Annotated in this window: 106 protein-coding genes (2 of these 106 cut by a window edge); 34 read left to right on the top strand and 72 right to left on the bottom strand. The window is 36.5% G+C overall.

All coding sequences use genetic code 11. From position 1 onward, the window contains the following. Positions 1 to 415, bottom strand: partial view of a 3-hydroxyacyl-CoA dehydrogenase family protein gene (locus tag F0365_RS13715; RefSeq protein ID WP_169934218.1) — the start only. 473 nt of this gene lie to the left of the window's left edge; the window shows 415 of its 888 coding nt (coding positions 1–415); it begins with the start codon at positions 413 to 415; its stop codon lies beyond the left edge, outside the window. A gap of 116 nt (positions 416 to 531) precedes the next feature. Continuing rightward, on the bottom strand, positions 532 to 1500 hold the full coding sequence (locus tag F0365_RS13710; RefSeq protein WP_169934217.1) for a Gfo/Idh/MocA family protein: 969 nt from the start codon (positions 1498 to 1500) through the stop codon (positions 532 to 534). 147 nt (positions 1501 to 1647) lie between these two features. On the opposite strand from F0365_RS13710, the gene F0365_RS13705 reads away from it, so the two are divergent. Further along, positions 1648 to 2289, top strand: coding sequence for a protein-L-isoaspartate(D-aspartate) O-methyltransferase (locus tag F0365_RS13705; RefSeq protein ID WP_169934871.1), 642 nt, complete (start codon positions 1648 to 1650; stop codon positions 2287 to 2289). Between the two features lie 6 nt (positions 2290 to 2295). Here the strand turns inward: F0365_RS13705 and F0365_RS13700 are convergent, their stop codons facing one another. Genes F0365_RS13700 through F0365_RS13690 form a run of 3 tightly spaced genes read right to left on the bottom strand, consistent with a single transcriptional unit; the run spans position 2296 to position 3274 of the window. After that, positions 2296 to 2670 (bottom strand): hypothetical protein, encoded by a 375-nt coding sequence (locus F0365_RS13700; protein ID WP_169934216.1) that lies wholly within the window; start codon positions 2668 to 2670, stop codon positions 2296 to 2298. A gap of 26 nt (positions 2671 to 2696) precedes the next feature. Further along, positions 2697 to 3095, bottom strand: coding sequence for a hypothetical protein (locus tag F0365_RS13695; protein ID WP_169934215.1), 399 nt, complete (start codon positions 3093 to 3095; stop codon positions 2697 to 2699). 29 nt (positions 3096 to 3124) lie between these two features. After that, the gene (locus F0365_RS13690; protein ID WP_169934214.1) at positions 3125 to 3274 is read right to left on the bottom strand and encodes a hypothetical protein; all 150 of its coding nucleotides are present in this window, start codon (positions 3272 to 3274) and stop codon (positions 3125 to 3127) included. Between the two features lie 746 nt (positions 3275 to 4020). On the opposite strand from F0365_RS13690, the gene F0365_RS13685 reads away from it, so the two are divergent. Both F0365_RS13685 and F0365_RS13680 read left to right on the top strand, forming a co-directional pair. After that, the gene (locus tag F0365_RS13685) at positions 4021 to 4311 is read left to right on the top strand and encodes a hypothetical protein (RefSeq protein ID WP_169934213.1); all 291 of its coding nucleotides are present in this window, start codon (positions 4021 to 4023) and stop codon (positions 4309 to 4311) included. Between the two features lie 4 nt (positions 4312 to 4315). Then, positions 4316 to 4558, top strand: coding sequence for a hypothetical protein (locus F0365_RS13680; protein ID WP_169934212.1), 243 nt, complete (start codon positions 4316 to 4318; stop codon positions 4556 to 4558). A 97-nt stretch (positions 4559 to 4655) separates the two neighbouring features. Here the strand turns inward: F0365_RS13680 and F0365_RS13675 are convergent, their stop codons facing one another. Continuing rightward, positions 4656 to 4859, bottom strand: coding sequence for a hypothetical protein (locus F0365_RS13675; protein WP_169934211.1), 204 nt, complete (start codon positions 4857 to 4859; stop codon positions 4656 to 4658). Between the two features lie 261 nt (positions 4860 to 5120). Further along, complete coding sequence (locus tag F0365_RS13670) at positions 5121 to 5609, bottom strand: SAM-dependent methyltransferase (RefSeq protein ID WP_169934210.1); 489 nt, start codon at positions 5607 to 5609, stop codon at positions 5121 to 5123. 526 nt (positions 5610 to 6135) lie between these two features. Here F0365_RS13670 and F0365_RS13665 point away from each other — a divergent pair. Together F0365_RS13665 and F0365_RS13660 are read left to right on the top strand one after the other, a co-directional pair. Then, positions 6136 to 8526: a T9SS type A sorting domain-containing protein gene (locus F0365_RS13665; protein WP_169934209.1), complete on the top strand. Its 2391-nt coding sequence runs from the start codon at positions 6136 to 6138 to the stop codon at positions 8524 to 8526. 121 nt (positions 8527 to 8647) lie between these two features. Continuing rightward, positions 8648 to 8809, top strand: a complete 162-nt coding sequence (locus F0365_RS13660) for a hypothetical protein (protein ID WP_169934208.1) — start codon at positions 8648 to 8650, stop codon at positions 8807 to 8809. A gap of 464 nt (positions 8810 to 9273) precedes the next feature. Here the strand turns inward: F0365_RS13660 and F0365_RS13655 are convergent, their stop codons facing one another. Further along, positions 9274 to 10905 (bottom strand): isocitrate lyase, encoded by a 1632-nt coding sequence (locus F0365_RS13655; protein ID WP_169934207.1) that lies wholly within the window; start codon positions 10903 to 10905, stop codon positions 9274 to 9276. A 74-nt stretch (positions 10906 to 10979) separates the two neighbouring features. Continuing rightward, complete coding sequence (gene aceB / locus F0365_RS13650; RefSeq protein ID WP_169934206.1) at positions 10980 to 12578, bottom strand: malate synthase A; 1599 nt, start codon at positions 12576 to 12578, stop codon at positions 10980 to 10982. Between the two features lie 119 nt (positions 12579 to 12697). Here aceB and F0365_RS13645 point away from each other — a divergent pair, with 119 nt between their 5' ends. Beyond that, positions 12698 to 14176, top strand: a complete 1479-nt coding sequence (locus tag F0365_RS13645; protein ID WP_169934205.1) for a helix-turn-helix domain-containing protein — start codon at positions 12698 to 12700, stop codon at positions 14174 to 14176. Positions 14177 to 14402: 226 nt separating this feature from the next. Here F0365_RS13645 and F0365_RS13640 read toward each other — a convergent pair whose 3' ends face one another. Together F0365_RS13640 and F0365_RS13635 are read right to left on the bottom strand one after the other, a co-directional pair. Then, the gene (locus F0365_RS13640) at positions 14403 to 15506 is read right to left on the bottom strand and encodes a T9SS type A sorting domain-containing protein (RefSeq protein ID WP_169934204.1); all 1104 of its coding nucleotides are present in this window, start codon (positions 15504 to 15506) and stop codon (positions 14403 to 14405) included. A 287-nt stretch (positions 15507 to 15793) separates the two neighbouring features. Beyond that, positions 15794 to 17536 (bottom strand): sodium:solute symporter family protein, encoded by a 1743-nt coding sequence (locus tag F0365_RS13635; protein ID WP_169934203.1) that lies wholly within the window; start codon positions 17534 to 17536, stop codon positions 15794 to 15796. A 116-nt stretch (positions 17537 to 17652) separates the two neighbouring features. On the opposite strand from F0365_RS13635, the gene pfkA reads away from it, so the two are divergent. The 3 genes from pfkA to F0365_RS13620 all read left to right on the top strand — a co-directional run bounded on the left by pfkA (position 17653) and on the right by F0365_RS13620 (position 20690). Then, complete coding sequence (gene pfkA, locus F0365_RS13630; protein ID WP_169934202.1) at positions 17653 to 18639, top strand: 6-phosphofructokinase; 987 nt, start codon at positions 17653 to 17655, stop codon at positions 18637 to 18639. Between the two features lie 113 nt (positions 18640 to 18752). After that, positions 18753 to 19757, top strand: a complete 1005-nt coding sequence (gene gap, locus F0365_RS13625) for a type I glyceraldehyde-3-phosphate dehydrogenase (protein ID WP_169934201.1) — start codon at positions 18753 to 18755, stop codon at positions 19755 to 19757. Between the two features lie 69 nt (positions 19758 to 19826). Beyond that, positions 19827 to 20690: a BadF/BadG/BcrA/BcrD ATPase family protein gene (locus F0365_RS13620; RefSeq protein WP_169934200.1), complete on the top strand. Its 864-nt coding sequence runs from the start codon at positions 19827 to 19829 to the stop codon at positions 20688 to 20690. Between the two features lie 77 nt (positions 20691 to 20767). On the opposite strand, the gene F0365_RS13615 is transcribed toward F0365_RS13620, so the two are convergent. From F0365_RS13615 to F0365_RS13575, 9 genes are all read right to left on the bottom strand, one after another. Continuing rightward, entirely contained in the window at positions 20768 to 21283 is a 516-nt protein-coding gene (locus F0365_RS13615; protein WP_169934199.1) for a CIA30 family protein, read from the bottom strand. A 127-nt stretch (positions 21284 to 21410) separates the two neighbouring features. Next, entirely contained in the window at positions 21411 to 22112 is a 702-nt protein-coding gene (locus F0365_RS13610) for a hypothetical protein (protein ID WP_169934198.1), read from the bottom strand. 79 nt (positions 22113 to 22191) lie between these two features. Further along, positions 22192 to 24345, bottom strand: a complete 2154-nt coding sequence (locus F0365_RS13605; protein WP_169934197.1) for a DUF349 domain-containing protein — start codon at positions 24343 to 24345, stop codon at positions 22192 to 22194. Positions 24346 to 24409: 64 nt separating this feature from the next. Next, positions 24410 to 25201 (bottom strand): shikimate dehydrogenase family protein, encoded by a 792-nt coding sequence (locus tag F0365_RS13600; RefSeq protein ID WP_169934196.1) that lies wholly within the window; start codon positions 25199 to 25201, stop codon positions 24410 to 24412. Next, on the bottom strand, positions 25176 to 26195 hold the full coding sequence (locus F0365_RS13595; RefSeq protein WP_169934195.1) for a DUF368 domain-containing protein: 1020 nt from the start codon (positions 26193 to 26195) through the stop codon (positions 25176 to 25178). Before F0365_RS13595 ends, F0365_RS13600 begins: the two co-directional genes overlap by 26 nt. Continuing rightward, positions 26196 to 27155 (bottom strand): DUF368 domain-containing protein, encoded by a 960-nt coding sequence (locus F0365_RS13590; RefSeq protein WP_169934194.1) that lies wholly within the window; start codon positions 27153 to 27155, stop codon positions 26196 to 26198. Between the two features lie 69 nt (positions 27156 to 27224). After that, complete coding sequence (locus F0365_RS13585) at positions 27225 to 28496, bottom strand: adenylosuccinate synthase (RefSeq protein ID WP_169934193.1); 1272 nt, start codon at positions 28494 to 28496, stop codon at positions 27225 to 27227. A 5-nt stretch (positions 28497 to 28501) separates the two neighbouring features. Continuing rightward, positions 28502 to 28963: a Fur family transcriptional regulator gene (locus F0365_RS13580; RefSeq protein ID WP_169934192.1), complete on the bottom strand. Its 462-nt coding sequence runs from the start codon at positions 28961 to 28963 to the stop codon at positions 28502 to 28504. 8 nt (positions 28964 to 28971) lie between these two features. Further along, complete coding sequence (locus F0365_RS13575) at positions 28972 to 31173, bottom strand: RelA/SpoT family protein (protein ID WP_169934191.1); 2202 nt, start codon at positions 31171 to 31173, stop codon at positions 28972 to 28974. A gap of 554 nt (positions 31174 to 31727) precedes the next feature. Here F0365_RS13575 and F0365_RS13570 point away from each other — a divergent pair. Beyond that, positions 31728 to 34172, top strand: coding sequence for a zinc-dependent metalloprotease (locus tag F0365_RS13570; protein ID WP_169934190.1), 2445 nt, complete (start codon positions 31728 to 31730; stop codon positions 34170 to 34172). A gap of 129 nt (positions 34173 to 34301) precedes the next feature. Further along, entirely contained in the window at positions 34302 to 35054 is a 753-nt protein-coding gene (locus F0365_RS13565) for a helix-turn-helix transcriptional regulator (protein WP_169934189.1), read from the top strand. Between the two features lie 81 nt (positions 35055 to 35135). On the opposite strand, the gene F0365_RS13560 is transcribed toward F0365_RS13565, so the two are convergent. After that, the gene (locus tag F0365_RS13560; RefSeq protein WP_317169848.1) at positions 35136 to 36317 is read right to left on the bottom strand and encodes an MFS transporter; all 1182 of its coding nucleotides are present in this window, start codon (positions 36315 to 36317) and stop codon (positions 35136 to 35138) included. Positions 36318 to 36743: 426 nt separating this feature from the next. On the opposite strand from F0365_RS13560, the gene F0365_RS13555 reads away from it, so the two are divergent. Next, complete coding sequence (locus F0365_RS13555; protein ID WP_169934188.1) at positions 36744 to 37331, top strand: hypothetical protein; 588 nt, start codon at positions 36744 to 36746, stop codon at positions 37329 to 37331. A gap of 323 nt (positions 37332 to 37654) precedes the next feature. On the opposite strand, the gene F0365_RS13550 is transcribed toward F0365_RS13555, so the two are convergent. The 7 genes from F0365_RS13550 to F0365_RS13520 form a co-directional block, all read right to left on the bottom strand. Beyond that, the gene (locus F0365_RS13550; protein WP_169934187.1) at positions 37655 to 38704 is read right to left on the bottom strand and encodes a hypothetical protein; all 1050 of its coding nucleotides are present in this window, start codon (positions 38702 to 38704) and stop codon (positions 37655 to 37657) included. 612 nt (positions 38705 to 39316) lie between these two features. Continuing rightward, positions 39317 to 39751: a hypothetical protein gene (locus tag F0365_RS13545; RefSeq protein WP_169934186.1), complete on the bottom strand. Its 435-nt coding sequence runs from the start codon at positions 39749 to 39751 to the stop codon at positions 39317 to 39319. A 220-nt stretch (positions 39752 to 39971) separates the two neighbouring features. Further along, positions 39972 to 43613 (bottom strand): phosphoribosylformylglycinamidine synthase, encoded by a 3642-nt coding sequence (purL, locus tag F0365_RS13540; RefSeq protein WP_169934185.1) that lies wholly within the window; start codon positions 43611 to 43613, stop codon positions 39972 to 39974. A 305-nt stretch (positions 43614 to 43918) separates the two neighbouring features. Continuing rightward, positions 43919 to 44692 (bottom strand): WG repeat-containing protein, encoded by a 774-nt coding sequence (locus F0365_RS13535; protein WP_169934184.1) that lies wholly within the window; start codon positions 44690 to 44692, stop codon positions 43919 to 43921. A 334-nt stretch (positions 44693 to 45026) separates the two neighbouring features. After that, entirely contained in the window at positions 45027 to 45572 is a 546-nt protein-coding gene (locus F0365_RS13530; protein WP_169934183.1) for a GNAT family N-acetyltransferase, read from the bottom strand. Between the two features lie 439 nt (positions 45573 to 46011). Beyond that, positions 46012 to 46707 carry a hypothetical protein gene (locus F0365_RS13525; RefSeq protein ID WP_169934182.1) on the bottom strand — a complete coding sequence of 232 codons (696 nt, stop codon included), beginning with the start codon at positions 46705 to 46707 and terminating at the stop codon, positions 46012 to 46014. 517 nt (positions 46708 to 47224) lie between these two features. Further along, positions 47225 to 48433, bottom strand: coding sequence for an RsmB/NOP family class I SAM-dependent RNA methyltransferase (locus tag F0365_RS13520; protein ID WP_169934181.1), 1209 nt, complete (start codon positions 48431 to 48433; stop codon positions 47225 to 47227). Positions 48434 to 48588: 155 nt separating this feature from the next. Between F0365_RS13520 and F0365_RS13515 the strand changes: the two genes are divergently transcribed. After that, positions 48589 to 49656 carry a WD40/YVTN/BNR-like repeat-containing protein gene (locus F0365_RS13515; protein ID WP_169934180.1) on the top strand — a complete coding sequence of 356 codons (1068 nt, stop codon included), beginning with the start codon at positions 48589 to 48591 and terminating at the stop codon, positions 49654 to 49656. Between the two features lie 262 nt (positions 49657 to 49918). On the opposite strand, the gene thrC is transcribed toward F0365_RS13515, so the two are convergent. The 12 genes from thrC to F0365_RS13455 all read right to left on the bottom strand — a co-directional run bounded on the left by thrC (position 49919) and on the right by F0365_RS13455 (position 63773). Beyond that, positions 49919 to 51214, bottom strand: a complete 1296-nt coding sequence (gene thrC, locus F0365_RS13510) for a threonine synthase (RefSeq protein ID WP_169934179.1) — start codon at positions 51212 to 51214, stop codon at positions 49919 to 49921. Between the two features lie 3 nt (positions 51215 to 51217). Next, the gene (locus F0365_RS13505) at positions 51218 to 52144 is read right to left on the bottom strand and encodes a homoserine kinase (protein ID WP_169934178.1); all 927 of its coding nucleotides are present in this window, start codon (positions 52142 to 52144) and stop codon (positions 51218 to 51220) included. A gap of 3 nt (positions 52145 to 52147) precedes the next feature. Beyond that, positions 52148 to 54592, bottom strand: a complete 2445-nt coding sequence (thrA, locus tag F0365_RS13500; protein WP_169934177.1) for a bifunctional aspartate kinase/homoserine dehydrogenase I — start codon at positions 54590 to 54592, stop codon at positions 52148 to 52150. A 320-nt stretch (positions 54593 to 54912) separates the two neighbouring features. Beyond that, on the bottom strand, positions 54913 to 57114 hold the full coding sequence (locus F0365_RS13495) for a B12-binding domain-containing radical SAM protein (protein WP_169934176.1): 2202 nt from the start codon (positions 57112 to 57114) through the stop codon (positions 54913 to 54915). Between the two features lie 83 nt (positions 57115 to 57197). Next, positions 57198 to 58151 carry a tRNA dihydrouridine synthase gene (locus F0365_RS13490; RefSeq protein ID WP_169934869.1) on the bottom strand — a complete coding sequence of 318 codons (954 nt, stop codon included), beginning with the start codon at positions 58149 to 58151 and terminating at the stop codon, positions 57198 to 57200. Positions 58152 to 58222: 71 nt separating this feature from the next. Beyond that, positions 58223 to 58591 (bottom strand): hypothetical protein, encoded by a 369-nt coding sequence (locus tag F0365_RS13485; RefSeq protein ID WP_169934175.1) that lies wholly within the window; start codon positions 58589 to 58591, stop codon positions 58223 to 58225. 32 nt (positions 58592 to 58623) lie between these two features. Then, entirely contained in the window at positions 58624 to 59505 is an 882-nt protein-coding gene (locus tag F0365_RS13480) for a substrate-binding domain-containing protein (RefSeq protein WP_169934174.1), read from the bottom strand. Between the two features lie 66 nt (positions 59506 to 59571). Next, positions 59572 to 60438 (bottom strand): nucleoside phosphorylase, encoded by an 867-nt coding sequence (locus tag F0365_RS13475; RefSeq protein WP_169934173.1) that lies wholly within the window; start codon positions 60436 to 60438, stop codon positions 59572 to 59574. A gap of 1 nt (position 60439) precedes the next feature. Beyond that, positions 60440 to 60838 carry a Rid family detoxifying hydrolase gene (locus F0365_RS13470; RefSeq protein WP_169934172.1) on the bottom strand — a complete coding sequence of 133 codons (399 nt, stop codon included), beginning with the start codon at positions 60836 to 60838 and terminating at the stop codon, positions 60440 to 60442. A 122-nt stretch (positions 60839 to 60960) separates the two neighbouring features. After that, positions 60961 to 62097: a peptidylprolyl isomerase gene (locus tag F0365_RS13465; RefSeq protein ID WP_169934171.1), complete on the bottom strand. Its 1137-nt coding sequence runs from the start codon at positions 62095 to 62097 to the stop codon at positions 60961 to 60963. Positions 62098 to 62212: 115 nt separating this feature from the next. Continuing rightward, entirely contained in the window at positions 62213 to 62764 is a 552-nt protein-coding gene (gene gldI / locus F0365_RS13460; protein WP_169934170.1) for a gliding motility-associated peptidyl-prolyl isomerase GldI, read from the bottom strand. After that, positions 62748 to 63773 carry a DHH family phosphoesterase gene (locus tag F0365_RS13455; RefSeq protein WP_169934169.1) on the bottom strand — a complete coding sequence of 342 codons (1026 nt, stop codon included), beginning with the start codon at positions 63771 to 63773 and terminating at the stop codon, positions 62748 to 62750. The genes gldI and F0365_RS13455 overlap by 17 nt, the downstream gene beginning before the upstream one ends. Positions 63774 to 64164: 391 nt before the next feature. Between F0365_RS13455 and F0365_RS13450 the strand changes: the two genes are divergently transcribed. Next, positions 64165 to 64584 (top strand): nucleoside-diphosphate kinase, encoded by a 420-nt coding sequence (locus F0365_RS13450; RefSeq protein WP_169934168.1) that lies wholly within the window; start codon positions 64165 to 64167, stop codon positions 64582 to 64584. Between the two features lie 133 nt (positions 64585 to 64717). On the opposite strand, the gene F0365_RS13445 is transcribed toward F0365_RS13450, so the two are convergent. From F0365_RS13445 to F0365_RS13430, 4 genes are all read right to left on the bottom strand, one after another. After that, entirely contained in the window at positions 64718 to 65299 is a 582-nt protein-coding gene (locus tag F0365_RS13445; RefSeq protein WP_169934167.1) for a Maf family nucleotide pyrophosphatase, read from the bottom strand. Between the two features lie 5 nt (positions 65300 to 65304). Continuing rightward, positions 65305 to 66225 (bottom strand): geranylgeranylglycerol-phosphate geranylgeranyltransferase, encoded by a 921-nt coding sequence (locus tag F0365_RS13440; protein WP_169934166.1) that lies wholly within the window; start codon positions 66223 to 66225, stop codon positions 65305 to 65307. Positions 66226 to 66389: 164 nt separating this feature from the next. Then, a complete protein-coding gene (locus F0365_RS13435; protein ID WP_169934165.1) occupies positions 66390 to 66923 on the bottom strand; it encodes a KdsC family phosphatase in 534 nt (177 codons plus the stop codon). After that, positions 66907 to 67671 carry a Rossmann-like and DUF2520 domain-containing protein gene (locus F0365_RS13430; RefSeq protein WP_169934164.1) on the bottom strand — a complete coding sequence of 255 codons (765 nt, stop codon included), beginning with the start codon at positions 67669 to 67671 and terminating at the stop codon, positions 66907 to 66909. Before F0365_RS13430 ends, F0365_RS13435 begins: the two co-directional genes overlap by 17 nt. 87 nt (positions 67672 to 67758) lie before the next feature. Between F0365_RS13430 and ccsA the strand changes: the two genes are divergently transcribed. Continuing rightward, a complete protein-coding gene (gene ccsA / locus F0365_RS13425) occupies positions 67759 to 71091 on the top strand; it encodes a cytochrome c biogenesis protein (protein ID WP_169934163.1) in 3333 nt (1110 codons plus the stop codon). A 233-nt stretch (positions 71092 to 71324) separates the two neighbouring features. Here ccsA and F0365_RS13420 read toward each other — a convergent pair whose 3' ends face one another. The 9 genes from F0365_RS13420 to F0365_RS13385 form a co-directional block, all read right to left on the bottom strand. Then, positions 71325 to 71822 (bottom strand): DUF1456 family protein, encoded by a 498-nt coding sequence (locus tag F0365_RS13420; RefSeq protein WP_169934162.1) that lies wholly within the window; start codon positions 71820 to 71822, stop codon positions 71325 to 71327. Between the two features lie 137 nt (positions 71823 to 71959). Further along, positions 71960 to 72466, bottom strand: a complete 507-nt coding sequence (locus tag F0365_RS13415) for a DUF6787 family protein (RefSeq protein ID WP_169934161.1) — start codon at positions 72464 to 72466, stop codon at positions 71960 to 71962. A gap of 14 nt (positions 72467 to 72480) precedes the next feature. Beyond that, on the bottom strand, positions 72481 to 72891 hold the full coding sequence (locus F0365_RS13410) for a DUF6146 family protein (RefSeq protein ID WP_169934160.1): 411 nt from the start codon (positions 72889 to 72891) through the stop codon (positions 72481 to 72483). A gap of 204 nt (positions 72892 to 73095) precedes the next feature. After that, positions 73096 to 73263, bottom strand: coding sequence for a DUF937 domain-containing protein (locus tag F0365_RS16815; protein WP_410505485.1), 168 nt, complete (start codon positions 73261 to 73263; stop codon positions 73096 to 73098). Between the two features lie 143 nt (positions 73264 to 73406). Next, entirely contained in the window at positions 73407 to 74498 is a 1092-nt protein-coding gene (locus F0365_RS13405; RefSeq protein ID WP_169934159.1) for a serine hydrolase, read from the bottom strand. Between the two features lie 417 nt (positions 74499 to 74915). Beyond that, on the bottom strand, positions 74916 to 75629 hold the full coding sequence (locus F0365_RS13400) for a pirin family protein (protein ID WP_169934158.1): 714 nt from the start codon (positions 75627 to 75629) through the stop codon (positions 74916 to 74918). Positions 75630 to 75825: 196 nt separating this feature from the next. Then, the gene (locus F0365_RS13395; protein WP_169934157.1) at positions 75826 to 76779 is read right to left on the bottom strand and encodes an NAD(P)-dependent oxidoreductase; all 954 of its coding nucleotides are present in this window, start codon (positions 76777 to 76779) and stop codon (positions 75826 to 75828) included. Positions 76780 to 76866: 87 nt separating this feature from the next. Further along, positions 76867 to 77928, bottom strand: a complete 1062-nt coding sequence (serC, locus tag F0365_RS13390; RefSeq protein WP_169934156.1) for a 3-phosphoserine/phosphohydroxythreonine transaminase — start codon at positions 77926 to 77928, stop codon at positions 76867 to 76869. Between the two features lie 76 nt (positions 77929 to 78004). Further along, entirely contained in the window at positions 78005 to 79123 is a 1119-nt protein-coding gene (locus tag F0365_RS13385; protein WP_169934155.1) for an acyl-CoA reductase, read from the bottom strand. A gap of 35 nt (positions 79124 to 79158) precedes the next feature. Here F0365_RS13385 and F0365_RS13380 point away from each other — a divergent pair, with 35 nt between their 5' ends. From F0365_RS13380 to F0365_RS13365, 4 genes are all read left to right on the top strand, one after another. Next, entirely contained in the window at positions 79159 to 79509 is a 351-nt protein-coding gene (locus F0365_RS13380) for a 4Fe-4S dicluster domain-containing protein (protein WP_169934154.1), read from the top strand. A 253-nt stretch (positions 79510 to 79762) separates the two neighbouring features. Then, positions 79763 to 80479 (top strand): DUF6503 family protein, encoded by a 717-nt coding sequence (locus F0365_RS13375; protein ID WP_169934153.1) that lies wholly within the window; start codon positions 79763 to 79765, stop codon positions 80477 to 80479. 75 nt (positions 80480 to 80554) lie between these two features. Beyond that, entirely contained in the window at positions 80555 to 81256 is a 702-nt protein-coding gene (locus tag F0365_RS13370; protein WP_169934152.1) for a hypothetical protein, read from the top strand. Between the two features lie 25 nt (positions 81257 to 81281). Next, positions 81282 to 82040, top strand: coding sequence for a hypothetical protein (locus F0365_RS13365; protein ID WP_206071283.1), 759 nt, complete (start codon positions 81282 to 81284; stop codon positions 82038 to 82040). A 115-nt stretch (positions 82041 to 82155) separates the two neighbouring features. Here the strand turns inward: F0365_RS13365 and F0365_RS13360 are convergent, their stop codons facing one another. The 4 genes from F0365_RS13360 to F0365_RS13345 all read right to left on the bottom strand — a co-directional run bounded on the left by F0365_RS13360 (position 82156) and on the right by F0365_RS13345 (position 87259). After that, positions 82156 to 82659 (bottom strand): CIA30 family protein, encoded by a 504-nt coding sequence (locus tag F0365_RS13360; RefSeq protein WP_240961677.1) that lies wholly within the window; start codon positions 82657 to 82659, stop codon positions 82156 to 82158. Between the two features lie 194 nt (positions 82660 to 82853). Further along, a complete protein-coding gene (locus tag F0365_RS13355; protein ID WP_169934149.1) occupies positions 82854 to 83006 on the bottom strand; it encodes a hypothetical protein in 153 nt (50 codons plus the stop codon). Between the two features lie 635 nt (positions 83007 to 83641). Beyond that, a complete protein-coding gene (gene scpA, locus F0365_RS13350) occupies positions 83642 to 85765 on the bottom strand; it encodes a methylmalonyl-CoA mutase (RefSeq protein WP_169934148.1) in 2124 nt (707 codons plus the stop codon). A 69-nt stretch (positions 85766 to 85834) separates the two neighbouring features. Further along, entirely contained in the window at positions 85835 to 87259 is a 1425-nt protein-coding gene (locus tag F0365_RS13345; RefSeq protein WP_169934147.1) for a methylmalonyl-CoA mutase subunit beta, read from the bottom strand. A gap of 163 nt (positions 87260 to 87422) precedes the next feature. On the opposite strand from F0365_RS13345, the gene F0365_RS13340 reads away from it, so the two are divergent. Next, entirely contained in the window at positions 87423 to 87692 is a 270-nt protein-coding gene (locus F0365_RS13340; protein WP_169934146.1) for a hypothetical protein, read from the top strand. 144 nt (positions 87693 to 87836) lie between these two features. Continuing rightward, the gene (locus F0365_RS13335; protein ID WP_169934145.1) at positions 87837 to 88190 is read left to right on the top strand and encodes a hypothetical protein; all 354 of its coding nucleotides are present in this window, start codon (positions 87837 to 87839) and stop codon (positions 88188 to 88190) included. A gap of 14 nt (positions 88191 to 88204) precedes the next feature. Here the strand turns inward: F0365_RS13335 and F0365_RS13330 are convergent, their stop codons facing one another. Then, entirely contained in the window at positions 88205 to 88534 is a 330-nt protein-coding gene (locus tag F0365_RS13330) for an FtsB family cell division protein (protein ID WP_169934144.1), read from the bottom strand. 18 nt (positions 88535 to 88552) lie between these two features. Next, positions 88553 to 89161 (bottom strand): uridine kinase, encoded by a 609-nt coding sequence (gene udk / locus F0365_RS13325; RefSeq protein WP_169934143.1) that lies wholly within the window; start codon positions 89159 to 89161, stop codon positions 88553 to 88555. Between the two features lie 288 nt (positions 89162 to 89449). Here udk and ung point away from each other — a divergent pair, with 288 nt between their 5' ends. Together ung and F0365_RS13315 are read left to right on the top strand one after the other, a co-directional pair. Further along, positions 89450 to 90115: a uracil-DNA glycosylase gene (gene ung / locus F0365_RS13320; RefSeq protein WP_169934142.1), complete on the top strand. Its 666-nt coding sequence runs from the start codon at positions 89450 to 89452 to the stop codon at positions 90113 to 90115. Between the two features lie 356 nt (positions 90116 to 90471). Further along, on the top strand, positions 90472 to 91539 hold the full coding sequence (locus F0365_RS13315) for a methyltransferase (RefSeq protein ID WP_169934141.1): 1068 nt from the start codon (positions 90472 to 90474) through the stop codon (positions 91537 to 91539). Between the two features lie 22 nt (positions 91540 to 91561). On the opposite strand, the gene F0365_RS13310 is transcribed toward F0365_RS13315, so the two are convergent. From F0365_RS13310 to F0365_RS13285, 6 genes are all read right to left on the bottom strand, one after another. After that, positions 91562 to 91765, bottom strand: coding sequence for a hypothetical protein (locus F0365_RS13310; RefSeq protein WP_206071282.1), 204 nt, complete (start codon positions 91763 to 91765; stop codon positions 91562 to 91564). Between the two features lie 59 nt (positions 91766 to 91824). Further along, complete coding sequence (locus tag F0365_RS13305; protein WP_169934140.1) at positions 91825 to 92310, bottom strand: hypothetical protein; 486 nt, start codon at positions 92308 to 92310, stop codon at positions 91825 to 91827. 85 nt (positions 92311 to 92395) lie between these two features. Continuing rightward, positions 92396 to 92620, bottom strand: a complete 225-nt coding sequence (locus F0365_RS13300; protein ID WP_169934139.1) for a hypothetical protein — start codon at positions 92618 to 92620, stop codon at positions 92396 to 92398. Between the two features lie 254 nt (positions 92621 to 92874). After that, positions 92875 to 94722 carry a PLP-dependent transferase gene (locus tag F0365_RS13295; RefSeq protein ID WP_169934138.1) on the bottom strand — a complete coding sequence of 616 codons (1848 nt, stop codon included), beginning with the start codon at positions 94720 to 94722 and terminating at the stop codon, positions 92875 to 92877. 479 nt (positions 94723 to 95201) lie between these two features. Next, a complete protein-coding gene (locus tag F0365_RS13290; protein ID WP_169934137.1) occupies positions 95202 to 96152 on the bottom strand; it encodes an isopenicillin N synthase family dioxygenase in 951 nt (316 codons plus the stop codon). A 29-nt stretch (positions 96153 to 96181) separates the two neighbouring features. Continuing rightward, positions 96182 to 96934 carry a phosphatase PAP2 family protein gene (locus F0365_RS13285; protein ID WP_169934136.1) on the bottom strand — a complete coding sequence of 251 codons (753 nt, stop codon included), beginning with the start codon at positions 96932 to 96934 and terminating at the stop codon, positions 96182 to 96184. A gap of 106 nt (positions 96935 to 97040) precedes the next feature. Between F0365_RS13285 and F0365_RS13280 the strand changes: the two genes are divergently transcribed. The 7 genes from F0365_RS13280 (at position 97041) to F0365_RS13250 (ending at position 104416) form a co-directional block, all read left to right on the top strand. After that, complete coding sequence (locus F0365_RS13280) at positions 97041 to 99041, top strand: thiamine pyrophosphate-dependent enzyme (RefSeq protein WP_169934135.1); 2001 nt, start codon at positions 97041 to 97043, stop codon at positions 99039 to 99041. A 310-nt stretch (positions 99042 to 99351) separates the two neighbouring features. Then, positions 99352 to 100461 (top strand): NAD(P)/FAD-dependent oxidoreductase, encoded by a 1110-nt coding sequence (locus F0365_RS13275; RefSeq protein WP_169934134.1) that lies wholly within the window; start codon positions 99352 to 99354, stop codon positions 100459 to 100461. After that, positions 100445 to 101179: a methyltransferase domain-containing protein gene (locus F0365_RS13270; RefSeq protein ID WP_169934133.1), complete on the top strand. Its 735-nt coding sequence runs from the start codon at positions 100445 to 100447 to the stop codon at positions 101177 to 101179. The genes F0365_RS13275 and F0365_RS13270 overlap by 17 nt, the downstream gene beginning before the upstream one ends. Further along, the gene (locus F0365_RS13265) at positions 101163 to 102215 is read left to right on the top strand and encodes a type III polyketide synthase (RefSeq protein ID WP_169934132.1); all 1053 of its coding nucleotides are present in this window, start codon (positions 101163 to 101165) and stop codon (positions 102213 to 102215) included. Before F0365_RS13270 ends, F0365_RS13265 begins: the two co-directional genes overlap by 17 nt. Continuing rightward, positions 102209 to 102991, top strand: a complete 783-nt coding sequence (locus F0365_RS13260; RefSeq protein WP_169934131.1) for an SDR family oxidoreductase — start codon at positions 102209 to 102211, stop codon at positions 102989 to 102991. The genes F0365_RS13265 and F0365_RS13260 overlap by 7 nt, the downstream gene beginning before the upstream one ends. 263 nt (positions 102992 to 103254) lie before the next feature. Next, positions 103255 to 103695, top strand: a complete 441-nt coding sequence (locus F0365_RS13255) for a 3-hydroxyacyl-ACP dehydratase FabZ family protein (protein WP_169934130.1) — start codon at positions 103255 to 103257, stop codon at positions 103693 to 103695. 94 nt (positions 103696 to 103789) lie between these two features. After that, positions 103790 to 104416, top strand: coding sequence for a hypothetical protein (locus tag F0365_RS13250; RefSeq protein WP_169934129.1), 627 nt, complete (start codon positions 103790 to 103792; stop codon positions 104414 to 104416). Positions 104417 to 104525: 109 nt separating this feature from the next. On the opposite strand, the gene F0365_RS13245 is transcribed toward F0365_RS13250, so the two are convergent. Further along, complete coding sequence (locus tag F0365_RS13245) at positions 104526 to 105404, bottom strand: DUF547 domain-containing protein (RefSeq protein WP_240961675.1); 879 nt, start codon at positions 105402 to 105404, stop codon at positions 104526 to 104528. Positions 105405 to 105599: 195 nt separating this feature from the next. Between F0365_RS13245 and F0365_RS13240 the strand changes: the two genes are divergently transcribed. From F0365_RS13240 to F0365_RS13225, 4 genes are all read left to right on the top strand, one after another. Further along, positions 105600 to 106886: a beta-ketoacyl-[acyl-carrier-protein] synthase family protein gene (locus F0365_RS13240; protein ID WP_169934128.1), complete on the top strand. Its 1287-nt coding sequence runs from the start codon at positions 105600 to 105602 to the stop codon at positions 106884 to 106886. Between the two features lie 134 nt (positions 106887 to 107020). Then, complete coding sequence (locus F0365_RS13235; RefSeq protein ID WP_169934127.1) at positions 107021 to 107272, top strand: acyl carrier protein; 252 nt, start codon at positions 107021 to 107023, stop codon at positions 107270 to 107272. Positions 107273 to 107301: 29 nt separating this feature from the next. Beyond that, positions 107302 to 109887 carry a phosphoenolpyruvate carboxylase gene (locus F0365_RS13230; RefSeq protein WP_169934126.1) on the top strand — a complete coding sequence of 862 codons (2586 nt, stop codon included), beginning with the start codon at positions 107302 to 107304 and terminating at the stop codon, positions 109885 to 109887. 103 nt (positions 109888 to 109990) lie between these two features. Continuing rightward, positions 109991 to 110611 carry a nitroreductase family protein gene (locus F0365_RS13225; RefSeq protein WP_169934125.1) on the top strand — a complete coding sequence of 207 codons (621 nt, stop codon included), beginning with the start codon at positions 109991 to 109993 and terminating at the stop codon, positions 110609 to 110611. Between the two features lie 75 nt (positions 110612 to 110686). Here F0365_RS13225 and F0365_RS13220 read toward each other — a convergent pair whose 3' ends face one another. From F0365_RS13220 to F0365_RS13195, 6 genes are all read right to left on the bottom strand, one after another. Then, the gene (locus F0365_RS13220; protein ID WP_169934124.1) at positions 110687 to 110980 is read right to left on the bottom strand and encodes a hypothetical protein; all 294 of its coding nucleotides are present in this window, start codon (positions 110978 to 110980) and stop codon (positions 110687 to 110689) included. A gap of 83 nt (positions 110981 to 111063) precedes the next feature. Continuing rightward, complete coding sequence (locus F0365_RS13215) at positions 111064 to 112053, bottom strand: TerC family protein (protein ID WP_169934123.1); 990 nt, start codon at positions 112051 to 112053, stop codon at positions 111064 to 111066. Positions 112054 to 112125: 72 nt separating this feature from the next. Continuing rightward, positions 112126 to 112527, bottom strand: a complete 402-nt coding sequence (locus F0365_RS13210) for a hypothetical protein (RefSeq protein ID WP_169934122.1) — start codon at positions 112525 to 112527, stop codon at positions 112126 to 112128. Position 112528: 1 nt separating this feature from the next. Continuing rightward, positions 112529 to 112834, bottom strand: coding sequence for an HPF/RaiA family ribosome-associated protein (locus tag F0365_RS13205; protein ID WP_169934121.1), 306 nt, complete (start codon positions 112832 to 112834; stop codon positions 112529 to 112531). Between the two features lie 262 nt (positions 112835 to 113096). After that, complete coding sequence (locus F0365_RS13200; RefSeq protein ID WP_169934120.1) at positions 113097 to 114980, bottom strand: OmpA family protein; 1884 nt, start codon at positions 114978 to 114980, stop codon at positions 113097 to 113099. Between the two features lie 20 nt (positions 114981 to 115000). After that, positions 115001 to 115343: the end of a type IX secretion system membrane protein PorP/SprF gene (locus tag F0365_RS13195; RefSeq protein ID WP_169934119.1), read on the bottom strand. 608 nt of this gene lie beyond the right edge of the window; 343 of the gene's 951 nt are visible here — the last part of the coding sequence; its start codon lies beyond the right edge, outside the window — the gene reads right to left on this strand; it ends in the stop codon at positions 115001 to 115003.

The raw sequence follows: 115343 nt of genomic DNA, 5'->3' as shown, positions 1-115343 counted from the left end.
GCATCCCTATAACTTTATCTGGTCGTTGAGTGGCTGCTGCAATTTGAGTAATCGATATAGAAGAGGTGTTTGTGGACAGTATACAATCTGCAGGGGCAAATTGATCCAAATCTCCAAATATTTGTAGTTTTAAGCTTAGGTTTTCTGTTGCAGCTTCTACGACAAGATCTGCTTTTGAAACCCCTTCCTTTAGGTCAGTAAAAGAAGTAATATTACTTAAAGTAGCTTCTTTGTCAGCTTCTGTAATGCGCTCCTTTGCAATCATGCGATCTAAGTTTTTGGCAATAATACCTAAACCTTGATCAATAGATTCTTGGGATCTATCTACAAGAGAGACCTTAAATCCTGATTGTGCAAATGTATGTGCAATACCATTTCCCATGGTTCCTGCGCCTATAACGGTTACGTTTTTCATATGGTTTAATTTTTAAATAGCCTGTATTGGTAAAAAGGTTTTGACTCGTTCCACCAAGCATTGAGCTATTTTGTGTTTCCGCACTTGTTGCAGATTCTGTTTTTATTATTCTCTATTTAAAGCGATCTAAATTCTTTAATGATCTTTAAGGCTACATCTAAGGCCGCAGTTCCATCTTCTAGATTTACGATAGGTCTGGTGTCATTTTCTATAGCATCGGCAAAGGTTTCTAGTTCGTCTAGAATCGCATTGTTATCGGCTACATCTGGGTTGTCAAAATAAATTTGTTTTTTGATTCCTTCTGCATTTTGTAGGATCATGTCAAAATCTCCTGGAACTTTTGGAGCATCCTTCATACGTACTACTTCCACCTTTTTAGTTAGAAAATCTACAGAGATGTAGGCGTCTTTCTGAAAGAAACGTGCTTTACGCATGGTCTTCAGACTGATGCGGCTCGCGGTAAGGTTTGCCACACAACCGTTTTCAAATTCGATACGGGCATTAGCAATATCAGGTGTTTCCGAAATTACAGAAACGCCACTAGCGCTCACACTTTTAACCTTGCTTTTTACAACGCTCAAAATAGCGTCTATATCGTGAATCATTAAATCCAACACCACACTGACATCTGTCCCTCGCGGATTAAACTCTGCTAAGCGATGTGTTTCTATAAACATCGGATTATCAAAACGGTCAGCCACAGATCTAAATGCTGGGTTAAAACGTTCTACTTGTCCTACTTGACCTTTTAAATTTCGCTTTCGCGAAAGCGAGATCAATTCCTTTGCTTCTTCTACGGTTACTGTAATGGGTTTTTCAACAAAGAGGTGTTTTCCAGCCTCTAAGACCTTTACACCACTCGCATGATGGTACGAAGTAGGTGTGACCACATCGATCATATCGCAAGCAGCGATGAGTTCGTCAACGTCAGCATAGTATTTATAGCCTAAATCGGCTTCAATTTGGGCGGCATATTCAGGATTTGCATCGTAAAAACCTACCAAGTCGTAACGCTCGCTTTGTTTTAATAATTTAAGGTGAATTTTACCTAGGTGACCAGCACCGAGAACTCCAGCTTTAAGCATAATTATTGCATTTGTGTAAAAATAGGGAAATGATCGTTAAATAATCGTTAGCAGAAGGAATCTTCTAAGGTTTTATCCAACCTATTTTGTTGAAAAAAGATAAACATAAAAAGCGGAATATTGATATCTGAAACCTACTTTTGATTTATCAAAGATAACTACATACATAAAGGAAAACGTCGCCAACTGGTGGACCTGATGCGTTCAAAAGGTATCAGCGACGAATTGGTTCTAGGTGCTATGAATCAAGTGCCTAGGCATTTATTTCTAGACAGTTCTTTTCTAGAACACGCTTATCAAAACAAAGCCTTTCCTATAGGAGCAGACCAGACGATCTCACATCCTTATACCGTGGCCTTTCAAAGTCAGTTGCTCGAATTGAAACCTGGTCATAAAGTATTAGAAATAGGAACAGGAAGCGGTTACCAATGTGCGGTCTTACTAGAAATGAAAGCACAGGTATATACGATTGAGCGTCAAAACGAACTGTATAAAAAGACGAGCTTGCTTTTTAGAAAGCTGAATTACAGACCTAAGAAATATGTTTTTGGAGATGGATATAAAGGCCTTCCAGAAGAAGCGCCTTTTGATTCTATTATCGTTACTTGTGGCGCAACAGAGATACCTCAAACTTTGTTAAGCCAAATCAAAGTAGGAGGCAGGCTGGTCATTCCTGTAGGTAGCGATCCTCAAATCATGACGTTAATCATACGAGAAAGTGCTACCGATTTCTCTAAAGAAACCTTTGGCGAATTTAGATTTGTTCCTTTTTTAGGCGGGAAGAATTAGAGGTTATTACTTTCCTTTAGTTTTATGACTGTTTAAAAAAGGAATGAGATCAGTAATTAATTTGCCTTCATTGAGAAGAAAAATAAATTTGTAGTCATTGTGAACTCCAAAAGCATCTATAAATTCGATAAGCATTGTATCTCTTGTAAATGGCGATAATTTTACACCTTCAATATATTCATGTGGTTCAATATTAATCATTAAGTTTTTGTAATTGACCTCTCCGATATATGGATAATACATGTTTTCCCCTTTTCCAGCGTAAAAATGTATAATCTCGTTAGACTCAACGATAACCATGTGAGGTGGAAAATCATTCGCCCTATATAGCACATATTTATTGTGTTGACTGTAATAGGAAATATCAAGATCGTATTTCATGTAATCTGGAATGTCATCTACTGGCTTTATGTAAACTTTTTTTTAAGTATTTTATTTACCGTGGGATTCTGTTCAACTTTTATTTTTTGTAAGGCTGATAGGGCAATAGACTTAATATCATAATTTTCATAAAAACCCATAACATCTTCCACTAAAGTGTATGATTTTAATTGTTCAGTATTTATGATGCTATAAAGTAAAATATTTAATGTTTCTGAAACTGTGAAATGATAACTAAATTGTTTGATGGTAATTTTGTCTATTTTCTTTTCTAGGTTATGATCAACTGCTTTAACAATTCTATTATTTATACGATCAAATACTAGGTAGTCTAATCCGTAAGAAGCAAATTCAAAACTTTGTCCTTTAAATACTTGAGAAACATCATGCCCAAAGTATAAAGAAACTTCATCAGTATAATTCATCTTCTTACATAGCAAAGCTGCATATTGACCTATATTTTTACATTATTAACTTCTTCAAAATAATGACCTGTTTTAATCATCACAGTCACGTTATCGTAAGAATATTCATAGTACTTATCTTGATGACCATAGGTATTGAAAAAAGAAAGTAATAGAATAAAGAAAACGAATTTTTTCATTTGGTTATTTTAATACTGAATTTAAAGTTAAGGATTACTATGTAAAAATTAACACTTGTGTTTATAAATAATCTGTTGCATAGATAATACAACAGATTTCTTCAAGGTAAACCGTGGCGCTAGCTTGCTATGGAATTTAGAATATCTAGCTTCAGTTTCTGGATTAGGAGTTCTATTTTATTTGCTTAAAATGTAAGTACTTAGTAAAAAAGTTTACTTTAATTCCTGTGAATTTTATTTATTATGTTTCTCTAATTGTTCTAGGTGTGATAGCTGGACTGATCATGTCAGAAATTTTAAATGTATATGTAAAGGATCCTTAAAGTATTGATCTTTTTAATAAAAGTGTTTTGGCATTAATAGGGGGTTTTTGATCAGACACCATATTTTCGGTTTTACAAGGTAGCATTGATAAGATTAAGGTTTTACTTACATCTTTTATAGAATTTAAATTATTTCATTATGAAAATCATTAATAAACTGTTGATTATTTGCTGGTAGCTATTCCTATTAATTTCATGCGCATCTATACCTGCATTTACATCTACTTTAAGTAAAGAGGTCATTAAAGCGGCAAATGCTTTGCATCAATTTTATGCATAGCGCGAGCAACGCGATAATGATTTTATCACCTTTCAATATATCCCACATCTACTTAAAAACCATAAAAAATTACTTCCAGAGCCCCTGGATTATAAAAAGAACTTCCTAATATTTTACCAAGTATTATACCGCTAATTAACTAAATGCCAGAGTTTCTCCAAGGTATTTTACATGTTGAACAGCAAAATATTATCAAACAACTCAACGCTAATTATGCAACTTATACCGTATCAACAGCAGCTTTGCAAGGATTAATCGATAATGCTGTAAAGCTTAAAGCATCTGAAAGTAATGTATTAAGAGCAATAGAAAACCTAACTGGAGTATCTCTAGCAACTGTTTCTAATATCTACGCAAGATTAGAAAAATTCTTAACAGAGTCTGGAACGACAATAGATCAACTCCTTCAAATAGCAAATAGTTTAAAAAAATAAGATCATGGATATAGATTGGGATGCGCTAGCAAATAATGCAGGAGAACAAACAGATCAACAATTTCATGAGGAAATTGCAAAATTAACTAGTATGAATACGACCGATATAGAACCTTTTAATTTGGCTGGTAATATAAGTAATGCAAACGCTGTGAAGGTGCTCCAAGAAATTAATGACGCTACTAAATCAAATAACGAGAAAGCAACCGCAATTACAAATATTGATAATGGTGTAGGCTTTTGGTAATCCAAGTAGGTAAAGTGCTTTAAATTAATTTGTCCTAATTTTAGAGGCACTTTGATGATAATAATATCGCTCTCGCGGAAGCGGTACAACAGCAATATTAAAACCATATGCTGTTATCACGTATGTTAGTTTCTAGATAAAAATGCAGGACTCTTTTTAATAGGTTTCTCATAGAAATGCCCTTTTTAGAGATCATAGGAAACCGATCGCTTAAGGTCTCTTTATAGATATAAGGTGTTATAGGAATACCATTTTTCATGTAATCTTTAAAACTAGTAACATTCTCAACAGGTGAATTCATAGCTATGAGATGTTTATAGCGCCATACACCTTGCTTGAAAGACTGGTATTGATATATTCCAGATTTGCTATTCTCTACTTGTGCAGCAGTTCTTCTCCCAAAAAAAAAGAGATACACGACTAATCAAAACCCCAAGCTAGTAAGAACGATTCATTAATTTTATGGAAAAGAGAACATAATCATAAAGATCATCCAGCATCACATTTTCGCAATCTATTTTTTTCAAGTCTTTTAGATATTGGTCTTCATAAATAAAATCATTTATAGCCCAAGACTTTGCCCATTTTTTAAGTAGTAGACTTCTTTTATATTTTTAGAGTGTCTTAGAAAGTAATCTGCAATGTGTAATCTTCCACCTGGCTTTAAAAATCTAAATACCTTTTCTAGTAATTCCTCTTTTACCTCTGCATGCATGGCACTTTCCATTGCAAATGCTACATCAAATGTATGATCCGAGAAATTTGTTTTGCAAAAATTTGGAAGTGAAAATTCGGTTCTGTTATTTTTATCCAGTTCTTTTTTGTAGTCTTTTATTTGTTCTACTTGCGTAGGAGATAAGGTTATTCCATGTGCTTTATAGCCTATTTGGTTAGCTAGAAAAATACTGGTGCCGCCTACACCACAACCAACATCAAGAATATAGTCTGATTTTTTTATCTGTGCATGTTTTGCTATTTGATAATTGGTATTCCATAATACCTGTCTATGGTTTAGAGTATGCTCATCCCAATATCCGTAATGCAAAGCCATCGTTTCTTTAAGCTGCCATACGATCTTTTAATCTCTATTAGATTCATCCTAGAAAGTTTCAATTTCATTTTGATACTTTTTATCCATTTATATATCTTGTGTAGCCTACCAATCGGAAGGGCACTATTTTATTACATAAAGCAATTTAGAAATTTAAAAGATAGCTGACGATACAAAAAAGTAAAAACCCTTTATGCAATAACTGTTGTTGGAAATTTACGTACAATTAATTGTGAGTAATGAAAAATTTCACATAGCAACTATTTGATAGTTAGCAATGAATTTTTACCTAATTCAGTACAGACTTTTTACTTTAACAATTAATCCATCATGTTTAAAATATTTATATAGTTGGAGTCTATTCTCTTAAAAGGGATATCTCTAAATGGTCTTAAATTTTTATAGTAAATAAAAATTTGAAAGATTCAAAGCAGGCTTTCATGAGGTGAAATCTACTGTTGATGGAATACCTATTTAATTCACAGCTCCTTTAGATTAAGTTTACAACTCATCAAATAAAATCCTCATGAAATTTAAACTACTCTTAATTGCTTTTTTAAATTGTTTTTTTGTTTGTTATGCGCAATCGACTTATGTGCCAGATGATGGTTTTGAACAGATTTTAATAGACTTAGGTTATGACTCTGGTCCTTTAGATGATTTTGTTCCTACGGCAAACATCAACGGTGTTACACGGCTTAATATTATGAGTTTATTGGGGTTTGATCCAAACGTAAATGATTTTACAGGTATTGAAGACTTTGATGCTTTAACAACATTTACAGCAAATTTTGTTTCGGCACCCAATATAGATTTGAGTAGCAACAATGCCTTAGTTAGTGTAAATATTGTAGGGAGGTTTTTAACAGATGTAAACCTTAAAAATGGAAATAATACGATTATTACCAATTTAAATATTTTGTCTACTAATGGCAACGGGCTAGCTCCCGTAAGAATATGTATTGATGATATCGCTTATGCAAATGTAAATTTTCAAGACCTCTATGCTACAGGAAACTATTTTGTAGAAAACTGTACCGCGTTAGTAAACAGTATTACAGGTACTACATTTTTTGATGCTGATAATAATGCTGTTTGTGATGCCACAGAAATTGTATCAACTAACGGTCATGTAGTTACTACTGGTGCTAATTATAGTTTTACCTCTTATCTTTTTCAAGAAAATTATGCTACCTATTCTTTAGATTCAAATGTGACCACACAACTTCAAGGAATTCCTTCCTATTTTACCGTAACACCTGTATCTCAAAACATTATTTATACGAACACTGGGAATACTAATGTTGTTGATTATTGCATCACTACAAATGCTACAATAAACGATTTACAAGTAGAGTCTTATGCGGTAACGGCTTCAAAACCCGGTTTTGATACCAGAATTAGAATTAAATATAAGAATATAGGGTCTACTCTGCTTTCTGGTACTGTAGTTTTAAATTATAATGATATGCAGGAAGCTTTTAATAATGCAGATGGCGTAAGTAGTGGTATTAGTGTTCCTTTTTCTCCAGCTGTTACACCAAATACGTTAACATGGAATTACAGCAACATTGCACCATTTGAAACCCGATATATTGATGCCTACTTTACCATTAATACTCCAATAGAAATTATAAACACACCTGTCGTAGGTGGTGATATAATGACTTATACAACAGCAATTACACCGGTAACAGGGGATGCTACTTCAACAAATAATTTACACGTTTTTAATGATCTTGTTGTTAACGCTTATGACCCCAATGATGTTACTTGTTTTGAAGGAGATAAAATAAGCCTTGCACAAGTGCCAGATTATTTAACCTATAGAATTAGATTTCAGAACACAGGATCTGCTGCTGCAACTAATATTTTAGTAAGCAATGACATAGATTTTGATCTAGACCTAAGTACGTTACAGCTTATTGCATCTAGTCATCCACATACCACTACAGTTACAAATGATACAGAGATAAAATTTACATTTCTAAACATCAACTTACCAGATAGCACAAGTGATGAGCCAGGTAGTAACGGATGGGTTCTCTATAAAATGAAGCCAAATAACACTTCAGTACTAGGCGATGTTTTTGAAAATACCGCGAGTATCTATTTTGATTATAATGCGCCTATAATTACAAATACCGCAACGACCACAGTATCTGAAACCACTTTTGTTCCAGACGATGATTTTGAACAGGCATTGATTGATTTAGGCTATGATTATGGACCACTCGATGATCATGTTTTTACTTCTAATGTGGACAACATAACAAGCTTAGATGTGTCGAATGAAAATATTGCAAACCTTATGGGGATTGAAGCATTTACTAGCTTATCAATTTTAGATGCTTCTACAAATGCTCTTACCGCTTTGAATTTAAATTCAAATTTAAACTTGACTAGTGTAACTGTAAATAATAATTTACTCACAGCAATTGATTTAAGACTTCATGTAAACCTTATAGCATTTAATTGCTTCCAGAACTCATCATTAGCTTATTTAAATCTAAGAAATGGCAACAACGTAAACATGAATCAAATAGACACGACACAATGTCCAAGTCTAACGTGTATTGAAGTAGATGACGCAACATATGCTACAACAAATTGGACAAATATAGATGCTGCATCTACATTTGTTAACAACCAGGCAGAATGTGCCTTGCTATCTATTGCAGGTATTGATGAAGTGCGATTTGATATTTATCCTAATCCAGTGAGTACGTTGCTTACTGTCTATACAGAAAATGAAGCTTCTTATACTTTTACAAATATAAGCGGTCAAATAATTTCAGCAGGGCATCTCAATGTAGGTGACAACAGTATAGATGTCTCTGCTTTTGCAGTAGGTCTTTACCTTATTCATACAAGAATTGAGGGAAGCAGCTTTACTGATAAAATACTGGTTAAATAAACGTACGTTCACCAGTTGATATTTTAGGTTTTTTGTAGTAAATTAAGCCTCTGGCCACGTACATATTTCAGATTTTTCACGGTTAGATTAGTTTTGAAGTTTTAAAAAAAGACATCAAGGTATGTTTTCACTTTGTTCATCAGATCGATCCATTACTTATTTTCATGCAACTGATATGCGCAAGATTTTCGATAGCTTTTATGGGTTGATTCATTCGGAATTGGAAACAGACCCTACCGATGGAACCGTTTATGATTTGGTAAGATTTGATTTCCTCCCGTAGAAGTTTTTTACAAACCCAACATTTGTAACGTTTTTCACTTCATCTGACACCATTCTTTTGGGTAATGGAGCTATTACAAAAAACCAATTTTTTTTCAAAGCCTTTTATTTTCCTTAAAGTTAGTAAACATAAAGTCTAAAAGCTTTTTGACCAACTATTTGTCTATGATGCCAATTAGTTATGCTATCATGTCTCAGAATCTAGTTTTAGTTGCAGCAGCTATGTGAGCAGTGCTGTTTTACTAAGTTTCTGATCATTTTCTTACTTTTAATTGGATTGTGATATTTGATATTGCAAATTTAGATTGTTTTTGTTGGGAAAGAGGAATGCTAATTTTCTAATCAGATCTTTAGCTTAAACCATTTAAAAATTAAATTTTCAGGTTTTTATAAAAAAAATGCGTTAGCTCTACCAGCTAACGCATTTTAATTCGGTGTTTATACAATTCAATTATGACATAGAATTTAAGCCACCACACTTAATTTTTTTGGAACACTTTTATGTGAAGTAGGCGTCTCAAATTGCTTTGAGGTGTTGTTTTCACCACTAGCTTTTAGAGCTTTTTCTCCTGCAAAGAAACTCTTGTGATCGTCTCCTAAATCAGAACCTGCCATACGTTGGTGCTTGACACAAGAAACGCCTTTACGTATTTCTTGTCTTTGAACTCCTTTTACATAAGCGAGCATGCCCTCTTCTGAAAAGTAGCCTTTAGTTAGGTCGTTCATATGAAGAGCCGTAGTATGATAGGTAGGCAAAGTAATTAAGTGATGAAAAACCCCAGCTTCTCTTGCGGCATCTGCTTGGAAGGTTTTAATTTTCTGATCAGCACGATAGCATAATTCAGAATCATCGTATGGTGCATCCATTAAATTATTTCTATCGTAAGCGGTCATATTTTCACCTTCAGAAAGCATTTCTTCATACGCTTGATTACGGAAGTTTAATGTCCAGTTAAAAGATGGGGAGTTGTTGTATACCAATTTAGCATGAGGCACCTCCTTTTTGATTCTGTTGACCATATGAGCAATTTGTTTCACATTTGGTGTAGGTGTTTCTATCCATAATAAATCGGCTCCATTTTGTAGACTTGTCACACCATCCAATACCACTCTGTCGATATTGGAACCGTTTTTAAATTTGTACAATCCGTTTGCTAATCTTACAGGTCGCACTAATTTACCATCTCTTTTAAGAAGAACATCATCATCTTTAGCTTGGCCAATTCCTATTTCTTCTACTTCTAAAAAGGCTAAATACTGAGAAGCAATATCTCCAGGTTCTTTGCTTACAGGTAATTTTTGAGTAAGACCAGCTCCTTCAGAATCTGTTCGTGCGACAATAATACCGTCTTCAACACCAAGCTCTAAAAAAGCATACCTGATCGCATTTAATTTAGCAATAAAGTCTTCATGTGGTACCGTAACTTTTCCATCTTGATGTCCACATTGTTTTGCATCAGAAACTTGATTTTCAATTTGTATCGCACAAGCGCCAGCTTCAATCATTTTTTTGGTCAACAAATAAGTGGCTTCTTCATTACCAAAACCGGCGTCAATGTCTGCAATAATAGGAACGATATGGGTTTCAAAGTTGTCAATCTGATCTTGTACGTCTTCACCGCTTTCTAATCTTTTAAACAAATCGTTTAACTCGATAGCATCTGCCTGACGTAAGAAATCATAAATTTCTTTGATCAAAGCCGGCACAGCTGTTTTTTCATGCATGGACTGATCTGGTAGCGGTCCAAATTCTGACCTCAATGCAGCTACCATCCAACCAGAAAGGTACAGGTACTTTTTACTGGTGGTTTGGTGATGTTTTTTTACCGCTATCATTTTTTGTTGCGCAATAAAACCATGCCAGCAACCCAGCGATTGGGTGTATTGAGTAAAATCAGCATCATAAGCTGCCATATCTTTTCTCATAATGCCTGCTGTGTAGGTGGCGATATCCAATCCTGTTTTAAAACGATTTTGAATCACTAATCGAGCGGCACTTTCAGGACGAATGGTATTCCAAGAGGCTCCGTACTTTTCTTTAAGGTTTCTGACTGTTTGTAATGCAGAACTGTAATTGGTCTGTGGTAAATTTTTCATAATTTTGTACTAGGTTATTTATTATTAATAATTAGATCCTGTTGATTGTTGCCGCAATCGCAGGATTGTTTTTTTTATAGGTATCGATAGGCTGGAAGAGTTAAGAACTCTTCAAATTTTTCTGAAATAACGAGTTTGTCAAAAAGTTCTATAGCCAGTTTGAATTTGGTATTCTTAATGTTTTCTTCCCCAAATTCGGTAATAACCTTTTCAACTTCATCATCAAATAGTTCCATATACAATTCCATGTGGAATGTTCTTCCGTCTTCTAGAGTGACTTGGTTTTTCAACCACTGCCATAGCTGAGATCTTGAAATTTCGGCAGTAGCAGCATCTTCCATCAAATTATAAAGTGCTACAGCACCATAACCTCTCAGCCAGGCTTCCATATACAGGATACCGACATTGATGTTTTTTCTGATTCCTGCTTCTGTTACAGTACCTTTAGGTACCTCCACTAGATCTTCTTCGGTTATATGCAGGTCGTCACGTGTGATATGTAATTGGTTAGGAGTAGGCATGTGTTGGTTAAACTCTTTAAGCGCTACTTCCACTAAAGCAGGATGTGCTACCCAAGTTCCATCATGACCGTTTTTCACTTCACGCTCTTTGTCTTTGCGCACTTTTTCAATAGCTACCGCATTAGCTTTTGGATTGTTTCTAATAGGAATTTGAGCTGCCATACCGCCTATGGCTAAGATTCCTCGCTTATGACATCGCTGTATAACGAGTTTTGAGTATGCATCCATAAACGGTGTCGTCATGGTCACTTGATCACGATTAGGTACCACAAAATCAAGATGGTTTCTAAATTTTTTGATGTAAGAGAAAATATAATCCCAACGACCACAATTCAAACCAACAATATGATCCTTCAATTCATAAATGATCTCGTCCAATTGAAAACTTGCTGTAATGGTTTCTACAAGTACAGTTGCTTTAAAAGTTCCTTTTGGAACACCTAAATACTCTTGTGCAAAAGTAAAAACAGCATTCCACCAACGCGCTTCTAAATAGTGTTCTAATTTTGGAAGATAAAAATAGGGTGCCGTGTTGTTAGCCATTAGGATTCTTGTATTGTGAAATACATAAAGGCCAAAATCCACTAGGCTCCCAGAAGTCTCTTCATCGTTAATAAGAATATGTTTTTCGTTTAAATGCAATCCTCTAGGCCTTACCAAAAGAACAGCAGTTGCCTTATTTAATTGGTAAGATTTACCTCGTTTTGGATCTTCTAATGAGATGGTTCCTTTATTGGCATCTATCAAGTTTTGTTGGCCTTGAATACTGTTTTTCCAAGTAGGCGCGTTGCTGTCTTCTAGGTCGGCCATAAAGGTCTTGGCTCCAGAATTTAAGGCGTTGATGACCATTTTCCTATCTACAGGACCGGTGATCTCTACACGCCTGTCTTGTAAATCGTGAGGAATATCACCAGCGGTCCAGGCTGATTCTCTAATAGCTTTTGTTTCCTTTGGGAATTCAGGAAATAAACCTTTGTCAAACTTCTTTTGTTGTTCCAACCGGCTTTGTAGTAATTCCAATCGCTGGGTATTGAATTTTTCATGAAGTACGGTTAAAAATTGTAGGGCTTCGTCTGATAGGATTTTTGGGTAGTAATTATCTACGTCTTTGGAATACGTGAGTTTCCTTAAATTTAATGTGCTGGTTTCCATGAGGTGTTTATTTTATAATACAATAGTAAAACAAAGATTTAATAAAAACAAGCGAACGTTCGCTAAAAGATATAATTCGCAAAATATAAAAGTTCGCAAAATATCTTATATTTGTTCTTATGGAAGAAGATTATATTAAATTGATATTTGGCTTAAAGCTCAAGCAGATACGGACGGACAAGAATTTATCCTTGTTTGGTTTATCTAAACTTTCTGGTTTATCAAAGTCTTATTTAAACGAAATTGAAAACGGAAAAAAATATCCAAAACCTGATAAGATTGCAATGCTCTCTGAAAAATTAGATGTGCCTTATGATCAAATGGTATCCTTAAAGTTAGATAAGAACTTAGCTCCTATAGGAGAGATACTACAGTCTAAAATACTTAAAGAAATACCCTTAGAGCTTTTCGGTATTAAAGAGAGTAATTTGATAGACATTGTAGCAAATGCACCTGCTAAAGTCAATGCCTTTATTACTACCATTATTAAAATCGCCCAACATTATAATTTCAGTAGAGAGAGTTTTTACCTTGCTTCGGTGCGTTCTTTCCAAGAAGCAAATAAGAATTATTTTGAAGATTTAGAACTAAGTGTTATAAAATTTGCTAGAGCCTATCACATAGATTTAGAGGGACAAATTACTTCTAAAGATCTGGAAGAGATATTAATTGAAGAATTTGGATACCGTATAAAAGGCAATGAATTAAGTAAATATAAAGCATTGGGCAATTTGAGGTCTGTATTTGTTCCCAAAACCAAAACCCTACTACTTACCAATGAAATAGACGAAGCTCAACGTACTTTTATTTACGCAAAAGAACTGGCCTATAATTTTCTAGAGATTCAGGAACGTTTGTACACGTTCCCTTGGATAAAATTTGACTCTTTTGACCAAGTTTTAAATAATTTCTATGCTTCTTATTTTGCTGGAGCTTTGATTATTCCCAGTGATAAAATAAAAGCCAAGCTTCAGGATATTTTTGAAAAAGAGACTTTCGATAGATCCTTATTTTTAGATGCTATACAAGCATTTAATGCCTCTCCAGAATCCTTTTATCAGCGGTTGACTAATATTTTACCCAAAGCCTATAATATTCAAAATTTATTTTTCTTGAGATTTACACACAAGGCAGGAAGCCATCAATTTTATCTTAAAAAAGAATTGCATTTGTCGCATCAACATTCGCCACATGCTAATGAAACTAATGAGCATTATTGCAGGCGGTGGGTATCTTTAAAGTTACTGAAAGAGATGTGTAACAGTGAAAAGAATCATGAATTTGACTTACAGATATCTAACTATGAAAATGATGGTCCCAAGTATTTGGTAATGTCCTCTGTAACTAAAGATCCTTTTAAAGAAAATCATTTTAGGAGTATCAGCATCGGGTTGCTTATCAATAAGCAATTGGAAAGAAAACTGCATTTTTTAACAGACCCTAAAATAAAAAACCATCATGTAGGAGTGACTTGCGAGCGTTGTTCTATTCAAGATTGTGAGGTGAGACAAGTGCCAGCAACTATCTTAGATAAAGTGGCTAGAAATAAAAACATAGAAAAAATTGTCGAAGAATTAAATGCTAAGTTCATGGCTTAAAGGTGTTTTATAATTGTATGTATGAACCCTAAAGGAGAAATTTTAAGTGTTTTTAGTGTGAATACTGTTCCGCTTTCGCGAAAGCGGAACAATTCAAAGTATCCTAAAATGTTATCATAGAGAATACATCAGGTTTATTTGCAGCATAGAAACAGATCTACCTTATTAGTAGGACCTTTATTTTATAGGAACTAGACCACCCTGCTAAGGAGTTGATTTAAACCTCTTATTGTTGTTTTATGATCTTTATAATTTGACCTTCTATGTACAAATAATACATGCCTGCTGGAAATGGTGAAATTGTGATTTGTTTGTTTCCACCTTGTAGATGTCCTTCCAAAACTTTTTGACCTAGAGTAGAAATAAGCTGGTAATCAACATCCTTAGCGATATCTAAATGCAGTACGTTTGTTGTTGGATTAGGATAAACCACACTTGTCAATTCTTGAGGATCCAATCCTAATAAGGTGCATTGAAAATCTTGATCTACTTTTGATGCCGCTGGTGGATTTACTAAGAGTGTATTGGTCAATAAAGGGCAATAACAGTCATTCCCTTCTAAGTATAGTTTAAGCCATGAAAGCGCTATCCTGCCCACAGAACCACTTCCACCATTAGGCGAGTTGGCAACAGAGTGATTTCCGTTTGCCACTTCAAAGAGCAATTTATCGGTTGTATTTGGGGTGGTATTGTAATGGATATCGGCATGTTGCGAAGGTGGTGCTACCGTATCGTTTTCCCCGCTAAAAATTAATACAGGGCTCTGATGATTGAGTTGAGGACTATTTAAATACGGGCACAATGCGACTACAGCAGCGATGTTGTTGTCTAGAACGGCAGCTCTCTGGGCACCGCCGCCACCCATAGACCATCCACTAACAGCCAACTGATTTAAGTTAAGAGCTCCTTCTAGAGGAGATGAAACTCTTATATTTTCTTGTTTGATAGTCTCCAAAGCGTCTAACAGCGCAAAAGCGCGCGCTTCAGGAAGGTCAAAAAGAGAATTCGTTCCTATAATAATAGTTACAATACCGTGAGAAGCATAAAACGGGCCCCAATCTGCAACACTTGAAGGAAGTGCAGTAAAACCTGGTACGATTGCAATACTTGCTAAAAGCTGTGTGGGTGTCACGTTTGTAGGATAGTAAATAGTCGCTCCTAAATAATTAGGACCATTACGGATCCCGTCTGCCTCTGTAAGCGTACTCACAGAAAAAGGTCCAGTACTGGTGAGACTTCCTACGGTTATACCAGTACATTGCGCAAAAACAATGCTGGTAAATAAGGATGAAATAATCGATAGCAGGAGAGCAAAGTATATTTTTTTCATATTTAGGTGGTAACACTTGATAAAAAATTAAGGAACATCCAGTTCCAACTATTATTTGATGTGATAAAAAATGAATTTACACTATTTTTTTTAAACTGGGTAAAAAGCCTCTTTGGTATCATTAGTTAATTGGTGTCTTTACCTCACCTAATTTAGTAGTTTGAAAAGGAATAGTAAATTCACGAAGTGATCCTAGTATTGTTTCGCTTTCTTTTATATTTTCAAAAAAGGAGGTGGTTCTCCTGTTCTTCATCGAGCGTTGCCAGCCTACGCAGTTAATGCGTATGCTAAAACAGTTTCTTTCTCATCGCTAAAATCCCTGAAGCACAAGCTATAAAAATACCGAGCAAAACAAAACCTATTCCCATCTGACCATAGAGTAATTTACCAGTAGCAAATAACAGACTGTAAACACCCATCACTCCTAAAAGAAAACCTAGTGTCTTGAATTGGAAATGGTGAAACTTTGATTCTTCACCAAAAATAGCAGCGTGAAAACTATCGATGGTTTTTTGATTGCTTTTCTCCGTAAGGAAAGTCACTGTTAACCAAGCTATACTGGTAATCAAAACATTGATACATATCATTTCCCATCCTTTTAGTTTGCCAAATAACTCGTTTGTTAAGCCTAACTCCGTACTGGAATTAATAAAAAATAAGACGGCCATACTGAACGAAACTGCCATTGCAGTAATTTCTGACCACGGATTGATGCGGTACCAAAACCACCTAAGAATAAATAACAATCCAGATCCCGCACCTATTTGTATGATCAGGTCAAAGGCAAATTTAGCTTCCTCCAGTACAAAGGAAAGCAGAGCGGCAAGAGCCATCATAAGGACCATTGAAAGGCGCCCAGTAGTGACTTTTTGTTTTTCACTGGCGTCTTTATTTATAAAACGTGCATAAAAATCATTCACGACATAACTAGAGCCCCAATTTAAATGAGTTGAAATAGTGCTCATAAATGCCGCTACTAGAGATGTTACCACCAGTCCTAATAATCCAGCGGGTAAGAAGGTTAGCATCGCAGGATAACTCAAATCGTCTTTGATAAAGCTTGGGTCGAGATCAGGAAATGCCACTGCTAGAGATTCCAAATTAGGGTAAATAATAAGAGAAGCTAGTCCTATAATGATCCACGGCCAAGGGCGCAATGCATAATGAGCAAGATTAAAAAACAGTACTGCCCATGTGGCATTTTTTTCATCCTTAGCCGCCAGCATCCGTTGGGCAATATAACCCCCACCACCAGGCTCAGCTCCAGGATACCAAGTGCTCCACCACTGCACAGCAATAGGAACAATGAATATTCCCATCATCAAATCTGTATTGGAGAAGTCTGGCAACAAATTTAATTTACCTTGTACGTTAGGATGTGTAATCAGATTTGCCATACCGTTGATTTGTGGAAGATCAAGAATGTACCAAGTTGCCCAGATAGACCCCACCATAGCGATAATGAATTGGACAAAATCAGTGATAAGGACACCTTTTAGTCCGCCGAGTAGGGAATAGGCTAGTGTGACGATCGAAGCATAAGTAAGCGCAGTTGCAGCACTAAAACCAAACATGACATGACCTATTTTAATAGCAGCAAGGCAAACGGTTGCCATAATAACAATGTTAAAGACTACTCCTAAATAAATAGCTCTGAAGCCACGTAAAAATGCAGCGCTTTTACCGCTGTATCGCATCTCGTAAAATTCAAGATCTGTGGTAATGCCGCTACGACGCCATAAACGAGCATAAAAAAATACCGTTAGCATTCCGGTAAGTAAAAACGCCCACCAGACCCAATTCCCAGAAACACCGTCTACTCTCACGAGTCCAGCAACTAGGTTAGGAGTGTCTGCCGCAAAAGTAGTAGCCACCATAGAGACACCGAGCAGCCACCAAGGCATATTTCTTCCAGAAAGATAAAAGGAAGAACTGTCTTTGGAGCTCCTTTTTGAGACGATAAGTCCTATAGCTAGAGATATCAAAAAGAAGACGATAATGATGCAAATGTCTATGAATTCTAATTTCATGTATAAAAGTTATTAACGATAACGTTTGAATTTTCTTAAAACGCTAAATATAGAATAATTCACTACTTTCACTCGCAAAACTTTAATAGATTAGCGTAGATTTTATCAAAAATTCAATGAACAATAAGATTAATAAAATAGGGGTGATGACTTCTGGAGGTGATTCTCCTGGTATGAACGCTGCCATCAGGTCGGTGGTCCGTACCTGTGCTTTTCACAAAACTGAGTGCGTTGGGATCTATAGAGGTTACCAAGGTTTAATAGAAGGTGACTTTAAAGAAATGGACGCTCGTAGTGTAAATAATATTATTAATAAAGGTGGTACTATTCTTAAAAGTGCTCGCTCTAAAGATTTTAGGACTAAAGAAGGTCGTGAAACCGCTTTCGCGAAAGCAAAACAAAAAGGACTTGATGCGATAGTAGTAATAGGTGGAGACGGTAGTTTTACCGGTGCCATGATATTTTCTGAAGAATTTGGTTTTCCGATGATGGGGATACCTGGAACTATAGATAATGATATTTACGGAACGTCTTATACATTAGGTTATGACACCGCATTAAATACAGTGGTAGAAGCAATTGACAAAATAAGGGATACAGCAAGTTCCCATGACCGGTTGTTTTTTGTGGAAGTAATGGGACGAGACGTAGGTAATATTGCATTAAATGCTGGAGTAGGAGCAGGAGCAGAAGAAATCTTAATTCCTGAAGAGAATTTAGGAAAGGAACGATTGATTGAAAGTTTGAAAAGATCGAGACTTTCTGGAAAATCATCGAGTATAGTTGTCGTGGCTGAAGGAGATAAAACAGGCGATAATGTTTTTGAACTTAAGGATTACGTAGAAGCTAATTTACCAGAATACGACGTACGTGTGTCTGTCTTAGGTCATATGCAACGCGGTGGATCACCATCCTGTTTTGATCGAGTACTTGCCAGTCGTATGGGGGTAAAAGCAGTAGAAAGTCTGCTAGAAGGAAAAACAAATTATATGGTAGGAATAAGAGATACTCAAATGGTACTTTGCCCTATTGATCAAGCAGTAAAGGGCAAAACAGATATCGATAAAGAATTGATACGAGTGAGTGATATCATGACTACTTAAAATAAAAATCAACAGAACCCACTGTATAAAATAGGGAAAGCAAATAAATTCATTGGGGAGCTGTGCTGCCTACCGAATTTTTTAAAAGAATTTAAAACTTAAATAATTTAAAGATGAGTAAAAAATTGAGATTAGGAATAAACGGATTCGGTCGTATAGGTCGAATAGTTTTTAGAGCTACATTAAAAAGAGAAAATGTAGAAGTTGTTGCTATCAATGACTTGGTAGATGTAGAACAATTAGCTTATTTACTAGAGTATGACTCCGTTCACGGACGTTATGGCGGTACGATCGAGATCAAAGATGGTAACTTAATCATTGATGGTGTGGAAGTACGTGTGACTAGTGAGCGCGATCCAAAAAACCTAAAATGGAACGAAGTGGACGTGGACGTAGTTGCAGATTGTACAGGAATCTTTACAGATCTTGACAATGCACAAGCCCATATCGATGCTGGTGCTAAAAAGGTAGTAATATCTGCTCCATCTAAAACGGTGCCTATGTTTGTAATGGGTGTTAACGATTCAGAATTAACCGCAGCTCATACGATTGTTTCCAATGCGTCTTGTACGACTAACTGTCTTGCGCCTATGGCAAAGGTTCTTAATGACAATTTTGGGATCAAAGAAGCATTAATGACCACGGTACATGCTGCTACCGCTACTCAACAAACAGTGGATGCTCCAAGTAAGAAAAACTACCGTTTAGGGCGTAGTGCAATGAACAATATCATCCCTGCGACTACGGGAGCTGCTGTGGCAGTAACTAAGGTAATACCTGCATTGAAAGGTAAATTGACAGGAATGGCTTTCCGTGTTCCTACAGTAGATGTATCTGTTGTAGATTTAACGGTAAAATTAGAAAAGGAGACCAACCTTGAAGAGATCAATGCTGCTTTTAAGAAAGCGTCTAGAGGTGCTATGAAAGGTGTGGTAGGATATACTGATGAAGCGGTTGTTTCTCAGGACTTCGTAGGTGATGATCGCACAAGTATCTATGATGCTGGTGCTGCCATTGAATTGAATTCTACTTTCTTTAAATTAGTAAGCTGGTATGATAATGAGTTTGGTTACTCTAGCAAGCTAGTGGACCTTGCAGAAAAGGTAAACTCTTTATAAATTTCAAAAAAGAGCTGTGATCTTTTAAATCACAGCTCTTTTTTTATTTATTAAACTCAATGTAACCTTATGATACTTATTGTAGATAGTGGTTCTACCAAGTCTGATTGGATAGCGCTAGATAAAAATGGCAATCAATTATTTAAAACACGTACTCGTGGAATGAATCCTGCTATTCTTTCTGGTGACCAATTGCTGGAGCGCCTTGTAGAAAGTGAAGAACTAGTAGCACAGAAAGACCAAGTAGACCAAGTGTACTTCTATGGAGCAGGTTGTGGTACAGAAGATCCAAGGATAGCTTTAGAAAATTTACTAAAAACATATTTTTCTAACAGTGAGGTAGTTGTTAAAGAAGACACCGCTGCTGCGGTATATGCCGCGGTGGGAGATCATCCAGGTGTGGTTTGTATATTAGGTACAGGATCTAATTGTTGTTTCTCTGATGGAGAAAATATTGAGCAACGTGTGGTTTCTCTAGGCTATACTCTTATGGACGAAGCGAGCGGTAACTGGTATGGAAAGAATCTACTAAGAGATTATGGTTTTAAAAACATGCCTAACGACTTAATGACCAAGTTTGCAGACTCCTACAATATGGATCCTGATTTTATTAAGTTTAACCTTTATAAGCAACCTAATCCCAATGCATATTTAGCAAAGCACGCAGAATTTATATTTCAAAACTTAGAAGAGCGGTATATTAAGAAGCTCTTGAGAAAAGGCTTGCGTAAATTCTCCCGTAATATGATTTTACAATTTAGAGAAGAGATCAAGTCTCATGAAGTTCATTTCGTGGGCAGTATTGCTCATTTTGCCCAGGCAAGAATTAAACAAGTTGCTGCTGAGTTTGGTTATGAGGTAGGTAATATAGTGCGCAGACCTATAGATGGTCTGGTTGATTATCATATCAAAAAGATAAAATCAATCCAATAGCAATTTATAAACTAAAAAGATAAAAGCCGTTTCAACCAAATGAAACGGCTTTTTATATGATCAAACTTTAACAACTTTTAAAGGAATCTAATCCTTGCTATTTCTAATAAAAACGGTCCTTTAATCTCTTCGGCTACATGAAAATTATATCTGAGTACTTGAGTCAAAACAGATGTATCTAATTCCTTATCTAGTATTTTTCTTAATTTTACATGTTTGAATTCAGCAATAGGAAGTTGTACAGTTGTCCAATGATGAGCTAACGTATGAATCATATAGCCTAATTTTTCATTTTGCCATCCTTCATTATACTCCATTTCAAACGCGTAAGGACGTCCATCTGTTTTTAATGTTATTTCTATAAGAGAGTACAGGCTTAAATCTTGATCTATTTTATTAGATCTCATACAGCTCCATGCAGAGTTGTTGATATTTCTTATGGTACCGGTATAGGTAATGCGGTCGTGATGATATTCCAATTCACTGGTAGATTTTCCACCAGTTGCCTTGTCATCAAAGGTGAGCCAGCGGTAACGATATTGATGTATACCGAAATTTATTTCCGTAGGTATTAATTTAGTTGCTTTTTTCATTTTTAAGGATGATGGTAAAATAAAAAGTAAATCACAACTAAGGTTAACAAAGGAAATCAGTTTACACAAGCATAAGGAACATAATTAGTTAACAGTGGTTTTTAAAGGAATGAACTAAAGTTAAAATTTAAGCCTTTTGTTTAAAAAATTCGATCGCTTTTGTAGTCTTATTCATAAAAAAGTAGGTGGAAAAACTTTTATCCTTTTGACGGTATTCCATCAAAAAATTCAAGTCTTTTATTTTCCTAAAATCAATATTATTAATTCTCCATTGAGGGTAGCCTCCTATGTGTAAGACGTAATCATTTTTTTTAAGTAATCCTTTTGTTTCCTTGTATAGTGTCCATGGATGCTTTTTATTTATGGAAACAATCAATTTATGTATAGATGGAAATCTATGTATGATTTCCTCCCATATAGGTAGACTCTTACACAAATTATTTTTTTGTTTTTCTATTATTTTTTTTACCTCTACATACTGTTCGTCGATATTATTTACTATTAAACGATATTTTTTGTTGTCGTTAAAGTGTAGTTCATTATCGATAAAGAGTGTGAGTAGTTGGTCATTAAGAATAAAACTACCTTTAAACGACATTGGGTTTCCCTTTTTATTTACAGGAATTTCTTTGACATAGTGGGGTATAAAAATGTTATATTCTTCCCTTTTTTCAGTATAGACTATTGCGTTTAGTTCCTGTGGTTTTAATTGCTTATAAACGACATCTATATGTTTTTGAGTTATTGTGGCATGCTCAGATTTGCTCTGCATTAGCATCTCATAGTATTTTATGGGTTTTCCTAAAAGCTTTTGTAGGTATGTAAACATGTATAGTAGGTATTTGTTTCTAAAGCTAAAAAAAGCGCTGATGTAAATCAGCGCTTTTTTAATATAAATTCAGAAAATATTATTCTGTAGACTCAGAAGTCTCTTCTTCATTAGAAGCTTCGTTTTCTGCAGTGGCTTCCTCTTCTTCTTTTATCATTTGTCGTTGAAGGATATTTAATTGCTTCTGCTTTTCTTTGATCACGTCTAGTTCCTTAGATAACTCCGCAATATTCTTTCTTTGTTGTACTAAAAATGGGTTCTTATCATCTTTAGCATTGATAAATTGAAGATTGTTTTCCAGTTGTCTCATTTCATCTTGAATCTCATTACGTCTTTTCTTTAAATAGAAACGTTCGTTTTTGAAATCTTGATCATCGCCATTCTTTAAACTTGCTAATTTGTTTTGATATTTTAACATTTCAGCATCTACAGCACTTAATCCTGCGGCTTTCAACTTTGCATGAAGCAATTTTTCAAATTTATCTTGGATCATACGTTTGCTATAAGGAACACGCCCTATAGTTGCCCAAGATACCATGTGTTTTTCTACTTCAGTTAGCATTATTGCTTTATCATCCTGAGGAATCATTTCTTTTAAAGCATCGTAGACTTTCATCTTAGCTTCAAAATTCTCTACTTCTTCCTTACTATCTTCATTTTTCTGTGCAGTTTTCTTTTCAAAGAATGCATTACAAGCCTTTTGAAAACGTTTCCAGATCTTATCACTGTCTTTTCTAGGTACATGACCTATTTGTTTCCATTCTGCCTGTATGCGTTTCATGACCTGTAATCCTTCAGCAAAATTCTCGTTGTCTTGATGCTCTTCAGCAATTGCAATCAACTTCATTTTTGCATCCAGATTATCTTGTTGTTCTTTCTTAAGACCTTTATAGAAATCGTTTTTGACCTTATTGAATTCTCTAGTTCTAGCTCTAAACTGGTTCCACAATTCATTATTAACAACTTTAGGTGCAGGACCGGTAGAAGTAAACAACTCTCTTAAGACATTTATTTCTTCCAATCTGTCTTGCCATTCTTTGTGGTTTTTTGCACCTTTAGTAGTTATTTTTGCAATTTCTGCAACAATATTTTCCTTTACCAGCTGGTGGTGCACACTCATTTTATCACGTTCATCGTAATAAGCTTGGCGCTTATCATGAATGACTTTTGTGGCTGCACTAAATTCGTCCCAAATAGGATCGCGCTCTTCTTTTGCTACAGGTCCAGAATCTTCCTTCCACATGCGGTGAAGTTCCTGTAATTCTCTCAGTGCTTTATGTATGTTTTCTTCATCACCTAATTCAATCGCACGAGCGATGATTTTCTTTCTAAATTCTAGGTTGCGTTCAAAATCTTTATCTCTCAGCTCTTTACTGAGATCTATATAATCATAAAAATTTTGGGTTGCTAGGCGGTAATCTTCCCAAGTGATGTTGTAAGCATCGTGAGGTATGTTACCGGTTGCTTTCCATTCTTCTTGAAGGGAATGAAACTTCTTAAATGTTGTCCCTATATTTTCCTCTTGATTGATCAGTTGTTTGATCCCTTCTATTATCTCTCGACGCTTTTCAAGATTTACTTCTTGTTGTTTGCGTTTATCTCTTTGAAATTGTCCTTTTTGTTTTCTATATAAGGAGTGTAAATCATAGAATTCTGTTGCATGTGAGTTTTTATATTCAAATTGAGGAGTAGGAGCATCATCACTAGGTGGATTTTCCTCTTTGAATTTATCTTGAGCCTCTTTTTTTGCGTCAGTATCTGCGCTTTCAAAGGCTTTTTTGATGTCCTCAGCTTGTGATCTAAAACTATTGATAGGATATTCCTGCATTAAATGTCTTAACTCTACAATAAGAGCTGGCATTTCCATGGAATCATAATCTTTTTCTGTGATTTCCTTTACACTATCGTCTTCTGGCTCGTTATCGTCTTCATCTTCGTCTACTTCTACAATCGTGTCAGCAGCTTTCTCTACCGTTTTCTTTTCTTCTAGGATGGCATCTTCATGAGTGGTAGAAGCATCTTCTAGTCTTTCTAATACTTTATTAGAACCTACTTTTACCGGTTCTGTACTCGCATCATCACTGTCATTAGTCTCTTGACCTTCAGCAGCTTGTTGACGCGAGCTAGCTTCTTCTACCATAGCATTTTCTAAAGCATCTTGTGCTTCTTGTTTCCTTTGATCCATTTCTGGTGTGTTTCCATCTGCGTCTTGCAGGTTGTCATTCTTTTCCATTATCTATGTTTTAATAGAATCGCAAGATAATTAGTTTCTTCATCAACCACAATTCTCTAGCAGTTTACTTATTCCAAAGTTCCCAAGCCTTTTCTGCCTGATGCACTAACATTTGATAACCATTGATAACTTTTGCGCCTTTTTGCTGTCCTAACTTCATAAACATAGTCAATGAAGGGTTGTATACCAGATCATAAAGAATGTGAGAAGAATTGAGATACTCATAAGGAATGTCTGGTCGCAAGGACACCTCTGGAGTGACACCTAAAGGAGTGGTGTTGATAATAAGGCTTACCATTTCCATCACTTCTTTAGTAATCGATTTATAATCTATACTATACTCATCTTTCGGATTTCTGCTCACAAATAGGTAAGGGATTTGAAGAGTTTCTAATGTGTAAGCCACGGCTTTTGATGCGCCACCAGTTCCTAAAATAAGGGCATTTTTCTGAATAGGTAAGAAGGGTTTTAGACTTTTTCCAAACCCGTAGCAATCGGTATTGTGACCTGTCCAAACATTATCTTCAATAACAATGGTATTTATAGCGCCTATAATTTTAGCCTCTTCACTCCATTCATCAACCACTTGCAACAGGTCCTGTTTATAAGGAATGGTCACATTAAGCCCCCTAATGATCTCACTTTTACCATTTGTAGTGCGAGAATCTTTGTGGTAGGTGACGCTTTCGCGAAAGCGGGACAGTAAAAACTCCCTACTCATTTCAAAGTTTCTATACTCATGATCAGAAAGTTTGAGTTTCTCAAATTTCTCAGAAAAATAAGCACGAGAAAAACTATAATCCAAACGTTTTCCTACCAAGCCAAAAACACTAGATGGGATTTTTATTTTTTCCATAACGGTCTAATAAATAAACACTTAAAAGTCCTAAAATGATCATCAAAAAGGCAATCCAAGTGTGGGTGTCATTAATTTCAGGCCAGTAACGGCTGTAATTTTCTAAAATTTTCTTTCCAGAGGCATCAATAGCAATTTTTCCAGCATCAGTCAACTGATATACTTCTTTTTTCCATGGCCACACCACACCAAGAGAACCGGTTATAAATCCTATAATCATCCCATTTGTTTCATTGCGGTAATGTTTAATAGTCCAGCCTAAAAGGTGAGAGAGACTGATAAGACCTACAATAGAACCTAGGACAAATGAAGCAAGAATGGCGAGCATATCCATGCGAGCAGGATCAAACCACCAAGAAAAATCGCCTTGTAAAATGGCAACCATGGTATCAAAAAAAGCATTGATACTGTCTACCAATAGCAATACGTAATTACCTAGTAATATCAAGATAAAACTACCACTTAACCCAGGTAATGTCATCCCAGAAATACTGACCATCCCACAAAAGAAAACAAAAATCAAATTGGTATTTTGTCTTGCAGGATCGAGTAGGGAAGTACCTACTCCTATAAGAATACCAGTGATTAAGAGCAGTACATTCCGACGAGTCCATTCTCCATAATTTATAGATATGTAGTAAATGGAGCCTAATATCATTCCAAAAAAGGTGGCCCAAACTAAAATAGGGTAGTACTGTATCAGTAAATCAAATCCTTTGCTTACGGTAAAATAGCTGAGTGCTTCACCTAAAATAAGTAAGGATAAAAACCGCCCGTTGATATAATCAAAAAAAATACCGAACCTGCCTGTGAGGAGCAACTTTAATGCCTTCAGGTTGAGTTTTTGTAAGGAGTAAATGAACTCTTCGTAGAATCCACCTACATAAGCTACGACACCACCACTGATTCCGGGAACCTTATTTGCGGTCCCCATAGCTATTCCTTTAAGAACAAGGAAAAGTTTATCGTTGAAGTTTCTCGTAGATTGTCGCAATTATGCTGTTTTTTTATTTGCCCATTTTTCCAAAGCAAGGATCAATACAAATCCAATAAGGGTTAGAAAAATTACGTATAATATCTGTGGGTCACCGTCAAAAGAAATAGGAGAGATACTTTTCTCTAAAAAAGGAACCTCTTCTCCATGACTGTCTATTCGATACTTGAGAACCTCTTTCCACGGCCATAATTTGTTTAAGGAACCAATCATAAAACCGGTAAGCAATGCTAAAGTTAGGTTTTTTTGATGTTCAAAAAGCCAGGTAAGCAGTCTTGAAAACACTTTAAGACCAAGAACACAACCTATAGCAAATAGGAATAGATTTATAAAGTAATCAAATGCCTGACTCCATTCTCCATCTAGAACAGCTTCTAACAATCCAGAAATAGAACCAAGCACTGTTTTATAACTTCCTAATAGTAATAATAAAAAAGCTCCTGAAACTCCTGGTAAAATCATAGCGATAATAGCGATAAAACCAGAGAAGATAATGTACCACCAGCTATCTGGCGACCCTAAAGGCTCTGCAATAGTGACGTAATAAGAAAGAACGGTACCTACTATAATAGCGGTAATTACACCTGTGTTCCAAGAAGAAATTTGTTTTGCTATATAGAGCACACTAGCGAGCACCAATCCAAAAAAGAACGACCAGAGCAAAACTGAATGATGTTGCAATAAATAGGTCAGTAATTTAGAAAGACTAAGTATACTAATCGCAATTCCTGTAAGAAGTGCGAGCAGGAAACCAAGATTGAATTTAGCAATGGTATTTTTAAACCCGATTTTAAATAGGTCTTTGAATAATTGAAAGTCAATGCCGTCGATGGTTTTGATCAATTCTTCATAAATCCCAGTAATAAAAGCAATGGTACCTCCAGAAACTCCAGGAACAACATCTGCGGCTCCCATAAGAAGCCCTTTTGTAGCGATAGTTAGGTATCTTTTTACTGACATAATAGTTTTTAAAATGAAATCCCAAGTGTTAGCTTGGGATTTGAAATAGGGTTGTACACCATAGTAATTTTATCTGTGAATAGTCTGTGTTCTGTCTGGACCCACACTTATCACCTTAATAGGTATTTCTAATTCTTTTTCTAGAAAGTCTATATAAGCATTCAATTCTTTGGGAAATTGAGAAGTTTCTCTCATTTTAGTAAGGTCTTCTTTCCAACATTTAAACACCGTATACACAGGTGTTACGTTTTCAGGCTCAATATTATAAGGCAAGTGAGTGATTTCTTTTCCTTTATAGGTATACGCCGTACAAATTTTTAATTCGTCAAAACCAGAAAGCACATCACCTTTCATCATCATGAGTTGGGTTACTCCGTTGACTTGACAGGTGTATTTAAGTGCGACAAGGTCTAACCAACCACATCTACGAGGTCTACCTGTAACAGCACCAAATTCATGACCTACTTTAGCCATTTTAGCACCTACCTCATCAAAAAGTTCTGTCGGGAAAGGACCACTTCCTACACGAGTTGTGTAGGCTTTGAAGATTCCATAAACTTCTCCTATCTGACCAGGAGCAACTCCTAGACCAGTACACGCACCAGCTGCTGTTGTATTGGAAGAAGTTACAAAAGGATAAGTTCCAAAATCAATATCTAGTAAAGACCCTTGGGCACCTTCGGCAAGAATAGTTTTCCCGTTTTTTTGTGCTTGTTGTAAGTATTCTTCAGAATCAATAAAGGTAAGTTCCTTTAAAATTTCTACAGCTTTAAAGAATTCATCCTCCATTTCTTGAAGGTTGTACTGTATATCAACATTATGAAAGGCAATCAATTCTTCATGCTTATTAGCAAGAGCTCTGTATTTTTCTTTCCAAGAGTTTAATTCTAGATCACCTAATCGGATACCATTACGGCCCGTTTTATCCATATACGTCGGACCTATTCCTTTAAGAGTAGAGCCTATTTTTGCTTTTCCTTTGGAAGCCTCAGAAGCAGCATCAAGCAAACGGTGAGTGGGTAATATGACATGTGCTTTTCTAGAAAGAATCAATTTGCTCTTAAAATCGATATCAAATTGTTTTAAACCTTCCAGCTCTTGTATAAAAACTACTGGATCTATAACGACACCGTTACCAATAACGTTCATTGATTTCTCATGAAAAATTCCAGAAGGAATCGTTCTTAAAACATGTTTTATACCATCAAATTCTAATGTGTGACCTGCATTAGGTCCACCTTGAAATCTAGCGATGATGTCGTATTTAGAGGTTAATACATCTACGATCTTACCTTTTCCCTCGTCGCCCCATTGAAGGCCGAGCAATAAATCTACTGCCATTGTTACTATTTTTCAGTTGTGTTTTTAACGCCGTAAAAGTATAAAGAATGATTGGTAATTGTCACATCAAATACCTCTTCAATCGTTTTTTTTATCGACTCTATTCTCGGATCACAAAATTCGATCACTTCATGATTATCGGTAAGTATTAAATGATCGTGCTGTCGATCAAAATAAGACTTCTCGTAATGTGATTGATTTTGACCAAATTGATGTCTTCTCACCAGTTTACATTCCAGTAATAATTCTATCGTATTGTAAAGCGTAGCGCGACTTACACGGTAGTTTTGCTCCTTCATTTTTATGTAAAGTGACTCCACATCAAAGTGTTCTTCACTGGCATAAATCTCGTCTAGAATAGCATAACGCTCTGGTGTTTTACGATGCTTGTTATCACTCAAAAACTGGGTGAATACCTTCTTTACTGTTTCTTGTTCTTTTTCAAGAGTGTTGATAATTTTACTCATATTTTTTTTTAAAATCTGGTTACCTTATCGATACCATTTATTTTATTTAGGTTTTGAATCAGTGAAGTCAGCAAGTTTTTGTTAGGTACCACTACGGTAATTTCTCCTGTAAAAATCCCGTGATTGCTATTAAAGGAAATATTCCTTATGTTCACATGCATGTTTTCTGAAATAAGTCCAGTAATCTCTTGTACCAAGCCCATTCTGTCAATTCCAGTCAACTTCAATTCTGCTTTGTATTCTCTTTGAGTAGAATCTATCCATGTGGCACTTATAATTCTATAAGCAAATTTACTTTGAAGACTTATCGCATTGGGGCAGTTACTTTTATGAACCTTAATACCTTCGCTTACGGTGGTGAAACCAAAAACCGAATCACCAGGAATAGGGTTACAACACTTAGAAAGTGTATAATCTAGGCTGGTACCTTCCTTGCCGAATACTAGCGCGTCATAATTTTCAGTGACTTCTTCTTTGTGTAAATCAGGATTCTCTTTAGGCTTGCGCATTTTACTCTTGATAAAAGAGTACAGTGCATTACTGCGGCTGTTAGCGTACTCCTTGATCGCTTTGTTATCTATCGTTCCATTTCCTACTCTAAAGAAAAGATCATGACTGGTTTTTAATTTAAAAAAGTTCACCATTTGATTCACGCTAGTCTCATCTAGAGGGATTTTTTGAGACTTTAACTTTCTTAATAAAATTTCTTTACCGTCTACGGCTACAATTTTTTGATCTTCTTTTAAGGCACTTTTTATTTTGGCACGTGCCCTTGCCGTGGTAGCATAATCCAACCAGTTTTTAGTAGGTTTTTGATTGTCAGAGGTGATAATATCTACTTGATCCCCACTTTTTAATTCATGAGATAGCGGCACTAGTTTTCCATTAACTCTTGCACCGCGGGTATGCAAGCCTACTTCTGTATGAATGGAGAAGGCAAAATCCAGAGGTGTAGACCCTTTAGGCAAGGATTTTAATTCTCCAGCAGGGGTAAATACAAAAATCTCTTTACTGTAAAGGTTGAGTTTAAATTGCTCTACAAAGTCTACGGCATTACCATCCTGATTTTCCAGTGCTTCTTGCAACCTATTCAACCATTCTTCTAGTCCGTCTTCTTTACTTCCTTGTTTGTATTTATAGTGAGCTGCATAACCTTTTTCGGCTATTTCATGCATGCGTTCTGATCGTATTTGTACTTCTACCCATCTTCCATCAGGACCCATTACGGTAATGTGCAAAGCTTCATAGCCAGTGGATTTAGGGGAACTTATCCAGTCTCTAAGTCGTACTGGGTTAGGTGTAAAGTGGTCTGTAACCACAGAGTATATTTTCCAAGCCAGAAACTTTTCATTAGCGCGATCACTTCTAAAAATGATGCGCACGGCAAACTTGTCGTAGACTTCATCAAAAGTCACCCCTTGTTTGAGCATCTTGCGACGTATGGAAAAAACAGATTTAGGCCTGCCAGAAATACGGTATTCCAGTCCTTCACTTTTTAAACTCTCATCGATGACACTACTAAAGTTCTTTATATATTCTTTCTGCTCCTCCTTACTTTCAACAATAGATTTCTGGATATCGTCAAAAACTTCTGGTTCTGTATACTTTAAACCTAAATCTTCCAGCTCTGTCTTGATGTTATAAAGACCTAATCTATGGGCAATAGGAGCATAGATATAAAGCGTTTCACTGGCTATTTTTACCTGTTTATAGTCCGGCATGCTATCCATAGTCTGCATGTTGTGCAAACGGTCGGCTATTTTGATAATGATCACGCGTATGTCATCATTAAGCGTCAATAACATTTTGCGGAAATTCTCTGCCTGTTGCGAGATATCAGCATCCTTTTTAAGGTGGGCAATTTTTGTTAGGCCATCGACGATGCGTGCGATAGTTTCCCCAAAGAGTTGCTCAATATCTGAAAGGGTGTACTGTGTATCTTCTACAACGTCGTGTAACAATGCTGCAGCTATGGCTGTTGCGTCTAGACCTATTTGCTTAGCAACTATTTTTGCTACGGCTATAGGATGGAAAATATAGGCTTCACCAGACTTTCGGCGCTGTGGAGCGTGGGCCTCTACTGCGATGTCAAAAGCTTTTCTAATCAGCTTTTTATCTTCATCGTTAAGCATTTGATAACTTATTTTAAGAAGGTCTTTATAACCTCTAGCTATCTGTTTATTTTCTTCTTTAATCTCGACATCAGTCATATATAGTAAAGTTAAGCTACTTTAGGCATATGAGCAATTATTTTATGTTTTCTAAACAGGTATTTTTCGCACGCTTTCGCGAAAGAGGAACAGCAACTACCATCAACGCAAACCTTCTAGGATAACTCGCATACAAAATTGAAAATTTATAGAACTACTAATGGATATTTTAGAAATCAAATAGCTTTATTTTAAACAGTTTTTAAAACAGTAGAAAATAATTTTCTATTGGTATATTTTCAAAAGGATTGCTTCAAGTGGGTTCTTTTAACTCCCTTGCTAGGGCTTATTCCTCCAGTGATTACACACAAAACCTCCTCATAGTAATAGCAGAAATTTCTTTTAAAAACTTTTAATGAAAAAGCATAATAAATGACTTGATTAAGTTCGCAGAAGACCGTTTAAATTTGAAACTGTTGACCAAATCAACTCCTATACTAGAACTCTTCGCATAACAACTTATTTCTTAGAGTTTTGTTAAGCTTTTTAAATCTCAAATAAAAGGTGAGAATTATACCCTATTTTGTTCCTGAATTTAAATGATCCCTTTATAAATGAAAAAAATAATTCTCACCAGCCTTGTCATAGCGATGACTTTATTAATGAGTAGTTGTAAAACAACTCAAAAAGCAGTTGCTGAAGCTGACAAAGAGGTCGCAGCAAAAAGCAGCAAGAAAAAATCAAAATTCAAATCGTACGACAAAGTCATCACAAGTGAAGCTATCACTGACGAAGGACTTTTTAAGACGCATCAAGTCGGAGAGGACTTTTTCTATGAGATCCCTAATAAAATGCTCGATAAAGACCTGTTATGGGTCACTCGTATTGCACAAATCCCATCTAATTTAGGAGGTGGATATATGAATGCAGGAAGCAAGACCAACCAGCAAGTAGTTTCTTGGCAACGTTTTCAAGATAAAATATTGCTGAAAGTAAAATCATATTCTGAAGTAGCATTGGACTCTACTGCTGCGATCAACAATTCTGTAAAGGTTAATAATTATGAGCCTACCATGTATGCTTTTGATATCATGGCATTTGATGCAGATTCCACGGCAACGGTTATTGATGTGACTAAATTCTTCAGTACAGATGTTCCTTCTATTAGTGGATTAAGTCCAGGATTGCGAAAAGCGTATAAAGTACGCGGTCTCGATAAAGATCGAAGCTTTATCAATTCTATAAAATCATTTCCAGAAAATATTGAGGTAAAACAAGATGTTACTTTTACAGCAGCAGAGCCGCCATCTAACGGATCTGTAGGGTCCATAAGTATGCAAGTAAATCAGTCCATGATTCTTCTTCCTAAAGAACCTATGCAACCTAGATTATACGATCCTAGAGTTGGCTTTTTTACGGTAAACCAAATTGATTATTCTAGCGCAGCTTTAAAGGCAGATGAGAAGACCTATATACGCAGGTGGAGATTAGAGCCTAAAGATCCAGAAGCCTACGCAAGAGGTGAACTGGTAGAACCAGTTAAGCCTATTATCTATTATTTAGACCCAGGAACACCAGAAAGTCTGAAGGAATATATCAAACAAGGTATTGAAGACTGGCAGAAGCCATTTGAAACAGCAGGATTTAAAAATGCAATCATCGCAAGAGATGCACCTACACTGGAGGAAGATCCAGAATTTAGTCCAGAAGATATTCGTTATTCTGTAGTGCGTTATGTGGCAAGTACTACTCGTAATGCTGTGGGACCATCGGTAAGTGATCCTAGGAGTGGAGAGATTATAGAAAGTGATATCATTTGGTACCACAATCATCTAAGGTCATACAGAAACAGGTATTTACTAGAAACCGGAGCAGCAAACCCTAGCGCGCGCACTTTAAATACCAATGCTGAAGAAATAGGGGAGATGATGCGGCAAGTAATTGCACACGAAGTAGGCCATGCTCTTGGTTTCCCTCATAACATGGCCGCTAGTTATGCCTATAATGTGGAAGACTATAGAGATGGAGATTTTACTCAAAAGAATGGTATTGCTGCAAGTCTAATGGATTATGCACGTTACAACTATATTGCACAACCAGGTGATGAAAATATCAGATTTGTACGCCAGATGGGACCTTATGACCACTATGCGACTAACTGGGGTTATCGTGTGATTCCTAATGCTACTTCTCCAAAGCAAGAAACAAAAACCTTGAACGACTGGATCATGGAAAAAGCGGGAGATCCTAAATATAAATTTGGTCGTCAGAGCAGTAGATTTGATCCTCAATCACAGACAGAAGCTATAGGTAATGATCCCATAAAGGCCAGTGCTTATGGAATTAAAAACCTGAAATATGTCGCTAAAAATTTACCAGAGTGGACCTCAGATCAAACTAATAATTACGACGATCTTGAAGAGTTATATGGAGAACTTTTAGGAGTTTATTCTAGGTATGTAGGTCATGTGGTTACTAATGTAGGAGGGGTAAACGAGGACCTTAAGAAACCTTTACAGTCAGGTACTGTTTACAGTACGGTAGATAAAAATACACAAAAAGAATCTGTAGAGTGGATACAAGAAAATGTGTTTGATACTCCTAATTGGTTGGTAGATAAGCAAATCCTTCAAAACATCAATCCAGACGGATACTTTGAAGTTTTAAGATCGGTACAAACGCGTCATTTAAATAGTTTATTAAGTTTTGACCGCATCGGTAGGCTGATCAATTCAGAAACGGTTGATACCGATTACTATGCCGCAATAGATTTATTACAAGACCTAAGAATGGGTATGTTCTCAAGATCAACTATAGATATTTACAAAAGAAACTTGCAAAGAGCTTTCGTGGACCGACTGGAATACCTCATGACAACAGCTCCTTCACGCAGTGACTATAATGTTGCTCAAAGTGATGTCAGAGCACTGGTAAGAGGTGAACTAAATACCTTGCAGTCCACTTTACTCCGTAAAAGAAATGCCACTACTAACAAAGTAGACCGTTATCATTATGAGGACCTTTTAGCACGAGTAGAACTAATTTTAAATCCCCGATAAGAAGAGTTTTGATTTTTGAATAAAAGCAACCTGAAGAGGTTGCTTTTTTTTGTTTTTAAACACTGCTAGCATTTAAAATCCATGACTATTTAATTTTTCATTATATTTAACGTCTGTTAAAAAAAATTCATGAAAGCTTCCCTAGAGGCACATAGAAAAGAATTAACCGCTATCGCCTCACAGAAAGAACAAGATATAGATTCCTTTTTGGAATCGTTCAAGTCTTTTGCCATCGATGGCCTTAATATCAATTCTATAAGATACATCCTCAATCTTAAAGATTTAAAATATGAGTTTATAAGCAATTCATGTACTGCTTTTACGGGCATGAAGCCTATAGACTTTTATGGAAAAGGAATGCAAATTTTATCTGAAATAATGATTAGTAAGGATTTTAAAGCCCTTTCCAATGATTTATTTCCTGGAATGAACCAAGTAGTTAAAGACCTTTGTCTAGAAGACAAACGTGCCGTTGTATTTGAGCTGCATTACCATATGCAAAATAATAAGACTGGAAAGCTAACTCCCGTTGTAGAATACAGCTCCTATGCAGACTTTGACGATAAGGGGCGTCCCTCTATTTCTACAGGAATTTGTTATGAATCAGTATTGGATTTCAACGGTGTGCGTGGTTTGGTGCGTTTGAACAAAGAAGAAGAACAGAAGACTATTTACGACCGCACCATTTATTACTCCACTTATGTACTAACACCTTCTGAGAAAAAAATTATTGCACATCTATTGGAAGGAAAGGATCACAAAACTATTGCTGATGAAGAATGTATATCTCCTCATACGGTAAAAACCCATATTAAAAATATCTACAAGAAGTTGGACGTGAATAAAGCTTCAGAGCTGCTGGCTCATTTTACTAATAATTGATTTGCATATTCCATTTACTCAGAATAAAGTGGTGCATCAACTTTTATTTTCCAAAGAAAAGAAAGTAGAAAAGGCATACATTTATAAAGACTTATTGGGCCTATTAATACGGTAAAAAACTACAGATGCCAGTAAACCTATAAATGCAAAAATGGCAAGCATAAGAAACACTTGCTGCAAACCTAATTCGCCGGGAGAATTATCCATTAAAACACCCATTGCTGGACCCATAAATATATCTGGAGTAAAACCTATCAAAGAGATCAGGCCTACAGCTGTTCCAGTTAATTCAAGTGGAATTTTGCCTTCTTGAATAGCAGAAAAATAAAGCGTTCTAAAAGCATAAACACCTGTGGCAACAGTTATAATTGTAAACCAAAACAACATGCTAGTGTCAGGATTTATGTATCCAGAGGCAAAAATAAGTGCCCCTATAATGGTGATGCCAAAACTAATGATCATCATAAAAGAAGATCGCGTCTTATCTGCTAGAAGTCCTATCGCAATACCTATGAGCACACGTATTCCTAAAAGGTTACTTCCTATTGCTGCGGCATCACTTTCATTATATCCCATCACTTCATTAGCATATTGCGAATACACATCTGTGATTTTGTATCCTGTGTAAGCACAGAGTATAATGATCATCAATAGCCATACCGATGGAATTTTAATAACTTCCAAGTAATTTTTAAGGAGTTGATGCGTAGTAGTCTTTTCAATATTTTTGGTTACAGAAGGATCCTCTTTGACCAAAGCAATCAATAAAACACCTACAACAGCAATGATTACTGAGCATATCAATACCACATAACTATAAGCCTCCTTGCGTTCTAATAATGTGGCAGTTTCTATTTTTTCCACTAAAATCCAAGAGAATATAAGGATTCCCAACCAACCAAATGCAAAGGAAACTAAACCGCGACCACCATCGAGCAGCCCAAATGCAATTCCTTGTTGGAGCTTTCCTCCCAAGACCCTAGTAGCTTTAATCATCGCAGCCCAAAATAGAAAAATAGTTGTAAAACCCCAATAACCATAAAGCATAGTTAAGCCCAATAGGGATGGGTAAGTAGACATATAAATACCTCCAAGAGCAGTCAAAATCAATGAAATTGACATCAAGTACCTCGGTGGGTATTTATCTGCAAAACTTCCTCCAAAAAAGTAGGAAACAAAGGCTACTGTTCCATAAACTGAAAAACAAGTACCTAGTTCTAGATTAGTAAGTTCAAAAACATCAAGTACGGTAGGCCTAAATATACGAGCGAGTACAAATGGTAATATAAAAATAGCTTCTCCTGCAAGTATGAGAAGCAGCAGGTTGATTGCTCTTTGACCTTTGCTTAAGATAATCGTTGATTTTTAAGTAAAAGTAGTAAATAGTTTTTACAGAATCTAAGTAAATAAGACCAACAAAATATATCAAGCAGCCATAATCTGTGAATTAATCATAGGTATTTGCAATCGCGATAATCTAAAAAATGCTGCAAAGACTAAGGAATTTAGTGTGGTCTTAAAGCTAATTTCTAGGATCAGAGCGAATTTATTAAAATAACATTTGATAATAATATCGTTCAATAACATCATTTTTGGTTTATAAAAGTGTATTTAATCGATGAATACAGTTAATTAACCTAAAAAAGTTTTAAACTTTTATACCTTGCATCAAACCTTAAAATCAAAATTATGAAACTACTTTCCCTTTCCCTATGTTTTCTATTTCTAGCAGCATGTACTGTAGAAGAATCTGAAAATGCGACTCCGCAAGAAGTCAATTTTGAAATTAATGCTGCCGCATCTGCAGGTAAATTAGTTTCTCCGACGGCAGTACTTTGTCAAACCAGTGATCTGATTGCAGGTCAGAATACCGTTGTAGGAACGGTAGATGTTTATAGAGACGGGTTCACTTTATCTATCGTGTACCATACGATACCTGGGTGGAATCTTGATGAGACTCATATGTCTATAGGTAATTGTACTGGCGATATTCCTACTACGGGATCTGGTAACCCTAAAGTAGGTCACTTTGAATACAGTGCGGTACATGCTTCAGGAACTTCAGTAGTAACTTATACAACAGATGGTACTACTTTGCCTTTTGAAACCTGTATAGCTTCTCATGCGGTAGTTACGAGTTCTACAGGACAGAATGAAACTGCTTGGGGAGCTGGAGTAGGTTTTCCAGGTCGTTCTTGGGCAACTTACATGCAACTAGACATGCTTTCTTGTACCTCTACAACTAAAGACCCTTCTGATCCAGGTAATGACCGATAGAAAAGTATTTCTCTTTATGAGGAACTAATCATCATTCATATATTTAATAAAAGTCGTCTTAACAACAAATAGGTTGCTAAGTCGACTTTTTCATTTACAAGCATAGTACATCAATTTATTGGAAGGCAGTAAGTAGGTTATCCTATTTTATGCTTTCGCTTTCGCGAAAGCGAAAAAAAGAAATACAATAAAGTCATATTAGAAGCTATATCTTACTACAGAAACCTAGTAGATAGGACGTTTCTTTTAAAATTATTTACATAAATGAACATAGCAAAGCGACTACTTGGCATGTTAAAGTATTCAGTGCTTTACATACTATATTAGAGACAACTTTCTACAGTAACACTTATTTGGATAATGTAATAAGTACTGTCTGTAGTATTAGTTACTCTTACTAAATAAGATTCTATTAGACTCGTATTGCTAAATGCAGCACTGGTATCGATAGGATTTATTCCATTATCTGCATCTATCAATGTTCTATAAAAAGACAGACTGATTAAGGAGTCGTCTTGCTGTAAAATTTGATAAATACAAAAGGAATAATCGTCTAGTAGAATGGTAGCAAATCCAGGTGTTGTGTTATCCTCGCAAGCTGTAAAGTTGAAATCAAAACATTCATCTGTAGGAACATTGCAATATTGATTTAGTATTAATTCATCCAGATCATCAGTGAGTTTTAAAGTATCTGCATCTAGATATGCTACTTTCCAATTGCGATTAAAATCATTTTCAACGCTAATATTACCGTTGAGATTGATATTGATGTATAACTCGTTTTCAATAAAAATAGCGATCCATGACCCAAAAGCAGATAAGGGGCTGTAACTAAAAGTGGTTGCACCATTTTCTACAAATAAAGTAGCTCCCAAATAGTTATTATTAGATACTTGTGAGTAACCAACTTTCCATATGCAATCGTCAATAAGCGCTTGACAGTTGCCTATAAGTTCTTCTTCATTCTCGATGCAATCATCGATACTTTCTTTTAACTCTTCATTTGTGGTGATGCTCAACTGGGTTCCATCTGCTAGGGTTGCTGCGATAGGGAAGCTTATGCTTATAGAATGAGTAATAGGCAAGGTATCAAGAAAAGCACTAAAACCAGAATTATCCGTAATTAGGGTGTTTGCTATAACGGCATTATTTGCATCATAAGTAAACATGCTAATAGGATATACAATTAGAATACAAGAAATGGCATTTTCATCCATAGCGGGATCTTTTGCAACATCTTGTAATGTTTGATATAATTCAGAGTCCACGCTGATTAAATCTTTTGCACCAGCATCATCTAAATCTTCATAAGTACAAGAATGAATAACAGTAAATGCAAAAAATAGCATAAGGTATTTTTTAATATTTTTCATAACAAACGGTTTAGTTTCTACTTATTAGTCCTGGATACATCAAAAAGGTTGCGTGATGAAATAGTTCAACTTTAATGCTTGAAATTTTAGTTATCTGTTATTTTACCATGATTGTCTAAATCCAGTCCATTAATTGCCAGAATTAATGAGTGATTGTTGTGCATTCCTTGATATATCTTATCAGTTTGATATTTGTCCAAACGCACCAAGAAATATAAATAGCTGGTATGTTTATGAATTACATATTTATAAAACATTTTAAAAGCTCGTCGGAGACTAGTTCTGAAGAAAGAAGTTTATTAAACTCGAGAATTAAAAGCTCCTCGCCTAAGAATAGGCGAGGTGGGATTTCGCAGAAATCTCGGAGTGGTTGAATGCGGTGTTTGTTCATTTCAAGAAAGTTTATACTTATCGAGATGTTAATGGAAACTGAACGATGTTTAAAGTTCTCTCTTTTATTTTAAAGTATCTCGATACCATCCAGCATCGTTTCAAAGCCTTTGCGTTGTCTGCAAAGCTGTCAACTTTTTCCCATTCGTCTCAAGGGCGAGGCTTTTATAGAGAAAGGCAATTAAAGATTTATAAATATATAAAACTTTTGAAGTTAGATAATTACCTGCTTATAGCTGTTATTAAATTACTTGTAGCCAACCCTATTATATTTTTATCTTCAAGTGCTTTTAGGAGTCTCTCACTAAAAAACAGTCCGTTTGATCTTAAATAAATTACGTCATCGTTTTTAAAATCGTCATTTAAAAAACATTCTTCTACTAAATCATACGAATCTTTATTTTTAATAAAATCTTCCATATCATTAAATTTGAGTGTTTTTCTCTCTATACCTACTTGTTTAAAAAAGCGAGATTTTTCAAAATCAATAACATGATAATCAGTAATAGGGTTGAGAAAAAGATATAAATTAGAGTCAAATTTTCTCAGGTGTATTTGTTTAAAATATGAATCTTTAATACCAAGATCTTCAAATACCTCTTTAAACTTTTCGCTAACAATAAAACGTAAGCCAAAGAAATGCGGGGAATTAGACATCACATCAATTGGTTTCTTCCTACGACCCAATTTACCTTCAATACTTGAAGGTTAACTAGAGAAATCTTTCGCTTTCTTAAAATTATCTAAATGATTAAAAATAGATTTGTTAAACTCTCTCTTATAGGTTAAAAAAAAGTTTAAAATAATTTCTACAGTAAATGAGCTACAGTTCTTTCATCGATGGTGTATTCTACTTTTCTATATCTATTCATATTATCTACTTTCCACTCAACCATACTCTAGCATTCACAAAAGCCTCCAACCAAGGAGTCACCTTATCGTTCTTACGATCGTTAGGGTAGTGCGCCCAGTTCCAAGAGAATGTAGAACGTTCTAAATGCGGCATCATTACTAAATGACGTCCATCTTCTGAGTTCAACATCGCGGCGTTATAATCAGACCCGTTGGGATTTGCTGGGTAGGTGTCGTAGGCGTAAGTGGCAGGAATTTGATAATCACTGCGGTCTTTAGGTAAATGAAATTTCCCTTCTCCGTGTGCAGCCCAGATTCCTAGTTGGCTTCCTGATAATGTCCTCAACATAATTGAATTATTATCAGCAATCTCTACGCTTGTGAAATTACATTCAAACTTCCCAGAATTGTTGTGTAGCATTTTAGGTTTGTCATCGTGGTCTGGATGTATCAATCCCAATTCAACAAAAAGCTGACAACCGTTACAAACCCCTATACTCATCGTGTTTGGACGGGCAAAAAAGTCTTTTAAAGCTTTATTTGCTTTTTCATTGTATAAGAATGCTCCTGCCCAACCTTTGGCACTTCCCAAAACATCAGAGTTAGAAAAACCACCTACTGCTGCTATGAACTGCACATCTTCTAGGGTTTCACGACCAGCGATTAAATCGGTCATGTGAACGTCTATCACTTCAAATCCTGCGAGGTACATGGCGCGTGCCATTTCTCGTTCAGAATTACTTCCTTTTTCACGTATTACGGCTGCTTTTACTCGTTTTTGAGGCAATTCGGGTAGTTTTCCAGTAAAATGTACTGGAAATTTGAATTCCAACGGCTGATTCACATAATTCAACGCGCGCTCTTCTGCAGTGCCGTTAAAGGATTGTTTTTGATCTAGTAAATGTGAGGTTTCATACCACACATCTCTCATATCATCAACGTCTATGATGAATTCGTTGATATCCAACACCGCTTCATCTATCGCGTTTCCTATTTTAAAGAAAGGAACACCCGTTTTTGAAAGTTCTGCTTCTACACTGTCGTCGGTTACTTGAAGTACGATACCCGCATTTTCGGCAAAGAGTACTTTGACCATGTCGTGACCTACTTCACTGAAGTCCAGTTCCATTCCTATGTTTTGGGAAGGAAAACACAGTTCTAATAATGTAGTGATCAATCCGCCACTGGCGACATCGTGTCCTGCGAGTACTTTACCTTGTTTTATTAAGTTTTGGATGGCTGTAAATGCTTTCGCGAAAGCGGAACTATCCACAATAGTAGGACATTCATTACCTATTTTATTTTGTGTTTGTGCAAAACTAGAGCCACCCAATTTATGTTCATCACCACTCATGTTGATGTAATAAATAGGAGCGTCGTATTGCGGCTGTAACACAGGCTCAATAATGTTTGTGATATCGTCACAATTTCCTACGGTACTGATGATTACCGTTCCTGGAGCAAGCACGTCCATATCTGGATATTTTTGCTTCATAGAAAGACTGTCTTTACCGGTAGGAATGTTGATTCCTAGTTCAATAGCAAAATCGCTTACGGCTTTTACAGCGCTGTATAAACGTACATCTTCACCAGGATTGTTGCACGGCCACATCCAGTTGGCACTTAAACTCACACCTGACAAGCCTTTTTCTAGCGGTGCAAAAACAAGATTGGTTAAGGCCTCAGCAATCGCGTTGCGAGAACCAGCTGCTGGGTCAATTAAGGCAGCAACAGGAGCATGACCTATAGTAGTTGCTACACCGTTTTTACCGTTATAATCAATGGCCATTACACCTACGTTATTTAAAGGCAATTGTAATTCTCCACAAGTTTGTTGCTTAGCTACACGACCCGTTACACAGCGGTCTACTTTATTAGTTAACCAGTCTTTGCAGGCAACTGCTTCCAGCTGCAATACTTGATAGAGGTAAAGTTTGAAATCTTTTCCATCATAAGTAATAGGGGCATAGTTGCGATGGATGGTCTTGTCATCCATAATGGTTTTAGGACTGGAGCCGAACATATCTTCTAAGGCAAGGTCCATAGGACTGCGGCCATCTTTCTCGCTAAAAGTAAATCTGTTATCTCCAGTAACTTTTCCAACCTTGTATAAGGGTGCGCGCTCACGAGCAGCAATCTCTTCTAGAATAGGCGTGTCTTTAGGATCTATAACTAATCCCATTCGTTCTTGCGACTCGTTACCTATGAGTTCTTTACGTGATAGGGTAGGATCACCTATAGGGAGTTTCTCTACGTCTATAATCCCGCCAGTTTCTTCTACCAGTTCTGACAGGCAATTCAAATGACCGCCAGCACCGTGATCGTGAATGGATTTAATAGGATTGAGATCGCTCTCTACCAGACCGCGTATAGCGTTTGCCGCACGTTTTTGCATTTCTGGATTGGAACGTTGAACGGCATTTAATTCCAGTCCAGAATCTAGTGCGCCAGTATCTGAGCTACTTACCGCAGCACCACCCATTCCTATTCTATAATTATCTCCACCTAAAACGATGATGTCATCACCTGTGGCAGGAGTTTTCTTTAATGCTTGATCTTTTTTACCATAGCCTATACCTCCAGCCTGCATAATAACCTTATCAAAACCTAAATTCTGATCGCCTTCTTGATGTTCAAACGTCAAAACAGAACCTGTAATTAAGGGCTGGCCAAATTTGTTTCCAAAATCGCTCGCACCATTAGAGGCTTTGATTAAAATATCCATAGGTGTTTGATACAGCCATTTGCGTGCTTCAAAACCTTTTTCCCATGGGCGTTCTTCATTTAGTCTGGAATAACTGGTCATATAAACTGCAGTTCCTGCAAGTGGTAAGGACCCTTGTCCGCCAGCGAGTCGATCTCTTATTTCTCCACCAGATCCGGTTGCTGCGCCATTAAAGGGCTCTACGGTAGTAGGGAAGTTATGAGTTTCTGCTTTTAAGGAGATCACCGAATCAAAAAGACTGGTTTGATACACATCTGGTTTGTTGGCTGTTTTAGGAGCAAATTGCTCGGCTTGTGGTCCTTCTACAAAGGCTACGTTATCAGAGTACGCACTTACAATTCCGTTAGGCCAGCGCTTGGAAGTTTCCTTAATGAGTTTAAAAAGCGAGGTAGGCATCTCTTCTCCATCGATGATGAAGGTTCCATTAAAAATCTTATGGCGGCAGTGCTCTGAATTTACTTGTGAGAATCCAAAAACTTCACTATCTGTTAATTTACGATCTAATTTTTCTGAAAGTGCAATCAGGTAATCAATCTCGTCATCGCTCAAGGAAAGACCCTCTTGCATGTTATAAGCAGCGATATCGTCTATTTCTAAAACGTCTTCAGGTTTTACATGCACATCAAATTGCGACTGATCCAATTCATCAAATTTTTGCAACAACATTTTATCAAAGTCAGAGTCTGCTGTACACGTATAAAATTCTTCTATACGCAGAATTCCTTTGATTTCCATGTTTTGTGTAATTTCTACCGCATTGGTAGACCATGGAGAAATGGTAGTAGCACGCGGTCCAGTGAAAAAACCAGATAAAGAATCGGCTTCTAGTTTTGGAGCACCGGCAAAAAGCCATTGTAATTTCAGATTATCTTCTGGAGAGATCGGTGCTTGGGTTTGTACTACGTAAACTGATTGGGACGGATTTCCGTAAAAATGGATCATTTGAGCGCTTTTATGGGCGGTTACAAAGATACTTTTTTAGGATGATAATTGTGGTGGTTCCGCTTTCGCGAAAGCGGAATTATCAACGAACTTATTCACTACTACAAAATAAAAATGAAGAGTAACATTTAAATAGAAACTAGTAGAACTATTCGTTCTGTACCAACACTTGATTTTGGAATATTTGATATGTGTTAAAGCAATGGCTATTTCCTAACTTAATATTCTAATTACCAAATGAAATAATAGAAGAAAGCTAACCGTATTGCTTATCAAATAAACTAAAACATAAAGACAAGTGCCGATTATAACCTGTTTCCATGGACATCAATAAAATGCACATCGCCAGAGGAACTCCCATCAGGAAGTGTCACTTTTACGGTAAAATTAGATGTGAAATTACCTACAACAGCGTAGTTATAAGGGATAATTAATTTACCCGTAGTATCTATAAATCCCCATTTACCTACTTCTTCTGCAGTAGTACTATTGTAGGTATCAAGTTTTACAGCTGCCCTACCGTTATAGAAGGATTTAGCATCATCGTATTTATGAGGAATTGTAAGGGTTCCTTTTCTATCCATAAAACCAAAATTTCCGTTTTTCTTAACTGGGGCAAGACCGTTACCAAAATAACCAGCATCTTCATATAGGAAAGGAATCACCAACTTACCGGTAGTATCTATAAATCCGTGCTTACCCAACATCATTACAGCGGCAAGTCCATTGCTGAAAACTTTGACGTTTTCAAAGTCAAAGGGTATGACGACTTCTCCTTTTTTATTTATAAAGCCCAGTCTGTTATTCTTAGAAACCTTTGCAAGCTCTGAACCATAAAAGCCATCTACCCAATCAAATCTTTTTCCTAGATTTAGCTGCAGCACTCCTTTTTTGTTAAAAAACACAGATTCTCCGTTTTGGGTTTCAAAAAGAATCCATCCTTCTAGATCAGACTTTTCATCCAACGTGCTCTTGTTTGCAAGTATTTGATCTAATTTTATTTGGTCACTAGAAGTTAAATTTTGTGAGCCTGCGCATAGGCCAGTACACATGATCCATAGGGAGATATAGGTTTTCATGAAGATGCTGTTTTTTAATTAAAAGTAATGATAATCATTTTTAATTGTTTTAAAATGTACTTTTAGAATGTTTTATGCAAGTTCAATGCTACTGTGTTACTCTTGTAATGCAACTTAATCCTAACTTTTTAGTTATGGATCATTAGTGGAGATCAGGTTTTGATAAGAGCACTATGATTTACCTACTTCATATAACTACTGCCTATGCATGTCTAGTATCAAGCTCTTTGTTTTAAACCCTAGTTCTACTTTATAAAAGGTAATTACTGAATTAAAGAGGGGGCAATTTGTGATGACTAAAAAATCAGGAGATTGCTATTTGTAGTTGGATAGATCAAGCATTATTTAGATTCAACTTCATACGTAACATACCGCGCATTTCAGAGCGCATCGTCGGGGAATCCAGCGTGAATGGCTCTATAGTTTTAAAACCTAATTGCTGGTAAAAGTGGTACGCCGCCAGTTGTGTGTCCATACACTCTAACCAGATGGACTCTTGATTTTGTTCCTTTAGAAAATCGAACATCCACCTCATAAGCGCTTTTCCAATGCCTTTGCCGTGTATGGATGGATCGAGATAAATACGGTGCAATTTGGTCGTGTTGGATTCATTAATGGCGCTTGTTGGACAATCCTTTAAAAACCTAAGGATTCCAATAGGCTCCTCTTTCAAGTGTACAAAGTAATAGAAAACAGTAGGGGAGGACAAGTCACTTTGTAATTGTTGTAAATTAAATTGCGATGCCAGATAACTACTACCATCATCAAACCAGAGATGCTGGTACACCGGTCTGTAAATTTTCATCATGAGTTCCAATAGTCTCTCTTGATCTAATGTTGTAATAGGCTGGAGCGATAAATCTGGACGTAGGTAAATCATGTCATCAAATCAATTGAAAGCATTATAACTATTTAGACGGTTGGAGGGTGATAGAAGCATTATTTTATTACTGATAAAGGAGATTTCTCTACTATTAGCTTTTATTCATAGTAAAGACTTAAGCAAGTTTTTGGTTTATTTATGTCTAAGAATTAGCTGTAATTCATTGATAACAAAACGTCAAGTGGATTTCATAGGTCTCTTTTTTAAAACTAGAAATTATGTACTTATAACAGCAAATATAAAGATATAGTTGCGGTAACAGCATAGCGATAGTTTTAAAAACAACACCACATAAAAAACTCCTTAATTTTTAAATTAAGGAGTTGTACTTATTAAAGAATTTTCTATGTCAGACAAAAAACGTATGATTCTGGTGATAAAGGAACTGGTAATGTTTAGATACCGAATTTATTAAGGATGCTTTTAAAATTACAAATTAATCCATAATGCTCATGTAACTCGACCAGCCGCCGTTGTTGATTGTAAAACCACAACCGTAGGCTAAACCACCATTATTCCCTTGAAGTTTTATTGTGGTAGGTACTCCTGGGGTAACGTTAATAGGAAACTGTGCTGCTCCATTATTTGCGGCACCTACAGAACCTACACCTTCATTTGTTGTAGCGCTCAAGCTTACAAAACTGCCTACTGTAACATTATCCTTTATGACATGTACACCAAACCAAGAATGCTGGTTTGTATTATTAGGACCAGAACCACAAGTTAAACGATTGTACCCAGAAACAGCAAATGAGAGATAGACTACTTCATGTTTAGGGGTAAAAGTTAAAGCAGCTCCAGTGATATTAGTTTTTGTGGAGCCCACTATATTTTGGGCTGTTGAAAAAACAACACTCTTCATAGAACTTCCATACGCATCACTAGACCATAAGTTTCCAGATTCATCAATGTAGACCGTTTTTTTAACTGTAGTACTACTTGTAGCTAATTCTCCTGGATTTGTTCCTCCAGTGGTTACAGCAAGGTCATCAATACGCAAGGTCTGGATTCCTGTCTTACTTCCAGCCACATGCAATTCTGCTTGAGGATTACTTGTTCCTATACCCACCTGGGCATGAATAGTTAAACAAATACATAAAACGAATGTAAAAAAAGCAAAAATTGTTCTCATCAAATCTATTTTTTAAAATCGGAGGCAAATGTAAATAAACATTCCACAGAATATTGTGATCAGGTTAACAATTCGATGAATGGTACAACCTTTATCTAACCATGATTAAACATAAGATGAACTGTGATAGTCTAATTTAAATGAGTAACTCTGGAGAACTTTTTAGAGGATCTAAATAATTTTTAACGTTAAAGGGATTCGAGTATTGAGCAAAAATTAGTGTGGCAATGAACACATTGTCTTTAGGTTCTTTTTAAAGCTAAAAAAGTATCCAATTCTGAATTCTGAAAATCTGCCTGACCGGAGTTTCTATAAAATTAAAATCAGGCATATGTTGTCCATTGATCTACTGAAGTAGTCATAAGGTTATATACCAAAAAACAAAGACCTTGCTTGTTATTGATTTACTAGGTTTAAAAACCATCTATAAGGATGTTAAAATGACGGTATCATTTTATTCCTAATCTAGATGGATAAATCATACTTTATTTGGTACAATTGTCTAGCTCACAAAAATTTATTTCTTTTTCATCCTCGCCATAAAGAAACCGTCAAAACCATCCCTATGAGCATATAGTGTTTGTGAATCTTCTAGTTCAAAATCTGCTCCAGCTTCTGACCTCAAGAATTTCTCTACTTGTATCTCATTTTCTGAAGGAAAAATAGAACATGTGGCATAGACCATTCTACCACCAGATTTTACCACGCGACTATAGGATTGTAAAATTTCTTGTTGGGTGTCTTTTATTTTTTCAATAAACTCTGGTTGTAATTTCCATTTGGCATCAGGATTACGTCTTAAAACTCCTAAACCACTGCATGGTGCATCGATAAGCAATCCGTCTATTTTACCATCTAGTTTCTTGATGGTTTTAGTAGATTCTAATAATCGGGTCTCCACGTTATGAGCTCCTGCACGACGGGTACGTCTTTTTAGTTCGTTGAGTTTACTTTGATAAATATCTGTAGCGATAATTTGTCCTTTATTTTCCATCATTGCAGCTAGATGCAATGCTTTTCCACCAGCGCCAGCACAAGCATCCATAATGCGCTCTCCTGGCTTAGGGTCTAAATAAGCAGCAATAAGTTGTGATCCTGCATCTTGTACTTCAAATAATCCGTCAGTAAATAATTGTGTACGGAAAACGTTTGCACGTTCATTGAGAATTAGTGCGTCTGGAAAACGCTCGTCAGTAGTCGTCAGTATTTCTTCAGCAACTAGTTTTTCCTTTAAAGACTTGACATCAGTCTTCAATCTATTAGCTCTTAAAACTACCGATGCTTGTTGATTCAAAGCCGTAATTTCTTGATCCCAAATGTTTCCTAGCTCTGCAATTCCCATTTCATCCATCCAGTCTGGAATGGATTCCCGCATCTTGCGATTTGTTCGTACCTCGTCCAGTCCGCCTCTTATACGTCTTACCGGAGTATTAAAATATTCTTCCCATGCAGGAAGGTCATGTCCTTTTAAAACGATCCATACACTAGTAAGTCGCCATAAATCTTCTTTGTTAAAAGGCTCACTAGCCTTGGCAATAGAAGCGTATAATCTCTTGTATCTTACGATGTCGTAGGTCATCTCAGCGATAAAACCTCTATCTCTAGAACCCCAACGTGTATCACGCTTTAGAATCTTTTGTATCGCTTGATCGGCATATTTACCGTCGTTGAAAATGTTATGCAAAGCATCTACAGTTCCCTGCACTAAATTATGGTGAAATCTCATTTTGCAAAAGTACGGCTATTCCTCAGGAAGTTAAGGGAGACTATATATTTTTTTACATGATTTTTGATAATTGTTTCGCTTTCGCGCCTTGCCTGCTGGCAGGAAAGCAGAAACTTCAACCGCCTATTTACTTTTTCTAACTTATTTTTACTCCCATGAAAGACCTGCTATATTTTACCTTGTTGCTGACGAGCACCGCTTGTAAAACCAACTCAAAAGCTACTGAAAAAGAAGCGTTTAAAACTGATGTCACTATAGAGATCGACCAAATCATGACAGACTCTATAAGCATACGTGCGCTAGATTACCTGCATACCGATTACTGGTATTCTGGTAGTGACGGACAGTATGGAAGAATAAATGCTGCGACAGGTGAGGTCAAGAAGTTCCAACTGACTTCCAAGGAAGCTAGAAAAATGGAATACAGATCTATAGCAGTTACAGAGCAGTACACTTACCTATTAAGTGCCGGTAATCCTGCATTGATCTATAAAATAACACATGCAACCAATGAAGTCAAGTTGGTTTATACCGAGCTTGGAGATCAAGTGTTTTATGATAGTATGAAGTTTTGGAACGATCAGGAAGGAATTGCCTTTGGTGATCCTATAGAAGATTGTTTATCTATAATCAAAACTATTGACGGAGGCCAGACTTGGACAAAATCTAAATGTACCCGCCTCCCAAAATTTATAATAGGCGAAGCAGCCTTTGCAGCTAGCAATTCAAACATCAGTATCTATACAGATAATGTATGGCTGGTTACAGGAGGAGCAGCTGCTAGAGTGTTACATAGTAAAGATAGAGGCTCCACTTGGGAATCTTATGACACACCGATTATCGCTGGTGGCGAGATGACAGGTATTTATGCCATTGATTTTATAGATGACCAACGCGGTATTCTCATAGGTGGTGATTGGAACAATAAGGAAGATAACGCAGCTAACAAAGCGATAACTGATGATGGCGGTAAAACCTGGAAGCTTATGGATGCTGGCAGTGGACCAGGTTATTGTAGCGATATTGTATTTATTCCTGAAACAGAAGGAAAGGAAATTCTCGCAGTAGGACCTCAAGGAATATGGTGGAGCGGTACACAAGGTAATTCTTGGAAAAAGTTAAGTGATAAAGGCTTTTATACCGTTAAAATGATCAATAATAAAGAAGGTTTCCTTGCAGGACGCTCTAAGGTAAGTAAATTCATACTTAACAAATTGGAGTAAATTTACATAAGCAGGTATTATCGATGAACTACACAAAACATAGATAATTAACACGCTTACTTACAAGGAAATAGCATATTGACAGTTTTATTTGCCTTTAAAAGTGTTTTAAGCTTCTCTACCCTACAATAAACTCTTATTTTTACAAAGGTTTAAGTAAATAAACAAGTTGGTATTCCAAGACTACTGTTTATTAAAATAAAGCGGTGGAGATCGTTTATAAAGAGAGGAGGAGTCCTCTCTTTTTTTGCTTTAAACTCAACTATCTAGATAGAAGAAACTTTTTTAATCCATCGTAATTACTAATCGCTATAGCCACCTTTTTCTTATTTATTACCTGTTTAATTTGTTCTGGTAATGCTATTTTAACGTTCAGTACACCCTCTACCGTTCGTAAAAACTTTGCAGGATGTGCTGTTTCTAAAAACACGCAATGTGTTTTCTTATGATCTTTTAAATACTCTTTACAAGCTAAATATCCTATCGCCCCGTGAGGATCTGCTATATAATCGTATTGTACTTTTATCTCTTTTAAAGCATCTTCTGTCTCCTTATCAGAATAGGAATAGGAGGAAAGCGCTTGAGACATCGATTTAAAATCTTGATGATGGATTTCTTGTATACGCACAAAATTACTCGGATTAGAAACATCCATAGCATTACTTATGGTTGCTACCGTTGGTTCTGGGCTATATTCTTGTGTTTCCAAAAATTTAGTGATCACATTATTTTCATTGTTTGCCGCAATAAAATGATGGATAGGAAGTCCTAGTTTTTTTGCCATCATTCCAGCACATATATTCCCAAAATTTCCGCTAGGAACTGAAAAAACAATTTTATTATGCTTTTTATACAGCTGCTGGTAGGCAAAAAAGAAATAAAACATTTGTGGTAGCCATCTTGCGACATTTATAGAGTTGGCACTAGTGAGTCGCATTTGCGATGTCAAATCGGTATCGCTAAAAGCACGTTTTACCATATCTTGACAATCGTCAAAAACACCATCTACTTCTAAAGCGGTAATATTTTGTCCCAAGGTCGTCAACTGTTTTTCTTGAACATCACTTACTTTACCTTTTGGATAAAGGATAACTACTTGAACACCTTCTACGCCTAAAAATCCGTGAGCTACAGCACCTCCAGTATCTCCAGAAGTAGCAACTAAAACAGTGATTTCCTCTTTATTATGCTGATTAAAGTAGCCTAAACATCTGGCCATAAATCGAGCACCTACATCTTTGAATGCCATAGTAGGGCCATGGAAGAGTTCTAAAGTCGAGATGTGACTGTCTAATGCAACTATCGGAAAGTCAAAGTCAATTGTTTCTTTGATGATCTCTTTTAATACATCATCAGGAATCTCAGGACTTACAAATTGTTCTATCACTCTAAAAGCTATTTCTTCACGACTTAAATCTATTATGGAGGAAAAGAATGCCTCTTCTAAAGCAGTTATAGTTTCAGGAAAATACAAGCCTTTATCGGGAGCAAGTCCTTTTATAACTGCTTCTTTGAAAGAACTCTTAGGGGCTTTATTATGAAGTGAGTAATAATTCATAAACTAAGAGTTGAGTATTTTAATTCCTTGGTGGTTGATGCCAGAAACGTGAGTTTCAAAATCAATACCGGTAGGTATATAAACGTCTATCATCTTTTGTTCTATTTCTAGAGCCATTTTCTTTCCTTTGCACAACGCAAAAATACTAGGACCTGATCCTGAAATACCACATCCTAATGCTCCAGTATGCAAAACGGCTGTTTTTACTTCTTTGTAATGAGGAATCAAGGTACTTCTATAGGGTTCAATAACGACATCATTCAGGGAGTCGGCTATTAAATCATAATTTGAAGTGTGAAGGGCATGAATCAAGCTTCCTAAATTTGCCCATTGTTCAATGGCAAGATCTAAAGGTATCTTTTTAGGAAGTACCGCTCTGGAATCGGCAGTTTTAATTTCTATTTGAGGATGTATAATCGTTGCAAACAAGTCGGCTGGGGTAGGGATTTCCAAAACTTTTACTGGATGGCAGGATTTTACGAGCGTAAAACCACCATAGATAGCCGGAGCAAGGTTATCAGCATGTTCACATTTACTGGCTACCGCTTCTCCTTTCATAGCAAAAGTGGTGAGCTGTTCTCTGTTATAGGGCTTTCCTAGCAACTCGTTTAAAGCTACAACCACTCCAGCGGCACTTGCAGCGCTACTTCCTATACCACTTCCTGGCTTGATGTATTTATAAATCTCGATTTCAATCCCTAATTCTGGATCAAAATCATTTACAAAAGCTTGAGCAGCAACTCCAGCAACGTTTTGCTCTGTTGCCATAGGAAGCACATACCCCATACATTTAGTGATGACAACGCCCTTTTTTACAACTTGTCTTACGACCATTTCATCTCCTATAGTATCTAGACAGAAACCAAGTACGTCAAAACCGCACGCCACGTTTGCTACCGTTGCTGGGGCAAATACTTTTACTTCTTTCATTACTCAGTTGTTTCCTGTTTTAATAATATCTGCAAATAGACCTGATGCAGTAACATCAGCTCCTGCGCCAGCTCCTTTTACAATTAAAGGTTGTTCTGGATATCTCCTAGTGTAGAACATGACAATATTATCACTTCCTTTTAAGTTGTGAAAAGGGTGGCCTACTGGAACTTCTTTTAATCCTACGCTAGCTCCATTCTCGGTAAGCGTTGCTACGTATTTGAGTTGGTTTTTGTTCGCTTTAGCGGAAGCGTACAAGGATTGAAAATGAGCCTCATCATCTATCAATGTGCTGTAAAAGTCAGCTACGCTATCGCTGTTGTTGTTGTTATCCGTAAGGAATGAATTGTTCTGAATATCCTCCAGATTCATGGCAAGACCACTTTCTCTGGCGAGAATCAAAATCTTTCTTGCGACATCTACACCACTTAAATCTATACGTGGATCGGGCTCTGTAAAGCCTAGTTCTTGCGCTTGTTGTACAATATCGTGAAACTTTGTCTGATCGCTAAAATTGTTAAATACAAAATTAAGACTCCCAGATAAAACCGCTTGAATAGAAATAATTTTATCTCCAGAAGCCATGAGATTCCTCAAGGTATCAATAATGGGCAATCCAGCTCCTACATTGGTTTCAAATAAGAATGGCGCATTGTATTTTAAAGAGTATTTCTTGAGCTGCTGGTAGTCTTCTAGCGCTGCCGAACAAGCAATTTTATTACAAGCTACTACAGCTATACTTTCCTTTAAATAATAGGCATATTCTTTTGAAACGCTTGCGCTAGCCGTCACATCGACAAACACACTATTGCGCAAGTTGAGATCAATCGCTTTTTTACGAAACTTTTCCAGACGGGTTACTTCTCCATTTACTAAGGATTCCTGCCAAGTCTGTAAATCCATACCGTCAGATTTAAAATACATCTTCCTAGAATTAGTAATCCCAATTACCCGTACATGGAGTTTTAGATGCTCTTTTAAGTACTTGCGTTGCTCTTTGATCTGGTCTATAAGTTTCTCACCTACGTTTCCTACACCGGCAATAAATAAGTTGATTTGTTTATGATTCCCTTCAAAGAATCGCTCGTGTAACGTATTCAATGCTTTTTTTACATCTTTTTGATCAATTACAGCGCTGATATTCATTTCTGATGCTCCCTGGGCAATGGCTCTTATATTGATGTTATTTTTCCCCAATGCACCAAACATTTTACCGCTCATACCTTGTAAATGTTTCATGCGACTGCCCACTAAAGCTATAATAGCAAGGTTTTTCTCTACAATAACGGAATCGAGTTGATGTCGTTCTATTTCATAGGAAAAAGTATCATTGATTCCATTCTCTGCTTTTTGAATGTCTTGTTGATCTACAGCTATACAAATAGAATGCTCTGATGAGGCTTGTGTAATTAAAATTACATTAATACGATCATGGGCAAGTCTTTCAAATAACTTTTTAGAAAATCCTGGTATTCCTACCATACCATTCCCTTGAAGCGTTAACAAGCTGATGTGATCCACATTACTAATTCCTGTCGCATTTAGACCTTCCTTATGTGCTGTTTCTGAAATGCGTGTCCCAGCATCTTGTGGTTGCAAGGTATTTTTAATCAAAACAGGAATTTTTAATTCCAGAACTGGCAGTATGGATGGCGGGTACAACACCTTAGCTCCAAAATGAGACAATTCCATCGCTTCTTGATAAGTGATGTTTTCAATAGGATATGCTTGTTTAACCAATTTCGGATTTGCGGTAAACATACCGCTTACATCGGTCCATATTACTAATTCCTGAGCACTTATGGCTGCAGCAACTAATGCTGCTGTATAATCAGATCCTCCACGTCCTAAAGTAGTCGCTTCACCATTGATGGATCTGGAGATAAAGCCTGGTAAAATGCTAATAGACTGTTGCGCTTTTCTAAAATAGGCTAGGATATGGGCATTAGTTTCTGGAAGTAGTACTTGTGCTTTCGTAAAAGCCTCATCAGTGACAATGAGTTCTTGTGAGTTTTTTAGAACTGCATTTAGACCCCTTGATTTTAAGGCTTCCGTGATAATAAAAGCAGAAAGTTGTTCTCCAAAACTGAGTAATTTATCCGAGGTTTTAGGGGATAACTCATTGATCAAATAAATACCGTTAAGTAAATTCTTTAAGTGCTGGAGTTTTTCTTGTAATCTTGACTTGATTACTGATGCATGCTCCTGTATAAGCTCCTTTAATATTTGAAAATGTTGTTCTTCTATAGCGATTAAAGCGTCTAAATAAGAAACATCGCCTTGTTGTGCTAATAAACCAGTTTTATGTAATTGATCAGTGATTCCTCCTATGGCAGAAACTATACCTATTACTCTTTCCTCTTGAGATTGTGCTTTGAGAATGGCAATAACACGATTTATATGTTGAGAACTCCCTACAGAAGTACCACCGAATTTTAAGACTTTCATAGTTGAAAACTTTGATAATTGAAATTATTTTAAGAAAACGATGTCATCCCATACACCAAACAGATGATAATAAAATGCTAGTAACCCAAAAGGGTGTTCCCTGTAATGCATATCATGCTACATATAAACACCGATTGTAACAGCTGGTGGACAGTCTTGATAGGTACTATTATTTTTGTGCAAATCTTTGATAATTAGAAGTTCAAATCTAAAGTTATAAGTCTAAAGAGCAACTATTTTCTTAATTTATTTCATCAATAGATGGACGACTTAGTTTTGTAAGAAAGATAAAAACGCCAGTTTAAACAGAGCCGGCACGATTATAAAACTAACAATCCATTTTCTCGTAAAAGCTCCATTTCTTCAGCATACCAGAAAGATTCGAAATCCTCATATTGAGCTTCGTATGAAGTTTTGATTTGAGAAAACGTAGTGAGTTTATGGGTAGGCTGCCATAATTCCAATTGGTCTAATAACCAGTTGCCTTGATCTTCAGGAAGTGCTATTTGCAAGGAACTTGATTTATCATGAAACACCAGATCCAAATAAGGAACTTCTACACCCTTTTTAGTCTTTGTAAAAGTACCAATCAAAGGTAAATTACCTAAGTAAATCACTTTTGAATTGGATTTAATGGATCTAAAAGAATCTTTATTTAAGCAATCTTCTATATAGTAAGGGGCAATAGTTGTTTGTGGAATCTCAAAATCGAACCATTCCTGTAACGACATATCAAAGCCTATACCATGCATAAAATTGAATAAGGACTTTTTCAATCCATCACTAAAAATGCTGTGATCAATTCCTGTAGAATCGGTAAACTGCACATCATTATTAGCAAAGCTAATTTCCTTTAAGTGAGGTGTAATGCCATAATCTTGTGTATTCATTCCTACTGGACTATGGGCGGTAAGAGCAAATTGATGCCAAAAACCACTTTGGATAACACCTAATTCAAACAATTGTCTGGTCATTTCTAAACTGTCTACGGTTTCCTGAATCGTTTGTGTAGGATAACCGTACATTAAATAGGAGTGGACCATAATACCAGCAGCGGTAAGACTTCTAGTCACTTGTGCGACTTGCTCTACAGTCACACCTTTATCGATCAATTTCAACAAGCGATCTGACGCTACTTCAAGTCCGCCAGAAACGGCAATACAGCCAGAAGCCTTTAATAAATAACACAAGTCTGGTGTAAAGTTCTTTTCAAATCGTATGTTGGTCCACCAAGTGACGGTTAAATTTCTTTTTAGGATTTCTAAGGCTACAGCTCTCATCAAAGCAGGCGGTGCAGCTTCATCAACAAAATGAAAACCTTGTTCTCCAGTTTGTGCGATCAATTGCTCCATGCGATCCACAAGAATAGTGGCAGCTACAGGCTCATAAAGACTGATATAATCAAGCGAGATGTCACAAAAGGTACATTTACCCCAGTAACAACCATGTGCCATAGTCAGTTTGTTCCACCTACCATCGCTCCAAAGACTGTGCATAGGATTTGCAACTTCTATCACAGAGATGTACTGATCTAAAAGCAAGTTGGCATAATCTGGGGTTCCTACTTGCAGCTGCTTATAATCGGATTTTTTAGAATTGTTTTTATAAGTAACTTGTTCATCTTCTAGTACAAACGTTCTTTTCAATTCTAGGTCTTGAATAGGTTTTAAAGGATGATGCAATACATAATCTGTAACTAATTCTAGCGGTAATTCTCCATCATCCAAGCATATAAAATCTACAAACTCAAATACCCGAGCGTCTTTTAAGGAACGCAATTCTGTATTAGGAAAACCGCCTCCCATGGCGATTTTAGTATTTGGAAAATGCTTTTTGATAAACTGAGAAGATCTCAAGCCACTGTATAAGTTACCCGGGAAGGGGACAGACATCACTACCAATTTTGGTTGGATTTCCTGGAGTTTCTTTTTTAAAATAGAAACAGTTATTTCATCTATGTAGGATAATGGCTGCTGCAATTCCTCATAAAGCTCATCAAAACTGTTGGCACTCATTCCCAGTCGCTCTGCATAACGACTAAAACCGAAATTATCATCCACACAATCTACTATAAAATCAGATAAGTCCTCCAAGTATAAGGTAGCGAGGTGCTTTGCTTTATCTTGCATTCCCATGTTTCCAAAAGCCCATTCTAGGTCGTCTATTTGATCAAATCTAGAGGCTTGTGGGAGGAAATTATCAGTACAAATTTGTCTTGCAAAAGTATCGTTATGACCTTGAAGGAAAGAGATGATGTTGTCTAGCGGTCTTATATAATGATCTTTTAACGCATAGATGCGCTGACTGTTATCGCTTAAAATGCTGTTTTTATCCAGCGCATAATCAAAAAGCTTTGTCATTCCAGCAGATGAAAACAACTCTAAAATTACTTCGATACCTAAATCCATTTGATAGGAATCAATGTCCTTGGTATTTAGAAAGCCTTTGATATAAGCCGTTGCCGGATACGGGGTATTCAGTTGAGTAAATGGAGGCGTGAAAAGGAAAAGGTCTTTTTGCATAGATCAAAATAGAATGCAAATTTAAGGTATGTGTTTGTTCCGCTTTCGCGAAAGCGGAATTCTTATTCTAATTTATTTTCTAGTTAAGAAACCGATTTCAAATTATCATTTACTGCTTGTTGATATGCCCTAGGATTATTTGCTTTTTTGATGGCTTTAAACGTCTTCTGCGGATTTGGAAAAGTTTGAGACCAGTATTCCCAAAAGCCCTGCATTTTCATTTTGATAGGAGTAGGGCCTTGAAGAAATTCATCGTATTCTTTATATAGGGTATCATGGAACTCTCTGAAAATCTCCCACCTGTTCTCGGGATATAGCTCTGTATTTGCTCTAATCATGCTGGGCAGAAATGGATCTGCAATGAGGCCGCGACCTAACATCCAGTGATCAATGCTAGGGAACAGCGTTTGCATCTGTCTAAAACCAGCTACAGTTGTTATATCGCCATTGTAATAGAGTTTATGTTTGGAAGTGTCCAGACATTTTTGAAAAGACTCCAGATCAACGCCACCTTTGTAGAGTTGCTTTCCTATACGTGCATGAATCGCGATATTTTTAATAGGATACTTTTCTAGAATAGGAAAGGTCCCTAAAATCTCTGTGGGCTCTAGATAACCCATTCTCATTTTCATGGAAACAATAACATCTGTTTCTGCATGGACACGTTTTAAGATATGATCAATCTTTGCTGGGTCGCAAATAAGACCGCTTCCCATTCCTTTTTTAGTCACCATAGGATAAGGACAACCCAGATTCCAGTTGAGTTCTTTATAGCCTAAAGACCTTATGTATTTTACTGCGGTAATAAACTCGTCTGCATCATTAGTCATCACTTGAGGAATCAACTCAGGAACAAGATTGTTTTCTAATTGTAAATCACGCTGGTATTTACTGCTGATGACTGGTTTGTTATTGAACCTTATGTAAGGCGCGTAAAAGGTATCTATTCCACCAAAGTACTTGTGAACTGCATTACGAAATCTAAATTCTGTAAAGCCTTGTAGAGGTGAAGAAAGTAAAGTGAAGTTATTTGCGATGATTTCTTAAAGTAAGTGATTGCTAGATTGCAAAAGTAACTCAAGGCTTAGAGTAAATGTTGTATAAACCTTCAATTAAATTTAATCATTTGACTGCTGCGTGTTTTTATTTTAACATATCTGTACATCATAGTTCCCGATGCGATGATATTCACAATCCAAACGGAGAAACCTACAAACAGTAATTTTTGAGCTTCAATATCAAACTCTGTAAATTCCTTAAATTCAGATAGTAAAGCGACAAGGAAAAACAGGTTACAAAAGAAAATCAAACCACCTATTAAAAGACCTGACACTTTATTCTTAAAAATAATTTGCAGTATTAAAACGATCATTAATACAATGTAAAACGGAGCTATTGAAAATGCTGGTGTATATCCAGCCAAAAAAATCAATACAAGAAAATAGAACTCAGGCAATTTTAGAAGGAGGTTTTTCATTATACCGGCAAGTTTTACATTAATACAGCTGCTTATTCTTCTTCATCTATTTTAGGAACATAATGGACCAAGTCTTTTAGCGTCACCTTTCTTTCAATAATTCCTACAGCTGTAAATTCTTCAATAATGGTATCTACTGTGCTTTCCCATAGCTGTTCACTACTAAACTCTGTGCGCAACAGCCATTGTTGTACATCTCCTACTTGCAGGTTGTAATGAGATGCAATAGTGCGGTCTATACTCGGTATAGACTTAAAGTCTGCTGTATAGATATTGATAATATGAAGCATTTTTGATAAGGCTTCTTCTTTTTCTTTGATACAGTTTTCGGTGGCAGCAATGACAAAACTAGGCCATGGAGTGGCTATAGTTTCCAGGCGTTTGAAAATACCTTTATCTACTATAGGTTGAGTCATGTAGCGTTCCCAAAGAAATAGCTGCGCTTTATTAGTGCTCAACGCTTTTACCGCACCGTCTAGAGTATTAATCAATTCAAACTCTATGTCATTTGTATCCCATCCATGTCTTTTAGCAAGAAGGTAACTCATTAAATGAGAACCGCTTCCGTAACGGCTTATGGCTATTTTTCCGTCTTCTAATTGTTCAGTGCGATCTGCTTCAATTTGTCCTGGTGCATGAACACCCCAAAGCAGTGGTGAAGAAACGTATACTTGAAGGATGCGCGATTTGTTACCGGCGATGATATCTTTTACGATACCATCTGTCAATATACAAGCCACGTCCAGTTTTTCATTGCGTAGAAGTTTACTCATAAGGCCAGTTCCTTCTGGCACATCTTGCCATTGTAGATCTATTCCCGCTTTTGCGAAAGCATCATCCTCAAGAGCTAAGTGCCAGGGCAAATTAAAATGCTCTGGTACACCGCCTATTTTTATGGTTATTTTTTTTTCCATCGAAGACAAAGATAGTACACAGGTGTTAAGTAAATATGAAAGTACAAAGGCTATTCGTGACTTGTGCTAAGCCACAACGGCATCTAGGGTGAATTTGATCAATTTCTCTACTGTTGCAGCAGGTTGGTTTGAGAATTCTCCAGTAGCGCGATTTGCTAAAATTGCATTTAAAGAAACAGCACGATGTCCTAAGAGTGCAGCCATCGCGTAGATTCCAGCGGTTTCCATTTCTAAGTTGGTAATTTTATGTCCCTCAAAGTTAAAATCTGCTATATGAGTATTGAGATTTTTCTCTGAGGGTTCTAGTCTAATTTTACGGCTTTGTGGACCATAAAATCCAACGTTTGTAATGGTATTGCCGTTTTTCATTTCTAAGGTTTGGAACTTTTGAGCAAGATCTGGATCGCAAGCAACGACGTAAGGGGCAGCCTGTAATTTTGATCTGGGTATTTGTTTGGATACCGCTTTCGCGAAAGCGAGATCACCACCATCACTTTCATACCAATGCATCAAACTGTCAAAACCTATCCCACGCTGCGATAGTAAGAAGCTATCCACAGGAATATCGCTTTGAACCGCACCACTAGTTCCTACACGTATGATATCTAAAGACTTGAGTTCTTTATGAATCTCTCTAGTTTTAAAATCTATATTAACTAAAGCGTCCAACTCATTAAAAACAATATCAATATTATCAGTTCCTATACCTGTAGAAACCACGCTGATGCGTCTATTTTTGTAAACACCTGTATGTGTGTGGAATTCTCGTTTTCCTACCTTTAATTCAATCACATCAAAATACTTAGATACTTCGCTCACACGTTCGGGATCTCCTACGGTAATAACCGTATCGGCCAGTTGGTGAGGTTTTAAGTTGAGATGATAAATACTCCCATCTGGATTGATGATGAGCTCTGAGTTTGCTATGGGCATATTATATTTCGTGTTTTGCGATGAGTGAAATTTCCACATTCACATATTTAGGCAAATTGGCTACTTCTACAGTCTCTCTTGCAGGTGCAGTTTCTTCCTTAAAATAACTTCCATAAACCTCATTTACGGTTGCAAAGTTGGACATGTCACTAAGAAATATACTTGTTTTAAGAACATGCTCAAAAGTCATGTCTACTTGCTTTAACAGACTCTCTAAGTGTTTCATCACCAAATGAGTTTCTTCCTTAAGATCATCTATTTTTAATTCTCCAGTGCTGGGATCGATGGCGATTTGGCCACTCGTATATAGAGTGTGTTCATAAGCATTTTTATAGTAAACAGCCTGATTATAAGGGCCAATAGGTTTAGGCGCAAGGTTAGTGTATATAATTTTTTTCATAATACTAAATTAATGAATAGTGACTGTAGACCTTTAAAATCCATCTTAATTTTTAAACAAAAAAAGCGCATTGAATAAAACAATGCGCTTGATATTGATGAAGAGCCGTAGCTCCAAATATTTTATTGAATGATCTTCATTTCAAAAACAAGATCTGTGTTGGGAGCGATCACACCACCTGCACCACGCTCACCATAAGCGAGATCAGATGGTATAAATGCTACGATTTCATCACCGTAATTCATGCTTAACATCGCGTCTTTAAACCCTTGAACCATCCCTACAGAAGAACTGTATTGCACTGGCATAGGAGCATAGGCACCCATTTGTTCTTTTCTAGCATTGATATTATCAAATTTTTGAGCAACTTCAAGAATCGAAGAATCAAATAAAGTACCGTCCAAAAAGAAGCCACTATAATCCATCATGACAGATGCACCTTCAGCTGGTTTTTCACCATTTCCTTTACTTTTCACGTATACCATAACATTACTATTAGGTAATTTTGTTGCCTTTTCTTTTAACGCAGCAAGTTCTTCAGCTTTTGCTGTTCTTGCAGCTGGAGCAGCAGCAGCTCTTTCAGCGGCTAACTTGGCATCTTTCTCTTTTTCAATCTCGGCAGCACTAATAGCATCTTCAAAAGTTTTAACCGCATCCCATTTCTTAGCAGCTTTTCCTTTACGAATAATGGAAACTTTTTGCATGATCATTGAATCTACAGGACGCTGTCCGTTTACCGGAGTTAACGCTATAGAATCAACCACTTCTAGTCCTTTTACCACTTTACCAAATACATTATAACGCATATCGAGGCTAGGATTTTCTTTATGCATGATGAAGAACTGACTTCCGTTAGTATTAGGGCCAGAATTTGCCATAGAAAGAATACCTTTTGAATCGTGCTTTAAAGTATCACTTACCTCTTGATCAAATTTATAACCTACATCACCGCTACCAGTGCCACTAATGTCGCCACCTTGGATCATGAAATCTTTCATAACTCTATGAAAGATTAATCCGTCATAGAAAGGTTTCCCTTTTAACGAATCGTTTACTAATGGGTGTTTTCCTTCTACTAATGCAACAAAGTTAGCACTAGAAATAGGTGCCGCTTCATAATACAATTGAGCAAACATGGTCCCTTTATTAGTTTGAATTTCTGCATAGATACCATCTTCTGCGTCTGGATATTTGTCTTCACAAGATGATGCCATAAATACAAGGGCAATAATTGCAAGGAGTCCGTGGATTTTTTTCATTTTACTAATTTATTTTTGTTTAAATATATTTAATTATTCGCATTGGCACTGAATAAAATTCAGTATTAATGTTAATTTTCTTTAAAAGTAAGAAAGTACAAGACGTCTTACAACATTATTTTTCTAAGTTAATACCTAAGAGTCTTACCCTACTTTTAAATGGAGTATTTGCACCAATACGATTATTATCTCCGTAATACCCGTAAGCGGAGTAAGAAGGGAAAAATACAATCATTTCCTCATCAGTTTTCATCAATTTCAATGCTGCTCGCATACCTCTAAAAACACCGTATTCTTGATCAAGACTTTTAGTGATAGGGGAAAGTTCTTGCTTACTGTATATGGTATCCCCATTTAAGGCTATCACATCGTATTCAAAAGTTACTCGGTCTCCAAATTTAGGTTGTACCCCTGTAGTAGAATCCATTTTAGTAAAAGAATAATAAAAACCGTTAGCACTACGTTCAAATTTTTGATCGAGATCTTTTATGATGTTTTCTATAGCTTGCTCCTCAGCGGCGTTAAGTTTCTTGTTTTTTTCTATTGACTGCTGTATGGTAGAGCTGGTAGTTGTAGTAATTGGTTTTCTTGCCTCAATCTTCTTGCTACAGCTTTGAAGAGAGAGGGTTAAAACACCTATAAGAAACGTTCTAAATAACAACTTCATGGAGCTCTTTTTCATAAGAAGGCAAGATACTAATTAATTTTTTTATGGTCTCTGTCATTGATAAATCAGATTTACCTCCAGCGGCATTTTTATGGCCGCCACCTTCCCAGTTTTCTCTAGCCAATTGATTGACATCAAAATCACCTTTAGATCTTAAAGATGTTTTGATAATCGCCTCACTTTCTTTTTCTATAAAAATTTGTGCAAAAACGATTCCGTCCAAGCTAAGTGCATAGTTGACAAAACCTTCTGTATCGCCTTTTTTAAAATTATTATCGTTCAGGTCCTTTTGAGTTAAGGTGATGTAAGCAGTTCGGTATTTTTCTAAAATGACCATATTACTTAAAGCCACACCAAGTAATTTCATTCTTGACGGCGTATTTACGTCATAAATCTTGCGGTTGATCGCTTCACTATTTGCTCCCTTATCAACAAGATTAGCCGCAACCCGTAGGGTAGTGGATGTGGTAGAACGGTATTTAAAACTGCCTGTATCGGTAAGAATGCCTGTATACATAGCAGCAGCCATAGCTGGATTAATCTTATCAGTATCATTCATCATTTCAAGAAAATGATATATCATCTCACAGGTAGAACTCATTGAAGTATCACTATAGGTATAGGTAGCAAAATCGTCAGGTTGCTGATGATGGTCGATCATGACAAAAGTCGCATCTACTTCATTAAGAATAGACTCCATATCTCCAGCGCGATGAAATGCATTATGATCCAGGTTAAAAATAAGATCAGCTTTTTCAATTAGTCTATCTGATTGTTCCTTTTCTTTCTCGTAGTTTAAAAATAAGTCGCTGTTTTCCATCCATTTCAAAAATGAAGGAAAATCATTTGGACTGATCATGCTCACTTGATGTCCCAACTGAATGAGGTAGCCGTAAAGAGCAATAACAGATCCCACAGCATCTCCGTCTGGATTTTTATGTGGAACAATAACTATTTTTTTAGCAGTAGAAAGCTCTTGTTGTAAGTTTTGAATTTGATCTTTATTCATAGACCAGCAAAAGTAAGGATTTACTGCTTTAGTTGGTAGTAAATAGTCGTTTGTGGTTGGTAGTTTCCGGATTTTAAGCTAGAGTTACTTTTTTTTGAATTCTATAATTTTAAACCCCACTCTTATAAGGTACACAAATAAATTTTACAGCTAGATAAAATCACTTCTTTTATTCTTCATTTTGTTCTACGGCAGGGCAGGATCTGTTAAAGCTACCGAATGATACTTTACCTTGAGCTAAAGGAAAAAAAAGAGTGCAACTTTGTTACAAGTTAAAAGGGTTTGTGGGCAGTGCTTCTTTAATTAAAACCGGTAAAATTATATTTTAATAAAACTCAATCAAAACTAACTAATACCGTATTTTTGCAGCGCATTTTAAAAAAATATGAAAATGGCAACGAATAGAACATTTACAATGATTAAGCCTGACGGAGTTGAAGACGGTCACACAGGTGCTATACTTGACAAGATTACAGCGAGCGGTTTTAGAATCGTCGCTCTTAAGAAAACTCAAATGACTGTTGCTGATGCACAGGAATTTTATGCGGTACACAGCGAGCGTCCATTTTATGGCGAATTAGTTGAATTTATGACTCGTGGTCCCGTAGTTGCCGCTGTTCTTGAAAAAGAAAATGCAGTTGCAGATTTCCGTACATTAATTGGAGCTACAAATCCTGCTGACGCTGCTGATGGCACTATCAGAAAGATGTTTGCTAAGAGTATGGGAGAAAACGCTGTTCACGGAAGTGATAGCGATGAAAACGCAGCAATCGAGAGTGGATTCCATTTCTCAGGACGTGAAATGTTTTAAGGAATGGCCTTTATAGTAGTTTTACTACTTTTTATTATAGAAAATCCACTTTTTTTTAAAAGTGGATTTTTTTTGTACCGGTATGTTTCGCTTTCCTAAACGCCGACCGGCATGGCGTAAAAGCAAGACAGTTCTAAAACCCTTTTAAAAACTCATACACCTTTGGCAACGGCAATCCCATAACGTTATAATAACAACCTTCTAATCGGGTTACTGCTGCATAACCTAACCAGTCTTGAACACCATAGGCGCCCGCTTTATCAAATGGTTTGTAATTAGCGACATAGTAATCTATTTCTTCCTCTGTCAGTGTTGCAAAATAAACTTTAGTCACGTCATAAATAACTTCTTGGCTTTGTATAGTTGTAAAGCAAACTGACGTGTATACTTCATGAGAATGACCACTCATCAAAGTGAGCATTTCTTTGGCATGCGTTGCATTTTTAGGTTTTTCTAATGCCTTCTCTTTGAACCATACAATAGTATCACTGGTTATTAATAACTCCTTATCTTTAAGGTCTGTTTTAAATGCACTTGCTTTTAAAACAGAAAGATAATCGGTGATTTGGTGACTTTTCAAATCAGTGCTATACACTTCATTTACAGGCCTGATTTCTATGGTGAAATCTAGATCCAATCCTTTTAAAAGCTCTTGTCTTCTAGGTGATTGTGAAGCGAGAATGATTTTTGTAGTTGCAAATTTGTCTGCTAGCATGGATCTTAATTAAGGTAATAATTGATTCTAAAGATTCCTATGGAAAGGATACCAAAAAGGAGAACGACTTTGAGAACCGTAGAAAGTATATGGAATTCCTTTTGACTTTTTGCCGACCAAAGCTTGATCATCACAAATAGCAGTGGTCCCATAATAAGGAAAACAAAGTAATAGGTAGCGATATCATTTAGATAAATATATTCATAAACATACCAACCTAATAAGATTAGAATACCTATAATAAAAAAAGCAATAAACTTTGCGGCTCTACTTCTTCCTAGAGCGATAGCTAGGGTATTCCTGTCACCTGCTTTATCTCCATTTACATCTTCACAGTCTTTCACCCATTCTCGAACTAAATTGATTAAAAACGCCATCAAGCCAAATTCCAATAAGCGTTCCATAAGAAACTTGTATCCTATTTGTGTTTCTGCTGTGATGGATGGGAACAATTCAAATATTCCTGTTATCAAGATCACTAGAGCAACCAATAAAGAAATAACAAGGTTGCCTATGAGCAACATTGCTTTGAGCGAACTCGCATAAAGGTAAAGTACAAAGGCCACTCCAATAAAAATACTGGATAAAATGGGCTTGTTCAAACTGTTTGAAAGTACAAAACCACAAATTACGGCAAGCACGGTTAAAACAAAATATAAATTATAAGCACTTGATTCTGAGATGCTTTTTGTCACGAGTAGCTTTTCAGGTTTATTCACTTGATCAATTGCCACATCATAAATGTCATTGATGATATTACCGCTTGCCGTAAGCAGGCCTGTTGCACTGATCAACAAAAGTAATTGCCACCAGTTTAAAGCTGGATCAACTCCATAGGGAATTAACAGACCATAAACAATAACTAATTGAGTAAGAATGGTCAACAAAACGTTAGGCCAGCGTATGATTTTAAAAAATGTAGACATTAAATAAATTAAAAGGAAGCAAAAATAAAAATAAAAGTAAAAGAAACTATTATTAATTTCCTAAGATCATTTTAGGCGATTCTGCGTTACAGCAAAATGACAGTAACCAATAGCCTTTTAATAAATGGCACTTCATACTTTGCACTAATTTCAACTTGATTTCATTAGGTGGATCTCACGCTCTTTCCGTCTTGCACACTCCATTTCCCATGTACTTTCATCACTTGTTCAATGATATCGCGTACACAAGCATCGCCACCATTTTTATGAGAAATATACTGACTTACCGCTTTTGCTTCTGGTATAGCGTCTTGTGGGCAACAACCTAACCCTGCAAATTCAATTGCTGGAACATCAGGCATGTCATCACCCATGAATACAATGTTTTCTGGTTTTAAGTTATGCTTTGTCACGTAATCGTGGATTTGGATCATTTTATCGCTGGCGTTAAGGTACACGTCTTTAATGCCTAAACCTACTAATCTGCTTTTTACACTTTCGTTAGTACCTCCAGTAATAATGCAGACATTATAGCCGTTGTTAAGTGCGGTCTTCATCGCATAGCCATCTCTTGCATTCATAGTGCGCAGTAGTTCGCCACTTTCAGAGATAATAAGCCTGCCGTCTGTAAGCACGCCGTCTACGTCTAAAATAAAAGTGGTAATGTCGTGGAGTAATTCTTTATAGCTTTTTGCCATGTGTCTTTTGTATAGATTTTGTTATAGACCGGTACATATCCCGATCTTCTTTTTCAAGCAGTCGTATGTGCTTTTCTATTGTTTTTGAGTCGTTTCTTATCGCAGGACCTGTCTGTGATTTTTTAGGAGAAAGAGCTATTGCTTTTTCTAATGTTTCTCGCATCAATGCATCTAATAAATGTGTATCCATGGAAGCTTCTTCCATAATTTCCCCTGCTTTGGTATAACAGTGATTTACAAAGTTATTCATATAAACTGCTGCGAGATGGAGTTTCTTGCGTTGAGAAGAATTGATTTGTTCCCGCTTTCGCGAAAGCGTAACAGCCACCATTTCTAAAACTTTATGTACAGCTTCACTGCTAGATTCCAGACATATAGTGATGTCCTCAAATTTAGGTGCTCTATTCTTACTAAAGCTTTGAGGCATATAAAAGACTCCGTGATTCTCATGATTTTGCATTGCGTTCATAGCAACGCTACCACTGGTATGTGCTAATATAGTTCGTGAAGGTTTTATTTCTTGAGACACTTTTTCTATGGAATCGTCTGGAACAGCAAGTAGAATAAGGTCACTTTCTGGTAGGTTATGAAGGTCAGGTATTAAAGTTGTGTTAATTCCCGATAGTTCTTTTTGAGCCCTATTGTAGTAGCCCACAAGAAGAAGCTTGCCAGCCAGTGAGTTGCTCTCAATGGTATGGCACAAATGGGCTCCCACATTACCAGTTCCTATGATAATTATCTTAATCATGCTGTAAAAATACGCACTTCAATGCGACTCACAAGGCATGGCGTTGCGGCTTTTGTGAAGTATCTTTGCCGCTGGTAAAAAAGTCCTATGAAAGACAGATTGATTGCTTTGCTATTTGGTACGCGTACAATGACAGTTTTATTACTTGCTTTTGCAGCAAGTATGGCGGCTGGGACCTTTATTGAGAACTCCTATGATACGCCTACTTCTAAACTTTGGGTGTATAATGAATGGTGGTTTTCATTGATCATGTTATGGTTGATGTTTAATTTTATTTACAATATCAAGAGGTACCAACTCTTACAATGGAAGAAATGGGCCACTCTTACATTGCACCTTTCTTGGGTACTCATTATCATAGGTGCAGGTATTACTAGATACATTTCTTTTGAAGGGATGATGTTGATACGAGAAGGGCAGACAGAGAACACTTTTTTAAGTGAAGAAACCTATTTCAGCGCTATTATTCAAGGAGAAGATCAAGCTGGGAAACCTATGCAGCGATCAGTTAAGGAAAGATTGTTAATTTCTCAATACGATTATCAAATATCTAGAGATTTTAATTTCTACGATAAGAATATAACAGTGACCATAGATAGCATGATCTTTGATGCTGTAGAAGGCTTGAAAGAAGGAGACGAGAATAGCGATTACTATTTAAAAATAGTGGAAGCAGGGGAAGGAAAGCGTCACGATCATTTGATTAAAGCTGGTGAAGAGGCGAGTATTCACAATGTGCTCTTCGGTGTGAATATAGATCCAGAAATAGCTGCTCAAAAAGGATTGATTAATATTACTGAAAACTGGAACGGCTACACTATACAAACTCCTTATGAAGGGGGTTTTCTACGTATGGCAGACCAGATGGAGGGGGAAGTAATCCCAGATTCTATCCAAACATTACAGTTGAGATCTCTTTATACGATGGCAGGAATGCAATTTGTAATTCCAGATCCTGTTACTCAAGGTGAAGTTGGAATTATAAAAAGTCCAGAACCTACTAAGGCACAAGCACATGGTATTTTGGCTACAGTAACTAGCGGTGACGAGTCACAGAAAATAGAAATGCTAGGAGGAAAAGGTATCATCTCTGATTATGTCGATGTGGATATCAATGGTTTAAAAACTTATATCAAATATGGGTCTATTGCAAGGGATCTGTCATTTGGGATACAATTGAATGATTTTATAGCTAGTAAACAACCAGGAACTGAGAAATCTTACTCGGCTTTTGAAAGTCAAGTAACGGTAATTGATTCGGCTGGGAAGTCACAAGAACGTATTTATATGAATAATGTACTCGATAAAAAAGGTTACCGATTTTTCCAAGCAGGATTTGATCCAGATGAGCTAGGAACACACCTTTCTGTCAACCATGATTTTTGGGGTAAAACGGTAACTTATATTGGGTACTGTTTACTTTATCTTGGTTTGATGGCATTGATTTTTGATCCGAATACAAGATTTGGGGAATTGAGAAGATTGATTGAGCGAGTTAAAAAACGTAAAGCAAAGCATCTAGCGATGATAGCCATCTTGTTTACTGCAAGTATTGCTGGAGCTCAGGTACAAGAAGAAGACCATACAGGGCACAATCATGCGCCTGGAGGACATTCTACTTCCATTGAGAATAGGGAAGGAGTGAGTACTAATCAAGACGCTTCTACTGTAAATATAGGTGTCGCTGCAGAAGATATAGCACCACCTAAGATGCCACCTATCCCCGTAAGGCTTGCCGATAGTATCATTGTAGCTAATATGGCACCACTGGCTCAGGCAGAGCGTTTTGGTAAAGTAGTCGTACAAGACGATGGACGTATGAAGCCCCTGTCTACTTTAGCTAGTGAAATCCTGCGCAGACTTTCTGAACGAGACTATTATGAGGCAAAAGTAGGAGATAGTATTGTCCGACTAACGCCAGAACAGACCATGATCAGCATGATTCAATTCAGAGATTTATGGTTTGATGTACCACTGATAAAACTGAATTATAAAAACGATTCTTTAAAAACAATCTTAGGACTCGATAAAAGTACCAAGTATGCTCGTGGAATGGACTTCTGGAGAAGACAAGATAGTACGATAGGAAGTTATAAAATCAGTCCATACCTGGATGAAGCAAATGCTGCTGATGTAAAGTCCAGTATCCAACAAGGCTTTATAGACATCAACTACAGTGTAGGGATTTTAGATCAAGTACTTTCAGGTTCTATTTTAAAGATTTTTCCTAAAAAAGGGGCAGAAAACAATACTTGGTATGCTTCACCAGATATGGGAAAAGCAGCCTATGAGGAAGAACGAGACATCAATTTTGTAAGAGACTTTTTCCCAGCTTACACCTCTTTATTACGTCAAGGAAATGCCAGTGGTAATTATCTCAATGCAAATGCAGCACTGAACAGTCTTTTTGAATTCCAACGTTACCACGGTGCAGAAATCATTCCTAGCAAAGAACGCATCGACGCAGAGATCTTATACAACAAATACAATGTCTTTAAGAATTTGTATAAATGGTATGTATGGTTTGGTATTCTTATGTTGATTCTCTTAATCGTAGAAATCATCAGACCTATGAAACAGATACGATGGACCATAAAGTTCCATCATTGGGTGATTGCAGCCTTATTCTTAGTGCATACAGCAGCTTTAATCACTAGATGGTATCTGAGTGGTCATGCGCCTTGGTCAGATGCTTATGAATCTTTAATTTATGTCGCTTGGGCAACAATGGCTTTTGGATTAATGTTCGGTAGGAAAAGTGAGATGACTGTCGCCAGTACTGCTTTTGTAGTGGCTATCATTTTATGGGTAGCTCAATTGAACTGGCTGGATCCCTCCATAGGTAATTTGCAACCGGTGTTGGATTCGTACTGGTTGATGATTCACGTGGCGGTTATTGTAGGTAGTTATGGACCTTTTGCTTTAGGAATGATTCTCGGATTAGTCACTCTAATTTTAATGATTTTTTCTACAAAGAAAAACAGAAAAATCATGGACCTCAATATCAAAGAGTTGACCTATATCAATGAAGTAGCACTTACTGTAGGATTGATCATGTTAACCATAGGAAACTTCCTAGGTGGTATGTGGGCAAACGAATCTTGGGGTCGTTATTGGGGTTGGGATCCTAAGGAAACTTGGGCTTTGATTACCATTTTCATCTACGCATTTGTATTGCACTTGCGATTGGTTCCTGGATTAAAAGGAAGATGGACCTTTAATTTATGGTCTGTTATCGCTTTTGCTAGTGTATTGATGACGTATTTTGGAGTGAATTTCTACTTATCAGGATTGCACAGTTATGCTAGTGGAGATCAGATTATTTCCTATCAGTTTGCGATAATAACCTTATCTGTAATATTTATTATTGCTGCCTTTGCGAGGTATAAAGAATTTAAGGTGCATAGGAAAAATAACTAGTCCTATTTTAACAGACCAATTTCAAAGCGCTATACAGAATGGTATTTCTGGGTAGCGCTTTTTTTTGTGGAGCATTTTATTAAAAAGAATTTTCAGGAAATGGAATGAACCTAACTTATGGCACTAGAAGTTCTACAACATTCTTAGTCCATCATTAATCCTTTAATAGGACCGTCAAAAGGTCATTTCAAAAAAGCCTTTCATCCCATTAGTAACCCACTAAGTTTTATAAGTTACTTCTTAAAAGAATTTCTATAGGCCTCTTTTTCACGCTGTGTCTTGCGCTGTATCTGGAATCCTTTTAAGAATTTACGTAAATATTGATCGTTTAGGTATTTGAATTTAGGATGTGATTTCTTTCGGAAAAAGGCGCTTAACTCTGTTTCACTAATTTCAACGTCCGCTTTTTTCCAGATGTAAATCAATTCGTCTGAGGTAAAGTTAAAGGCGATTTTCAATTTTCTTAAGATAATAGTGTTGTCGAGTTCCGTTTCTGCAACAGGAATCTGACCGTCTTTTTTACCGCGATAATTGACAATAAGACCGTTTAGAAAAGTAGACAGATTTTCATCTATAACAACGTCAAAGTCTTCATCTTCCTCTTTTTTAAGCCAGCTGCTTATCTCTGCTCTAGAAACAGTCTCTCCACCTTTAGCATACATATCCATCATAGAGTCATCACTCAAATTGAGTGTAAATCGCAGTCTTCTTAAAATATCGTTGTTATCCATTTTTTTTGTTTCTAATCTTATCTAGAGCTGTAAAGGTACGATTATGATTTTTTTTAAGCGGGATATACTCGGGTGAGTTCCGCTTTCGCGAAAGCGAAACAAAATAGCTAACAAACGAGTTAATATATGCTTTTTCTTTATGACAAATTAATACCAAACCTCGACAACATCTTCTTTTCAAATTCCCAGAAAAATGCATGTTGTCCAAAAACCCATCCCATTCCTACCAAGACTATTTGGTAAATAGGGAAGATAATCAATATGCGCAGTGGCCAAAATATCCAAGCTGAAGTAGATTCTTTAGTCAAGCCTATAAATTCTATAAAAGGACCAGATAATCGAGCCGATAAGGAACCAGTAATAGCAAACACGATAAAAATAGCTATCAATTCCCATCTATAAGTCACGTCCCACCTCGTTCTCAATTTTTTAAACAACCACATAGTGAAGACATAAAAAATAAAAGCAAGAACTAAAGTGGTAATTGCCATAAAAGCATATTCATAAGTGATGTCTTCAAAAGTAGTAGGTAAGATGAGTACTGCGATAAAATAGCCGCAAGCGAGAAGTCCTATGATTCCTAATGGTATAAAAATGAGTTCCCAGTTATGGGTTATTTCCCAATTCTTTTTTATTTTTTGCATGCTGCAAAAATAAGTTACTTCAGCCTCTGATTGTATTTTTGTTCGAAAAAAAGAAAGTAGTTATATAACATATAATTGACTTCATAACCATAATCTATATTGCGATCATATTCTATAGGCCACACGTATAAGTTAATTCCATATTGCATTGGGCTTCTAGTTCGTAAATTATACTCTGCTACTTTAAAGTTATTACTAATTTCCATACTAGATTGTGTGTAATAACCTTGTTGTGGTTGTGTGGCAAGAAATCCGTAAAATCCAGGCTCTATAACGATCACCTCGTATTGCAGACTGTCATTTGCAATACGCACGGTGTCATTTTGTACTGCTAGGGATTTCTTTTTTCCGTTAGTGCTCGTTTGCACGGAGCTGCATCCAACAATAGCTGCTATCATTAAAATGCTGTAGAGTAAATTTTTCATAGGCTAAAAGTAACTTGGAAGTTAAGCTTTAAAAAGGAGCAATGAGTCAACACCTATATTCAATGAGTTAAACTACCATTAGCGACCATTTAAAAGCTGATCGCTTTAAATTTTAAAAATGCAGTTCTATCTATTTGCCAATAACCACATCCAACATATCTATATCTTCACGACTACTGTGATGCAGATTGTTTAACGCATTATTTAAAGATGAAACACCTTCTTCTGTAACCTCGTTGCGTTGCATGGCTCTAAAAGTAAGGGCATTGCTTGTAAAAGCACGTTTGAGGTTTTGTCTGTTGATTGTCCTGTTTTTTGTGACAACAATTGGATCAAGGTTTTTCCTATATGAGATGGTAATAAATTAAGAATTTAATCCATAAATAAATGATATATACAAGGCTTTAATATACAAAGAATTAGGTTTTAGTGATTAATTGAAATGTTTTTTATGTTGTTTCCGAGCTTTTTCTAGCGGCAGGCAGTAAAGCGGCATTAAAACACATAAACATTCACTATTCATAGGTTGAAAACAACTTCTTTATCTTTTGTACCATCATCGGATTTCTCAAAACAGTCCTGTCAAAGTCATTTATGGACATCGTCATTTTTTTGCGCTCCTGAGCTTCCAAGCCATTAAAAAAGTAAGCCATCTCCGTTTTATTCCCTTTATGGTCTTCTGCATAAAGAGCTTTTGTCATGATAAAAAGAGTGGACCCACCTTTAATTCCTATGTGCTGATAGAACTCCTTCGTAGAATTATAACGCATACTAGTTTCAATGATTTCATTGAGAACAGTTTGTGTTTTTTCATCATAATAGGTTTTTGAATTGAGCTTTTTCATCAACGAAACATAATCACTAACGCTCCCTGCAGGCAATCGGTCCGACCAAATACCTTGCATGGTCTCATTTAAATCCAGCTGCTGATTTCTATATTCAGGATCTTGGAGCATTTTCTGATGAATATCCAATGCATAATTGATGTATTGCTCTTCAGATATATTTTTTATGGCATCTACTAATTCATCTTCTGTCTTATCTTTAAAGTACTCCTCAGTAATAAATAGGGAAGAAACAAAAGGATAAATAGGAGTGTGGTCTTTAAAATCTAATTTGGCCAACTGATTATTGATGTTTTCAAGTCCTAATCGTTCCATAAGCCATTCTGAATTTGCATTAGAACTGTATTGCATCATTCCCTTTGCAATACTTATTAAAGGGATGCTATCGCCGTATTGAAGAATATCATCACTGTCAGACCAGTTATTATGAGCACCACCATCTGTATTGGGGACATAGAAGTTAAGAAGTTCTTTCTTGGCTATGTTCTCCTCTGGGAGTATCCATCCTTTGCCCACTTGCTCTGCAAATTCCACGGCAATAATAAACTTTACAGTACTGGCTAAAGGCATTTCTTGATGAAGGTTTTGTTGACCGATGACGGTATCATTTCTAATCAACAAAAAAGCAGATTTATCTGGGTTTTCTATAGCAAATCGAGCCATATAATCATCTTCTGGAAAAAAGGAGTATATCGCATAACCCCCAGCTGCGGCAGCTATAACAACAACGATAACCATTCCTAGTATTATTTTTTTAATCATTGAACTGGTGTTAGCTATGTTTATATAGATCTGACGGTGGATAGGCTGGCTTTGTTACAAAAAACGGCCTTAATCTGAAAAATTATTAGGTTGAAAATAGCTATTAAAAAGTGAAAAGCTACAATAAATTACAAAGTTTCTAACCCCATTCTAAGGTATTCTAATAAGAAGGTGGCGGTTTTTAGGGAACCAAAAGTAAGAGTATATTTGATACAAATAAGCCCTATCCGAATATAGAGTGACAGTTATAACCGGCAATATTAATGGTATTTTAAAAGTCTTGCTTTTTTTTAAAAGGGAAAAGTGGCAATACCTCCTTAACGAAAAAGCTTATCTGTGAGGTTGTGACTATGCCAATTAGCTTTGGAGTTGTCCAAATGGCTTCACTGTGCTGGCAGAGAGTTCTTCAACAGTAGTTTATCCCAATGGTACTTCCATCAATAAAATCTCTGCGTTTTCAGATAAAGAAGTCCATTCAAAAGAGGAGGTATCCCAAATAGCTAAGCCATCGCGATGGTTTATTTCTTGATCTCCTATCTTAAAAGAACCTTTCAAAACAAAAGCGTAAACACCATTGCCAGATTTGTTGATCTCATAAGCACCTTTTGTACCTTTTTCAAAAGTTCCTAAATTAAACCAAGCATCTTGATAAATCCATACACCGGCATCCTCTGGGTTAGGAGAAAGTATTTGATCTAATTGGTTGTGCCTATTTTTAGGATCGAGAGTGATTTGATCATAACGTGGAGTGACATTTTGCTGATTAGGAATAACCCAAATTTGAAGAAATTTCACATCTTCTTTTTGACTTGCATTTTTCTCGCTGTGAGTAATACCTGTTCCTGCGCTCATCACTTGGATATCCCCATTTTTAATAATGGCTTTTCTCCCTGTACTGTCTTGGTGTTTTAAATCACCATAAAGGGGAATACTTATAATTTCCATGTTGGAATGTGGGTGAGCACCAAAGCCCATTCCTCCAGCAACGGTATCATCATTTAATACGCGCAATACTCCAAAACTCATTCGATCTGGATCGTGATAGCTAGCAAAGCTAAAAGAATGGAAACTATTCAACCAGCCATGATTTGCATGACCTCTAGAGTCTGATTTGTGTAAGATTGTGTTCATGTAGGCAAATTTATTGTAGGTACAAGTAATATGGTGTTAATGGAATCAAAAAAACCGCAATTCTATCAGAAATGCGGTTTTTTACTTTTCTATAAGCTTAGTCTCTAGATACTAATAAGCAGCATCGAAATAAAATCAATTTTACAAGCCAATTGTTCCTTCGTCCAATTACTACGATGAGTCATGTGAAAACGACTTATCCTAATATATGGATAATCTGGTCTGCTAGTTCAGTTCCTATACGGTCTTGAGCTTCATTAGTTGCAGCACCTATATGCGGACTTAAAGAAAGTTTAGAATTCATAAGCAATACAACCTCAGGTTTTGGTTCTTTTTCAAAAACATCTAAGGCGGCAAAAGAGATATGCTCTGACTCTAGCGCTTCTACTAAAGCCACTTCATCAAGAACACCACCACGAGCAGCATTTACGATAGCAGCTCCCTTTTTCATCATTCCTAACTCATCGGTACCTATTACATAATCCGTTTGTGCAGGAACATGTATGGTTACAAAGTCGGCTGTTTTTAATAGTTCTACTTTACTTACTAATGGAATCTCAACACTAACGGTCTGTCCGTCAAAAAGATCCCAGGAAACAGTAGGTGCCTTATCGGCAAAACTATCGTGAGCAATTACCTTCATTCCTACACCAGCTGCAATTTTTGCTACTTCTTGCCCTATACGGCCTATTCCAATAATTCCTATAGTTTTACCTCGTAGTTCAGAACCTTTTGCATAAGTTTTTTTAAGACCTTTAAAGTTGGATTCTCCTTCTAGGGGCATGTTGCGGTTAGCATCATAAAGAAAACGAACTCCTCCATAAAGATGTGCAAAAACCAATTCAGATACACTTGCGCTACTTGCTGCAGGAGTATTGATCACTTTTAGGCCTTTCTCACGTGCATAAGTCACATCGATGTTGTCCATTCCTACACCACCACGACCTATAATTTTAAGACTTGGGCAATTATCTATCAATTCCTTACGAGCCGTTGTAGCAGATCTTACTAAAAGTACAGCGACATCATTTTTATTGATGTAATCTTGCAATTGTTCTTGAGCTACGTTTGTAGTCAACACCTCGTGACCAGCAGCTGTTAATTTATCTATTCCGCTTTGTGAAACGCCATCGTTTGCTAGTATTTTCATAATAATTTTCTAATTTTTTAGTTTCCGTTTACCAATCTCAAAGGCTACGAAAACAAATACTTTTATTTTTATTTTGTTTTGAAGTTCTTAAGATTTTCTCTCTAGTTCTTGCATGGTATCTACAAGTGCTTGTACACTTTCTAACGGCAAAGCATTGTACATACTAGCACGGTATCCACCTACAGATCTGTGACCATTTAAACCGTTGATTCCTGCTTCTTTCCATAAAGAGTCAAAAGCAGGGGCATGTGCTTCATCATTCAATACAAATGTTGCGTTCATAGTGGAACGATCTTCTTTTTCTGTAACATAACCTTTAAATAATGGGTTGCGATCTATTTCGTTATAAATCAAGGCTGCTTTCTCATTGTTTATTTTTTCTATCGCGTCAATACCGCCATTTTCTTTTAACCATTCTAATGTAAGCATGCTCACATAAATAGGAAATACTGGTGGAGTGTTGAACATAGATTCTTTAGCGATATGTGTTCTATAATCCAACATAGAAGGAATCTGTCTAGAAACTTTTCCTAAGATATCTTCTTTAACTACAATTAATGTGGCTCCAGCAGGGCCCATGTTTTTTTGAGCTCCAGCATAAATCAAATCGTACTTTTCAAAATCGCGTTGTCTTGAAAAAATATCACTACTCATATCACAAATAAGAGGTACAGAAACGTCTGGGGTATATTGTAATTGCGTACCAAAAATGGTGTTGTTGGTCTGAATATGAAAATAATCTACGTCTTCTGGTACTATATAACCCTTAGGTATATAGTTGTAGTTATCTTTCTTTGAAGAGGCTACTTCAACAACTTCTCCAAACAATTTAGCTTCCTTGATCGCTTTATCACTCCAAGTACCCGTATTTAAATAGGCTGCCTTTTTCTCTAGTAGGTTGTAAGCTACCATTAAAAACTGCATGGTAGCGCCGCCACCTAAAAACAATGCTTTATAACCTTTATCAGTCAAGCCTAAATGCTCTAGCGCTAGGGACTGTGCTTTTTCCATTACCTCAATAAAATCTTTACTCCGGTGAGAGATCTCTAAAATACTAAGGTCGTTAAAATTAAGAACAGCTGCAGCTGCTTTTTGGAAAACTTCTTGTGGCAGTATGCATGGACCTGCGCTAAAATTGTGCTTAAGCATTATTTGTTTTCTTTTATGATGAATTACAAAAATGCAAAATCAAATACCAAATTATGTTATGAAATCGATAAGGTTTTTAAGATAATGTCAACAAAAACTGAATCGTATCCACTCCATCAGCATAGTCATGTAATCTAGGGGTCTGAGTGGTCCCAAAATCAACAATTTGCGGTGCTGTTCTATGGCCTAATTTTTCTAGGACTGTTGCCGCTGCTGCACCTTGAGCAACCACGCATTGTAATTGATCTGCATTTTGATCAAATTCTATAGCCAAGTCTTCTATATGTTCATAAAAACTGTAACCTAAACTGGCAATAGGAGAAGAATAGCTGCTCGTTTCTTCTTTGATCAATAAGAATTCATTGTCCAGTAAATCAAACTCACTCATAAGGTAGACAGCTTTGTTGTAATCATAATTATTTAAATACTTTTCGTTTTTGATAAGCTCTTTCTGTAAAAACATTCCATTAAAGAAAAGATCAAAATTATATCCTTTGGGAACTTTTAAGTGACTGACACTTCTACAACCTAGTCCAAAATAAAGAAAGACATCCTTACTCAAAGCCTCCATTTGTTCTAAGGTTTCACTCCCTGTTAAAACCGCGACACTATTGCGGTTCTTGCGTATAATATTAGGTTTATTACCAAAATAATGTTCAAAATAACGTGCGGTATTGTTGCTTCCTGTAGCGATAACAGCATCGTAATTTTCTAATCTACCCTCCACATAGGAATAGGATGTTGCTAACTCTTCACAGAATGAGGTCGCTATTTCTAACAGTAAAGGTGTCAACACATCATCATTACTCGAATTTTTTATGAGTGCATGATGACCTGAGATGATCACCGATAAAACATCGTGAAAACCTACTAATGGCAAATTGCCAGCTGTTATTAGAGCAATATTTTTAGTTGTCACCTTATCTAAAGGATAATTTTGTGTCCAATTCGTTAAGTTTTCTTCGGTAAGTGCTTCTGTCCATTGTGTGATGGCAAATTCTAAAGTGTCATCTGTAAACCAAGAATTCTTGCGCTGTGCGAGCTCCAATCTCTGTTGAATGCGGTCTTGCCAGCTTGTGCCATCACTTGTTAAGGCTTTTAATGTACCTTCTAGATAGGAGGAAAGTAGCGCTCCCGCTTTCGCGAAAGCAGTAATTCGATCATTTAACGAGGTATTAATTGACTTTGTCTTCACTAGTTGCTATTTTTGCACAAAAGTAAATAAAAGCTATGGCAATCATCATAACAGACGAATGTATTAATTGTGGCGCGTGCGAGCCAGAATGTCCGAATACGGCAATTTATGAGGCGGCAGACGACTGGCGCTATGCAGATGGTACGGATCTGGATGGAAATGTAGTTTTGCCTAATGGAAAAAAAGTAGATGCTAACGAAACCCAAGAACCTATAAGTGACGAGTTTTATTACATTTCACCAGATAAATGTACGGAATGCGTAGGTTTTCATGATGAACCACAATGTGCTGCTGTATGTCCAGTAGATTGTTGTGTGCCAGATGACAACGTAGTGGAAACAAAGGAAGAACTGGAAGCTAAGCAGGCTTTTATGCATAAAGAATAAATTGCTTATTACTCAGCAGCTGGAGTAAATTTTTTATTTACTATTTCCGATTTTTAATGGAGTTTACCGTCTCCGTTTTCAATGGAACCGCCATACTGGGTTTAACAACTGGACGATCTTTAGAAATTATAGGTAACACTTAAATTTAAGTTTTAATAAAATTCCCAATGGCTTAGCTATTGGGAATTTTTGTTTGGTCTAAAATTTAAAACAGACAAAGTCAATGCCCTATCTTAGCTTAAAATACAGGATAATGAAATATTTTTTTTCTCTTATGGTGATCTGTGCAAGCTTATACATCAATGCGCAAGAACTTAATGGTCAGCAATTACTGAATAAGGCAATTAAGACTCATGATCCTAATAGGAATTGGAACAGTTTTCAAGGAGGTTTTCAAATAACCATGACAACACCTAGCCAACCAGAACGGGTTAGTGACATCACTATCAACCTTCCTGAAGAGTCTTTTGAAGTTAACGCAGTTAGAGATAGTATTTTGACCAGTTATTATGTGGTTAAAGAAGTTGGCGCTGCTTTTAAGTCGGATTTGCGCCAGGTAGAAAAAGTTATAATGACGACCGAAAAAGATGCCGAAAGAGCTCTTTTTATGAAAAATTACTATACCTATCTTTATGGTTTACCCATGAAATTAAAGGATGAAGGAACCCATATTGACAACAAAATAGAACGCAAAACCTTTAAAGGCAAAGAGTACCTCGTACTCAAAGCCACTTATGATCAAAATGTAGGTAGCGATGCTTGGTTTTTTTATTTTGACCCAACTACTTATAAAATGGAAATATACCAATTTTTTAAAACGGATGCTTCTGGAAAAATAAAACCTCATACTGGAGAGTATATATTACTTTCTGGTAATCAAGTGGTAAACGATATCCATATGCCTAAAGTGCGTAAATGGTATTACAATAAAGATGATCAGTTTTTAGGTACTGACGTAATTACAAAATAAAGTTATTAGAATTTCTTAGTGTCTGATGACGCAACCTTTTCTAATTTGTTGCATCTATCTTTAAATCTACTCTACTTGAAAAAATTATTCTTAATACTCCTCCTTCCAGTCCTTCTTACCTCCTGTGAAGCCAGGCTAGAAAATGATGCCCGGGCACTTTTTAAAACAAGAGTGTTAGATGTATCTGGTAATCCTATTGTAAATATGGAAGTAACTGCTACTACATTTAGAACCAATCGTTTTATTATAGGACAGGAGCTCTCCAAGTTTTCTCCACCAGATGAAGATTTTATCTTAGGGAAAGGAATTACCAATGAAAATGGACAAGTTGAATTTGTAATGCTGGTAGATGGTAGTTTTTTTCTGAATTTTAATTCAGAAAGATATACGAACTATAAAATAAGCGTTTCTAGACGGGAGCTAGATGATGATTATCTTTTAGATATTCCAGAAACCATTTTAAAGGAATCTTCCAATGTGGAAATTGAATTTGTAAACACATCAGGAACCACAGAGGAGTACAGCGCCACCTTTGAATTAGAATCTTTAGATTGTGACCTAATTTACAGTAACGATATGCTATCGCAAGATGAAGACTGTGTTTTCTATAATAATCAGCCCAGACGATTTAATCGAACAACTAACGACGGTACTTTTGAATTGAGTGTATTCTATCCATCTGTGATTGATGTAGTTTTTACAGATGCTTTAGGTAATCAATCCATGAGAACTTATACAATAACCAGTGCCTTAGAAAGTTATGAGATTACCTACTAGAATTAGTATAAGCATCCTGTTTTTTATGGTTGCGAGCCTATCATTTGCTCAAGAAGAATCAGCAGTATTAAACGCACCCGTTTCTGAACATCCTAAACGTTTATTTCTTACCGATCTTTATTTACAACGTGGTATTCCATCTGGTGATAATTTTGCTGGTAATGGATTAGATGGGGGAGTAGGCTTTGGAATACGTATGCAGTTTTACGTCTTAAAAAACTTTTATTTAGGAGGTGCGCTCACACAAGATTTTATGAGTGTCAAAAGCACAGCTATAGTCGGTGAGTATACGCGAGCTACTAAGTTTAATGCTTATCTATTTGCAGGATATGACTACCGCTTAAATGAAGATTGGAATATTACAGCAGACTTAGGCTATGGGTTTAGTCAGAACAAAAACAGGCAAAATGGTTCTCAAGGTGGCGGTAAGTTTAGGGATTCTGGAAATGTCTGGCGTTTTACTTCAAGTTTGGAATATAATTTTAGTGATGGAGTTTCATTTTTCTTCAGTCCTAGTTATGAAATAGTAAACTACAATATTAATTCGGCGGCGGCATTAAACGATACTTTTAATACTGGTAATTACTTCAATCTTGCTGTAGGGGTGCGTTTAAATGTAAGAGACTATAATAATGTTCGATTGAAAAAATCAGATAACCTAAATCTTCAAGAATTACAAAGCCGCGACCGTGATGATTTGAGTATTAAAGAAAAACGCCGCTTGTACTTTCTCAAAAAGAGAGAAGCAAGAAAACAGCGAGCGGAAAGAAAAAATAACAATTAAATTTTACACTAATTACAACTAACGAGAACATCTTTAACTTGCTGCATGCGGCAGTAAAAGGATAATTGTTTCTAAATAGTCATGTCCAATATAAAACAAGAGCTCGTTGAAATAATTAAGACTTTACCATCTCTATGTAATCCATAAGGAGCTCAAAGTTTTGTTTTTTCCCATTTGCTATCAATACCGTGACCTTTGTTATTTGATCCTTATCAAAATTAGGAATCCTCAATCTATTGCCTCTCCAAGAAGGAACCATATCAGAAAGCTCTATTTCAATAGTTTGCCATTCACCAGTGGTTTTAAATTCCTTGATGTAATTGTGTTGATCGTATGCTGAAGCTTTTACTCTAAACTGAAAGGTTTTTCCATCACCTTTGAGTTTGATTCTTATTTTATCAGAGGGGCTTACTTGTAACTTATCAAAATTATAATCTACAGAACTAAACCCTCCATTGCTTTCTGTGGTAACCAACCCATAAAACTTTCCATAACCGTCTTCAGTGAGCTCAAAATAGCTTCTGGAAACACCCCCCATGACACGGTCGTCCACAATATTCCAAGCAGAAATATTAGAGTCCTTAGTAAAATGGAATAAAGTGATTGGAGATTGATTCATAAGTAAAAGTATCGTTAAACAGGTAAAAGCTCGTATCATAATATCTTTTGACGATTTATAAGCTATAATCTTACGTCAGCAAAGTGCCTTGTAAAACTTTATTTTGATCATATAAATGCTATACGTCTATTTTAGCTTGTGCATTTTTGGTCTCCTTTTTATCAATGGGTTGTGATTCACCATAACTTTGTACGTTATTCTATTTTAGAAATTCCTTTTATTGTTAAATACTCGGTAAGGCTTTTTGCTCTCCCAATAGCTAATCTTAGGTTATATGTTGATGTCCCTAAAGAATCGGTAGAGCCGTTGTTAGTTACTTGATCATAGCTTCCTATACTTGAACACATTCTTCAGTTTCCTCAAAACTCCCATTTAGAATCAGGTTTTGACAGAGACTTAAGCCACTAAAATATAACAAAAGTGTCAACTTGTTTCAAATGCTTCATAATTAAAAGAAAAACGAAAACTATTAAAGAATATTTCAACATTTTTTCTAAAGGCTCAAAACCTCTGAGGTGGCCCAAATACTTTCTACTTAAAAGAACACTCTTTGCCTTGAACGGAACCTCGCAGGTTATGAGATCGTATAGATTAGTTTTCTTAGGAAAAGTCATTCTTTAAAACCATATCCCTTAACCCATAAGTGATATATAATTCTCGATGAACACTATTGAAAAATAAATAAGTAGATATACCTAGATATCTTGTTTAGAAAGCATACTTTTTTATTTTACCACATACCACATACCACATACCACATACCACATACCACATAACAAAATCCATATATTCAAATCGTTATCGACACTTCGGCAAATTCATCGCGACGCTCTCGCTCTAACTGACATTTTAATTAATAAATAGACTGATAATTTACGGTTATGAAAAGTAAAATTTAATTTTTCCTCATTCCTCATTCCTCATTCCTCATTCCTCATTCCTCATTCCTCATTCCAAATAACACATCCCTCATTCCTAATGTCTATTCTTGCATCAACATTCCTAAAATATCTATCGCAGCCTCACTAATCTTTGTACCTGGACCAAAAACAGCGGCTACTCCAACGTCAAAAAGGAACTGATAATCTTTACGAGGTATTACCCCGCCTACTACAATCATGATATCTTCACGACCGTATTTTTTTAATTCTTCCATGACTTGCGGCACCAAAGTTTTGTGTCCTGCAGCGAGGGAAGAAACACCCAAAACATGTACATCATTTTCTACAGCCTGTTTAGCAGCTTCGGCTGGCGTCTGGAATAAAGGACCAATATCTACGTCAAAACCAACGTCTGCATAACCCGTAGCAACTACTTTAGCACCGCGATCGTGTCCGTCTTGACCCATTTTGGCAATCATAATTCTCGGTCTTCGGCCTTCTGTCTTTGCAAATTGGTCGGCTAGTTGTTGCGCTTTCGCGAAAGCGGGATCATCCATAATCTCTTTTTTATAAACGCCTTGTACACTTTTAATAGTGGCTCGGTAACGACCGTAAACTTCTTCTAGCGCATCAGAAATCTCACCTAAAGTAGCACGTTCCTTTGCTGCAATTACCGCTAGCTCCAAAAGATTTCCTTTTTTAGAACGGGCGCAATCGGTTAATGCGGTTAAAGCTTCTTCTACCTTTTGGCCATTTCTAGTATCTTTTATTTGTGTCAAACGATCTATTTGTTCAACTCTTACCGCATCGTTATCTACTTCAAAAGTATCGATCATGTCTTCATCAGGACTCAAATATTTATTCACTCCTACGATGGTGTCGACACCAGAATCAATACGTGCCTGCTTTTTTGCAGCAGCTTCTTCAATACGCATTTTAGGAATTCCTGCCTCTATGGCTTTGGTCATTCCACCTAGTTCTTCTACTTCTTGAATGAGTTCCCAGGCTTTATCTGCTATTTGATCCGTAAGTGATTCTACGTAATAAGAACCTGCCCAAGGATCTACCGTTTTTGTGATTCCCGTTTCTTCCTGAAGAAATAGCTGTGTGTTTCTAGCGATGCGCGCAGAGAAATCTGTAGGTAAGGCAATGGCTTCATCTAGTGCATTGGTATGCAAACTTTGGGTTCCACCAAAAGCTGCTGCTGAAGCTTCAATAGCTGTACGAGCGACATTATTAAATGGGTCTTGCTCGGTAAGTGACCAGCCAGAAGTCTGACAATGGGTTCTTAGTGCAAGAGATTTGGCATTTTTAGGATTAAATTGCTGAATCATTTTTGCCCAAAGCATACGTGCCGCGCGCATTTTGGCAATTTCCATAAAGTGATTCATTCCTATCGCCCAAAAAAAAGATAGGCGAGGTGCAAAGGTATCTATATCCATTCCTGCGGCGAGTCCTTTACGCACATATTCTAGACCATCAGCAAGTGTATAGGCAAGTTCAATGTCGCTTGTTGCTCCAGCTTCATACATATGGTAACCAGATATAGAAATCGAGTTAAATTTAGGCATGTGCTGACTCGTGTACTCAAATATGTCTGAAATGATCTGCATACTAGGAGTAGGCGGATAAATGTACGTATTACGAACCATGAATTCCTTAAGGATATCGTTTTGAATCGTACCACTTAATAATTTAGGATCAACACCTTGTTCCATGGCAGCAACTATGTAAAAGGCCATAATAGGCAACACAGCACCGTTCATAGTCATGGAAACAGACATCTTATCTAATGGAATTTCATTAAAAAGAATTTTCATATCCTCCACACTATCTATCGCAACACCAGCTTTTCCTACATCGCCTACCACACGTTCATGATCAGAATCATAACCTCTATGTGTAGCGAGGTCAAAAGCCACAGAAAGACCTTTTTGTCCAGCCGCGAGATTGCGTTTATAAAAAGCATTAGACTCTGTCGCACTGGAGAAACCAGCATATTGTCTGACAGTCCATGGTCTACGTACGTACATAGTAGAGTAGGGGCCACGTAAGTTAGGAGCCGTACCTGCCACAAAATCCAGATGTTCAACAGCGGCTACATCTTTTTTAGTGTATTCTTTTTTTATCAAAATCCCTTCAGAAGTTTCATAAGTAGCAGTCTCAGCTCGCGCATTATGAAAATCGTAATTGGGTGTTATGTTAGAGATGTTTTTTCTTTTCATTTTTTTACTCTTTTAAAAACAATAATTTTATAAGGGTAGAATCAATTCTACCCTTATTACTACTTCCCATTATAATTTTTTCATTTCGCTTTTCTCCAGTTCTTCTGTCAGTCTTCTAGTAATTACAGGTTGCACCAGCGTTTTACGCGGATTCATTTTTACAAAAGGTAGGATTTCGTATTCTTTTTGTAGGGGAAGAGCCGCATTAGGGTATTTATTAGCACCTACGAGCACTCTTTTTCCGTCATTGAAATCTTGTTGTTCTTGTTGTGCACTTTCTTTGATCTTGCGTTGTATGGTTCCTTCAAAAAGCGACTGTACCATTCCACCAGCTTTCTCGATGTCTTTAAATATCTCTAGGCCTTTTTCTACGAGTTGTTTTGTAATCGTGTCCACATAGTAAGAACCGTCTGCTGCGTTACCTATCTGATTTAGATAAGCTTCCTCTTTTAAAATGATCAATTGGTTGCGGGCAATTCTATCGCCAAATTCGTTTTCTTTATTAAAAAAGGTGTCGTAAGGAATGTTACATAAGGTATCTGCACCTCCTAAAATGGCGCTCATACATTCTGTTGTCGTACGTAATAAATTCACGTTATAATCCATCAAAGATTTGTTACGTAGGCTAGGACTAGCAGTAATATAGCAATCTAAATCTATACCATAAACATCACCTAGTGTTTTAGTAAGGATGCGATAAGCTCTGTATTTTGCAATTTCAAAAAAGTAATTGCTACCTATTGCGGTGTCTATATTGATTCTTTTTTTAGCTTTCACACTTCGACTGCGCTGCGTGTGAACTTCTGCGTCGTTAGACTCCTTGAAAGCGGACAAATGACCAACATCATTTAAATGATTCAAATACTCATTAAGGTGAGCTGTAAAATAAGCAAGTTCCTGCGTAATGGTAGCGCCAGCTTGCTGATAGGTAGTCGTATTTATAGTGATGTTTGAAAAATAACCATCAAAATCCTTGATAAAAGCATCTAAATTCTTGTGATCTTGATCCTTGTTTTTAAACCAATTTCCATCATTTACTAATTGGTGTATGATGTCTATATGCACATAAGCATGAGGTGTTATCTTATAAATAGACTGAATATAATCCAGATCAAAAAACTGAGGATGCAATTGTATGACTGCTTTGGGAAGGTTCTTTAATAATACAGCAGGATCGATATCTTTATGAGGTATGGTGAAGATGATTCCCTCACCACCGCGTTTGAGAATGTCCAGTGCTTTCTTATTTGCAGCTAGAGCATTGCCAGCATACACACGTTGAGAAATGTACCAGTCGTTAGTTTTTGAAGAACGATTAGGGATGTGGATTTCTGGCGCACTTTCTCTGTGGTAAAATGGTTTGATGTTAATTCCTTCTCGCGTCGCTGTTATAAGCGTTTCATTATAATCGGCACCTTTGAGGTCCATCTGGATGTTCTGTTTCCATTGTGCTTCAGAAACGCTATCAAAATCTTTGAAAAGGATGTTATTCATATTCTTTAAAGGTATTATGGACTATCTCCACAAAAATAAGTATTTTAAAAATTGAAGTATAAGTTTCTCCATTTAAAATACATAATAAATTTGCTTTTCACCGATATTTAATTTCAATTATTTATATATTTACAACCCCTGGTTAACTTATTTTTGTTTTATATTGAAGATTACATGCATTATTGCATTACTAGGGTTTCATATGTTGAGCGCTCAGATAGGCGTTAATACAAATACACCAGATCCATCCGCTATTTTAGATATAGAAAGCACTGATAAAGGCATGCTGCCGCCTCGTATGTCTCAGTCTCAAATTGCTGTAATTGTCAATCCAGCTAAGGGTCTTACAGTTTTCAATACGGACTTAGATTGCTTGTCCGTTAATTATGGGACTCCTGTCATACCGGAATGGATTTGTTTAGAAAGAAAATAAAATGCCTCATTACCAGCATATTCTATTAGTGCTTCTGAACTTCAAATTACTACTTCTATAAATTACAGGCAGTGGGTAAATGTACCCGATCTTACCATTACTTTTACCTTAGACGAGCCTACACGAGTAAAATTTGATTGGATCATGTTTCCAGGGCAAGCCAATCCATCTGCAGCAAACGGATATGCTCAGATGTTCACAGCTATAACGGTTAATGGTACTAGAGATCAAAATTCAGTAGGTTATATGCCTTTCATTCATGCACCGGGTGCCAATGCTAGTTATCTATTAAATTCGTCTTCCTTTTTTTATGTTAATGACTTTGCTGCTGGAACGTATACAATAAATATACAGTTATACCTATCATTTATGCAAGGGTCAACCACAGACGTACGTATAGGACCCAGACTCACCACTTGGACAGGTACTGTTAACATGACGGATGATGAAAAGTTAAATGCTTCATCAAATAAATTATTAGTGACTCTATTGAGATAGGATGGACTTATCAATTAATCTTTTGTTTTTACAGAGTCTGGATGCTGAATGATAAATACTTCTTCGTTATTACGTTTCATTAAGTATCGTTCTCTGGCAAATTTCTCTAAGCCTAAACTGTCTTGCAAAGAAGCTATTCTTGCTTGATCCCGTGCAATCCCTTTCATATAGAAATCGGCATTTTGTTCTTTTTCAGAAAGTTGCTCGTCTATAGTTCTGTGTGACGTCATCCACGCATTTGCGTCTAGAAATAAAATCCAGACCGCAAAAAAGAGGGTAATAAGCGTATACTTATTACTAAAAAACTTCCAATATGGATTCGTCTTTAATTTTTTCAGTCCCATAGGTGGAAATTTAAGAAATTATCCTAGTTTTTGGTCAATAATAGTGCGCAAGATTTTAACACCTACTGAATTGAATCGGTTGGTAGGGATAATCACATCTGCATACAACTTGGTAGACTCTATAAATTGTTGGTGCATAGGCTTTAACGTATTTTGATAACGTTCCAGTACTTCGTTCAAATTGCGACCACGGTCTGCGATATCGCGTTTTAACCTTCTGATCAATCGCTCATCGCTATCGCAATCAATGTATACTTTTATATCAAATAACTTCCGAATACGTGGCATGGTAAGGATTAAAATACCTTCTACGATAACTACTTTACTAGGTGCCGTTTTTATAGTTTCTCCTGTACGGTTGTGTTCCTTAAAGCTGTAAACCGGTTGATCAATAGTTTTCCCTTCTTTGAGTTGCAAAAGATGCTTTTCTAACAAATCAAAATCGATACTTTCAGGATGATCGAAGTTTATTTTAGTACGTTCCTCGTAAGTCAGGTCGCTAGTGTCTTTATAGTAAGAATCTTGAGAGATCACAGTTACTTCGTGATCGGGGTATTCATGAACCATTTGTTCTACCACGGTGGTTTTTCCACTACCGGTTCCACCTGCGATTCCTAATATAAGCATGAGAGATTTTTGATTTTTACAAAAGTACGTATTTAGCGGTGAGTTTGTGAGTCGTGAGCTGTGAGTTTTTGAGTAAGTGAGTCGGTGAGTTTGTGAGTCGTGAACTGTGAATTATGAGTTTTGGGTTATAGGATAGCTCTATGGTCCAGCGGGCAGTTCCCATAAGCAGAATTTATTCTGAATGGCTTTGCTGTTAATTCAGTGTTTAATACTTAAAAATCTTATCAACTCCAAGAATCATGAACTAGTAAACTCAAAAACTTCTTTTAACTTTACCCAAAAAGAAACATGTCCATACAGATAGAAGCGAGTTGGAGAGAAGTGCTGCGTGAAGAGTTTAGTGAACCTTACTTTGAAGACTTGACAGAATTTGTCAGGCATGAATACGGAGAAAACACTTGTTACCCGCCAGGAAATAAAATATTTGCGGCTTTTGATCGCACCCCTTATGAACAAGTAAAAGTAGTGATTATAGGTCAGGATCCTTATCATGGTGCTGGACAGGCTAACGGTCTGTGCTTCTCTGTAGCAGATGGCATTAAACACCCACCTAGTTTGATCAATATATTTAAAGAAATCTCTAAGGATTTAAATCAGCCGTATCCAGAATCTGGGAATTTAGAACGCTGGGCTGACCAAGGGGTTTTATTGCTCAATACCGTCCTTACTGTACAGGAATCAATGGCCGGTAGTCATCAGAAAAAAGGTTGGGAAAAATTTACGGATGCGGTTATTAAAAAAATATCTGATGAGCGCAAAGATGTAGTGTTTCTTCTCTGGGGCGGATTTGCTAAAGGAAAGGCAAAGCTTATAGATGCTAAATTCCATTTTATTCTAGAAACCGGACATCCATCGCCTTTAAGTGCTAATAGGGGCTACTGGTTCGGGAACCAGCATTTTTCTAAGACCAATCGCTATTTACAAGAACACGGAATGAAGCCTGTGAAATGGTAGAGCTATTCTTGTAAAGATTTACTTTAATTTAAATTTTAATGACAACTTTCAGGCCTCTTTTTAGTAAAAAAAAATAAGATGAATTTCTTTTAAATGTTTTAAACTTGCAGATATCTTTTGGGCGTTTTTTGTAATTAAAGGTGTCTGTTTTTGTTTTGATTTTAATGGAGACAAGCAGTTTTAATTATGAGTATGCGTGAGGGATTGCAGTGGAAATCCCGCAGCATGGCGCCCATTTTTATTGGGCTCCATGCGAGGAATTGAAACGAAAAACCCGACCACCTTAGTGGTCACGCCATTATCAATAAGGTAAAAGCGATAAAATACCTTATATTACCAATCATCAAAACCTATTCATGAGTACAGATATAACGATTAACAGACCTACACCAATAGACCTAACAGAGCGACCAGCATTTTATGATGCTGATTCTAATCTTGTTACTACTATGAACAACTTAGAAGAGGGTAAAGTGGTTCTTATAAGATCATTTTACAGCAATGGACTGAATCTGCTCAAGGAATTACATGTGCACCTTAAAAATAAGTTGCCTAATAAAACTTATCAAGAACAGCAAATTTACAGGGATACGTACCGCAAGATGTCTCATCTTATTTTGTTGGAAATAGTTCAAAATCAACTGGAGGTTAAAAAAGCGCCTTCCATAGGTTGGTTAGAGAAATTATACCCAGACATCAGTGAATTTCATTTGCCTCTTCCTCTAATTCAAGGACTCAACAGCTCCTGGCAATGGTTTAAAAAAGGGATTTCCATTCCCGTACTACGCAATAAAATACATCCTTATTACGGGGTCTATTTCCCAACACGCTTTGAGCATTTGGAAGTTTTTGACAACTATTTAGAACGTTATGAGGGACCTAAGAAAGCTGCATTTGATGTAGGAACAGGATCTGGTGTTCTCGCTCTTCAAATGGTTAAATATAGTTTTCAAAAAGTCTTTGCTACAGATGTGAACCCGAATGCTATCATCGGTCTTACTGAATTTATGGGAGAAACAAAGTTATCTCGTAAGATAGAACTGGAACAGGCACCACTTTTTGGCAAGTTGGATAAGCAAGTAGAACTTATTGTGTTTAACCCGCCATGGTTACCTGCATCACAAGATATTGATGGATTAGACGAGGCCATTTACTATAACGAAGATCTATTCCCAGCATTCTTTGAAGGAGCAAAAGAGCGCTTGTCTGAAGATGGTAAATTAGTTATTTTGTTTTCTAATCTTGCACAAATAACAGAGGTAACTAAAGAGCATCCTATAGAAAAGGAGCTTGCAGAAAACGATCGATTCCAACTGGAGCGTTGCTTTAAAAAACGAGTAAATTCAGCTTCAGAGAAAACAAAACGCGATCCACACTGGCGTGATTTAGAAGAGGTAGAGCTTTGGGAATTGAAGCATAAATAAATGAACGTCTTAATGACGTCTATTACTTTCTTTGCTCTTCTTCGGTACGCGTAAAATACCAGTAGATAACGTAAAAGATATTGAATACCCCAGCAATAAAAGCCCATAAGAGACTTCTGTTTCTAGTCCAAGAACAGACCACGGCAATAGAAGAAAAAACGGCGCTACCTGCTGAAATTCCAGTGGAGTAGTTCGTAGATTCGTGTAGTATCATTAATATGGTCATAGGTTGATTTGTTATTTACAACAATGGCGTTGATTCTATAAAAAAAATAAATTGAGTTGTTATGGTCTGGAATTATTATCTTTAAAAAAATTACAATCTTGGGATTCAATGATGATTTTAGTAAAAATATCATTATAAGATTCTAAAGTCATCGTGCTTTTAAAAGTTACGTATTTAAAGTAATATGAATAATTATTTTCTGTTTTATTTGGTTTTCCAAAATGTTTTTGAAACTCGCTTAATGAAGAACCTATCTTAAGATTGTTTTTAAAAGGAAAATCTTTTATGGAAGTTTCATAATACCTTGTCATAATTAGGTTAGTGCCAAATGGCCAATTATTATTTGGTTTTATCACAGAATACTTTAAAACAGCAGCCGTACCTTTATTATCTTTATATTTCAGAGTATTATGTGCTAACTCAAAGGAGAACTCTTTGGTAATACTGTCTGTCATTACTACTGACTTATCAAATTTTATATTTTTTAATTCCAAAAGATCTCTAGGATCTTGAAGAAATTCTCTAATCTGTAGTGTATTGGTCACTTTAATATTAGAGCTTTTGCAGCTACAAATTATGATCAAAAAAATCAAAAAAAACGGTGTTTTAAAAGCCTGATCATGGTTAAAATTATTCTATAATCTCGTAGTCAATACTTAGTTTTCGCAACAATCTTAACGCAGTGGCAGTGTTTTTATCTTCTACCTCAATGTCTACTGCATCTCCTTCTAGAAGTATATCAGTCAATTCATTGGATAAGGATTCATTCATTTGAGCGGAAATCTCTGAAATACATTGGGCTATAGATCTTCTATCTGGTCGCTGCGCATCACAAGACAATAAGTTTAATTTCATAATACTGATTTACTATTGCAATATACTAGAGTTGGGAGAAGTCTGGTTTATTCAAAGACCTTTATTTCTTTTAATATGTCATTTATACACCAATAAAAAAGCAGCAAAAATCAAGTCTATGATTTTGCTGCTTTTTATACTGATGTCTTTGGCCTACAAAAAAAGCCGGTGTCATTTCTCAGATTAGTAAATGCGACAGATTTAGCCACTGATGCTAAGAATCCCTCACAAGACTCCGCTTATGGGAGGTCCTATTAAAGTTGTTCAACAAATTCTAAAAACACTTTTTTATGACGCTCCAAATCTAAATTTGGGGAAAGTGAAGCACGTACAATGTAATCCTTATCGCCTTCTTTAGTAGTACCTTGAGTCGAGGTTGCAGGCACAGTCCAGTAACATCCTTTTAATTGGCCGTAGCTCACACAAAATTTACTTTCTTCCGGGATTTCTGCAATCATTAAGTGGATCAATTTAAGATTTAAAGTCCTTTTATATGATTCTTTTTCTTCATCGGTTGCCCCTTTAGTAGGAAGATCTAATGAAAATACCGATGGCGTAAATCCTTGATCAGCAAGTTCTTCAGACACAAAATTAATTTTAGCCGCTGGTAACGTTGTAGCGATGAAATTTACAAACTCACGAGTGTTTTTATAAGCATCGTTTATTCGTTGATTCATCGAAGGCATTTGTCTTGCTAATATTTCATATTGCAGATCAGTCGCCTCGTTATCACAGAAAATTAAATGCTTTTCAACTTTTTCCATCAAGGAGACTGTTTTTTTGTTTCCTACACAAAATCCAGCGGTACATTGACCACCACTAGGGAATTTTGACCCACTAGCATAAGATATGGTTCTTATAGTAGAGAGTATTTTTCCATCTCCTAAAAAGTGAACATTAGGGCAAAATGTTTGATCTAAAATAAAAACAGGGTCTATAGCAGGTTCACCGGTTTTGGTAGTACGCTCTTTAGTTAAAGCAGCTTTTAGTTGTAGGAGATCGGGAACTTCAACTCTAGGGTTGGTGGGGATCTCAGCAATGATATAAGGTATAGCATCTTCATTAGCTATTTGATTTAAAACCGCATCAATACTTTTAACCATATCGTTATCACCATCCACCGGTAAATCAACCACTTCAACCGTGTCAAGGCAAGCTGCTACTCGTCTAGCTTGATCATTTGTTCCACCATAACAATTAGGGGGGACAATAAACTTGATCGCCTTACCAGGATGTTTTTCTAATGCCTCATCCACAAGTCCCATCATGATCGCATACTGAATAGATAACCCACAAGAACCTACTAGGGCTTTTGTGTGGGAACCTGTAACCCTTGCAATAGATGCCAAGACACTCTTTTTATTTAACTCAAAAGCAGAAAGCTCCCTGTTTTCAAGAGGTGTTTTTTCTACTAGTGATTTTAATGCGGTATAAGAATCGGCTGGAGTCATGGCTATGGTCTCCCTTCTTCTTACATGCTGAATATCTGAAATATAAGATTTATTTTTTGTTCCGTTAACTAATAGAACACTTCCTAAAGGATTATGAACATTGATAAAGAAATCAATGTTTGTACTAAGGTCAAAACTACCGATGTCATTTTTTTGCGAAATATAAATGCTGCTACCATTGAATGCAGCAACTTTTTCTAGATCATCTACTTGGCGCAACTCAAAGCTATAGCCGTAAACATCTCTTAGTAAATCGGTATCCAATAGTTCTGGTAGTTCCCCCGTATAAAGTATTTGGGTACTTTTATGATCCAATAAGTTTTTTCTAAGTACCGCTAAAACCGGAATTGTCTGTGATGAAAAACTAATCACATGATCGGATTCCGTATGATTCAATTTAGCAATTGCCCATTCTAATATAGAAGATAACGGATGTCCTAAACGAATATAATCGTAGGCGGTAGGTAGTATAGTTAAAGCAGAAGTTTCCGCATTGTTATCTGCAAACAAGGTTTCGAAATGCTCCAAAAATTGAATTTTAGCTAGTTTCTCCTCAAAGATATCAAGACGATGCGTTGTTAGACCTATCCAGTCTTTAGGCATATTTTCTAAAACTTCTGTGATGTAATGGAGTACTTTAGTGTCTGACATATAGTTTACTTTAAGAACACAAAAATATGGATTATAAGGACCAATTTTAAGGGTTTAACAAGACGTTTTGATGTGGTTGGTGCAACTACTGTTGCAAATGGAAGTTATAGCAGTTACAGCCGTCTTTAATAACAGCTACTAACGAGAAAAAACTCACAATACCTCAATTATTTTATATACTTTAAACTGCGTACCCATATTAATATCCAAATTAACTCTGGAATAGTACTTTATTTTAAGTGTTGTTGTATTTTATATATTTGTGAATAAACAGCTGTTTTATATAAAAATGCCAAGTACATTTTGCTTTTTCAAAATAAGACGATTTTGCCATTAACTTCTATTTTCTTTAAAGAATGCCATATGGAAAGCGGCGACAAAAAAAAGCCCACTAGAATCAATTTTCAGTGGGCTTTATTACTAGAAGTTATCGCTAGAGCTAAAATCTATAGACAACAGGGGTTGCTCATCATAACAACCTACTTCTTAATTAGACCAATCTCTACTAATCGCTGGTGTAAGAAATCGCCTGAGGTAATGTCTTCGTATTGTTTTGGGTTATTCTCATCCACACACTCTTCTAAGCAATCCAATTTCATATCACTGCGTGGATGCAGGAAAAAGGGAATAGAATAGCGGCTCGTATGCCACAATTCACGTGGCGGATTTACCACTCTGTGAATGGTAGAGCGCAGTTTGTTATTGGTGTGACGTTGTAGCATATCACCTACATTAATAACCAGCTCATCTTCTTGAGCAATAGCATCAATCCATTCCCCGCTGCGATTTTGAACCTGTAACCCTGGAGCGCTAGCGCCCATTAATAGAGTAATAAGGTTGATATCTCCATGTGCCCCAGCTCGAACGGCATTATCTGGTTCGCTTGTGATAGGCGGGTAATGAATAGGTCTCAAGATCGAGTTCCCATTACTAGCCCAATGGTCAAAATAGTTTTCCTTCAAACCTATGTGCAGTGATAAAGCTCTCAGTACATGAATACCGGTTTTTTCTAGCATGCGGAAGGCTTGCATTCCTATTTTGTTAAATTCTGGAAGCTCATTAACTTTTACGTTATCTGGATAGACTTCTTCTATCTGGGCATCTGGAGCAACTTCTTGACCAAAATGCCAAAACTCCTTCAAATCTCCTTCTTTTTTTCCTTTAGCGTGTTCCTTCCCAAAAGATACATAGCCCCTCTGGCCATTTAACTCTTCGCGTTCGTAACCGAGTTTAGTGTCTTTAGGAAGTTGAAAGAATTTCTCCACTTCCGTATACAATTGTTCCACCAGTTCATCAGATAAGAAGTGGTTTTTTAAAGCAACAAAACCAATGTCTTCATAGGCTGCACCTATCTCGTTAATAAATTTCTCTTTTCTCTTAGGATCGTCGCTCATAAAATCAGCTAGATCTACACTCGGGATATTAGTCATGTTAATAAATAGTATTAGAAGTTCTGTAATTAAAATCTCAGTGAAGTAGCGAGCAACAAGTCATTACCGGTGTACAGAGGTGTAATTTGAAACTGTACGTGAGATTCTAGTGTTTTGTTTTTAAAGATAACATTCTTTAGCAAAGGATGCAGCCAGTAAGCGATTTTTGTAAATAAAATTCCTATTCCAGCTCCTGCCATAACGTCACTGAACCAGTGTTTGTCATTATAAATACGTAAAAAACCTGTAGCTGTTGCTATGGAATAACCTGCTATACTGTACCATGCTGATACTTGACCGTATTCTTGGTGCAAGAATTCTGCTGCCATAAATGAAATCGCTGTGTGACCAGATGGAAAGCTGCTTTGCGACCTACCGCTAGGTCTTCTTACGTCTGTATTGTTCTTGATGATATTCACGCTGGCGTATAGCAATAAGGTAGCAGTTCCTATAATGATGGTTTTGTCCAGCATGTTATTTCTCCCTTTAATTCCAGCAAGATCAAGGCCATAAGCGGCTGCAATAGGTGTGAAAAGGATGTAATCATCTATAAAAGTTTTAGTCCCATTAGGGTCTAGACTGTTTCTAAAATCGCGATCCCATTTTCTTACAGGATCATTCTTAATCCCCAGAATACCATAGCTCACTAGTCCGGTAGGCAAAAGGAGTGAAGCGTATTTAAAACCTACTTCTTTTTGAAACGGAAGGGAATCGGCTGCTTTTTGCTGGCTGTGGCCGGTGATTGTAAAAAGAAATAGGAAAAATAAAAGGAGTTGTTTCATGGATCTCTAATTGTTGATACAAAGTTAGTAAATGACAACTACTCTTTAACTACAACCTTAAAAGAAGTAGGTAGATTATCTTACATTTGAAATACAGTATATACCAATGATAGATACAGATCAAACAGATTTAAAAAAACTCTACAGCAATACCTTAGATCATAAGGTGCTTATAGATTTATATAAAAAAATGCTATTGCCGCGATTGATAGAGGAGAAGATGTTGATTCTCTTGCGTCAAGGCCGTATTTCTAAATGGTTTTCTGGAATAGGTCAAGAGGCGATTTCCATAGGCCTTACTGCTGCGATGCATAAGGAAGAATATATTTTACCTATGCATAGAAACCTAGGTGTTTTCACCTCTCGGGAGATACCGCTGTGGAAACTCTTTGCACAATGGCAGGGAAAAGTAGATGGCTTTACCAAAGGCCGTGACCGAAGTTTTCACTTTGGTACTCAAGAGTATAAAATCGTTGGGATGATTTCTCACCTTGGTCCACAACTAGGGGTTGCAGACGGGATTGCTCTCGCTCAAAAGATGAATAATACTGGTAAAGCCACTGCCGTCTTTACTGGTGAAGGCGGGACCAGTGAAGGGGACTTTCACGAGGCGCTTAATGTAGCTAGTGTTTGGAGTCTGCCAGTACTTTTCTGTATAGAAAATAACGGTTATGGACTGAGTACGCCTACTTCAGAGCAATACAATTGTGAACACCTAGCAGATCGTGCGTTGGGATATGGTATGGAATCTCATATTATCGACGGGAATAATATCATTGAAGTATACACTAAAATTTCGTCGATATTAAATGACATGCGGGAGCACCCTCATCCCGTATTGATCGAGTTTAAGACCTTTAGAAGACGTGGTCATGAAGAGGCAAGTGGCACCAAATATGTGCCTGATGATTTGTTGGAATATTGGGAACAACGCGATCCATTATCTCGCTTTGAACAGTTTTTGCTAGAGGATCATGTCATTTCTAGCGATCAAATTCAGAACTGGAAAAAAGAGTTTAAACAAAAGATCAATCATGGTTTAGACACCGCTTTCGCGAAAGCTTTACCTGAATCAACACCAGAACTAGAACTGGCAGATGTGTTTGCACCACATACATTTAATCAAGTCCAGCAAGAGAATTCTACTCAAAATATACGAGTGGTAGATGCCATAAAGGATGGACTAGAGGAAGCTATGGATGCATATGACAACCTGGTGATCATGGGACAAGACATTGCAGAATACGGGGGTGTATTTAAAATAACCGATGGATTTGTAGAAAAATACGGTAAAGAACGAGTAAGAAATACCCCTATCTGTGAAAGTGCGATCGTAGAAGCTGCCATGGGATTGAGTATCGCCGGAATGAAAGCAGTGGTAGAGATGCAATTTGCAGATTTTGTAAGCAGCGGCTTTAATCCTATTGTTAATTATCTGGCCAAATCATATTACCGCTGGAATCAAAAAGCAGATGTTGTGATCCGAATGCCTTGCGGTGCAGGAGTAGGAGCAGGACCTTTTCACTCACAAACTAACGAAGCCTGGTTCTATACGGTTCCTGGACTTAAAATAGTATATCCTTCATCTCCAGCAGATGCTAAAGGCCTTTTAATTGCCTCTATAGAAGACCCCAACCCAGTACTGTTTTTTGAACATAAAGCATTGTACCGCTCCATTTATAACGATGTGCCAGATGGTTATTACAATATTGAATTAGGAAAAGCCTTAAGCATTTGTGAAGGTAATGATGCGACCATCATCACTTTTGGAGCCGGAGTACACTGGGCAAAGCAATTGATCGATGAGGAAGGCCTTTCTATAGATCTTATTGATTTAAGATCTTTAATTCCTTTGGATAAAGAGGCGATAATCAAATCAGTACATAAAACAGGGAAGGTTTTATTAGTCACAGAAGATAACCTAACAGGAAGTGTTATCAGTGATATAGCTGCCTTTATAAACGAAGACTGCTTTGAATATTTAGATGCTCCCGTAATGAGATTAGGGAGTATTGATACGCCTATTCCTTTTGAAAAAGGCCTAGAAGATAACTACCTTCCTGTACATTTATTAAAAGAAAAATTAAAAAAGTTACTCGATTATTAAAATAAAATTAATAAATATGATACTTTTGGTTTCCCCTGAGTAAACTAATTAATTGAAATTATGAAATTTATGGATGAAGCGGATAATTTCCGCTATGTACTTTGGGCCTTAACTGTCATATTTGCATTTTTGGTTTTTTTTGGCCCTAACCCTGAAGGTGGTTCGTTAATGAATACAGCGGTTACTTTATTAATTTTATTTGGATCGCTCTTATTTATATATTTGATCTTAAAATTTATACAGAAGACAAAATATAAAGATAATGAGTCTAATTAACTAAAGATACGTCTATAGCCGCTATCTTTGAATAGTGAAAAAACAATACGATATAATTATTGCCGGTGGCGGACTTTCAGGTCTGACAGCGGCAATTTTGTTTTCTAAAGATTTCAGCGTACTGTGTATAGATCCAGATGCTTATCCGCGTCATAAAATGTGTGGGGAATACCTGAGTAATGAAGTCATCAGATTCCTAAAAGAAGTAGAGATTGATCTCGATCAAGAATCTTCTGTGGATTTAGAAAACTTAAAATTCACCATTGCTGGTCATAAATCCATAGAGTGTCCATTGCCTCAAGGTGGTAAAGGCATCTCCAGGTATCATCTCGATCATCTTCTGTACCAGAAAGCCATTAAAAACGCTAATTTCCTTCAAGATAAGGTCATTGATGCCGTTTTTGAAGAAGGTTCTTTTCAAGTCAGCACTGCCACTCAAATTTTACAATGCAAGCAATTTATAATGGCAACTGGAAAAAGATCTTTACTAGATAAAAAGCTAGATCGTGACTTTATACAGCAAAAATCGCCATGGCTTGCAGTTAAGATGCATTATGAGTACCAAATGAGTGATCGTCTGGTAGAATTACACAACTTTGATGGTGGTTATGCCGGAATTTCTAAAATAGAAAATGGACATGTGAATCTTTGCTATCTAGCTAGTTACGATTCCTTTAAAAAGCATAAAAACGTAGACGAATTTAATAAAAATGTGCTTTCTAAAAATGAATTTTTAAGTGACTTTTTTAAAAATGCTACCCCTGTTTGGGAGCAACCCATTACTATTTCACAAATCTCTTTTGAAAAGAAAGAACCTATAGAAAATAACATTCTCATGTTGGGCGATACAGCAGGTTTGATACACCCGCTTTGCGGTAATGGTATGGCTATGGCTATTCACAGTGCCAAAATCGCTTTTGAAGAGTTAAATCCCTACCTAAAAGATGTTTTGTCTCGAGAACAGGCCTTAAAAAATTATGCCAACAGATGGGAAAAAACATTTCGCAAACGGTTAAAAATAGGACGTATACTGCAAGGAATACTTTTAAACAAGACCTATACAGGGTTGGGTCTGTGGTTTCTTCGTAAATTCCCTTTCTTATTATCTACCACCATAAAAGGCACTCATGGGAAACCTATCTAGTATTACATACCATTCTCATAAACGCAACACCGACCCAGAGTGGATGGATGATCCACAGTTGGATGAAGTTACCTTGCAACATGCTGTTGATGATATCAATACGGTAAATAATCTGCTAGGAGGTTTTAAGTTTATGCTTGATGCGGTAAAAAAAGAAGTCTTTAAACATCCAGATCAATCATTGGTAATAGTAGATGCAGGTTGTGGTGATGGCGAGATGTTACGTTATTTAGAAGCCCATCTGGATCGAGAAAACATCAGCTTTTTAGGCCTAGACTTTGCTGCTCGTTCTATTGAGAAAGCTCGTAATAAGAGTCAAGGATTGTCAAGGTTAAGCTTTCGCGAAAGCGATATTCTACAGATAAATCCTACCGAATTACAGTGTGATATTCTAATAAGCTCTTTAACGATGCATCATTTTAATGACGAAGAAATCCTAAGTTTTCTTTCCAAGTTTAAAGAGATGACCACCAAAAGTATTATTATCAATGATTTGCATAGGCACAGAATTGCCTTTCTATTTTTTAAATATATAAGCCCTATTTTTATAAAGCATGAAATCTCTAAACACGATGGATTGATCAGTATTGCATCAGGTTTTAAAGTACAAGATTTTAAGAAATATGCCGCTGCAATAGGCACAACAAATGACCGATGGACATGGAAGTGGTCGTTCCGTTTTATATGGATAATTCCAATAGATGAGCGTAAAAATTAAAAGTGTAGCGACGGTAACGCCGCAGTATTATAAGGAAACCAAAGACATTTTACCATTTGTTGAAGAATGGCTTTCTGGTCAGGACGAACGTTTGAGGCGTAAAACCATCAAAATTTTTGAAGGTGCAGGCGTGGATAAACGATATTCCATCATGGATCCTATAGAAGTCTTTACAAGGACTTCTTTTCAAGATCGCAATGATATTTATAAAAGAGAAGTGGTGCCACTGGCTCAAACGGCATTGGAAAAAGCGTTGGAAAAAGCATCTTGGAATGCCCAAGAACTCGACTATATCATTACCGTAAGCTGTACAGGTATCATGATCCCTTCTATTGACGCCTATCTGATCAACTCCATGGGTATGAGACAAGATATTGTGCGTTTACCCGTAACAGAAATGGGCTGTGTTGCTGGAATCTCTGGTTTGATCTATGCAGAGAACTTCCTAAGAGCAAACCCGAATAAAAAAGCAGCGGTTATCGCTATAGAAGCACCGACAGCAACCTTCCAATTGGATGATTTCTCCATGGCAAATATGGTGAGTGCGGCTATATTTGGTGATGGGTGCGCCTGTGTATTGCTGTCTTCTTGTGAAGAAGACAAAGGCCCTACCATAAAAGCGCATGAAATGTATCACTTTCCAGATGCAACACACATGATGGGTTTTGACTTAGTGAACAGCGGGTTGCAAATGGTGTTGGACAAAGCTGTTCCAGAAACTATAGCCAGTCATTTTCCTGCTATTATACATCCGTTTTTAGAAAAGAATGGATTAAATATCAACGACATTGATCATTTAATTTTTCATCCCGGTGGTAAAAAGATCGTTCAAACCGTAGAGGAACTGTTTCATAAACTCGGTAAAAACATAGACGATACCAAAGAAGTATTGCGTATATACGGAAACATGAGTAGTGCAACTGTTCTATTTGTTTTAGAGCGCTTTATGAATCGTGAGTTAAACAAAGGCTCTAATGGTTTGATGTTGAGTTTTGGACCTGGATTTACTGCTCAAAGAATACTGTTAGAATGGTAAAAGAGTTTCAAGATAAGTATGCGTTAATTTTAGGTGGCAGTAGCGGCTTGGGTTATGCAAGTGCTTTAAAATTAGCTCAACATGGTATGAATTTGATCGTTTTTTATCGGGCCGCTAGAATGCAAATGGAACAAATAGAAGAGAAGTTTGATGTATTGCGCTCTTATGATATCCAATTAGTAACGATCAATAGCGATGCAACAAGAGAGGATCAATTAGAACAAAACCTATCAAAAATAGAAGACTTTTTAAAAGGTAAAAAAATTAGTGTGCTGCTGCACAGCATCTCCAAAGGCAATCTAAAGCCATTTATAGGTGTGCAAACACTAACTACATATGATTTCCAGCAAACGATTCATTCTATGGGCATAAGCTTGTACAGCTGGACCAAAGCACTTTTTGAAACCGATTTATTTGCTAAACCAGCAAAGATTTTAAGTTTTACCAGTGAAGGAAGTACCAAACCTATGAAATCTTATGCAGCTGTAAGCGCTGCAAAAGCAGTCTTAGAAGCCATCAATAGAAGTATTGCTATAGAGTTTGCACCCTATAAAATCACGTCAAATTGCATACAAGCTGGAGTCACGGACACCTTAAGTCTCAGCATGATTCCTATGTATGAAGAATTGAAGTTAGCGAGTTTAAAGCGGAATCCTCATCAGGAATTAACCACTCCAGAACGAGTCGCAAACCTAGTGTATTTAATGAGTAGGGAAGAAGCAAGCTGGATCACAGGAACGGTTATTAAAGTAGATGGCGGCGAGAGTTTGCAATAGCTTGGATTTGAACTGGAACTTAAAGATTATACCAGTTTTAGCACGCTAGTCGAAAACGGTTGCCTGTCGAGAATTTTGATTAGAGAAAAATTTAAATCGAAATCGAAACTTAAATTTAAAAGTACTGTTTAGGTCCTAAATGACATTTCATTTCTTCAATTCCCTTATTTTAAGCCCTGAGTCTATCGAAGTGGTCGGGGATCAGAAGCTAGAAGTACCTTTAAAGTTAAAGTCGAAATTAAAAAACTTAATATCAAAAACAAATGCTTCTGAATCCATTAGAAAAAATAGTCACAAACTTGCCTTATGGCGAGGGATTTAAGTTTGTAGATCAATTATTAGAGATCGATGACAATAGCGTGATCGGGATATATCGTTTTCAAAAGACCGAATACTTCTATAAACACCATTTTAAAGACCACCCAGTAACTCCTGGCGTTATTCTAACAGAGTGTATGGCCCAAATAGGATTAGCTTGCTTAGGAAGTTATTTGATGCGAGATAAAGAGGCGCCTGTTCAATTTGCCTTTACAGAAAATCATATGACTTTCTTAAACACTGTTTTACCAGAAACCACGGTCATCGTTACTGCAAAAAAAGAATACTTCCGTTTTGGTAAATTAAAGGTTATGGTTCAAATGATAGATGAGAACGAGAATAAGATCGCTGAAGGCTGGATGAGTGGGATGATCATCGCTAAATAAACTCGTTTTGTAGAATACTCAAATTAACGAGTTACTCATTAGCGCTTTAAATCTCGAATTATATAAAGATATCTAGTTCCACAAATTGATAATTATGAAACTTAGTATTCTATTCCTATTCCTGTTTTTACTGATGGGATGTAAATCTCAAAGTGATGTGGAGGTTAAAAATCCCGTATTTAAAACAGAATTAAAACCACCTTTTGACAATCAAGGGGAACAAGAAGATTATTGGGCTCAAGAATTTTTTAAGAACGAATACAAAAAGCTTACTTATGCTATTTATGACGGTCCTATAATTGAGAAAGCAGCAACTGAATTTATTTACGACCATAAGACTTTTAGGGTGCTCGGAGTAAATGACACCTTAAAATTAATATATACAAAAGGTATTCTGTATCCTCAATTAATTAACGGTTATACTTCTGTAGCTCACAAAACAAACAAAGAGCTTGATTCATTAACAGTTATACAGCGTTATTTCTACGAATTAAATAGAGGTGATGATTTGAGGGTTTCCAATTTAGAAGAATTGAAATTCTTATCAGATTCGTTGACAATTAAAAGATTCCGGTTTTGGCTATTCGCCCAAAAAGATTCAAATCCTAAAGTTTATTTCTTTGAATTGACTAATGAAAAAGCAAAGGAAACAACATCTTTAAAAGATTTTATAGAAAATTCTAAACTTACTTTTTTCAAAGCTGGATGGATCATTATCTAATAAAAAAATCATAATGTTCTCGACTTTTAATACCATTGGTATTTTGTGATTTGTACATTTCTACATAACAGATACCACATATGACATACCAAATTACCTTATTTACTCTTTACTCATTCAAGCTCCAGTCATAATCCATATAGCGCACACGGGCATTTTTATCAATTTGTACTTTGCTGTATTTGTTCAAAAAATCCACTATATCTCCATTTTTGGTAAAATCCTTTTTAAACCATTTGAATATATTAGAAATTTTGACTCTATCTGCTGTTATGGTATTGCGTTTAGGATCATTGATAAACTGTACCGCTAGTCGTTCCAGTTGCGCATCCACTTTAGCAGCTGTATAGGCTTCATTCATCAATGGCGGGCATGAGAAAGAGGCACAGTTGATCCCGAAATGAATACGTGGCTCGTTCATTTTTCTTAGTATCTCGTGTTCAATCTCTTCTAGACTTATTGATTTTCCACCTATTTTCCAGTTGCGTTGTTCCCAAGGGTCATTGATATCTTTAATACTTTTTAAGGGATAATTACTGACAATCAAATCAATAGTCATCGCGTTATAAGCATTCATGTAATAAGCAAACTGATCCTGACTGCTCCACGTATCATCTGGAGCATGTACTCTGATGATTTCTAGGTAGGCTTTTAAGGATTTTTGATCTTTTTTAATTCCGGCATAATTTACTTTACCGTTTTTGCCTACATATTTTTTAAGTAATTGATCAAAACGGCTGTGATCAAAAGCCTCTTTGTTAGCCCGCGTATTTTCTTCTTCTTCAAATCTAGTAGCAGCCTCTGCATCTTTTGAGAAGTTCTTGATCTGTCCCAATTCGATAACTTCTTTCATCAACATGTCCATTTTAGGATCATGCTCAGAAGGAACTAGGTAATTGGATGAATACTGTGCTTGAACGTCTTTCTTTTGCGAGCTACAAAAGCCTAGGACCAATAGAGCTGCTAATAAAGATATGGCATGTCTCATAATGTGTTCTTTTAAAAGTACGGACCTATTGATTTATAGAAAGTAATTTTTAGCAAGGTCTGCTATTATAGAACAAGCATTTAAATAGATCGGTAGTTTAAAGATACACCTATGAAGGAACTGTATTCCCAATCCTGGGTTAACTTTTTATTGCGTAACCTATTTCTACTAAAGATTATGTAGTTTAGTGCTGTTATGAATAGGAATAATAGAAGAAGAGTTGTTATTACAGGAATGGGTGTTGTGGCACCTAATGCCGTTGGGGTTTCCGCTTTCGCGAAAGCCTTACAAGAACAAACCTCTGGAATACGATTTGATCCACAACTGGCCGATTTAAAATTTGGTTGTCAAGTCTCTGGAACACCACAAGTTACCGAAGAATTACTTGCTGATAATTTTACGCCGCTACAATTAAGAGGTTTGAAAGCCAGTGGCCTAGTTTATGGGGTTATCGCTGGAAAAGAAGCCTTTAAGGATGCTGGTTTGGAAATTGCAGGCCCAGAAAAGGCCCTATCAGAAATGGGAATCATTTTTGGAACTGGACAAAGCGGTGGCGAAAAATTCAGAGAAGCCATTCATTTAATTGATGATAAGAGAGTGCGCCGCTTGGGAAGCACCAGCGTGATTCAAACCATGACCAGCGGCATCAGTGCTTGGCTGGCTGGAGAATTAGGCTGTGGTAATATGGTAACCAGTAATTCCAGTGCTTGCTGCACAGGTACAGAAGCCTTTCTTATGGGTTATGACCGTATTGCTGCTGGAAAAGCAACGCAAATGCTGGTGGGTTCTACTAGTGATTCTGGTCCTTATATTTGGGGCGGATTTGATGCGATGCGGATTTTACCTACTACATACAACGACGATCCAGAAAATGCCAGCAGGCCTTTATCAGAAGATGCGGCAGGTTTTGTACCAGGGTCTGGGTCCGGAGCTTTTATTTTAGAGCATCTAGAAAGTGCTCAAAAGCGAGGGGCGCCTATTTATGGAGAAGTATTAGGAGGCGCTGTAAATTCTGGGGGACATCGAGCTGACGGTTCTATGACAGCTCCTAATGGTCAAGCCGTGCGAGATTGTATTCATCTAGCCATGAAAGATGCTGGAATTACAGCAGCAGAGATAGATGTGATTAATGGTCATCTTACCGCAACTTCAAAAGACGCTTTTGAAATTAAAAATTGGTCGACCGCTTTAAACCGTAAAGGAGCAGATTTTCCTTTTATAAATACCTTTAAATCATATATAGGCCACTGCCTAGCTGCCGCTGGAAGTGTAGAATTGGTGGGAGCAGTGCTGCAATTAAAGGAGCAAAAGGTTTACGGAAATAGCAATATCAGCTCTTTACATCCTGAGATTACTGATTTAATTGATAAAAACAGTTTTCCCTTAAGCTCAAAGAACTTAAATCTTAATATTTTGGCAAAGGCAAGTTTCGGTTTTGGAGATGTAAACGCCTGTGTTATTCTCAAAAAATACAATTCTTAAGTGTTGAATTATTAGAAAAGGCATGTCATTAATACAAATTTTATTTTTAGGCGTTTAAACTCTTAAACTCATCCCTAACACAAAGGGAAATCCATTTTTTGATAGTATTTTTAAGGTAACATTGAAAAAATAACATGCAAGAAAACGAAATACAGCAAGAGCTTTTTAAAATTGTGAAAATTTATTTACCTCAAGATGTAAATGAAGAAGCTATCCAGCTGGACAGCCATTTAATGCAAGATCTAGGTATCAATAGTGCTCATTTAGTAGACATTGTACTCGATGTAGAAGATGCCTTTGATATCACTCTTGATGAGAAAGATATGGAAGCTATGCAAAGGGTACGTGACGCTATTGAAATAGTCACAGCAAAAACCGCCCCTTAGATTTCATTCACCACTAAATCACCAATCATATGTCACGATTACCTAAAATTGACCGTTTTAAAAATGAAGTAGAATCAAAGTACCAGATTTTTAATGGTATTTTTATGACACTACCATTTGATCAAATTTCTAATACAGGTGGACTGTTACCCTTGTTTCATGAATTATGTGTGCGTGGGTATGAAAAGGGTAAAAACCCTACAGAAATCGTTGAATACTTTTTTGAAAGATACATGCGTGATACCGGCTCTAAGGAAAGAGAAGACATGCTTTTTAGGTTTATTCAATATATAGAACGTCAAGTAGTATTGTTTGACGCTATCGAAGATGCTGCTTTTAGTAAGGTCAACAATCTGGATGGGCGTGGTTCCTTACGCAGCGTTAAAGAGGAAGCTGTGGAACTTAATAAAACAGAAGAACTAGCAGCTTATCTAAAAGAGTTTAAAGTACGTCCTGTATTAACAGCTCACCCGACACAATTTTATCCTGGCTCTGTACTGGGTATCATCAATGATTTGGGCGAAGCAATTAAAACAAACCAACTTCAGGAGGTAAAACTCCTGCTTTCTCAATTGGGTAAAACGCCTTTCTTTAAAAAGGAAAAACCCACTCCTTTTGATGAAGCGGTAAGCTTGATCTGGTACCTGGAACATGTATTTTATCACGCGATGGGTAATATTTATGATTACCTCAAAACACATATTGAGAATCCGAAAGAATTCAAGAATCAGATTGTTGAAATAGGTTTTTGGCCTGGTGGGGATCGTGATGGAAATCCATTTGTTACGACAGCTATCACACTAAATGTGGCAAAACGACTGCGCTCCACGATATTTAGAAATTATTATAGAGATTTACGCAAGCTGCGCAGAAGACTTACTTTTAAGGGTGTTGAAGAGCAGCTTGTGGCTCTAGAAAGCATGTGTTACAAAGCTATTTTTGAAAAGGATATTTTGGATTTTGTACCCCAAGATCTTATCGATAGAATGAACGAGATCAGATCTACTGTGATAGAGCATCATAATTCACTCTTTCTAGGACAAATAGATAGTTTTATTCATAAAATCGAATTGTTTGGTTTCCATTTTGCCACTTTAGATATACGACAAGATAGCAGTGCTCACGATGCGGTTTTTGATGAGATCCTCGCTTTACTTCCTGCCGGCGGGCATGGGGCGAAAGCAAAACTCCCGGCTAACTACAACAACTTATCTGAAGAAGAGAAGGTGAATGTACTGGCACAGGTGGAAGGCTCTATCGATCCTAAAGAATTTACAGACGACTATACGCAACGTACGCTAAGCAGTATTTACGCTATTAAAAATATCCAAGAACGCAATGGGGAAAAAGGCTGTAATCGTTACATTATTTCTAACACACAAATGGCTTCTCAAATTATGGAAGTCTATGCAATGATCAGGCTGTGTGATATGCCACAACCTAAAATAGATGTAGTGCCTTTATTTGAAACTGTTCCAGATCTCATAAAGGCTCCAGAAGTGATGCGATCGCTTTATGAAAATGAGCATTACCGTACTCACATAAAAAGGCGTGACGATACACAGCACATCATGTTAGGATTCAGTGATGGTACTAAAGACGGTGGTTATTTAATGGCCAATTGGGCTATTTACGAAGCCAAGGAAGCATTAAGTGCCGTTTCTAGGGAACACGGGATTTCTATTGTATTTTTTGATGGTAGAGGTGGACCACCTGCTCGTGGTGGAGGTCAAACACACCAATTTTATGCTTCTATGGGAACAAAAATTGAGGCCAAACACATTCAATTAACAGTACAAGGTCAGACCATTAGTTCCAAGTTTGGTACTTTAGAAAGCTGTCAGTACAATCTGGAGCAAATGATTAGTAGTGGGGTGAGTAATGCCGTTTATGCTAGTGATGTAAATGACTTTTCAGAAAAAGATGAAGCCACAATGGATCAACTGGCACAATCAAGTTATAAGGCATATACAGATTTCAAAGCGCATCCACAGTTTTTATCCTATCTGGAAAAGATGAGCACCTTAAAGTATTATGCTAAAACCAATATAGGAAGTCGCCCGAGCAAACGTGCAGGAAGTGCAGAATTGCGTTTTAAAGATTTAAGAGCTATTCCATTTGTAGGATCGTGGAGTCAATTAAAACAGAATGTTCCTGGGTTTTACGGTGTGGGTACCGCGCTAGAAACAATGGATAAAGCTGGTAATTGGGAAGCGGCAGAGGAGTTATATAGAAACAATAAATTTTTTCGTACTTTATTAGATAATAGCATGATGAGTTTAACCAAGTCATTCTTTGGTTTAACTGCTTATATGGAACATGATCCTATATATGGTGAATTTTGGAAGATGATTTATGCAGAATACGAACGATCTAAAAAGTACATGCTGAAGATATCTGGAATGAAAACATTGATGGAAAATGAACTAGCAGGACGAGCGAGTATTCAAGCTAGAGAAAATATCGTGTTACCATTATTAACCATACAACAATACGCTTTAAAAATGGTGCAGGATATCAATGCCGGAAAAGTGACTGAAAATATAGATACCTATGAGCGTATGGTAACTCGTTCTCTATACGGAAATATAAACGCCAGTCGTAATTCGGCATAGATCATTCTAAAACCTTTAAAACAAGATGAAGCAGGTGGTTAAAGACTTCTAAAGTCTGGCTATAATTGCTTGATCTATATTATTTTTAATTCAAAACACAACTATGAAGAACACTACAGATTTTATCAAAAAAACGCCTACCGATCACGATATTATAGATCTTGTTAAAAACAGGTGGAGTCCACGTACCTTTTCAGACAAGCCTATTTCTCAAAAGGAACTTCAGGTTCTTTTTGAAGCAGGAAGATGGGCTCCAAGCTCTAGTAATTTACAGCCTTGGAATATTGTTTGGGGTATTAAAGGAAGTGAGACCTACGATCGTATTATGGACGTCCTAGTTGAATTCAATCAGAAATGGGCAAAGAATGCTCCAGTTCTTTTGTTAGGTGTGGTAGATACTAAAACTCCTAAGGGTGATGACAATTACCACGCACCTCTTGATTTAGGACAGTTTTCAGCAAATATGGCTATACAAGCACAGAGTATGGGAATAGCTTTCCATCAAATGGCTGGACTGGACTATGAAAAAGCTAAAAAAGAATTCAAATTCCCAGAAACTTTTCATGTAGCCACTGCAATAGCATTAGGGTATTACGGTGGAGAATTAAGCGATGTACCTGACTTTTTACAAGATGCTGAACTAGGTGAGCGAAGCCGTAAGAAACAAAATGATTTTGTTTTTAATGGCGATTACAAAGCCACTGGAGATGTAAATGATAACTAATAGGATTAAAAGTATTTCCTGAAGCTATTTCTTCAACCATAAAAAGTAGAAGCCTTGATACGTTCAAGGCTTTTTTTATGCAGAAAGTTGATCTCTGTTGGCCATCAATTTACTCCCTAAAGATTTCACAGCAATTACAACGGATTTCTTAAAATTAAGAGAAGCTATTTCACAGTGCACTTGATATCCATCACAAGTAATGGCAAAGTGTGCTACCTCTCTAGTTCTGTTTTTAAAGTCAAATATCTTTTTAAAAGTTACGTCGACTCTATTTAAACAGGAATATTGATTAAGGTATTGTACAGATTTACTTGTAAAAGCCTCAAGATTGCGATTAGAAGGAACGTGAATGTAAGAAAAATGGATCATGCTGTTTTTTAGTATACTTACGTAGCAAAAACAAGGTCGGTTTTTTATAAAATGTTAAAATATTTAGATGGAGTCACTCCAACTCAATCTAGCGTTTTTTTAGTATTTGAGGAATCCTTTTGATCTTTCTTAACATCATCCGTTTTCCTAGCTCTTAGGGAAAGTAAAGCACCTACTGCTAGAGATACAAAAATAACTGCTAGAGAAAGCCATTCTGGGAAATGCAAATGATGTACTAAAATCATTTTGACACCAACAAATGCTAGAATAGCCACTAGACTGTAATGAATGTATTGAAACTTATCCAGTAAATTAGCTAAGAAAAAATACATGCTACGCAACCCCATAATCGCTAGTATATTACTAGAGAACACTAAAAAGGGGTCGGAGGTAATGGCTAGAATCGCAGGAATAGAGTCTAAAGCAAAAAGTATGTCAGTTAGCTCAATAACTACCAATGCTAAAAATAGGGGGGTAGCAATACGCTTCCCCATTTTTTTAATAAAGAATTGTTGCCCTTCTATACGATCTGTAACAGGAAATAGCTTTCTAGAAAATTTATAAATTTTGGAAGTTTTTGGATCAAATTCTTCCTCATTACTTTTGAGCATTTTAAAGGCAGTATACAGTAAAAAAGCTCCGAAAATATAGGTCATCCAACTGATCTCGCTAATTAAAGCAATACCAAAAAAGATCATTAAAGCTCTAAATACAAGTGCTCCGACAATTCCCCAAAAAAGAACCCGATGTTGGTATTTTTGATCTATAGAAAAGGATTTGAAAATAACAGCTATGACAAAGATGTTATCAATACTTAAAGAAAGTTCTATTAAGTAACCTGTTAAGTACTTGATAGCAGCGCCGCTACCGCTAAGTTGATCTGGGTTTGCTAGATAACCTCCATCATAAATGAAATAAACAGCCCCAGTGAAAAGCAACGCAATACCAACCCATAAAGCAGTAAATTTTGATGCTTCCTTAGTTTGTATTATATGGGCATTTCTGTTGAAAACGAAAAGATCCAAGCACAAGAAAATGCTTACTAAAATTATAAAGGATGTCCAGATGATCATAAGGAAAGATAGGTGTAAAATATAAAAATCCAGCTTTACAAAGCTGGATTTTTAAGTTTGGTATTAAATATATTACGGGATTTTAATTGCTGCTGTATCCACATCAAATAATTTCAACATTTCATTATACAATTTCACTTCTATTCCTTTATTGCCTTCTATGGCAAGGGGATACTGAAGCATTTCAGGGTCTTTTTGAAGCGTTTTAATGGCTCCAGTGTCATCTATCAGATGTCCTTTACCATATTTATTTTCATAAGAGGAATGATCTGTATGCAGCAGATCACTTATATTGACTTGAAGCACATCTGCTATTTCTGTCCATACAGTTCCTGCAATGGTATCTTTGGAAACATCTATAGCAAGCAATTCTTTACCTGCTGCTTTTGCATAAGCATAAATCTCCCGATGACTTTTTTGATTTGAATTGTAAATTAAGATAATCTGTCTGTGATTTGTAGCTAGAGATATCATCTTAGGAATGTGGTATTATAGTTGCTTTTCTCTTTTCGCACTGGGTTTTAAGCTGGTCTACTACCTTACTTACCGATTCTGTAAATGTGTCGTGACTTTCTTCGGCAAATAGACGTGGTCCTGGAGCGCTCAATCTAATTTGAGCGATCATTCCAGTTTGATCGCTAGAAGTGTTCTCTGCTATAAAAAACACATCAGCTCTAGTGACCCAGCTGTATCGATCAAAAATAGTTTGTAATTTATCTTTTGTATAATTCTCTAGTTCGGTGCTTCCCGAAACGTGTTGGTAATTAAATTGAATAGTCATTTTATTGGTTTTATTCTAAATTAAACTAGTTGTAGGCCGATGTAACAGTATTTATAAAATTATTAGTATAGCTTTAGTAAAGTTTTAGGCTTTCATCTGAAAAATACCTATTCATACAGATTTACTTCCAGCTTATTTATCAAGGTTTAAGCAATGATGTTGTTCTCGCTTTCGCGAAAGCGTCACCATTATAAATACCTCCAACAAAAAAATCCCAATAACTACAAAGAGTTATTGGGATTTTAAGAGTTTTATATATTTCTTATTGCATCACTTTAAATTCGCAACGACGGTTGATGTCATATTCTTCATCAGTACAAATACCTTCTTTAACGCAATCATTAAGTGGTTGCATCTCACCATAGCCTATACTGCGTAATCTGTTCTCTTGAATCCCTTGACTGATCAAGTATTCCATTGTAGAAGCTGCACGCTGATTAGACAAAATAAGGTTGTATTCACTAGATCCACGAACATCCGTGTGAGCAGATACTTCCACGTGCATTTCTGGATACTTGTTCATGATGGCAACAAGATCATCTAAAGTAGCAGCAGCTTGAGGTCTAATGACCGCTTTATCAAAATCAAAGAATATTTGTTCTAACTCAACTTGTACATCTCCCTTGCGATCTGGATTTATAGTTTCTTCAGCATCTTGATAGGAGAGAAGCGTTAAAAATATATCATGACTAATTTTTCCATTCTTATCTGTAGAGAAATCTACATTCTGAGGAATATATAACTTGCGAGTAGCACGTACTGTATATTTCTTATTTGGCTCAATTTTAAATATATAAGAAGCGTCATTACCGGTGATCATGTCGTCTATAACAACTCCGCGCTCATCCAATAAGGAAACAAGTGAAGCAGGTAATGTCTTTTTACTGATGCTGTCTTGTACGACACCTACTACCTGATATTTAGTAAGCATATTTTCCTCTCTTTTTCCTGTATAAATTTGATCTAAACCATCTCTATTGGAAGAAAAATAACTCTCATTAGTTGCTTCATCAATTACAAAAGCATAGTCATCGTTAGAACTATTGATACTAGTACCCAAATTAATAGGAGTGTCAAAGGCACCATTCACCATGTTTGCCCTATGTATATCCAATCCACCCAATCCTTGTTTACCGTTAGTGGCATAATACAAAGTGTTGATATTACTGATATAAGGAAATTGATCTCTATAAGCAGTATTTATTGAAGCTCCTAAATTAACAGGAGCGCCATAAGAACCATCATCATTAATCGCTACTTTATAGATATCAAATTCACCGTACCCACCAGACATATTGCTTGAAAAGTAAAGTGTCTTACCGTCTTTACTGATAGAAGGATGTTCCACACTATATAATTCATTATTAAAAGGTAATAAAGTCACATTTGTCCATATATTATCCACTTTTTCTGCACGGTACAATTGAATGTTAGAAATTCTTTCGCCATCTATTTTAACACGCTTTTCGTTGTTACGGTTGAAATACATCACTTTGCCTTTATTGGTAAATACGGCATTACTCTCATGAAGAGCTGTATTTATTTCTTCAGAAAAAGGAGCCACTTTACTTAGTGTAACACCATTTAATTGCGCTTCATAAAGATCCAAATAAGGTAACCCATTCCAAGAGTAAACAGGTCGTTCCATATTACGAGAAGAAGCAAAAGCAACATTTTTCCCATCTATAAAAGACAGGCCAAAATCACTTTTAGATCCTTTATTTGCAATTGCCTCTACTTCAAAAACGTGAGGAGTGGTTCTTTTTAGTTCAAAGAGAAACTCTTCTGTGTTCCAATCTTTACCATAGTAAGATTTTAAATAGACATCTGCTTTTTGATATTCCTTAATAGCAAGAAGTGATTGTGCATATCTATAGACACGATCTTTGTCTATAATATCGTTGTATTTATCTTTAAGCTTCGTGTATGTCTTTGCTGCGTTTTCAAAATCATTGGTGTAATAATAAGAGTCTGCTAGCTTTTGAAGAACTTCTTCAGAAGCCTCCAAGTTTTTATAGTTAGCTATGGCTTCCGTATACGCCTGGTTTTTGAATAATTTATCAGTCTTTTTCAGACTTAAATTCTGGGCATTGCTATAATTTCCTGCTAGCAGTGCGGTCATCAATAAAGTAATTATTAATCTCATAAGTATGGTGGTGAATAGGTTTAGAAAAATCTAGGGGAGCGATCGTAACCGCCTCTCCAGAATTTTGTTTTAACGTTATACAATAAAATGATCTCGTGAGATCCAGAATTAAAGTTACCTAAATTACTTGTAGTGTAATCATATGCATAACCCAATCTAAGTTCTGGAGATACTTTAAAATTAACCAAGGCACTAACAGAGTCATCTAAACGATATCCGATACCGGCCTCTAATGTATCATTGAACAAGAAGTTTGCATTCAGATCTGCAGATAAAGGAGCTCCTTTTACACCTTTAAGTAAAAAAGAAGGTTTGAACTTTAAGTCTGGATTGATATCAAATACATAACCACTGTTTAAGAAA

Source organism: Nonlabens sp. Ci31 (assembly GCF_012974865.1).
Classification (GTDB): domain Bacteria; phylum Bacteroidota; class Bacteroidia; order Flavobacteriales; family Flavobacteriaceae; genus Nonlabens.
Note: the sequence above shows the minus strand (reverse complement) of the source record. Positions and strands in the feature narration are given on the sequence as shown.

Coding starts and splice junctions, on each gene's coding strand:
- F0365_RS13710 (WP_169934217.1), bottom strand. CDS start 1,500: ATGCTTAAAGCTGGAGTTCTCGGTGCTGGTCACCTAGGTAAAATTCAC.
- F0365_RS13700 (WP_169934216.1), bottom strand. CDS start 2,670: ATGAAATACGATCTTGATATTTCCTATTACAGTCAACACAATAAATAT.
- F0365_RS13695 (WP_169934215.1), bottom strand. CDS start 3,095: ATGAATTATACTGATGAAGTTTCTTTATACTTTGGGCATGATGTTTCT.
- F0365_RS13690 (WP_169934214.1), bottom strand. CDS start 3,274: ATGAAAAAATTCGTTTTCTTTATTCTATTACTTTCTTTTTTCAATACC.
- F0365_RS13685 (WP_169934213.1), top strand. CDS start 4,021: ATGCCAGAGTTTCTCCAAGGTATTTTACATGTTGAACAGCAAAATATT.
- F0365_RS13680 (WP_169934212.1), top strand. CDS start 4,316: ATGGATATAGATTGGGATGCGCTAGCAAATAATGCAGGAGAACAAACA.
- F0365_RS13675 (WP_169934211.1), bottom strand. CDS start 4,859: ATGAATTCACCTGTTGAGAATGTTACTAGTTTTAAAGATTACATGAAA.
- F0365_RS13670 (WP_169934210.1), bottom strand. CDS start 5,609: ATGGCTTTGCATTACGGATATTGGGATGAGCATACTCTAAACCATAGA.
- F0365_RS13665 (WP_169934209.1), top strand. CDS start 6,136: ATGAAATTTAAACTACTCTTAATTGCTTTTTTAAATTGTTTTTTTGTT.
- F0365_RS13660 (WP_169934208.1), top strand. CDS start 8,648: ATGTTTTCACTTTGTTCATCAGATCGATCCATTACTTATTTTCATGCA.
- F0365_RS13655 (WP_169934207.1), bottom strand. CDS start 10,905: ATGAAAAATTTACCACAGACCAATTACAGTTCTGCATTACAAACAGTC.
- aceB (WP_169934206.1), bottom strand. CDS start 12,578: ATGGAAACCAGCACATTAAATTTAAGGAAACTCACGTATTCCAAAGAC.
- F0365_RS13645 (WP_169934205.1), top strand. CDS start 12,698: ATGGAAGAAGATTATATTAAATTGATATTTGGCTTAAAGCTCAAGCAG.
- F0365_RS13640 (WP_169934204.1), bottom strand. CDS start 15,506: ATGAAAAAAATATACTTTGCTCTCCTGCTATCGATTATTTCATCCTTA.
- F0365_RS13635 (WP_169934203.1), bottom strand. CDS start 17,536: ATGAAATTAGAATTCATAGACATTTGCATCATTATCGTCTTCTTTTTG.
- pfkA (WP_169934202.1), top strand. CDS start 17,653: ATGAACAATAAGATTAATAAAATAGGGGTGATGACTTCTGGAGGTGAT.
- gap (WP_169934201.1), top strand. CDS start 18,753: ATGAGTAAAAAATTGAGATTAGGAATAAACGGATTCGGTCGTATAGGT.
- F0365_RS13620 (WP_169934200.1), top strand. CDS start 19,827: ATGATACTTATTGTAGATAGTGGTTCTACCAAGTCTGATTGGATAGCG.
- F0365_RS13615 (WP_169934199.1), bottom strand. CDS start 21,283: ATGAAAAAAGCAACTAAATTAATACCTACGGAAATAAATTTCGGTATA.
- F0365_RS13610 (WP_169934198.1), bottom strand. CDS start 22,112: ATGTTTACATACCTACAAAAGCTTTTAGGAAAACCCATAAAATACTAT.
- F0365_RS13605 (WP_169934197.1), bottom strand. CDS start 24,345: ATGGAAAAGAATGACAACCTGCAAGACGCAGATGGAAACACACCAGAA.
- F0365_RS13600 (WP_169934196.1), bottom strand. CDS start 25,201: ATGGAAAAAATAAAAATCCCATCTAGTGTTTTTGGCTTGGTAGGAAAA.
- F0365_RS13590 (WP_169934194.1), bottom strand. CDS start 27,155: ATGTCAGTAAAAAGATACCTAACTATCGCTACAAAAGGGCTTCTTATG.
- F0365_RS13585 (WP_169934193.1), bottom strand. CDS start 28,496: ATGGCAGTAGATTTATTGCTCGGCCTTCAATGGGGCGACGAGGGAAAA.
- F0365_RS13580 (WP_169934192.1), bottom strand. CDS start 28,963: ATGAGTAAAATTATCAACACTCTTGAAAAAGAACAAGAAACAGTAAAG.
- F0365_RS13575 (WP_169934191.1), bottom strand. CDS start 31,173: ATGACTGATGTCGAGATTAAAGAAGAAAATAAACAGATAGCTAGAGGT.
- F0365_RS13570 (WP_169934190.1), top strand. CDS start 31,728: ATGAAAAAAATAATTCTCACCAGCCTTGTCATAGCGATGACTTTATTA.
- F0365_RS13565 (WP_169934189.1), top strand. CDS start 34,302: ATGAAAGCTTCCCTAGAGGCACATAGAAAAGAATTAACCGCTATCGCC.
- F0365_RS13555 (WP_169934188.1), top strand. CDS start 36,744: ATGAAACTACTTTCCCTTTCCCTATGTTTTCTATTTCTAGCAGCATGT.
- F0365_RS13550 (WP_169934187.1), bottom strand. CDS start 38,704: ATGAAAAATATTAAAAAATACCTTATGCTATTTTTTGCATTTACTGTT.
- F0365_RS13545 (WP_169934186.1), bottom strand. CDS start 39,751: ATGTCTAATTCCCCGCATTTCTTTGGCTTACGTTTTATTGTTAGCGAA.
- purL (WP_169934185.1), bottom strand. CDS start 43,613: ATGATCCATTTTTACGGAAATCCGTCCCAATCAGTTTACGTAGTACAA.
- F0365_RS13535 (WP_169934184.1), bottom strand. CDS start 44,692: ATGAAAACCTATATCTCCCTATGGATCATGTGTACTGGCCTATGCGCA.
- F0365_RS13530 (WP_169934183.1), bottom strand. CDS start 45,572: ATGATTTACCTACGTCCAGATTTATCGCTCCAGCCTATTACAACATTA.
- F0365_RS13525 (WP_169934182.1), bottom strand. CDS start 46,707: ATGAGAACAATTTTTGCTTTTTTTACATTCGTTTTATGTATTTGTTTA.
- F0365_RS13520 (WP_169934181.1), bottom strand. CDS start 48,433: ATGAGATTTCACCATAATTTAGTGCAGGGAACTGTAGATGCTTTGCAT.
- F0365_RS13515 (WP_169934180.1), top strand. CDS start 48,589: ATGAAAGACCTGCTATATTTTACCTTGTTGCTGACGAGCACCGCTTGT.
- thrC (WP_169934179.1), bottom strand. CDS start 51,214: ATGAATTATTACTCACTTCATAATAAAGCCCCTAAGAGTTCTTTCAAA.
- F0365_RS13505 (WP_169934178.1), bottom strand. CDS start 52,144: ATGAAAGAAGTAAAAGTATTTGCCCCAGCAACGGTAGCAAACGTGGCG.
- thrA (WP_169934177.1), bottom strand. CDS start 54,592: ATGAAAGTCTTAAAATTCGGTGGTACTTCTGTAGGGAGTTCTCAACAT.
- F0365_RS13495 (WP_169934176.1), bottom strand. CDS start 57,114: ATGCAAAAAGACCTTTTCCTTTTCACGCCTCCATTTACTCAACTGAAT.
- F0365_RS13485 (WP_169934175.1), bottom strand. CDS start 58,591: ATGAAAAACCTCCTTCTAAAATTGCCTGAGTTCTATTTTCTTGTATTG.
- F0365_RS13480 (WP_169934174.1), bottom strand. CDS start 59,505: ATGGAAAAAAAAATAACCATAAAAATAGGCGGTGTACCAGAGCATTTT.
- F0365_RS13475 (WP_169934173.1), bottom strand. CDS start 60,438: ATGCCCATAGCAAACTCAGAGCTCATCATCAATCCAGATGGGAGTATT.
- F0365_RS13470 (WP_169934172.1), bottom strand. CDS start 60,838: ATGAAAAAAATTATATACACTAACCTTGCGCCTAAACCTATTGGCCCT.
- F0365_RS13465 (WP_169934171.1), bottom strand. CDS start 62,097: ATGAAAAAAATCCACGGACTCCTTGCAATTATTGCCCTTGTATTTATG.
- gldI (WP_169934170.1), bottom strand. CDS start 62,764: ATGAAGTTGTTATTTAGAACGTTTCTTATAGGTGTTTTAACCCTCTCT.
- F0365_RS13455 (WP_169934169.1), bottom strand. CDS start 63,773: ATGAATAAAGATCAAATTCAAAACTTACAACAAGAGCTTTCTACTGCT.
- F0365_RS13450 (WP_169934168.1), top strand. CDS start 64,165: ATGGCAACGAATAGAACATTTACAATGATTAAGCCTGACGGAGTTGAA.
- F0365_RS13445 (WP_169934167.1), bottom strand. CDS start 65,299: ATGCTAGCAGACAAATTTGCAACTACAAAAATCATTCTCGCTTCACAA.
- F0365_RS13440 (WP_169934166.1), bottom strand. CDS start 66,225: ATGTCTACATTTTTTAAAATCATACGCTGGCCTAACGTTTTGTTGACC.
- F0365_RS13435 (WP_169934165.1), bottom strand. CDS start 66,923: ATGGCAAAAAGCTATAAAGAATTACTCCACGACATTACCACTTTTATT.
- F0365_RS13430 (WP_169934164.1), bottom strand. CDS start 67,671: ATGATTAAGATAATTATCATAGGAACTGGTAATGTGGGAGCCCATTTG.
- ccsA (WP_169934163.1), top strand. CDS start 67,759: ATGAAAGACAGATTGATTGCTTTGCTATTTGGTACGCGTACAATGACA.
- F0365_RS13420 (WP_169934162.1), bottom strand. CDS start 71,822: ATGGATAACAACGATATTTTAAGAAGACTGCGATTTACACTCAATTTG.
- F0365_RS13415 (WP_169934161.1), bottom strand. CDS start 72,466: ATGCAAAAAATAAAAAAGAATTGGGAAATAACCCATAACTGGGAACTC.
- F0365_RS13410 (WP_169934160.1), bottom strand. CDS start 72,891: ATGAAAAATTTACTCTACAGCATTTTAATGATAGCAGCTATTGTTGGA.
- F0365_RS13405 (WP_169934159.1), bottom strand. CDS start 74,498: ATGATTAAAAAAATAATACTAGGAATGGTTATCGTTGTTGTTATAGCT.
- F0365_RS13400 (WP_169934158.1), bottom strand. CDS start 75,629: ATGAACACAATCTTACACAAATCAGACTCTAGAGGTCATGCAAATCAT.
- F0365_RS13395 (WP_169934157.1), bottom strand. CDS start 76,779: ATGAAAATACTAGCAAACGATGGCGTTTCACAAAGCGGAATAGATAAA.
- serC (WP_169934156.1), bottom strand. CDS start 77,928: ATGCTTAAGCACAATTTTAGCGCAGGTCCATGCATACTGCCACAAGAA.
- F0365_RS13380 (WP_169934154.1), top strand. CDS start 79,159: ATGGCAATCATCATAACAGACGAATGTATTAATTGTGGCGCGTGCGAG.
- F0365_RS13375 (WP_169934153.1), top strand. CDS start 79,763: ATGAAATATTTTTTTTCTCTTATGGTGATCTGTGCAAGCTTATACATC.
- F0365_RS13365 (WP_206071283.1), top strand. CDS start 81,282: ATGGTTGCGAGCCTATCATTTGCTCAAGAAGAATCAGCAGTATTAAAC.
- F0365_RS13360 (WP_240961677.1), bottom strand. CDS start 82,659: ATGAATCAATCTCCAATCACTTTATTCCATTTTACTAAGGACTCTAAT.
- F0365_RS13355 (WP_169934149.1), bottom strand. CDS start 83,006: ATGTGTTCAAGTATAGGAAGCTATGATCAAGTAACTAACAACGGCTCT.
- scpA (WP_169934148.1), bottom strand. CDS start 85,765: ATGAAAAGAAAAAACATCTCTAACATAACACCCAATTACGATTTTCAT.
- F0365_RS13345 (WP_169934147.1), bottom strand. CDS start 87,259: ATGAATAACATCCTTTTCAAAGATTTTGATAGCGTTTCTGAAGCACAA.
- F0365_RS13335 (WP_169934145.1), top strand. CDS start 87,837: ATGTTTCCAGGGCAAGCCAATCCATCTGCAGCAAACGGATATGCTCAG.
- F0365_RS13330 (WP_169934144.1), bottom strand. CDS start 88,534: ATGGGACTGAAAAAATTAAAGACGAATCCATATTGGAAGTTTTTTAGT.
- udk (WP_169934143.1), bottom strand. CDS start 89,161: ATGCTTATATTAGGAATCGCAGGTGGAACCGGTAGTGGAAAAACCACC.
- ung (WP_169934142.1), top strand. CDS start 89,450: ATGTCCATACAGATAGAAGCGAGTTGGAGAGAAGTGCTGCGTGAAGAG.
- F0365_RS13315 (WP_169934141.1), top strand. CDS start 90,472: ATGAGTACAGATATAACGATTAACAGACCTACACCAATAGACCTAACA.
- F0365_RS13310 (WP_206071282.1), bottom strand. CDS start 91,765: ATGACCATATTAATGATACTACACGAATCTACGAACTACTCCACTGGA.
- F0365_RS13300 (WP_169934139.1), bottom strand. CDS start 92,620: ATGAAATTAAACTTATTGTCTTGTGATGCGCAGCGACCAGATAGAAGA.
- F0365_RS13295 (WP_169934138.1), bottom strand. CDS start 94,722: ATGTCAGACACTAAAGTACTCCATTACATCACAGAAGTTTTAGAAAAT.
- F0365_RS13290 (WP_169934137.1), bottom strand. CDS start 96,152: ATGACTAATATCCCGAGTGTAGATCTAGCTGATTTTATGAGCGACGAT.
- F0365_RS13285 (WP_169934136.1), bottom strand. CDS start 96,934: ATGAAACAACTCCTTTTATTTTTCCTATTTCTTTTTACAATCACCGGC.
- F0365_RS13280 (WP_169934135.1), top strand. CDS start 97,041: ATGATAGATACAGATCAAACAGATTTAAAAAAACTCTACAGCAATACC.
- F0365_RS13270 (WP_169934133.1), top strand. CDS start 100,445: ATGGGAAACCTATCTAGTATTACATACCATTCTCATAAACGCAACACC.
- F0365_RS13265 (WP_169934132.1), top strand. CDS start 101,163: ATGAGCGTAAAAATTAAAAGTGTAGCGACGGTAACGCCGCAGTATTAT.
- F0365_RS13260 (WP_169934131.1), top strand. CDS start 102,209: ATGGTAAAAGAGTTTCAAGATAAGTATGCGTTAATTTTAGGTGGCAGT.
- F0365_RS13255 (WP_169934130.1), top strand. CDS start 103,255: ATGCTTCTGAATCCATTAGAAAAAATAGTCACAAACTTGCCTTATGGC.
- F0365_RS13250 (WP_169934129.1), top strand. CDS start 103,790: ATGAAACTTAGTATTCTATTCCTATTCCTGTTTTTACTGATGGGATGT.
- F0365_RS13245 (WP_240961675.1), bottom strand. CDS start 105,404: ATGAGACATGCCATATCTTTATTAGCAGCTCTATTGGTCCTAGGCTTT.
- F0365_RS13240 (WP_169934128.1), top strand. CDS start 105,600: ATGAATAGGAATAATAGAAGAAGAGTTGTTATTACAGGAATGGGTGTT.
- F0365_RS13235 (WP_169934127.1), top strand. CDS start 107,021: ATGCAAGAAAACGAAATACAGCAAGAGCTTTTTAAAATTGTGAAAATT.
- F0365_RS13230 (WP_169934126.1), top strand. CDS start 107,302: ATGTCACGATTACCTAAAATTGACCGTTTTAAAAATGAAGTAGAATCA.
- F0365_RS13225 (WP_169934125.1), top strand. CDS start 109,991: ATGAAGAACACTACAGATTTTATCAAAAAAACGCCTACCGATCACGAT.
- F0365_RS13220 (WP_169934124.1), bottom strand. CDS start 110,980: ATGATCCATTTTTCTTACATTCACGTTCCTTCTAATCGCAATCTTGAG.
- F0365_RS13215 (WP_169934123.1), bottom strand. CDS start 112,053: ATGATCATCTGGACATCCTTTATAATTTTAGTAAGCATTTTCTTGTGC.
- F0365_RS13210 (WP_169934122.1), bottom strand. CDS start 112,527: ATGATATCTCTAGCTACAAATCACAGACAGATTATCTTAATTTACAAT.
- F0365_RS13205 (WP_169934121.1), bottom strand. CDS start 112,834: ATGACTATTCAATTTAATTACCAACACGTTTCGGGAAGCACCGAACTA.
- F0365_RS13200 (WP_169934120.1), bottom strand. CDS start 114,980: ATGAGATTAATAATTACTTTATTGATGACCGCACTGCTAGCAGGAAAT.